This is a genomic window from Burkholderia sp. SR8, from assembly GCF_052851275.1.
On the sequence record NZ_JAULUC010000002.1, the window covers coordinates 228,982 to 342,835 of the forward strand.

General features: G+C 67.6%; 104 protein-coding genes and 1 riboswitch (2 of these 105 running past the window's edge). Of the genes, 37 read left to right on the plus strand and 67 right to left on the minus strand.

Annotation, left to right across the window (positions count from 1 at the left end):
* The 4 genes from Q3A80_RS03295 to Q3A80_RS03310 form a co-directional block, all read left to right on the plus strand.
* Positions 1–395, plus strand: the 3' end of a protein-coding gene (locus Q3A80_RS03295) for a homoserine kinase (protein ID WP_446327644.1). 604 nt of this gene lie to the left of the window's left edge; the window shows 395 of its 999 coding nt (coding positions 605–999); its start codon lies beyond the left edge, outside the window; its stop codon occupies positions 393–395.
* A complete protein-coding gene (locus tag Q3A80_RS03300) occupies positions 386–1,195 on the plus strand; it encodes a BPSS1780 family membrane protein (RefSeq protein WP_446327645.1) in 810 nt (269 codons plus the stop codon). Before Q3A80_RS03295 ends, Q3A80_RS03300 begins: the two co-directional genes overlap by 10 nt.
* A gap of 175 nt (positions 1,196–1,370) precedes the next feature.
* Positions 1,371–1,823 (plus strand): MarR family winged helix-turn-helix transcriptional regulator, encoded by a 453-nt coding sequence (locus Q3A80_RS03305; RefSeq protein WP_446327646.1) that lies wholly within the window; start codon positions 1,371–1,373, stop codon positions 1,821–1,823.
* Between the two features lie 156 nt (positions 1,824–1,979).
* Complete coding sequence (locus tag Q3A80_RS03310) at positions 1,980–2,399, plus strand: organic hydroperoxide resistance protein (protein ID WP_446327804.1); 420 nt, start codon at positions 1,980–1,982, stop codon at positions 2,397–2,399.
* A gap of 108 nt (positions 2,400–2,507) precedes the next feature.
* Here the strand turns inward: Q3A80_RS03310 and Q3A80_RS03315 are convergent, their stop codons facing one another.
* The gene (locus Q3A80_RS03315) at positions 2,508–2,684 is read right to left on the minus strand and encodes a DUF3563 family protein (protein WP_006753395.1); all 177 of its coding nucleotides are present in this window, start codon (positions 2,682–2,684) and stop codon (positions 2,508–2,510) included.
* A gap of 81 nt (positions 2,685–2,765) precedes the next feature.
* Entirely contained in the window at positions 2,766–3,875 is a 1,110-nt protein-coding gene (locus Q3A80_RS03320; protein ID WP_446327647.1) for an extracellular catalytic domain type 1 short-chain-length polyhydroxyalkanoate depolymerase, read from the minus strand.
* A 246-nt stretch (positions 3,876–4,121) separates the two neighbouring features.
* Here Q3A80_RS03320 and Q3A80_RS03325 point away from each other — a divergent pair, with 246 nt between their 5' ends.
* The 4 genes from Q3A80_RS03325 (at position 4,122) to Q3A80_RS03340 (ending at position 7,268) form a co-directional block, all read left to right on the plus strand.
* Positions 4,122–4,820, plus strand: coding sequence for a phosphatase PAP2 family protein (locus Q3A80_RS03325; RefSeq protein ID WP_446327648.1), 699 nt, complete (start codon positions 4,122–4,124; stop codon positions 4,818–4,820).
* Positions 4,821–4,956: 136 nt separating this feature from the next.
* Positions 4,957–5,754 (plus strand): molybdate ABC transporter substrate-binding protein, encoded by a 798-nt coding sequence (modA, locus tag Q3A80_RS03330; RefSeq protein WP_446327649.1) that lies wholly within the window; start codon positions 4,957–4,959, stop codon positions 5,752–5,754.
* A 10-nt stretch (positions 5,755–5,764) separates the two neighbouring features.
* Positions 5,765–6,442: a molybdate ABC transporter permease subunit gene (modB, locus tag Q3A80_RS03335; RefSeq protein WP_446327805.1), complete on the plus strand. Its 678-nt coding sequence runs from the start codon at positions 5,765–5,767 to the stop codon at positions 6,440–6,442.
* 124 nt (positions 6,443–6,566) lie between these two features.
* Complete coding sequence (locus Q3A80_RS03340) at positions 6,567–7,268, plus strand: sulfate/molybdate ABC transporter ATP-binding protein (RefSeq protein WP_446327650.1); 702 nt, start codon at positions 6,567–6,569, stop codon at positions 7,266–7,268.
* Between the two features lie 398 nt (positions 7,269–7,666).
* Here Q3A80_RS03340 and Q3A80_RS03345 read toward each other — a convergent pair whose 3' ends face one another.
* The 3 genes from Q3A80_RS03345 to Q3A80_RS03355 all read right to left on the minus strand — a co-directional run bounded on the left by Q3A80_RS03345 (position 7,667) and on the right by Q3A80_RS03355 (position 10,709).
* Positions 7,667–8,515 (minus strand): TOBE domain-containing protein, encoded by an 849-nt coding sequence (locus Q3A80_RS03345; protein WP_446327651.1) that lies wholly within the window; start codon positions 8,513–8,515, stop codon positions 7,667–7,669.
* Between the two features lie 46 nt (positions 8,516–8,561).
* A complete protein-coding gene (locus Q3A80_RS03350; protein WP_446327652.1) occupies positions 8,562–10,187 on the minus strand; it encodes a CHAD domain-containing protein in 1,626 nt (541 codons plus the stop codon).
* A 138-nt stretch (positions 10,188–10,325) separates the two neighbouring features.
* Positions 10,326–10,709, minus strand: a complete 384-nt coding sequence (locus Q3A80_RS03355; RefSeq protein WP_446327653.1) for a tautomerase family protein — start codon at positions 10,707–10,709, stop codon at positions 10,326–10,328.
* A gap of 109 nt (positions 10,710–10,818) precedes the next feature.
* Here Q3A80_RS03355 and Q3A80_RS03360 point away from each other — a divergent pair, with 109 nt between their 5' ends.
* From Q3A80_RS03360 to Q3A80_RS03380, 5 genes are all read left to right on the plus strand, one after another.
* Positions 10,819–11,676, plus strand: a complete 858-nt coding sequence (locus Q3A80_RS03360; RefSeq protein WP_446327654.1) for a LysR family transcriptional regulator — start codon at positions 10,819–10,821, stop codon at positions 11,674–11,676.
* 42 nt (positions 11,677–11,718) lie between these two features.
* Complete coding sequence (locus Q3A80_RS03365) at positions 11,719–12,642, plus strand: DMT family transporter (protein ID WP_446327655.1); 924 nt, start codon at positions 11,719–11,721, stop codon at positions 12,640–12,642.
* A 67-nt stretch (positions 12,643–12,709) separates the two neighbouring features.
* Positions 12,710–13,492, plus strand: a complete 783-nt coding sequence (locus Q3A80_RS03370) for a sensor histidine kinase (protein WP_446327656.1) — start codon at positions 12,710–12,712, stop codon at positions 13,490–13,492.
* A 76-nt stretch (positions 13,493–13,568) separates the two neighbouring features.
* Complete coding sequence (locus Q3A80_RS03375; RefSeq protein ID WP_446327657.1) at positions 13,569–14,912, plus strand: hemolysin family protein; 1,344 nt, start codon at positions 13,569–13,571, stop codon at positions 14,910–14,912.
* 22 nt (positions 14,913–14,934) lie between these two features.
* On the plus strand, positions 14,935–15,519 hold the full coding sequence (locus Q3A80_RS03380) for a thiamine phosphate synthase (RefSeq protein WP_446327658.1): 585 nt from the start codon (positions 14,935–14,937) through the stop codon (positions 15,517–15,519).
* A 48-nt stretch (positions 15,520–15,567) separates the two neighbouring features.
* Here Q3A80_RS03380 and Q3A80_RS03385 read toward each other — a convergent pair whose 3' ends face one another.
* Complete coding sequence (locus Q3A80_RS03385; RefSeq protein WP_446327806.1) at positions 15,568–17,229, minus strand: DUF3459 domain-containing protein; 1,662 nt, start codon at positions 17,227–17,229, stop codon at positions 15,568–15,570.
* 302 nt (positions 17,230–17,531) lie between these two features.
* Here Q3A80_RS03385 and Q3A80_RS03390 point away from each other — a divergent pair, with 302 nt between their 5' ends.
* Positions 17,532–18,242, plus strand: a complete 711-nt coding sequence (locus Q3A80_RS03390) for a class I SAM-dependent methyltransferase (RefSeq protein WP_446327659.1) — start codon at positions 17,532–17,534, stop codon at positions 18,240–18,242.
* A gap of 133 nt (positions 18,243–18,375) precedes the next feature.
* Here the strand turns inward: Q3A80_RS03390 and Q3A80_RS03395 are convergent, their stop codons facing one another.
* The gene (locus tag Q3A80_RS03395; RefSeq protein WP_446327660.1) at positions 18,376–19,029 is read right to left on the minus strand and encodes a DUF1345 domain-containing protein; all 654 of its coding nucleotides are present in this window, start codon (positions 19,027–19,029) and stop codon (positions 18,376–18,378) included.
* A gap of 125 nt (positions 19,030–19,154) precedes the next feature.
* Here Q3A80_RS03395 and Q3A80_RS03400 point away from each other — a divergent pair, with 125 nt between their 5' ends.
* Positions 19,155–19,880, plus strand: coding sequence for a metallophosphoesterase (locus Q3A80_RS03400; RefSeq protein ID WP_446327661.1), 726 nt, complete (start codon positions 19,155–19,157; stop codon positions 19,878–19,880).
* A gap of 54 nt (positions 19,881–19,934) precedes the next feature.
* Here the strand turns inward: Q3A80_RS03400 and Q3A80_RS03405 are convergent, their stop codons facing one another.
* Both Q3A80_RS03405 and Q3A80_RS03410 read right to left on the minus strand, forming a co-directional pair.
* Positions 19,935–20,630, minus strand: coding sequence for an RES family NAD+ phosphorylase (locus Q3A80_RS03405; RefSeq protein ID WP_446327807.1), 696 nt, complete (start codon positions 20,628–20,630; stop codon positions 19,935–19,937).
* Between the two features lie 2 nt (positions 20,631–20,632).
* Positions 20,633–21,052 (minus strand): MbcA/ParS/Xre antitoxin family protein, encoded by a 420-nt coding sequence (locus Q3A80_RS03410; RefSeq protein WP_446327662.1) that lies wholly within the window; start codon positions 21,050–21,052, stop codon positions 20,633–20,635.
* Positions 21,053–21,283: 231 nt separating this feature from the next.
* On the opposite strand from Q3A80_RS03410, the gene Q3A80_RS03415 reads away from it, so the two are divergent.
* Positions 21,284–22,066: an ABC transporter substrate-binding protein gene (locus Q3A80_RS03415; RefSeq protein WP_040139333.1), complete on the plus strand. Its 783-nt coding sequence runs from the start codon at positions 21,284–21,286 to the stop codon at positions 22,064–22,066.
* Between the two features lie 978 nt (positions 22,067–23,044).
* On the opposite strand, the gene Q3A80_RS03420 is transcribed toward Q3A80_RS03415, so the two are convergent.
* Together Q3A80_RS03420 and Q3A80_RS03425 are read right to left on the minus strand one after the other, a co-directional pair.
* Positions 23,045–24,517 (minus strand): sigma 54-interacting transcriptional regulator, encoded by a 1,473-nt coding sequence (locus tag Q3A80_RS03420; RefSeq protein ID WP_446327663.1) that lies wholly within the window; start codon positions 24,515–24,517, stop codon positions 23,045–23,047.
* A gap of 446 nt (positions 24,518–24,963) precedes the next feature.
* On the minus strand, positions 24,964–25,881 hold the full coding sequence (locus Q3A80_RS03425) for a metal-dependent hydrolase (RefSeq protein ID WP_446327664.1): 918 nt from the start codon (positions 25,879–25,881) through the stop codon (positions 24,964–24,966).
* A gap of 583 nt (positions 25,882–26,464) precedes the next feature.
* Between Q3A80_RS03425 and Q3A80_RS03430 the strand changes: the two genes are divergently transcribed.
* The 3 genes from Q3A80_RS03430 (at position 26,465) to Q3A80_RS03440 (ending at position 29,292) form a co-directional block, all read left to right on the plus strand.
* Positions 26,465–26,806 carry an FKBP-type peptidyl-prolyl cis-trans isomerase gene (locus Q3A80_RS03430; RefSeq protein WP_059466723.1) on the plus strand — a complete coding sequence of 114 codons (342 nt, stop codon included), beginning with the start codon at positions 26,465–26,467 and terminating at the stop codon, positions 26,804–26,806.
* A gap of 25 nt (positions 26,807–26,831) precedes the next feature.
* Entirely contained in the window at positions 26,832–27,599 is a 768-nt protein-coding gene (locus Q3A80_RS03435) for a helix-turn-helix domain-containing protein (protein WP_446327665.1), read from the plus strand.
* 232 nt (positions 27,600–27,831) lie between these two features.
* On the plus strand, positions 27,832–29,292 hold the full coding sequence (locus Q3A80_RS03440; protein WP_446327666.1) for an MFS transporter: 1,461 nt from the start codon (positions 27,832–27,834) through the stop codon (positions 29,290–29,292).
* 93 nt (positions 29,293–29,385) lie between these two features.
* On the opposite strand, the gene Q3A80_RS03445 is transcribed toward Q3A80_RS03440, so the two are convergent.
* Positions 29,386–29,856 carry a winged helix-turn-helix transcriptional regulator gene (locus Q3A80_RS03445; protein WP_446327667.1) on the minus strand — a complete coding sequence of 157 codons (471 nt, stop codon included), beginning with the start codon at positions 29,854–29,856 and terminating at the stop codon, positions 29,386–29,388.
* Positions 29,857–30,015: 159 nt separating this feature from the next.
* Between Q3A80_RS03445 and Q3A80_RS03450 the strand changes: the two genes are divergently transcribed.
* Complete coding sequence (locus Q3A80_RS03450) at positions 30,016–31,251, plus strand: MFS transporter (RefSeq protein WP_446327668.1); 1,236 nt, start codon at positions 30,016–30,018, stop codon at positions 31,249–31,251.
* A gap of 354 nt (positions 31,252–31,605) precedes the next feature.
* Here the strand turns inward: Q3A80_RS03450 and Q3A80_RS03455 are convergent, their stop codons facing one another.
* The 10 genes from Q3A80_RS03455 to Q3A80_RS03500 form a co-directional block, all read right to left on the minus strand.
* A complete protein-coding gene (locus Q3A80_RS03455; protein WP_446327669.1) occupies positions 31,606–32,772 on the minus strand; it encodes a glycosyltransferase family 4 protein in 1,167 nt (388 codons plus the stop codon).
* The gene (locus tag Q3A80_RS03460; RefSeq protein ID WP_446327670.1) at positions 32,772–33,956 is read right to left on the minus strand and encodes a glycosyltransferase family 4 protein; all 1,185 of its coding nucleotides are present in this window, start codon (positions 33,954–33,956) and stop codon (positions 32,772–32,774) included. The genes Q3A80_RS03455 and Q3A80_RS03460 overlap by 1 nt, the downstream gene beginning before the upstream one ends.
* Complete coding sequence (locus Q3A80_RS03465) at positions 33,953–35,419, minus strand: O-antigen ligase family protein (protein ID WP_446327671.1); 1,467 nt, start codon at positions 35,417–35,419, stop codon at positions 33,953–33,955. Before Q3A80_RS03465 ends, Q3A80_RS03460 begins: the two co-directional genes overlap by 4 nt.
* A gap of 10 nt (positions 35,420–35,429) precedes the next feature.
* Entirely contained in the window at positions 35,430–36,566 is a 1,137-nt protein-coding gene (locus Q3A80_RS03470; protein ID WP_446327672.1) for a glycosyltransferase family 4 protein, read from the minus strand.
* A gap of 43 nt (positions 36,567–36,609) precedes the next feature.
* Positions 36,610–37,569 carry a glycosyltransferase family 2 protein gene (locus Q3A80_RS03475; protein ID WP_446327673.1) on the minus strand — a complete coding sequence of 320 codons (960 nt, stop codon included), beginning with the start codon at positions 37,567–37,569 and terminating at the stop codon, positions 36,610–36,612.
* 62 nt (positions 37,570–37,631) lie between these two features.
* The gene (locus Q3A80_RS03480; RefSeq protein WP_446327674.1) at positions 37,632–39,857 is read right to left on the minus strand and encodes a polysaccharide biosynthesis tyrosine autokinase; all 2,226 of its coding nucleotides are present in this window, start codon (positions 39,855–39,857) and stop codon (positions 37,632–37,634) included.
* A gap of 50 nt (positions 39,858–39,907) precedes the next feature.
* The gene (locus tag Q3A80_RS03485) at positions 39,908–41,086 is read right to left on the minus strand and encodes a polysaccharide biosynthesis/export family protein (protein ID WP_446327675.1); all 1,179 of its coding nucleotides are present in this window, start codon (positions 41,084–41,086) and stop codon (positions 39,908–39,910) included.
* The gene (locus tag Q3A80_RS03490) at positions 41,080–41,523 is read right to left on the minus strand and encodes a low molecular weight protein-tyrosine-phosphatase (protein ID WP_446327676.1); all 444 of its coding nucleotides are present in this window, start codon (positions 41,521–41,523) and stop codon (positions 41,080–41,082) included. The genes Q3A80_RS03485 and Q3A80_RS03490 overlap by 7 nt, the downstream gene beginning before the upstream one ends.
* A 56-nt stretch (positions 41,524–41,579) precedes the next feature.
* Positions 41,580–42,995, minus strand: coding sequence for a UDP-glucose dehydrogenase family protein (locus tag Q3A80_RS03495; RefSeq protein ID WP_446327677.1), 1,416 nt, complete (start codon positions 42,993–42,995; stop codon positions 41,580–41,582).
* A gap of 64 nt (positions 42,996–43,059) precedes the next feature.
* On the minus strand, positions 43,060–44,433 hold the full coding sequence (locus tag Q3A80_RS03500; RefSeq protein ID WP_446327678.1) for an undecaprenyl-phosphate glucose phosphotransferase: 1,374 nt from the start codon (positions 44,431–44,433) through the stop codon (positions 43,060–43,062).
* Between the two features lie 441 nt (positions 44,434–44,874).
* Between Q3A80_RS03500 and Q3A80_RS03505 the strand changes: the two genes are divergently transcribed.
* On the plus strand, positions 44,875–46,401 hold the full coding sequence (locus Q3A80_RS03505; RefSeq protein ID WP_446327679.1) for a mannose-1-phosphate guanylyltransferase/mannose-6-phosphate isomerase: 1,527 nt from the start codon (positions 44,875–44,877) through the stop codon (positions 46,399–46,401).
* Between the two features lie 118 nt (positions 46,402–46,519).
* Here Q3A80_RS03505 and Q3A80_RS03510 read toward each other — a convergent pair whose 3' ends face one another.
* The 8 genes from Q3A80_RS03510 to Q3A80_RS03545 form a co-directional block, all read right to left on the minus strand.
* Positions 46,520–47,461 carry a transposase gene (locus tag Q3A80_RS03510; protein ID WP_446327680.1) on the minus strand — a complete coding sequence of 314 codons (942 nt, stop codon included), beginning with the start codon at positions 47,459–47,461 and terminating at the stop codon, positions 46,520–46,522.
* A 674-nt stretch (positions 47,462–48,135) separates the two neighbouring features.
* On the minus strand, positions 48,136–48,717 hold the full coding sequence (locus Q3A80_RS03515) for a DUF3501 family protein (protein WP_446327681.1): 582 nt from the start codon (positions 48,715–48,717) through the stop codon (positions 48,136–48,138).
* 73 nt (positions 48,718–48,790) lie between these two features.
* Complete coding sequence (locus Q3A80_RS03520) at positions 48,791–50,128, minus strand: heterodisulfide reductase-related iron-sulfur binding cluster (RefSeq protein ID WP_446327682.1); 1,338 nt, start codon at positions 50,126–50,128, stop codon at positions 48,791–48,793.
* A 120-nt stretch (positions 50,129–50,248) separates the two neighbouring features.
* Positions 50,249–50,671: a rubrerythrin family protein gene (locus Q3A80_RS03525; RefSeq protein WP_059466550.1), complete on the minus strand. Its 423-nt coding sequence runs from the start codon at positions 50,669–50,671 to the stop codon at positions 50,249–50,251.
* Between the two features lie 366 nt (positions 50,672–51,037).
* A complete protein-coding gene (locus Q3A80_RS03530) occupies positions 51,038–52,306 on the minus strand; it encodes an RNA polymerase sigma factor (RefSeq protein WP_446327683.1) in 1,269 nt (422 codons plus the stop codon).
* Positions 52,303–52,719 carry a VOC family protein gene (locus Q3A80_RS03535; RefSeq protein WP_446327684.1) on the minus strand — a complete coding sequence of 139 codons (417 nt, stop codon included), beginning with the start codon at positions 52,717–52,719 and terminating at the stop codon, positions 52,303–52,305. The genes Q3A80_RS03530 and Q3A80_RS03535 overlap by 4 nt, the downstream gene beginning before the upstream one ends.
* 26 nt (positions 52,720–52,745) lie before the next feature.
* Positions 52,746–53,168 (minus strand): YciI family protein, encoded by a 423-nt coding sequence (locus tag Q3A80_RS03540; RefSeq protein ID WP_446327685.1) that lies wholly within the window; start codon positions 53,166–53,168, stop codon positions 52,746–52,748.
* Positions 53,169–53,292: 124 nt separating this feature from the next.
* Entirely contained in the window at positions 53,293–53,646 is a 354-nt protein-coding gene (locus tag Q3A80_RS03545) for a YciI family protein (protein ID WP_446327686.1), read from the minus strand.
* Positions 53,647–53,852: 206 nt separating this feature from the next.
* Here Q3A80_RS03545 and Q3A80_RS03550 point away from each other — a divergent pair, with 206 nt between their 5' ends.
* The 4 genes from Q3A80_RS03550 to Q3A80_RS03565 all read left to right on the plus strand — a co-directional run bounded on the left by Q3A80_RS03550 (position 53,853) and on the right by Q3A80_RS03565 (position 58,288).
* Positions 53,853–55,655, plus strand: coding sequence for an ExeM/NucH family extracellular endonuclease (locus Q3A80_RS03550; protein ID WP_446327687.1), 1,803 nt, complete (start codon positions 53,853–53,855; stop codon positions 55,653–55,655).
* Between the two features lie 335 nt (positions 55,656–55,990).
* On the plus strand, positions 55,991–56,377 hold the full coding sequence (locus Q3A80_RS03555; RefSeq protein WP_446327808.1) for a DUF883 family protein: 387 nt from the start codon (positions 55,991–55,993) through the stop codon (positions 56,375–56,377).
* A gap of 48 nt (positions 56,378–56,425) precedes the next feature.
* Positions 56,426–57,010 (plus strand): BPSL1445 family SYLF domain-containing lipoprotein, encoded by a 585-nt coding sequence (locus Q3A80_RS03560; RefSeq protein WP_446327688.1) that lies wholly within the window; start codon positions 56,426–56,428, stop codon positions 57,008–57,010.
* Between the two features lie 225 nt (positions 57,011–57,235).
* Positions 57,236–58,288, plus strand: a complete 1,053-nt coding sequence (locus Q3A80_RS03565) for an AI-2E family transporter (RefSeq protein WP_446327689.1) — start codon at positions 57,236–57,238, stop codon at positions 58,286–58,288.
* A gap of 48 nt (positions 58,289–58,336) precedes the next feature.
* Here the strand turns inward: Q3A80_RS03565 and Q3A80_RS03570 are convergent, their stop codons facing one another.
* Positions 58,337–58,687, minus strand: coding sequence for a thioesterase (locus tag Q3A80_RS03570; RefSeq protein ID WP_446327690.1), 351 nt, complete (start codon positions 58,685–58,687; stop codon positions 58,337–58,339).
* On the opposite strand from Q3A80_RS03570, the gene Q3A80_RS03575 reads away from it, so the two are divergent.
* Positions 58,677–58,961, plus strand: a complete 285-nt coding sequence (locus Q3A80_RS03575) for a hypothetical protein (protein WP_446327691.1) — start codon at positions 58,677–58,679, stop codon at positions 58,959–58,961. The genes Q3A80_RS03570 and Q3A80_RS03575 overlap by 11 nt on opposite strands.
* Before the next feature lie 45 nt (positions 58,962–59,006).
* Here the strand turns inward: Q3A80_RS03575 and Q3A80_RS03580 are convergent, their stop codons facing one another.
* From Q3A80_RS03580 to Q3A80_RS03660, 17 genes are all read right to left on the minus strand, one after another.
* A complete protein-coding gene (locus tag Q3A80_RS03580) occupies positions 59,007–60,023 on the minus strand; it encodes an NADP-dependent oxidoreductase (protein WP_446327692.1) in 1,017 nt (338 codons plus the stop codon).
* A 34-nt stretch (positions 60,024–60,057) separates the two neighbouring features.
* Complete coding sequence (locus Q3A80_RS03585; protein WP_446327693.1) at positions 60,058–60,846, minus strand: SDR family oxidoreductase; 789 nt, start codon at positions 60,844–60,846, stop codon at positions 60,058–60,060.
* A 449-nt stretch (positions 60,847–61,295) separates the two neighbouring features.
* A complete protein-coding gene (locus Q3A80_RS03590; RefSeq protein ID WP_446327694.1) occupies positions 61,296–61,883 on the minus strand; it encodes a phosphatase PAP2 family protein in 588 nt (195 codons plus the stop codon).
* A 79-nt stretch (positions 61,884–61,962) separates the two neighbouring features.
* Complete coding sequence (locus Q3A80_RS03595) at positions 61,963–63,279, minus strand: Nramp family divalent metal transporter (protein WP_446327695.1); 1,317 nt, start codon at positions 63,277–63,279, stop codon at positions 61,963–61,965.
* Between the two features lie 81 nt (positions 63,280–63,360).
* Positions 63,361–64,128, minus strand: coding sequence for a WecB/TagA/CpsF family glycosyltransferase (locus Q3A80_RS03600; RefSeq protein WP_446327696.1), 768 nt, complete (start codon positions 64,126–64,128; stop codon positions 63,361–63,363).
* Entirely contained in the window at positions 64,125–65,336 is a 1,212-nt protein-coding gene (locus Q3A80_RS03605; protein ID WP_446327697.1) for an aspartate-semialdehyde dehydrogenase, read from the minus strand. Before Q3A80_RS03605 ends, Q3A80_RS03600 begins: the two co-directional genes overlap by 4 nt.
* On the minus strand, positions 65,333–66,139 hold the full coding sequence (locus Q3A80_RS03610; protein WP_446327698.1) for a heparin lyase I family protein: 807 nt from the start codon (positions 66,137–66,139) through the stop codon (positions 65,333–65,335). The genes Q3A80_RS03605 and Q3A80_RS03610 overlap by 4 nt, the downstream gene beginning before the upstream one ends.
* A gap of 1 nt (position 66,140) precedes the next feature.
* Positions 66,141–67,268 carry a glycosyltransferase family 4 protein gene (locus Q3A80_RS03615; protein ID WP_446327699.1) on the minus strand — a complete coding sequence of 376 codons (1,128 nt, stop codon included), beginning with the start codon at positions 67,266–67,268 and terminating at the stop codon, positions 66,141–66,143.
* The gene (locus Q3A80_RS03620; RefSeq protein WP_446327700.1) at positions 67,265–68,575 is read right to left on the minus strand and encodes a hypothetical protein; all 1,311 of its coding nucleotides are present in this window, start codon (positions 68,573–68,575) and stop codon (positions 67,265–67,267) included. Before Q3A80_RS03620 ends, Q3A80_RS03615 begins: the two co-directional genes overlap by 4 nt.
* Entirely contained in the window at positions 68,568–69,386 is an 819-nt protein-coding gene (locus Q3A80_RS03625; protein ID WP_446327701.1) for a glycosyltransferase family 25 protein, read from the minus strand. The genes Q3A80_RS03620 and Q3A80_RS03625 overlap by 8 nt, the downstream gene beginning before the upstream one ends.
* 10 nt (positions 69,387–69,396) lie before the next feature.
* Positions 69,397–70,716: an oligosaccharide flippase family protein gene (locus Q3A80_RS03630; RefSeq protein WP_446327702.1), complete on the minus strand. Its 1,320-nt coding sequence runs from the start codon at positions 70,714–70,716 to the stop codon at positions 69,397–69,399.
* Positions 70,717–70,732: 16 nt separating this feature from the next.
* Positions 70,733–71,989 carry a UDP-N-acetyl-D-mannosamine dehydrogenase gene (gene wecC / locus Q3A80_RS03635; RefSeq protein ID WP_446327703.1) on the minus strand — a complete coding sequence of 419 codons (1,257 nt, stop codon included), beginning with the start codon at positions 71,987–71,989 and terminating at the stop codon, positions 70,733–70,735.
* A gap of 29 nt (positions 71,990–72,018) precedes the next feature.
* Positions 72,019–73,197: a non-hydrolyzing UDP-N-acetylglucosamine 2-epimerase gene (gene wecB, locus Q3A80_RS03640; RefSeq protein WP_446327809.1), complete on the minus strand. Its 1,179-nt coding sequence runs from the start codon at positions 73,195–73,197 to the stop codon at positions 72,019–72,021.
* Positions 73,198–73,216: 19 nt separating this feature from the next.
* Positions 73,217–75,469 carry a polysaccharide biosynthesis tyrosine autokinase gene (locus tag Q3A80_RS03645; RefSeq protein ID WP_446327704.1) on the minus strand — a complete coding sequence of 751 codons (2,253 nt, stop codon included), beginning with the start codon at positions 75,467–75,469 and terminating at the stop codon, positions 73,217–73,219.
* 39 nt (positions 75,470–75,508) lie between these two features.
* Positions 75,509–75,958, minus strand: a complete 450-nt coding sequence (locus Q3A80_RS03650) for a low molecular weight protein-tyrosine-phosphatase (RefSeq protein ID WP_446327705.1) — start codon at positions 75,956–75,958, stop codon at positions 75,509–75,511.
* Entirely contained in the window at positions 75,955–77,001 is a 1,047-nt protein-coding gene (locus tag Q3A80_RS03655; protein WP_446327810.1) for a polysaccharide biosynthesis/export family protein, read from the minus strand. The genes Q3A80_RS03650 and Q3A80_RS03655 overlap by 4 nt, the downstream gene beginning before the upstream one ends.
* Before the next feature lie 222 nt (positions 77,002–77,223).
* Positions 77,224–78,639 carry an undecaprenyl-phosphate glucose phosphotransferase gene (locus tag Q3A80_RS03660; protein WP_446327811.1) on the minus strand — a complete coding sequence of 472 codons (1,416 nt, stop codon included), beginning with the start codon at positions 78,637–78,639 and terminating at the stop codon, positions 77,224–77,226.
* 371 nt (positions 78,640–79,010) lie between these two features.
* Here Q3A80_RS03660 and Q3A80_RS03665 point away from each other — a divergent pair, with 371 nt between their 5' ends.
* Positions 79,011–79,187 carry a hypothetical protein gene (locus Q3A80_RS03665; protein WP_446327706.1) on the plus strand — a complete coding sequence of 59 codons (177 nt, stop codon included), beginning with the start codon at positions 79,011–79,013 and terminating at the stop codon, positions 79,185–79,187.
* A 78-nt stretch (positions 79,188–79,265) separates the two neighbouring features.
* Here the strand turns inward: Q3A80_RS03665 and Q3A80_RS03670 are convergent, their stop codons facing one another.
* Positions 79,266–80,375, minus strand: a complete 1,110-nt coding sequence (locus Q3A80_RS03670) for a helix-turn-helix domain-containing protein (RefSeq protein ID WP_446327707.1) — start codon at positions 80,373–80,375, stop codon at positions 79,266–79,268.
* Between the two features lie 526 nt (positions 80,376–80,901).
* On the opposite strand from Q3A80_RS03670, the gene Q3A80_RS03675 reads away from it, so the two are divergent.
* The gene (locus Q3A80_RS03675; RefSeq protein WP_446327812.1) at positions 80,902–81,825 is read left to right on the plus strand and encodes a LysR family transcriptional regulator; all 924 of its coding nucleotides are present in this window, start codon (positions 80,902–80,904) and stop codon (positions 81,823–81,825) included.
* Positions 81,826–81,941: 116 nt separating this feature from the next.
* Positions 81,942–82,343 carry an OsmC family protein gene (locus Q3A80_RS03680; protein WP_446327708.1) on the plus strand — a complete coding sequence of 134 codons (402 nt, stop codon included), beginning with the start codon at positions 81,942–81,944 and terminating at the stop codon, positions 82,341–82,343.
* A 135-nt stretch (positions 82,344–82,478) separates the two neighbouring features.
* On the opposite strand, the gene Q3A80_RS03685 is transcribed toward Q3A80_RS03680, so the two are convergent.
* On the minus strand, positions 82,479–83,360 hold the full coding sequence (locus Q3A80_RS03685) for a Dyp-type peroxidase (protein WP_446327709.1): 882 nt from the start codon (positions 83,358–83,360) through the stop codon (positions 82,479–82,481).
* A gap of 485 nt (positions 83,361–83,845) precedes the next feature.
* Between Q3A80_RS03685 and Q3A80_RS03690 the strand changes: the two genes are divergently transcribed.
* Together Q3A80_RS03690 and Q3A80_RS03695 are read left to right on the plus strand one after the other, a co-directional pair.
* Entirely contained in the window at positions 83,846–85,708 is a 1,863-nt protein-coding gene (locus Q3A80_RS03690) for an ABC transporter ATP-binding protein (protein ID WP_446327710.1), read from the plus strand.
* 738 nt (positions 85,709–86,446) lie between these two features.
* Positions 86,447–87,160, plus strand: a complete 714-nt coding sequence (locus Q3A80_RS03695; RefSeq protein WP_446327711.1) for a riboflavin synthase subunit alpha — start codon at positions 86,447–86,449, stop codon at positions 87,158–87,160.
* Positions 87,161–87,248: 88 nt separating this feature from the next.
* Here the strand turns inward: Q3A80_RS03695 and Q3A80_RS03700 are convergent, their stop codons facing one another.
* The 11 genes from Q3A80_RS03700 to Q3A80_RS03750 form a co-directional block, all read right to left on the minus strand.
* The gene (locus tag Q3A80_RS03700) at positions 87,249–88,490 is read right to left on the minus strand and encodes a voltage-gated chloride channel family protein (RefSeq protein ID WP_446327712.1); all 1,242 of its coding nucleotides are present in this window, start codon (positions 88,488–88,490) and stop codon (positions 87,249–87,251) included.
* 79 nt (positions 88,491–88,569) lie between these two features.
* Positions 88,570–88,675, minus strand: a riboswitch (Fluoride riboswitch).
* Positions 88,676–88,718: 43 nt separating this feature from the next.
* The gene (gene cheB / locus Q3A80_RS03705; protein WP_446327713.1) at positions 88,719–89,738 is read right to left on the minus strand and encodes a chemotaxis-specific protein-glutamate methyltransferase CheB; all 1,020 of its coding nucleotides are present in this window, start codon (positions 89,736–89,738) and stop codon (positions 88,719–88,721) included.
* Positions 89,735–92,041: a response regulator gene (locus tag Q3A80_RS03710; RefSeq protein ID WP_446327714.1), complete on the minus strand. Its 2,307-nt coding sequence runs from the start codon at positions 92,039–92,041 to the stop codon at positions 89,735–89,737. The genes cheB and Q3A80_RS03710 overlap by 4 nt, the downstream gene beginning before the upstream one ends.
* A complete protein-coding gene (locus Q3A80_RS03715) occupies positions 92,038–92,742 on the minus strand; it encodes a chemotaxis protein CheW (RefSeq protein ID WP_446327813.1) in 705 nt (234 codons plus the stop codon). Before Q3A80_RS03715 ends, Q3A80_RS03710 begins: the two co-directional genes overlap by 4 nt.
* A gap of 45 nt (positions 92,743–92,787) precedes the next feature.
* The gene (locus Q3A80_RS03720) at positions 92,788–94,221 is read right to left on the minus strand and encodes a CheR family methyltransferase (RefSeq protein WP_446327715.1); all 1,434 of its coding nucleotides are present in this window, start codon (positions 94,219–94,221) and stop codon (positions 92,788–92,790) included.
* Complete coding sequence (locus tag Q3A80_RS03725; RefSeq protein WP_446327716.1) at positions 94,218–94,730, minus strand: chemotaxis protein CheW; 513 nt, start codon at positions 94,728–94,730, stop codon at positions 94,218–94,220. The genes Q3A80_RS03720 and Q3A80_RS03725 overlap by 4 nt, the downstream gene beginning before the upstream one ends.
* Positions 94,727–96,406 carry a methyl-accepting chemotaxis protein gene (locus tag Q3A80_RS03730; protein ID WP_446327717.1) on the minus strand — a complete coding sequence of 560 codons (1,680 nt, stop codon included), beginning with the start codon at positions 96,404–96,406 and terminating at the stop codon, positions 94,727–94,729. The genes Q3A80_RS03725 and Q3A80_RS03730 overlap by 4 nt, the downstream gene beginning before the upstream one ends.
* Positions 96,407–96,530: 124 nt before the next feature.
* Entirely contained in the window at positions 96,531–97,664 is a 1,134-nt protein-coding gene (locus Q3A80_RS03735) for a hybrid sensor histidine kinase/response regulator (protein WP_446327718.1), read from the minus strand.
* Positions 97,665–98,185: 521 nt separating this feature from the next.
* A complete protein-coding gene (locus tag Q3A80_RS03740) occupies positions 98,186–99,769 on the minus strand; it encodes a Na+/H+ antiporter (protein WP_446327719.1) in 1,584 nt (527 codons plus the stop codon).
* Between the two features lie 260 nt (positions 99,770–100,029).
* Positions 100,030–101,463: an aldehyde dehydrogenase family protein gene (locus Q3A80_RS03745; protein WP_446327720.1), complete on the minus strand. Its 1,434-nt coding sequence runs from the start codon at positions 101,461–101,463 to the stop codon at positions 100,030–100,032.
* Between the two features lie 28 nt (positions 101,464–101,491).
* Positions 101,492–103,132, minus strand: a complete 1,641-nt coding sequence (locus Q3A80_RS03750; RefSeq protein ID WP_446327721.1) for an acetolactate synthase large subunit — start codon at positions 103,130–103,132, stop codon at positions 101,492–101,494.
* Between the two features lie 383 nt (positions 103,133–103,515).
* Here Q3A80_RS03750 and Q3A80_RS03755 point away from each other — a divergent pair, with 383 nt between their 5' ends.
* Together Q3A80_RS03755 and Q3A80_RS03760 are read left to right on the plus strand one after the other, a co-directional pair.
* The gene (locus tag Q3A80_RS03755) at positions 103,516–103,833 is read left to right on the plus strand and encodes a type II toxin-antitoxin system RelE/ParE family toxin (protein WP_446327814.1); all 318 of its coding nucleotides are present in this window, start codon (positions 103,516–103,518) and stop codon (positions 103,831–103,833) included.
* A gap of 3 nt (positions 103,834–103,836) precedes the next feature.
* A complete protein-coding gene (locus Q3A80_RS03760; RefSeq protein ID WP_446327722.1) occupies positions 103,837–104,136 on the plus strand; it encodes an addiction module antidote protein in 300 nt (99 codons plus the stop codon).
* A gap of 57 nt (positions 104,137–104,193) precedes the next feature.
* Here Q3A80_RS03760 and Q3A80_RS03765 read toward each other — a convergent pair whose 3' ends face one another.
* The 5 genes from Q3A80_RS03765 to andAc all read right to left on the minus strand — a co-directional run bounded on the left by Q3A80_RS03765 (position 104,194) and on the right by andAc (position 108,971).
* A complete protein-coding gene (locus Q3A80_RS03765) occupies positions 104,194–105,480 on the minus strand; it encodes a DUF445 domain-containing protein (RefSeq protein WP_446327723.1) in 1,287 nt (428 codons plus the stop codon).
* 153 nt (positions 105,481–105,633) lie between these two features.
* Positions 105,634–106,854 carry an anthranilate 1,2-dioxygenase system ferredoxin--NAD(+) reductase gene (gene andAa, locus Q3A80_RS03770; RefSeq protein ID WP_446327724.1) on the minus strand — a complete coding sequence of 407 codons (1,221 nt, stop codon included), beginning with the start codon at positions 106,852–106,854 and terminating at the stop codon, positions 105,634–105,636.
* A complete protein-coding gene (gene andAb / locus Q3A80_RS03775; protein ID WP_151067931.1) occupies positions 106,844–107,170 on the minus strand; it encodes an anthranilate 1,2-dioxygenase ferredoxin subunit AndAb in 327 nt (108 codons plus the stop codon). The genes andAa and andAb overlap by 11 nt, the downstream gene beginning before the upstream one ends.
* Before the next feature lie 26 nt (positions 107,171–107,196).
* Positions 107,197–107,682 (minus strand): anthranilate 1,2-dioxygenase small subunit AndAd, encoded by a 486-nt coding sequence (andAd, locus tag Q3A80_RS03780; protein WP_446327725.1) that lies wholly within the window; start codon positions 107,680–107,682, stop codon positions 107,197–107,199.
* A 17-nt stretch (positions 107,683–107,699) separates the two neighbouring features.
* Positions 107,700–108,971 (minus strand): anthranilate 1,2-dioxygenase large subunit AndAc, encoded by a 1,272-nt coding sequence (gene andAc / locus Q3A80_RS03785; RefSeq protein ID WP_446327726.1) that lies wholly within the window; start codon positions 108,969–108,971, stop codon positions 107,700–107,702.
* Between the two features lie 211 nt (positions 108,972–109,182).
* Between andAc and andR the strand changes: the two genes are divergently transcribed.
* On the plus strand, positions 109,183–110,142 hold the full coding sequence (gene andR, locus Q3A80_RS03790) for an anthranilate 1,2-dioxygenase regulatory protein AndR (protein WP_446327727.1): 960 nt from the start codon (positions 109,183–109,185) through the stop codon (positions 110,140–110,142).
* Positions 110,143–110,549: 407 nt separating this feature from the next.
* On the opposite strand, the gene Q3A80_RS03795 is transcribed toward andR, so the two are convergent.
* On the minus strand, positions 110,550–111,440 hold the full coding sequence (locus Q3A80_RS03795) for a LysR family transcriptional regulator (RefSeq protein ID WP_446327728.1): 891 nt from the start codon (positions 111,438–111,440) through the stop codon (positions 110,550–110,552).
* Between the two features lie 91 nt (positions 111,441–111,531).
* Here Q3A80_RS03795 and Q3A80_RS03800 point away from each other — a divergent pair, with 91 nt between their 5' ends.
* The 3 genes in view from Q3A80_RS03800 to catC are tightly spaced (at most 43 nt apart) and all read left to right on the plus strand, a layout consistent with a single transcriptional unit that may run on beyond the window.
* Positions 111,532–112,665: a muconate/chloromuconate family cycloisomerase gene (locus Q3A80_RS03800; protein WP_446327729.1), complete on the plus strand. Its 1,134-nt coding sequence runs from the start codon at positions 111,532–111,534 to the stop codon at positions 112,663–112,665.
* A gap of 36 nt (positions 112,666–112,701) precedes the next feature.
* On the plus strand, positions 112,702–113,604 hold the full coding sequence (catA, locus tag Q3A80_RS03805; RefSeq protein WP_446327730.1) for a catechol 1,2-dioxygenase: 903 nt from the start codon (positions 112,702–112,704) through the stop codon (positions 113,602–113,604).
* Positions 113,605–113,647: 43 nt separating this feature from the next.
* A protein-coding gene (gene catC, locus Q3A80_RS03810) for a muconolactone Delta-isomerase (protein WP_446327731.1) crosses the window boundary here: on the plus strand, positions 113,648–113,854 show its 5' portion. Its footprint extends 84 nt past the window's final position; 207 of the gene's 291 nt are visible here — the first part of the coding sequence; the start codon lies at positions 113,648–113,650; its stop codon lies off the right edge, out of view.

Here is a 113,854-nt window from a genome sequence, read left to right on the forward strand (position 1 = left end):
CGCACGCGGCACCGGATACCGGCCATGCCGTCCGGCTCGGCGGCTTCTTCGATTTCTATTTCGCCGGCTGCGACAAATGGCTGTTCGACGTTGCGGTGACCGTCAACGACTGGTGCGTCGACCTCGCGACGGGCTGGCTGGACGTCGCGCGCGCGGACGCGTTGCTGCGCGCGTATCAGACGGTTCGGCCCTTCACGGCCGAGGAGCGCCGCCACTGGCCCGACATGCTGCGCGCGGGCGCGTACCGCTTCTGGGTGTCGCGCCTGTACGATTTCTACCTGCCGCGCGCGGCCGAGATGCTCAAGCCGCACGACCCCGGTCATTTCGAACGGATCCTGCGTGAGCGTATCGCCCACACGCCCGTGCTTCCCGAGACCCATACCGCATGCAACTGATCGAAGTGCCCGCGAAAACGGGCTATGTCTGGTTCCGTCAAGGCATCTGGCTGTTCCGCCGGAACCCGCTCGCGTTCATCACGCTGTTCTTCACGTACCTGCTCGCGATCACGCTGGTGTCGATGGTGCCGGTGATCGGCGCGGCACTGCCGCTGCTGTTCATTCCGGGCATTGCGGTCGGCTTCATGGCCGCGTGCCGCGACACGGTGGCCGGCAAGCCGGTGATGCCGACGATCCTGATCGACGGCTTCCGCTCGTACGGCACCGCGACGACGCAGCGGCTGCTGGTGCTCGGCGTCGTCTACGTCGCGCTGATGGTGCTGGTGTTCGCCGCGTCGTCGATCATCGACGGCGGCGGGCTGCTTCACATGATGCTCGGCGCGACGGGCGACGCAAACGCGACGCCGGAAACGCTCGCGACGCAGGGCACGCTCGGCGCGCTGCTGTTCGCGACGCTGCTCTATGCGCCGGTCGCGATGCTGTTCTGGTTCGCGCCGGTGCTCACCGCGTGGCATGACATTCCGCCCGCCAAGGCGCTGTTCTTCAGCGTCGTTAGCTGCTGGCGCAATCGCGGGGCGTTCGTCGTGTACGGGCTGCTGTGGTTCGGCGTCGCGCTCGGCGCGTCGTTCGGGCTGTCGCTGCTGCTGCAGGCGCTCGGCGCCGGCGCCTACGTGCTGACGATCATGATGCCGGTGACGATCATCATCGTCACGATGATGTACTGCTCGTTCTACGCGACCTATCGCGGCTGCTTCGGCGTTCAGGAGCCGGATGCGCCGACGCCCACGTCCGGCCGCTGACGCCGGCACGGCCGGCAGCGCGCACGCTGCCGGCCGTCGATTCCGCGGCCCGGCTGACCGGGCACCTCTCCTTCTACACCCGCTTCCCCGCGCCGCCCCTGTTCAACGCAATCTTTTGCGCGCAAAATAATTTGCGTGCAAATCGTTAGCGCGTGAGCCGCGCCAGCCGCCGATCATGGACCGCCTGCCCCCATTGCCCCAGACGCTCGACGAGCAACTCTGCTTCGCGCTCTACTCGACTTCGCATGCGATGACGAAGGCGTACAAGCCGTTGCTCGACAAGCTGTCGCTGACCTATCCCCAATATCTGGCGATGCTCGTGCTGTGGGAGCGCGACGACATCGCGGTGAAGGACATCGCCGCCCGCCTCGACCTCGACCCGGCGACCGTCACGCCGCTGCTGAAGCGGCTCGAGGCGCTCGGCTATGTCGAACGCGTGCGCAGCGCGACGGACGAGCGCGTCGTGAACGTGCGCGTGACGGCCGAAGGCCGCGCGCTGAAGGACAAGGCGCGGTCGGTGCCGGCCGAGCTCTTCTGCGCGATGCAGCAGACACCCGAGTTCCTTCTCAGGCTGCGCGCGGATCTGCAGCAGCTGCGCAATGCGTTGGCGACGTCGAACGACGACTGACGAAACGGTGAATCGTAAACGGGCCCGGCGCCGCCGGGCTTTTTCTTCAAAAATTCATTTGCACACAAATTATTTGTGTTCTATATTTTTGACGTGGTCCGCGACCGAGCGTTCGTCCGGACCGCTTTCTTCCCTTCTTCCGACAGGAGCTGCATGATGAACATTCTGTACAAGACCAGCGCCACGAGCACCGGCGGCCGCGACGGCCGCGCGGTATCCGCAGACAACAAGCTGGAAGTGAAGCTGGCCGCGCCGCGCGAGCTCGGCGGCACGGGCGCGGAAGGCACGAATCCGGAACAGCTGTTTGCTGCAGGTTACTCGGCCTGTTTCCTGAGCGCGATGAAATTCGTCGCCGGTCAGAACAAGCAGACGCTGCCGGCGGATACGCAGGTGACTGCGGAAGTGGGCATCGGCCCGAACGACGCAGGCGGCTTCGGCCTGGACATCGAGTTGCGCGTGTCGCTGCCGCGGCTCGACAAGGCGGACGCGCAGGCGCTGGTCGACAAGGCGCACCACGTGTGCCCGTACTCGAACGCGACCCGCAACAACGTGCCGGTGCGGCTGACGGTGCTCTGACGCAACGCTTCGCGCCGAACGCAAAAAGGGCGTGTGCGGCTGCTTGCCGCACACGCCCTTTTGCGTGAGGTGCCGGACCGGCTGACGCGCCGGCCCGCGCTGCGCTGCTTAACGCGAACCGAACGAGAACGGACGGTTCATCGCCGCTTCGCGATCGATCTTGCGCATGCGGAATTCGAGATCGTAGATGTCGGTCGCTTCGGACAGGTACGCGTCGGCGCGCTCTTTCGCGGCCTTTTCAGCGTTCTTGGTCAGCATCAGGAAGAGGTGGCTCAGCAGGTACATGTTCGATCTCGCAATCCAAAGGTTCTTTGACTAGGGTTTTCCCGAATTATAGGGAAAACCCTAGGCTTTGGCTAGCGTCGATCAATCGGTGCGTCGTTCGGTCGCCACAGCGCGACGATTGTGCTCGAAAAAAGACCAGATCATCGCGCTCGCATCGGGGCCGACGGCCGCATGAAACGGCACCGCTTCGTCGCCGCCCGCCCACGCGTGATCGAGCCCCTTCACGTGGCAAAGCCGCACGATCGGCTCGCCGTCCCGGCGCACGTCGGTGATCTGCGCGCCTGCATCGCGCGTTTCGACGCGCTCGCCGCCGCGCAGCGCGCCGCGGCTGTCCGCGAGCCCGTTCAGCCGCATGAACTGCACCGTCAGCTGGTCGGCGTTCTTCGGCGCGACGACACGGTCGCCGTCACCCTGCACGATCAGCGCCGGCATGCCCGGGTACGCACTGGCGTCGATCAGCGCGTCGACGGTGGCGGCCGGGTTCTGCCGCAGCCCGCGCCGCATCACGTCCATCGCGGTGATGCCGGAATTCGCCTCGCCGAGCGCGGGGCCGGAGTGCAGCGCGACCGCCGCGAAGCGGTCCGGATGATGCAGCGCGAGCAGCGCCGCGAGGCCGGCGCCGGCCGAGAGCCCCGCAACGTAGACGCGCGACGCGTCGAAGCCGTGCTCGTCGACGAGCGCATCGACGAGCGACGCGACCGCATCGGCTTCGCCGCGGCCCGCGCGGTCGGTGTCTTCATACCAGTGCCAGCAGCCGTGCGCGTGCGCACGCTGCGACTGCTCGGGGTACAGCACCGCGAAGCCGTGCCGGTCGGCCAGCAGGTTCATCCGCGTGCCGTGCGCGAACTCGTCGGCGGACTGCTGACAGCCGTGCAGCATCACGACGAGCGGCCGTGGGCCACGCGGGCGGCCCGGCGGTATATAGAGCGCGTAAGCGAGCTGCTGGACCAGGCGGCCGAGCGCGGGCGCCATCGGATGCTCGCCGCGCGTCCACTCGCCGGCCGCCCATGCGGCGGCGCGCGGCCGCACGCGCGACTCGCGCGGCGGGGACAGATCGGTTGCGGCGGGCGATGCTGCGGCCTCGAACGCATCGCGCGCGATCCGCTGCGCGTCGCGCGCCGCACGTTTGGCGACCGGAGACAGCATGCGTTTCATGCCGCCCAGCCATACCTTCGTCAGACTTTTGGTCATCGATCGGGCTCGCAGTCAGGAAAAATAGGGGTACGACTCTGGGTGCACCGTTCAACTTTGTGCAATGCACCATAACATTGTTTCTGGGATTTTTCCTGCGCGCGGATAGTTCCCCGCCGCGCAAAAAACGGGCCTCGACCACACGCGGCGCTATACTGGGGTTTTACCGCTTGTATCCGTTGTAGTCGCTCTTCCCGGCTCGCGCGTTGATTTAAGCATTCGTCCCGCCCCTGCTCGTTCCCTCCGATGTTCGACCTGTCCTCTCACCTGTGGATCACGATCACCGCGTTTGGTGGCGCCGGCCTGACCTTGCCGCTCGCGATCACAATCGCCGTGTGGCTCGCGCTCGGCTACTCGTGGCAGCGCGCCGCCGCATGGCTCGGCGTGCTCGCGGCCGCGATCGGGGTCGTCGCGCTCACGAAAATCGCGTTCCTCGGCTGGGGCATCGGTATCCGCGCGTGGGATTTCACCGGATTCAGCGGCCACGCGATGCTGTCGACGTCGGTCTATCCCGTCGCGATCTTCCTCGCGCTGATCCGCACGCGCACGCCGGTGCGGATCGCCGGCATCGCGCTCGGGCTCGCGGCCGGCATCGCGGTTGGCGTGTCGCGCGTCGCGCTCGACGCGCATTCGCCGTCCGAATCGATCACCGGCTGTATCGTCGGCGCGATCGCCGCGCTCGCGTTCATCGCCGGCTCGTGGCACGCGGTGCCGCACCGCTGGTCAGTGCCGGCGGTCGTCGTGAGCCTCGTGCTCGTCACCGTCGCGCTGCACGGCATCACGGTGCCGTCGCACCGCTGGGTCACGCGGGTCGCGCTGGAGCTGTCGGGGCACGAGCGGCCGTTCGTGCGCGCCCGATGGAAGGCCAATCCGAACTACAAGCCCGCGTCGCAGCCGTCGTCGCTGCACCGCACCGGGTCGGCCGCGCCGCTGCTGCACGCGTGACGGGCCACGCGCCCGTCGTTCCGGCCGCATTTCATGTCTGAAGGTTCCATGCGCACCGCCGCATGAGCGGTATGTCGAGCGTTATAACCCGCGCTATATTACGATTACGGTTTTCGACCATTCCAACGACCCGACCATGCGCTCGACCCTACGCCCGCTTCGCCGCACCCTGCTCCGCCTGCTGCCGCTCGCCACGCTCGCCGCGGGAATCGCGTTCAGCGCACCGGCTTGCGCCGCCGACGAACTGGTCGTCTCGGCGGCCGCGAGCCTGACGAACGCGTTCAAGGCGGTCGGCGATGCGTATCAGAAGCAGCATCCGGATACCAAGGTGCTGTTCAACTTCGGCGCGTCGGACGTGCTGATGCAGCAGATCGCGAAGGGCGCGCCGGCGGACGTGTTCGCGTCGGCCGACCAGAAGGCGATGGATCGCGCGGCCGCGGAGAAAGTCATCGTGCCCGGCACGCGGCGCGATTTCGCCGCGAACTCGCTCGTGCTGATCGTGCCGGCGGACAGCCATGCAGCCGCGCCGACGTCGCTCAACGAGCTGACGGCACCCGGCGTGAAGCGCATCGCGTATGGCGACCCGGCGTCGGTGCCGGTCGGGCGCTACACCGAAGGCGCGCTGCGCGCGGCGGGCCTGTGGGACGCCGTCAGCGCGAAGGGCGTGCTGGCCGCCAACGTACGCCAGAGTCTCGACTACGTCGCGCGCGGCGAAGTCGACGCGGGCTTCGTGTTCGGCACCGACGCGGCGATCATGCCGGGCCGCGTGAAGGTCGCGCTGACCGTGCCGACGCAGACGCCCATCACCTATCCGATCGCGGTGGTGAAGGACAGCCGCCATGCCGCGCAGGCGCAGTCGTTCATCGACTTCGTCGCGTCGCCGCAGGGCCAGGCCGTGCTGTCGACGTTCGGCTTCAAGCCCGCGGGCAAGTGAGCACGAGATGATGCAGGACGCGTGGGTACCGCTGCTGCTGTCGCTGAAAGTCGCCGGCTGGGCGACCGCGCTCGACATCGTGCTCGGCGTCGCCGCCGCGTTCGTGCTCGCGCGCTGGCGCTCGCCGATGCGCGACGTGGTCGATTCGCTGCTGACGCTGCCGCTCGTGCTGCCGCCGACGGTGCTCGGCTATTACCTGCTCGTGCTGCTCGGCCGGCGCGGCGTGTTCGGCGCGTGGCTCGACCGGCTCGGCATCGAGCTCGTCTTCACGTGGCAAGGCGCGGTGATCGCTTCGATGGTCGTCGCGTTCCCGCTGATCCTGAAATCGGCACGTACCGCATTCGAGAGCGTCGATCCGCATCTGGAGCGCGCGGCCCGCACGCTCGGGCTCGGCGAAGCGGCCGTGTTCTTCCGCGTGACGCTGCCGCTCGCCGCGCGCGGCATCCTGGCCGGCGCGCTGCTCGCGTTCGCGCGCGCGCTCGGCGAATTCGGCGCGACGCTGATGATCGCCGGCAACCTGCCCGGCCGCACGCAGACGCTGTCGGTCGCGATCTATGCGGCGGTACAGGCCGGCGACGATGCCACGGCCAACTTCCTCGTGCTGGTCACGTCGATCACCTGCGTGCTGGTGCTGCTCGCGACCGGCTGGCTCGTGCCGTCGCGCGCCGGACGGAGTCAGCCGACATGACGCGCGCACCGCATCCGCATTGCCGTGCCGCAGGCGCCGCGGCGACATACGCCGGCGCCGGCGCCGCGGGCGCGGGTTGGCGCACGGGTTTGTGCACAGGTGGCGCGGCGCGACGGAGGCCCGCATGAGCGTCGCCGTCGATATCCGCAAGACCTACGCGAACGCCGAGCGCCGCTTCACGCTCGACGTGTCGTTCACGGCGAATGCGCAGCGCGTCGTGCTGTTCGGGCCGTCGGGCGCGGGCAAGAGCATGACGCTGCAGGCGATCGCCGGTTTGCTGTCGCCGGACGAAGGCACGATCACGCTGAACGGCGAGCCGCTGTTCGACGCCGCGCGCGGCATCGACGTGCCGACCCGTGCGCGCCGCGTCGCATACCTGTTCCAGGACTACGCGCTGTTTCCGCATCTGAACGTGCGGCAGAACATCGCGTTCGGGCTCACGTCCGGCCTGCGCAATCCGCGCGCGACGACGGTGCCGCCCGAAGTCGCGTACTGGCTGCACGCGTTCGAGCTCGACACGCTCGCCGGGCAATTTCCGTCGCAGTTGTCGGGCGGACAGAAGCAGCGTGTCGCGCTGGCGCGCGCGCTGGTCGCGCAGCCGCGCATCCTGCTGCTCGACGAGCCGTTCGCGGCGCTCGACGGCGCGCTGCGCCAGCGCATGCGCCACGAGCTCGCCGAACTGCAGGCGCGGCTCGACATCCCGATGGTGCTCATCTCGCACGACCCCGACGACGTCGCCGCGTTCGGCGATCAGGTCGTGCAGTTGAGCGAAGGACGCGTGATGGCCGCAGCGCCGCACGCCGAGTGGCCGACGCGCGTCACCTGAGCGCGAAGGCGGTGGGTGGCCCATGCGGCCACGTGGGGACCTGAGAGAAGCCGCCTCCGGGCGGCATAAGCTGGAAAAAACCGAAAGCGGGATCGAAGCCGGCGCCTCGTGCACGTTGGGCGGCGCCGGTTTCGCCTCGTGCGCTGGAGATCTTCGGCGGCACTGGACACTGGACACTGGACACTGGACACTGGACACTGGACACTGGACACTGGGCACTGGGCACTGGGCACTGGGCACTCGACACTCGACACTCGACACTCGACACTCGACACTCGACACTCGACACTCGACACTCGCCACTCGGCACTCGCCAATCGGCACTCGCCAATCGGCACTCGCCAATCGGCAATCAGCTCTCGCCACTCGGCTATCGCCCGCGCCGCCATCACACACGCTCAGCCCGTCACCGCGAGAATCACGCTCGATGCCTTGAACAGCGCGATCGCGCGCCGGCCGGCGTCGAGCTGCAACGCACGGACACTGTCGTTCGTGACCACGGCCGTGAGCGTACCGCCGCCGTCGAGCGTGAGTGTCACCTCGCTGTTCACCGCGCCCGCCGCGACGGTGTCGACCGTCCCGTGCAGCTGGTTGCGCGCCGATACCTTCAACGTCGCGTCGGCGTCGTCGGCGTCGACGGCCAGCACGACCCACGACGCCTTCACGAGCGCACACGCGGCGGCGCCCGGCTGCAGGCCGAGCGCGTCGGCGCTCTCGTGCGTGAGCACCGCGACGATCACCTGGCCACCGGGCAGCACGAGCGTCACTTCGTCGTTCACCGTGCCGCGCACGATCGTCTCGACCTTGCCGAACCACTGGTTGCGCGCGCTCGTCTTCATCCCGATCCGGCCGATCAGCGCCCAGTCGACGTCGAAACCGGACACCGCCGCGCTCGCGGCATCGATGAAGCGGCGATGCTCGCGCTCGATGGTGCGGAATGCGGCGATCAGCGACGTCGCGCGCGGCGTCAATGTCGTGCCGCCGCCGCCCTTGCCGCCGGCCGAACGCGTGACGAGCGGCTCGCCGGCCAGGTTGTTCATCGTATCGATCGCATCCCACGCAGCCTTGTAGCTGAGACCGACGGCCTTCGCCGCGCGCGTAATCGAGCCGGTGTCGCCGATCGCCGCGAGCAGCGCGATGCGGGTGGCGCCGCCGAGCGTCTGCTGGCCCGCGCGCAACCACAGTTCGCCGCCGAGTTCGAGCGGTGCGGCGGAGGAAGTTGAAGAAGGAGGCGACGCGTCGGTCATCGGTGTGTCCGAAGAAAACGGGGGGCCATTATAGTGAGCGCGCCGCTCAGCGCGACCTCGCATCGAGCTTCGGCGGACGCAGGCTCGCGAGCAGCGCCTCGGCGTCGCGCGCCGCGCGTCGTTCCAGCGCGGCGCCGTAGCCGCGCACGAAGCCGAGCTGATAGGCGGGCGCCGCCAGTTGCTCCAGATGATGCAGCGCGACGATCGCGTCGTTGGCGTCGCCCAGCACGCTCTGCACGCGCGCGAGCGTCTTGACCGTTTCGGTGCGCGTGCGGCGCGACGCCAGCGACGCGAAGAATTCGAGCGCGTAGCGCAGCCGCTTCGCATCGATCCGCACGCGGTGCCGCGCGGCCGTATCGAGCGACGTGAGCGACGGCGACGCATACAGATGACCGAACAGCCGACGCACGCGCCGGGTCGCGTGACGCCGCAGCGACGGCGCGTCGTCGCCGGCGTCGGGCAGCGCGAGCGTGCTCAACCATTCAAGCCAGCCGAGCGTCAGCCGCGCATAGCGCGCCGAATGCAGCGCCTGGCGCAGTTCGACGCGCGCCGCCGTCGCCTGCGTGCGCGCCGCGTCGAGCGTGCCGTTCCAGTCGGCGCTGCCGCCGTCGGCCGCGATCAGCGCGGGCAGGCTCTCGGTCGAGAACACGTCCCAGTCGCGCACGGTGCCGAGCAGCGACGCGAGCCAGCGCAGGTCGGCGCCGAAGGCGTCCTTCCAGCGATCGTCCGCGAAGCGCGGAAAGAAGCGCATCAGCGTGCGCAGCCGGCGCAGCGCGACGCGCATCTGGTGCACGAATTCGGGATCGTCGCGCTCAAGCACGCCGGCTTCGTTGCCGAGCCATTGCGCGGCGATGTCGCCGGACAGCGCGAACAGCGCGGTGCGCTGCGTGCGGATGCCGGTCAGATCGACGAGTTGCGCCTTGATCGGCCCGGTGATCGCCGGCTCGCCCGCACACGCGCGATCGATCACGCTGGTGAGCTGCACGAACGCGGGCCATGCGCCGCTCAGTTCGCGCGCGGCAGCGAACAGCGCACGCAACGCAGCCGCGCGTGCCGCGTCGGTTTCCCAGTCGGGCGCCGCGAGCCGCAGTTCCACATGACGGCGCGGCGGTTCGGCACCGCCGTCCAGCATGACGTCGTCGAGCGTCATCTCGACCACCACGCCGCTGTCGTCCGCCCATCGCCCGCGCCGCCGCTCGCTGACGAGCCGCAGCGGCGCCGGCCCTGTCGCGGCGGCGACCACGGCTTCATCGACGGGGCCGGGCGCACCCTGCCCGCCGTCGCCCGCCGCCTCCGCCCGCTCCGGTTCGGCGGGCGTAGCGGATGGCGGCGTAGCGACGACAATGCCCGCATGCTCGGCGTCGAACAGCTCCCGTGCGACGACGCCGGGCGCGAACGCCTTCGTGCGCGATGCGACGACCCGCCGCCCGTGCGCATTCGATTCGACCCACGTCCACCAGCTTTCGCCGGGACTCGGCTCGGCCTCCTCGATCTGGCACGGCTCGATCGTCACGCGCTCATGGCCGCGCCGCATCCGCACCTGCGGACAGATCCGCCACGCGCGGACGAGTTCGGCACCGAAGTCGCGCTGCTCGCCACGGGCCCGGCTTCCCGCCTTGACGGGCCAACCTTCGAGCGACAGGCACAACACGATTTCCAGCACGCGCGACATGGGGGCTCCTGCACATGAACAAGCGCCGGCGCATCGTCCGCGCCGGCGTCGACCGTGAAGCAGCTTCCATAGTACACGGCACGAACCCGCGCGGTACGCGATCCGGCCCCGCCGCGCTGTCGCGCATCAAGCGACGTATCAGACGACGTACTGCGCGATGCCGTTGCCGAACGACCAGTCCTCCTTCAGCACCTCGACGAGGCTGATGAAGACGTCCTGCGGCCGCACGCCGGGCTGCGCGGCGAGGTTGTCCGTGATCGTCCGGTACAGCGCCTTTTTCTGCTCGAGCGTGCGCGTGTTGTTCGCGGTGATCTGGACCATCACCAGATCGTCGCTGCGTTCGATGTCGAGGTAGTGGCGGCCGAAAAAGAAATTCTCGGCCGAGTGCTCGGTCACGACCATGAAGATGTCGTCCTCGGGCACGTTGAACGTGTGCATCAGCGCGCGATGCACGCCGTCGACGAGCGCCGCGCGGTAGGCGGCCGGTTTGCCTTCGCGGACTGCGATACGGGTGAACGGCATGATCCTGCTCCTTTCGGTGACGTTGAAATTGGGAAACGCCACGTCAGGTTAGGCGCGCAGAACTATAATGAACAGTCATTGATCAATATTTCATCCATTTACATTTGAAATGAAAGTCCTCGACCTCGACGCGGTGCGTGCGTTCGTACTGGTCGCCGACCTCGCGAGCTTCACGCGCGCCGCCGACGCGCTCGGCACCACGCAGTCGGCCGTCAGCCTGAAGCTGAAGCGGCTCGAAGCGCACCTCGGCAAGCCGCTGCTCGCGCGCACTCCGCGCGTCGTCAAGCTCGCGGCCGACGGCGAAAACTTCCTGCCGGCCGCACGCGCGCTGCTCGACGCGCACGATCATGCGCTCGGCGCGATTTCGGCCGGCACGCACCGGCTGTCGCTCGGCGTCAGCGAGCACGTCGCCGTGCCCGACCTGCCGGCCGTGCTGACGAGCCTGCACCGGCAGGATCCGGGCCTGACGCTGGAAATGCACCTGGGAACGTCGACGAACCTGCTCGCGCAATACGACGAGCGGCGGTTCGATGCGGCGATCGTGCGGCACGAACCGGGCGAGGACCCGCCGCGCGACGATGGCACGCCGTTGTTCACGGAACCGCTCGCATGGCTCGCCGCGCCCGACTGGGCGCCGCGGGCAGGCGAGCCGCTGCCGCTCGCGGTGCTGGCCGGGCCGTGCGGCGTGCGGGCCGCCGCGCTGCGGGCGCTCGAACATGCGGGGCGGCCGTGGCGCGAACGGTTCACGGGCGGCGGCGTCGCGGCGGTCACGGCAGCCGCCGCCGCCGGGCTCGCGGTGTGCCCGCTGGCGCGGCGTGTCGCGCCGCGCACGCTGGTCGACGTCGGCGCGAAATTCGGGCTGCCGCCGCTGCCGCATTCGCAGGTCGTGCTGTATTCGCGGGTGCGCGACGCGCGGGCGGCAGCGGCGCTTCGAAGGTTTTCCGACAGCCTTGCAATCTCGGCGTAAACTAGACGATTCCGCCGCCCGCCAATCCCCTGAAGAATTCCGATGAAGTCCGAAGCCCGCAAGCACCTCCGCGCCAACCTGCTGATGCTCGCCGCCGCCGCGATCTGGGGCTCGGCGTTCGTCGCGCAACGGCTGAGCCTCGATGTGATCGGGCCGTTCATGTTTACGGGCTTGCGCTTTCTGCTCGGCGCGCTGGTGCTGATTCCGCTGCTGACGCTCAACGCGGCATCGCGCGCGCAGTTGGCGGCGATTCGGCGCGAGCCGGCGCTGCTGGTGCCGGGCCTCGCGCTCGGCGGGCTGCTCGCGGTGTCGATCTCGCTGCAGCAGTTCGGGCTGCAGTACACGCGAGTCGCGAACGCAGGCTTCATCAGCTCGCTGTATGTCGTGATCGTGCCGCTGATGGGCATGTTCGTGCGTCACCGGATCGGCGCCGGCACGTGGTTCGGTGCGCTGCTCGCGGCGATCGGCCTGTACTTCCTCAGTATCGACGAGCATTTCTCGGTGCTCTACGGCGACTGGTTCCAGCTCGCAGGCGCCGTGATCATCGCCGCGCACGTGATGGCCGTCGGCCATTTCGCGAAGCGGCACGATCCGCTCGTGCTCGCGTTCCTGCAGTTCGTCGCGTGCGGCGTGCTGTGCGTGGCGGCCGGCGTCGCGATCGAGCCGGTCGGCATCGCGATGCTCAAGCGCGCGCTGCCGACGCTGCTGTACGGCGGGCTGCTGTCGGTCGGCGTCGGCTATACGCTGCAGGTCGTCGCGCAGCGCGATGCGGCGCCCGCGCATGCGGCCGTGATCTTCAGCATGGAAGGCGTGTTCGCGGCGATCGCCGGCTGGGCCGCGCTCGGCGAGACGCTGACGCTGCGCGCGCTGATCGGCTGCGCGCTGATGCTCGCCGGCCTGCTGGCGTGCCAGTTGCTGCCGAACGGCGACGCGCGGAAAAAGGACGAGGACGCGCTGCCGGCGTGACGTGCGCGATCCCTATAATGACGGTTCGCGTGTCTTTCATGCCAACCGCTTCCGACAGGCCAGCTCCGTGACGTCCCTTTCCGCCGCTCCCGCCGCCGACCTTCTGCTGCGCGAACGCGCAGCGCATTATGCCGCCCAGGCAGCGCTGTTCGTGCGCGACCAGGCGCTTTCCACCGCATCGCACGACCTGCGCAGCCCGCTGAACGCAATGCACAGCTGGGCTTACGTGCTCGAACGCCAGCTCGCGAACGCCGACCCAAACCTGCAGCGTGCGCTCGCGGGCATCCGCACCGGTATCGACCAGCAGGTCGCACTGATCGACGACGCGCTCGACGCGCCGCGCGCGGAAACGCGCCACCTCGCGATCGAGCCGCAGCCGTTCGCGCTGCGCCCGCTGCTCGACGACACGCTCGCACTCGCGCGCTTCGCGCTTGCCGACGCACGGCAGGTACGCATCGACGCGACGCTGCCCGACGACGAACCCGCGCTGAATGCCGATCGCGAGCGCATCGCGCAGGCGCTGTGGACGATGCTGACGACGGCCGTCGAAGCGAGCGCCGCCGGCAGCCGCGTGACGTTCGCGTGCACGCGCGACGGCGCGCAGTGCGTCGCGCAAGTCGGCTGCACCGTGAGCGCCAGCGCGCTGGCCGATCCCGACCTGCCGCACGCGTTCGAAGCGTTCGCGCGCCGCGAGATGCTGCGCACGCGCGACCCGAAGCGGGTCGCATGGTCGGTCGCGCTGTGCCAGCGCGTCGCGCTCGCGCACGGCGGCACCTTCACGCACGCGCCGTTCGCCGACGGCGCCGCCATCACGCTCACGCTCTCGGTCCCCTGCGAGGCGCCGGTGTAAGCAATCGGCAGCCCGATACATTACATTTGCCTTTCCGGCCCTATACTGACGGGCCTGTCATGACTGGAGCGATTCTTTGTTACAGATCTTCGCGCTCATCGGCGCGTTGTTCCTGGTGGCCCTGAACGGGTTTTTCGTCGCAGCCGAATTCGGCCTCGTCAAACTGCGCGCGACGCGCGTCAAGACACTCGCCCGCAAGCACGGGCTGCGCGGGCGCATCCTCGCGGTCGTGCACGGCCGGCTCGACGCGTATCTGTCGGCGTGCCAGCTCGGCATCACGCTCGCGTCGCTCGGCCTCGGCTGGGTCGGCGAGCCTGCGTTCGCGGAACTGATCGGCCCGTTGCTCGACCTGCTCGGCGTGCAGTCCGAACGCATCGTGCACCTGATCTCGCTCGTGTTCGCGTTCTCGCTGATCTCGTTCCTGCACATCGTGGTCGGCGAGCTTGCGCCGAAGTCGATGGCGATCCGCCAGTCGGAAAAGGTCGGCCTGTGGGTCGCGCTGCCGCTCTACGCGTTCTACTGGGCGATGTACCCGGCGATCTGGGTGCTCAACACCAGCGCGAACGCGGTGCTCCGGCTCGCGGGGCTGTCCGCCGATCACGGCGGCGATGCGCACTACTCGACCGACGAACTGAAGCTGATCCTGCGCAGCCGCCGCAGCACGGCCGGCAATCCGGCGCAGCCGCCACGCGGCGCGTACACCAACGACGAGTGGAACACGCTCGCGCATTCGCTCGATTTCTCGTCGATGACGGTGTCCGACCTGATGCGGCCCGCGCATGAAATGATCGGCCTGCGCCGCGACCTGCCGCTGCCGGACAACATGGAAATCGTCGCGCGGCACCGCTTCAGCCGCTATCCGCTGTTCGAGGATGCGTCGCGCGAACAGGTGAGCGGGCTGATCCACCTGAAGGACCTGCTGCTCGCGCGGCACGCGGGCGCAGCGCTCGAGGACCTGTCCGACTACGTGCGCCCGGTGCAGTACGTGAAGCCCGACACGCCCGCGCTCGAGCTGTTCCGCCGCTTCCGCAAGGGCGCGCCGCACTTCGCGCTGGTCGGCAACAAGGGCGAGAAGCCGATCGGCTTCCTGACGCTCGACAACCTGCTCGGCGCGCTGGTCGGCCAGATCCACGACGAGTTCCGCCAGGGCGACGCCGACTGGAGCCGCCTCGACGACGGCACGCTGATGGGCAAGGGCAGCCTGCCCGTCGTGTCGCTCGAACAGGCGCTCGGCATCGACATCGACGAAGGGCGCGCGGAATCGGTCGGCGGCCTCGTGATCCAGGCGTTGAGCGATCTGCCGACCGAAGGCCAGCGCGTGTCGTTCGACCGCTTCGACGTGGTCGTGAAGAAGATGAACGGGCCGCGCATCGTGCTGGTGCGCGTGTATCCGAAGATCGCGAAGGAGGCCGACGAATGACGGCCGCCGCGCGCCGCGCGCGATGAATTCGACGCTGCCGCGCTGCTGCGTGATCACGCCTGAGCCGGCGTCCGCGTCGGCGGCCGATTGCAGCGCGTTCCTCGACCGGCTGTCGGCGGTGCTCGCGCGCGGCGAGATGCTCGTGCAACTGCGCGTGAAGTCGTTCGACGCGGCCGCGTTCGCGCGGCTGGCCGTCGACGCGCTCGCGCGCTGCGACACGGCCGGCGCGCAGCTGATGCTCAATGGTCCGATCGATGCCGCCGGCGTGATGCAGCTCGACGGCGCGGGCTGGCACCTCGACGGCGCCGCGCTGCGCGCCGTCGCGCAACGGCCGCTGCCGCCCGCGCGGCGCGTGTCGGCCGCCTGTCATACGGCCGACGATCTCGCACTGGCCGCGCACGCAGGCGCGGATTTCGTCACGCTGTCGCCGGTGTTGCCGACGCTCAGCCATCCCGGCGCGCCGACGCTCGGCTGGACGCAGTTCGCCGCGCTGGCCGCGCAGGCCGCGATGCCCGTCTATGCGCTCGGCGGCATGACGCGCGCGCATCTCGACGACGCGCGCCGCCACGGCGCGCATGGCGTCGCGGGCATTCGAAGCTTCTGGTGAAAGCGCAGCCGGGCGCGCCCGCGCCCGGCGTTGCGAGCGTTCAACCGTTCACGCGTTCAGGTCGGCACGCATCGCGCGCCACGCGCCGCCGTCGATCCGGCGCACGTCGTGCGTGAGCGCATAGTGGTTGACGTCGCCCGTGAGCCACGCGACGAGCGAGTACGGCGGCAACTCCCCTTCATCGACCCGGTCGCGCGCGCGTGCCGGCGTCTCGAACACGACCTGCCCGCCCGGTGCATCGAACGGCACCGCGTCGGGCGACAGGTTCAGCGCGATGGTCAGCGTCTCGTCGTCGGCGAGCCGCCACGACGCGAGCAGCGCATCGGCATCGCCGTCACCGCCTGCCTTCAGCGAATGCGCGTCCTGCGGACGGCAATCGGACAACCGCGGCGCAATCAGCTTCGCGCGCACCGCGAGCGCCGACTGCACGAAATGCGCACGCTCGGCATCGCGCGCGGTTTCGTCGAAGATCAACGGGATCTGCGGCGTGAGCAGCGACAGCGCGAGCGCCGCGAGGCGCGGCGTGTCCTCGCCGTTTGCGTGCTCGCCGTGGTCGCTGTCGCGCCATGCACCGTCCGACAGCACCAGCGACGTCAGCGACAACCCGCCGTCGGCGAATGCGGCGTCGGCCGACGCGGCCGGCTGGAACGCCGCACCGGACGCCGTCAGCGCGCGCGCCAGCGTATGAATCGACTGGTGTGCCGAAATGCCTTCGTGAGCGGCCCCGTCGCGCCCGGTGAGCCGATGCAGCGCGCGCTCGCCGCACCCGTTCCACTGCGCATCGAAATGCGTATCGGCCAGATGCACCGGATGCCGCTCGCTGCCGAGCACGAGGTGGATCAGCCGGTCGGCCGGTTCGGCCGCGCGCACGCGATCGGCGATCTCGCGCAGCCACGACGTGCCGATCCGGTCGGCCTCGCGCAGCCGCAGCCCGTCGCAACGGTATTCGTCGATCCAGTACAGCGCGTTGTCGCAGAAGAAGTCGCACACTTCCGGATGATCGAGCGCGAGCGGCGGCGCCTGCAGCGGATCGTCGCGCGTATGGAAGAACGGCGCCGCGTAATGGCGCAGCGCATCGGTGCCGCTGCCGAAGCGCGCGTAATCGAGTTCCAGCAGCACCGCGAGACCGTAGCCGTGCGCGTCGTCGATCAGCGCCTTCAGCGCGTCGGGGCCGCCGTCGGCCGCGAGCGGCGCGAACGGCAGGCTGTCGTGCGGCGACGCAAGCAGCTCCAGCGCGGTCACGCCGAGGCGCGCGAGCTGCGGCAGCCGGCGGCGCACGCCGTCGAAGCCGCCCACCGCATGCGGACGGATCGCGTACAGCGCGATGTCTTCCCAGGGGCGCCCGCGCCAGAACGTGTTGCGCCACCTGAACTGACGCGGATCGACGACTTCGCTCGGGCCGTTGAGCCCGTCGGGCTGCGAACGCGACGCGGGATCGGGAATCGACACGACATCGTCGAGCCGGTAGCGGTAGCGCGTGCCCGCGCCGCATTCGACGAAGACTTCGAACCAGTTCGGACCGGCCGCCGTCATCGGCACGAACGTCGGGCCGATACCGGTTTCGAGTTCGAGCTGGACCTGCGTGCTGCCCGGCGCCCACACGCGGAAATGCGTGCGCGGCGTCGTGCCGAGCGCACCGCAGGGCTGCGCGCCGAACGGCAAACAGTGAATGTAGTGCTGCGCATACGGATCGTGCGGACAATCTGACATCATGCGCTCCTCATGCGTGCCGAGCGGCATGGCCGCGCGATCGACACGCGGCGCATCGGGGCCCGGCATGCGACGGCCAGGCAGGGGGGAAGAAAAGTATGCGCCGGTTTGACGCCCGCGACGCACCGATTCGTCACATTTTTAAATGCGAATCGACCCCGCAAACGTTTGCCGGCAGTGCATGCCGAAGCGGGTAGTCCGCATACCGGAATGGCCGCTCGCCTTGTTGTGCCGCGGCCCCGCGCATACGCTCGGGCCGATGCGCTGGACACCCGATCCGCGCCCCAACCGAGGAATCCGCCATGTCGCTCCCCGCCAGCGCCGCGAAGTTCGATCCGGCACGCGCGCACGAATACGCCGAACAATCCCGCATCGCACTCGCCGGCTACGACGCGTGCCACGAGCTCGCCGCGTGCATGCTCGCATCGGCGATCGGCGTGCCCGATGCGCAGCTGCTCGTCGTCGGCGCAGGCGGCACCGGGCAGGAGATCTGCGTGCCCGCCGCACTCGAACCGGGCTGGCGGTTCACGGCCGTCGATCCGTCCGCGCCGATGCTCGCGCTGGCGCGGGCGAACGTCGAGGCGGCCGGCTTCGCCGCACGCGCCGAATTCATCGAGGCCGGCGTCGACACGCTGCCCGATGCGCCGGCCTTCGACGGCGCGACGCTGATCGGCGTGCTGCATCACGTCCCGGGCGATGCGGCGAAGGCCGCGCTGCTGGACGCGATCGCGCGCCGCCTGAAGCCCGGCGCCCCGCTCGTGATCGCGGGCAACCATCGCCGCTACGCGGACCACCCTCGGTTGCTCGATGCGTGGCAGCAGCGCTGGCGGATGAAGGGCGCGACGCCCGACGCGGTGCGCGCGCAGCTCGCGAAGATCCTGCAGGGCGCCGATCCGCCGGCTTCCGAGGAAGCCGTGTTCGACCTGCTGCACGACGCGGGCTTCGACGCGCCGCTGCGCTTCTTCTCGAGCCTGTTCTGGGGGGCGTGGATCGCAATGCGGCGCAGCGCGTGACCGCACGAGACGGCGGCTGCGCGGCACGCGCGACCGGCCCTCCCCCGGCCGGCTGCGAGGCGGGCTTCCCGCTCGAAGCCGCGCCGGCGAGCGGCGGTCCGCGCGAATTGCCCCGGTAACCGGCGCCCGCGCGTCAGCTCAGCAAGCCCGCCGCGACGTTGATCGACAGCCCGAGCACGGCCATGTTGAAGTAGAACGACAGGATCGACTGCGCGAGCACCGAGCGGCGCGCGGACCGGTTCGCGAGCGACACGTCGGCCGTCTGCGACGCGACCGCGAGCGTGAACGCGAAATACAGGAAATCCCAGTAGTCCGGCTCCGGATGATTGTCGGGAAAGCGCAGCGCGCGATCGCTGCTCGGCGAACCGTAGTAGAGCCGCGCGTAGTGCAGCGTGAAGATCGTCGGGATCAGGAACCACGCGCCGAACAGCGTCGCGCCCGTGATCGCGTAATGGCCGAGCCCGACGCGAAAGCCGACGCTCTTCGCGGTGGCGAGCTCGATCGCGATCGCCGCGACGCTCGCGACGGTCGCGAGACACACGACGGTCAGCACGGTCGTCGCGTTCTCGTCCTCGCGGATCGCGATTTCGCGCACCTTGTGATGATGCGCGGTGATCATGCGCACCCACATCAGCGCGAGATACAGCCAGACCGTGAAATCCCAGCCGATCAGTGCGCGCACCGCGGGACGCAGCGGAAGCGGCAGCAGCACCGCGCACAGCACGCCGGCGGCGAAGGCGGCGACCATGCGCGGCCGGTTGCGTAATACCTGCGGATAAAGCGTCATCGTGTAATTCCGAAAGCGGATGGAAAGGGTGCGGCCGGTGCGCTGCGTCAGGCCGGCGGGTAGCGCCCCGATTATCGCCATTCCTGCATGACGTTGCGATGGGCGCGAGCGCCTAAGATATCGGGATGACCCCTTCCCTCTGCCGCCATCCCGCGAACCCGGCGGGCCGCGATTTCGTCGTCGGCGATCTGCACGGCTGCGTGGACGTGCTGCGCGCGCTGCTGCACGACATCGGCTTCGATCCGGCCCGCGACCGGCTGTTCTCGGTCGGCGATCTCGTCGACCGCGGGCCCGCGTCCGAAGCCGCGCTCGAGCTGCTCGACCGCCCGTGGTGTCACGTCGTGCGCGGCAATCACGAAGAAGTGCTGAGCCTCGTGTCGCGCGGCAAGCTGCCGCCCGATGCATGGCGCGGAATCGGCGGCGACTGGGGCGCCGACCTGCCGCCCGAACGGCTGCACGCGCACGCGGCGCGCGTCGACGCGCTGCCGCTCGTGCGCGTGATCGGCGACGGGCCCGCGCGCTTCAACGTGCTGCATGCGGAGTTCTTCGGCGCGGACGCCGAGCTCGATACGGGCAGCTATTCGCACGACGTGCGCGAACGGCTGATCTGGGGGCGCGACCTGGTCCAGGGGCTCGTCGATCCGGCCGTGCAGGCCGGACTGTCGCTGACCTGCACTGGTCACACGCCGGTGCGTGCGCCGCAGCGCATCGGCGCGCAATGGTTCATCGACACCGGCGCGTTCGCACCGTCGGGACGACTGACGATCGTCGAGCCGCGCACGGGCGACACGTGGTCGCTGACCCAGGCCGACGCGCGCGCCCGTCATGCGGGCGACCTGCCGCTGCCGTAGCAGGCCGGTAACGATGAAGCCGGGCCCGCAACGCGTACGAGCCCGCACATCTCGCTAGCCGACCTGATTCAGTTCGAACACCGCGTCGATCGCGGTGCCATTCCAGTTGTATTCGAGATATGCCGCGTGATGACAATCGCGCAGCAGTGTCGTGCGAAACGCGGCGAGACATTCGCCGCCCGGGTCGCGCACCGACGGATAGACGACGCCCGCGCCGCCCGCATTGCGCACCGCGCGGCCGAGCGCCTGTCCGGCGCTGTAATCGAGCGGATCGAGCAATGCGGGGTTGCGCTGCGGCCACGTGCGCACGTCGGCGACGTCGCCCTGCGCGTACACGGTGTAGAGCCGCATCTGCTGACGCATCGGCGGTTCCTTCGTCGCGGCCAGGAACAGCCCGCTGTGATAGCGCGTTTCGGCGATCGCCGTATCGCGCGAGCGGCCGCAGTAGAACACGCCGTAGCTGCCGTCGGAAAAGCGGCTGCCTTGCGGATTCAGGTGCGTGAACGCCGCCATGATCGGCCCCCAGCCCTGCCCGTAGCGGCGCTCGGCCGGCGGCACGAGTTCGAGCGTGCCGACTTCCTGGCGAATGCGGTCGTTGGTCAGCGATTCGAGTGCGTAGAGCGCGTCGAAATCCTCCGCCGACGCGACGCGGTCGAACAGGTTGATGGCTGGAAAACGGGTGGGAATCACGCGATAGGCAGGCGCCCAGTCGACGGTGGCCGTGGGCCAGGGTTGCGTCTCGATCGGCATCGTCACGCCCAGCCACCCCGCATCGCATCGAGGTATTGGCGGACGGCGACGAGATCGCCGACATTGCCGGCCAGCATCCGGTCGAGCGCGCGCTTGCCGCCGAACGGTGCCGCGTCGTTCGGCCGCTTGACCCACGTGTCGGCTGCGGCGGGCTGCGGCAGCAGGATCTGCAGCGACTTGTAGATGCCGAGCAACAGCGATAGCCGCTCGAGCGTATCGCGCGGCAGCCGCGCGGACTCGGGCGACGCCTTCCACTTGAAGAACGTCGAACGGCCGGGCGACCCGAGCAGCACGATCTGTTCGTCGATCGTCAGCTCCCAGTCGCGCGCGATGTTGAAGAACGCACGCAGGCCGGCCGCCGACATCTGCGCGACCGATGCCTGCGGCGAGGCGGAATGCGGATTGAAGGCGGGTTGTGACATAGCCGTTAGTCTCAAAACGAATCTACTAACAACATTAGTCCATTTTCGTATTTTTGCAAGGGTCATCCCCCGGATCCGGATGCCGTCCGACGAATCGATATTTTTTGTCCATTCTGGACTGCAATTTTATTTTCTGCGTTAATGGCCGGACGGAGCGCGCGTCGGAGGCGACGTGCGGGTCCGCAGCAACCGTGTCGGCCAGAACCGGACAGACCACGCCAAGGAACCATCATGAAGAGACTGATTGCCGCCGTTTCGATCGCCCTGCTCGCGGTATCCGCAGGCCCCGCCGCCGCGAAGGACTGGACCACGCTGCGCTTCGGCACCGACGCCAGCTACGCGCCGTTCGAATCGAAGGCGCCCGACGGCAAGCTCGTCGGCTTCGACATCGACCTCGGCAACGAGATCTGCGCGCGGCTGAAGGCGAAGTGCGTGTGGCTCGAGAACGACTTCGACGGGATGATCCCGGCGCTGAAGGCGAAGAAGTTCGATGCGGTGCTGTCGTCGATGTCGATCACCGCGCAGCGTGCGGAGCAGATCGGCTTCACGACGAAGATCTACAACCAGCCGACGCGCCTCGTCGTGAAGAAGGGCTCGCCGCTGCTGCCGACGGCCGAATCGCTGAAGGGCAAGTCGATCGGCGTCGAACAGGGCACGACGCAGGAAGCGTATGCGAAGGCGTACTGGGCGAAGCAGGGTGCGAACGTCGTGTCGTACCAGAACCAGGACGGCGTGTATGCGGACCTGACGGCCGGCCGCCTCGACGCCGCGCTGCAGGACGAGGTGCAGGCCGCGATCGGATTCCTGAAGTCGCCGCGCGGCGCGGGCTACCAGTTCGTCGGGCCGGAGCTCGTCGACGAGAAGGTGCTCGGCGTCGGCGCCGGCATCGGCCTGCGCAAGGAAGACACCGACCTGAAGGCGAAGATCGATCGCGCGATCCTCGACATGGTCAAGGACGGCACGTACAAGCGGCTCGCGTCGAAGTACTTCGACTTCGACATCTACGGCGGCTGAAGCGGCGTCGCGCGCGGCGGGCGCGCTGCCCGTCGTGCGCGGCTCGACCGCCCCTCCCTGCCTGCCGGACGGCGACGCCTCCCTGGCGTTCTGCCGTCGCGCCGGTTTCGTCGTCGTTGTCGCGCAACCGGATCCCGCACTTCGTTCGCATTGCCAACGGATCGCCTGCGCTGGCGACCGCAGGCGCTCGACGTCGTCAATAAGCGAAGATCGGGCGCCGGGGAACCGGTGCCCGCGTGCACATTCCCATACGGAGCGGGTTGGCCAGCGGGAAAGCGCCGGCCCGGCGCGGATGACCGGGTATCAGCCGGATCCGCCTCGCACCGGGCGCGGAGAGATGGCCTGTCGACGCATGCCGGCCGGCTGCCAGAGGCGCGGTCGACCGGCGATGGGTCGAATCACTGCGATCGCGGCCTGCCGGCCGCTGTGTGTGGCGATCGTTGATCATTTTTCTACCCCGTCTTCGATCCGTTGCTTGTACGGGCAACCGGACGCCGCCGGTGCCTCGACGATCGGACGACGACGGTCCATGCCGCGCGGAACGGGGCTGTCTCCCGTCCCGCCGATCATCCCCGCGGACTGCGTCCTGGCCGGCCTTTGCATGGTTCGCTGTCGATCCGGCCGGACGCCACGTCGTCGACGTTCGCACCCGAACCGGCGCAAGGAGCGGGCCAGCTTCGTGCGCGGCCGGTCGCGCAAGGCTTTCGTCGGACCAGCGTGCGGCGCGACCGGGCGGGACAGGCAGAACGTTGCGAAACTGAAACATGCGGGGCGCGAACGGCGCCGGTCATGCGACCGCGACGCCTTGCCGGACAAGGCACACAAGCGGTACGGAAAATTTTCCCGGCGCGGGCGGCACGCCGTTGCAGGCGTTTGCCCGGCGGATTTGCACGGCCGCCGACGCGAAACGTTTCACGGCCTTTACATGCGGCCCGGCGCGCTCGCGCGGCGCCGGTTGCAGCGCGGCTGCGGCGCCGTTCAGCCGACCCGCTGGTGGTCCGCGTCGCCGGACGGCGCGCCGTCCTTTCCGCCGTTGTCGCCGTTGTTGTCGTGGTCGTTGAGCCCGTGCTCGATCATCATCCGGTACAGCGTCACGCGCGAGATGCCGAGTTCGGCGGCCGCCTTGTTGATCCGGTGATCGTTGCGCAGCAGCGCGTTCTCGATCGCGGTGCGCTCGGCGAGCGAACGCGCCTGTTCGAGCGTCACGGGCTCGGTTTCGCCCGGCGTCTCGAGTCCGAGATCGTGCGGCGTCAGCAGCCGGCTCTCGGCCATCACGATCGCGCGGCGCACGCGATTGATCAGCTCGCGCACGTTGCCCGGCCACTCGTAGCGGCGCATCGCGTCGAGCGCGGCCGACGTGAAGCCGCTGATCTTGCGGCCGCTGTCGGCCTTGTATTTCTGCAGCACGTAGTGCGCGAGGATGTCGATGTCCTTGCCGCGCGCGCGCAGCGGCGGCTCGTGAATGCGCAACACGCAGAGCCGGTGATAGAGGTCCGCGCGGAAGCGGCCGGTTTCGACCGCGCCGTCGAGATCCACGTGCGTCGCCGAGATGATCCGCACGTCGACCGGGATCGATTCCTGGCCGCCGAGCCGCTCGATCTTCCCTTCCTGCAGGAAGCGCAGCAGGCTCGCCTGGCTTTCGACGGGCATGTCGCCGATTTCGTCGAGAAACAGCGTGCCGCCGTTCGCGGACTCGATCCGGCCCGCGCGCCGCTGATTGGCGCCGGTGAACGCGCCGCGCTCGTAGCCGAACAGCTCCGACTGCAGCAGGTGATGCGGAATCGCGCCGCAGTTGATCGCGACGAACGGCCCCTTGCCGCGCGCCGAACGCTCGTGGATCGCGAGCGCGGTCAGTTCCTTGCCGGTGCCCGACTCACCGGAGATGAACACGCTCGCATCGGTTTTCGCGACCTTGCGGATCGTGCTGAACAACTGCTGCATCGCCTCGCAGTTGCCGATCATCCCGTGCTCGCCGATCGAGGCCGCGTAGGCCGCGCCGTCGACACGGTCGAGCGCGGCCATCCCGCGCGCGTGGCCGAGCACGTGCGAAATCCATTCGTACGGCAACGGCAGCGTCACGTAATCGAAACAATAACTGCGGATCAGCTCGCGCACGGCAGCGCTGATCGTGATGCCGGCCTGCGCGACGGAAATCCAGCCGATTGCCGGCTGGCTCAGGCACGCCTTCAGCGCCGGATAATCGCGCGACGTGAAGCCCGTGAAGTCGATAAGCCCGGCCGCGACGTTCACGCCGGACGTCATGTTCTGCGCGGCGCCGGCCGTCTTCGCGACCGCGATCTCCCAGCCGAGTTCGCGCAGTTGTGCCAGCAACGGCTCGTCCGGCGAACGCATGATCACGAACAGCTTGCGTCCGGCCTCGGGGGCGGTAACGGACACGAGCGGCATGTCGGACGCCGCCGTTCCGTTTGCGTCGGGTGACCTTGCAACCATCGTTGTTCCCCGCTTGGCGTTGGTATCGTGCGCCGGCTCGCCGCCGCGTACGACGGACCTCGATCGAACCGACATATTGGCCGCATTTCCGTCCGAATAAAATCCCCTCGCGCAATAATCGCACGCCGGGCGAATCGAATCCTTGCATGAACGGTATATCGATGCCGCCGACGCGCGGCTAGATGGGTGTTATCCCGGTGGCGCGGGTCGCGCTGAACGAGGCGTGACGAGGAGCGAACGGGCGAAGCCGCGCCGACCCGGGCGGACGGGGCCGACGGGTGGTGGCCGGCGGGCCGGGTCGGAGCGACGGCATGCGCGGGCGCGGTGAGCCTGCCGTAGCGGCACCCGCGCTTGCAACCGTTTCCGGTTGACGCCGATCAATCGTCGGATGAATTGGCGATGATGCAGGAATGCAACACGCGCCGCGTCGCGCGGCGGCGGCGCGGTCAGCGTCCCGCTGCGAGCGGCGCGAGCCCGTTCGCGCGGCCGCGGCCGGCCGGCGCGCCGTCATGTTCGCCGTACGCGGCGACGAGCGCGTCGACTCGCGCGAGGTGATGGCGGTTGTCGTGGTCCCACGGATGGAAGCCGGGCCGGAAAAAGCTCAGCCATTCGCCCGCGATGCGCGGGAACAGCCCGCGGCGCGGCCCGTACAGGAATGCGACCATGCGCAGCATGCCGCGCGCGCGGTGCTTGATGGCGCGGTCGCGCGAGAGCAGCGTCACGTGCATCAGGAACACGGTCGGCCAGAAGGTCAGCGTCGTTGCCAGGTACACGCCGATGCGGATCAGGTAGCTGCGCAGCCCCGGCTTCGTCACGGCGTTCCACACGTCGTAGGACACGGCCTTGTGCTCGGTTTCCTCGAGTGCATGCCACACCCACATCTGCCGGTAGCCTTCGACCGAGCCGGCGAGCCGCGTCGGGTCGCGCAGGATCCAGTCGGCGAGCATCGCCGTGTAGTGCTCGGCAGCGACCGTGTGCGCAAGCTGCACCGAATGCGGCAGCTTGCGCTTCAGGAAACCGAGGACGGTCCACACGCGCTTGTCGAGCTTGCGTGCGGGCAGCCGGTTCGCCTGCATCAGCTCGTTGTATTCGACGTGCTCGCGCGTATGCATCGCCTCCTGCCCGATGAAGCCGAGCACCTGCCGCTTCAGCACCGGATCGTCGATCCGGTCGCGATAGTTGCGCACCGAATCCATGAAAAAGCGCTCGCCGGCCGGGAACAGCAGCGACAGCGCATTGAAGAAATGGGTCACGTGCGGGCCGAGCCCATGCCAGTCCTTCGCGCGCTCGACCGGCAGGTCGAAGCGCAGGTCGCGGCGCACCGGCATCACATCGGCTGCGGCTGCACAGGCGGCTGACTTCATGTTCGCGGTTCTCCTTGCTTTCGGGCGGCCCGGCAGCCGTCGCGGCTTGCCGGTGCGCATCCGGGCGGCGCATCGCGCCACGCCGAAATCTTGACATCGATAGCTGTAAAGATAGGCGTCGGGCAGCGCCGCGCGCAAGCCGCGCGGTAGATGCGTGCTTCCAAACGGTGCACGGTCCGCAGCGTCGAGAAAAACGGCGTGCGAACGGCGGCCGGACGGCCCGCGATTCGAACGCGGAAGCGGGATTGCGGCATGCACGCGACGCGCTTCCGTCGGGTCGATGATCGGCACGACAACACCGTGCCGCGCGGGTTTCGCGCGATGACGCGGCACTTCGCAACGCGCTGCCCGCGACCGGGCGGCCGTCGATTCATACGCGCGTGCCGCCCGGGATCGCGCAATTTCCGCGGAGCCGGTCCGTCGAAAATTCAAACGCGCGTTCCACTTCCGTTTCAGGCGAGATGCGCCGGCGCCGCGACGAACGGCGTGCGACCGATGTCGCGCCGGCCATTCGTCGCGCGGCGCGGCCCCCTGCGCGCTCGCCTACAATAGCGGTTTTACCCAACCCTTTTCAGGAGAAGTCATGTCTGTCACCACGACCGCATCGGGCCTCAAGATCGAGGATCTGACCGAAGGCACCGGCGCGGAAGCGCAAGCCGGCAAGACCGTCAGCGTCCACTACACGGGCTGGCTGACCGACGGTCAGAAATTCGACTCGAGCAAGGACCGCAACGACCCGTTCGCGTTCGTGCTCGGCGGCGGCATGGTCATCAAGGGCTGGGACGAAGGCGTGCAGGGCATGAAGGTCGGCGGCGTGCGTCGCCTGACGATCCCGCCGCAACTCGGCTACGGCCCGCGCGGCGCAGGCGGCGTGATTCCGCCGAACGCGACGCTCGTGTTCGAAGTCGAACTGCTCGACGTCTGACGACGCCGCCGGCCGACGTCCCCCGATGGAACGCATCCCGTCCCCCGCCATCGCGCTGCGCCGTTACGACACGTGCGAAGCGTCCGACGTGCACGACTTTCACCAGGTCGTGCTCGGCGTCGACGGCGCGATGGTGATGGCGGTGGACGGCGTCGGCCAGCGCATCGACCGGCACGCGGCGTGGCTGATTCCGGCCGGCGCGCGCCACGATTACGCGGGCCTCGGCGACAATCGCCAGCTCGTGCTCGACTTGCCCGCCGCGTCGCTCGCGGTGCCGCAGCGGCTGTTCGACAGCGCGCGGGCCGTGTCGATCGACCCGGCGCTGACATCGCTCGTCGCGCAGGTCGCGGCAGCGGCCGCGCAACTCGACGAGACAGCCGGCGGCGCACGGCACGCGCATCGTTTCCAGTGGCAGGCCGCCGCGCGGCTGTGCGACGCGCTGCTCGGCGATACCGGCCTCGCCGCGCCTGCGGCGGGCCTCGACTTCGCGCGCATCGACCGCTGGTTGCGCGCGCGGCTCGCGGAGCCGCTGCGCATCGCCGACCTCGCCGCGCACTGCGGCTACGGGATGCGCCGGTTTCATCAACTGTTCGTCGACGCGTTCGGCGAAACCCCGCATCGCTATCTGCAGCGGCTGCGCCTCGACGCCGCCGTCGTGCTGCTCGCCGACGGCCGCCATCCGCTCGTCGACATCGCCGGCATGGTCGGCTTCGCCGACCAGAGCACCTTCACGCACGCGTTCACGAAACGCTTCGGCGTCGCACCGGGGCGCTGGCGCGGCGAACGGCACTGAGCGGCCACACTGCGCCGGTTTTCCGTCGTACCGCACGCACTTGCGTCGATCGTGCCGATCCGTCGCGGCCGGATGGCTTTCGCGCGCCGCGGGCCATCTCGCGCGAAGACGGGTCGCGCGTCCAGGCGGCACCCGCCGGTCCAACGGTCGCCGCTCGTCGCGAACGTGACGCATATCGACGCTTCACGCTTGCCTGAAACATCGCCGCCCCATCGCACCGTACGATGGGTTCATGGACAAGGCCACCGCTTCCCCCGCGTTCCCGCCCGCGCTCGCGCGCATCGTCGCGACCGTCAGCGTCGGCTTCGTCGTCACGCAGCTGGACGTGACGATCGTCAACATCGCGCTCGCGCATCTGGCCGGCGATCTGCATCTGCCGGTCGCCGGACTGCAGTGGGTCGTCGATGCGTATACCCTCGCGTTCGCGGTGCTGATGCTGTCGGCCGGCGCGCTCGGCGACCGCTTCGGCGCGCGCCGGCTGTACGCCGCGGGCCTCGTGCTGTTCGCGTTCGCGTCGCTTGCATGCGGCGCGGCCGTCGCGCCCGCGATGCTGATCGCGGCCCGTGCGCTGCAGGGCGTCGGCGCGGCGGCAATGCTGCCGAATTCGCTCGCGCTGCTCAACGACGCGTGCCGGCACGATCCGCGCCTGCGTGCGCGGGCCGTCGGCTGGTGGACGGCGGCAGGCTCGATCGCGATCGCGGCCGGCCCGGTCGTCGGCGGCCTGCTGATCGCCGCGTGGGGTTGGCGCGGCATCTTTCTCGTGAACCTGCCGCTGTGTGCGGCGGGGCTCGCTGCCACGTTCGCATGGGTACCCGCGCGGCGTGGCGCGGCGACACCGGCAATTCCCGCCACGCCGGCGCGCTCCGCCAGTGCGCTCGACCTGCGCGGCCAGCTCGTCGCGATCGCGATGCTGACCGCGCTCACCGCCGCCGTGATCGAATGGCGGCCGCTCGGCTTCACGCATCCGGTCGTCGCCGGCGGTTTCGCGGGCGCGGCGCTGGCCGCCTTCGCGTTCGTCGCGATCGAGTCGCGCGCCGCGACGCCGATGCTGCCGCTGTCGCTGTTCCGCCGCCGCACGTTCAGCGCGGCCGTGCTGTTCGGGATCTGCGTGAACCTCACGTATTACGGCACCGTGTTCGTGCTCGCGCTGTACCTGCAGCGCGTGCGCGGCGAATCGGCGTTGCAGGCCGGCCTCGCGTTCCTGCCGCTGACGGGCGGCTTCCTGCTGTCGAATCTCGCGAGCGGCCGCGCGGTCGCGCGTCGCGGCCCGCGCGCGCCGATGCTCGCCGGTGCGCTCGTCGCCGCGCTCGGCTACGGCGCGCTGCATGGCGTCGACGGGTCGACGCCGCTGCCGCTGCTGCTCGTGCCGTTCCTGCTGATTCCGGCCGGCATGGGCTTCGCCGTGCCGGCGATGACGACGGCCGTGCTCGCGTCGGTCGAGCAGGAGCGCGCGGGTATCGCGTCGGCCGTGCTGAACACCGCGCGGCAGGCCGGCGGCGCGATGGGCGTCGCGGCGTTCGGCGCGCTCGCGGGCGGCGGTGGCGGCGCGTGGCAGACCGTCGTTGGGCTGCATGTCGAAACCGCCGTGTCGGCCGGACTGCTGGTCGCGGCGGCGTTGCTTGCGATGCGGGTCAAGACGGATGCGCATCGCGGCGCGTCAGGCGCACGCCGGGCGGGATCTGCGCACGATTGAGCAGAACCGTCGGTAGCGACCGGCGCACGCGTTGCCCGGCGACACGGCGCGACAGAAGCAGCGCGGCGCTTGCGTCGCGCGATGGCCGTGCGCTCATCCCCGCGCCGCGCCCGCCTCGTCCGCCACTTTTCGTACCATCGTCTCCGCAGCCTTCAGCGGCCGGCCATCGTCGTGCCGCAGCGCGAGCTTGCGGATCGCGCGCCCCGTCTTGCGCTCGACGAGCACCGAATGCGGCTCGCCGCGCTCGAACAGGTTCGCCTCGCCCCACTGCCGCAGCATCACGATCACCGGGAACAGCCCTTCGCCCTTCTTCGTCAACGCATACTCCTGATACGCGCTGCCGTCCGACGCCGGCACGACTTCGAACACGCCCGCGTCCACCAGCATCCTGAGCCGGTCCGACAGGATGTTGCTCGCGACGCCGAGGCTCGCGCGGAAATCGCCGAACCGGCGCACGCCGTCGAACGCGTCGCGCACGATCAGCAATGCCCAGCGATCGCCGACGATATCGGTCGCGCGCGCCACCGGGCACGGCGAATCCGCAAGACTTTTCTGCCTGGCCATCTTTTTCCTCCGCTGTCGCGGCGGTCTCCTTCGCAGGTTCCCGGCGCGTCCGTGCGCGGGCCCGTCGCCCGCCGCATCACAAGTTGCATTTTAAAACTACTTTTCCTACACTCACACTAGTTTCAAATTGCAACTACTTACGCGAGAACGAGGAAGCCCATGGAATCGTCATGCCGAACCGCCGCCGTCGCGCCGAACGCGACATCGCGCGCCGCCCTTGCGGCCGACGCCACGCGCGCATCCACGGCGCTCGTCGCGCTGCTGGCCGTGTGCTGCGCGGCGAGCGTCGCGAACGTGTACTACGCGCAACCGCTGCTCGACGCGATCGCGCTCGACTTCGGCGTATCGCAGGCGGCGGTCGGCGGCGTCATCACCGCGACGCAGCTCGGCTGTGCGCTCGCGCTGCTGTTCGTCGTGCCGCTCGGCGACCTGCTGAACCGCAAGCGCCTGATCGCCGTGCAGCTTCTGTTGCTGACGGCCGCATGCGTCGGCGTGGCCGCTTCGTCGACGCGCATCGCATTGCTGGCCGGGATGGTCGCGGTCGGGCTGCTCGGCACCGCGATGACGCAAGGCCTGATCGCATGCTCGGCCGCGCTGGCGGGTGCCGACGAGCGTGGCCGCGTCGTCGGCGCGGCGCAGGGCGGCGTCGTGATCGGCCTGCTGGCCGCGCGTTCGCTCGCAGGCATCGTCACGGATATCGCCGGCTGGCGCGCGGTCTATCTGGTGTCGGGCGCGCTCGCGATCGCGATGCTCGTCGCGCTGGCGCGGCTGCTGCCCGACGCGGATGCCCCGCGCGAACGCATCGGCTATGCGGCGCTGCTCGGATCGATGGCGACGCTGCTGCGCACCGAGCGCGTGCTGCGCGTGCGCGGTGCGATCGCGCTGCTGATGTTCGCGGCCTTCAGCATCTTCTGGAGCGCGCTCGTGCTGCCGCTGAGCGCGCCGCCGCATGCGATGTCGCATACGCAGATCGGCGCGTTCGGGCTCGTCGGCGCGTTGGGTGCGGCCGCGGCCGCGCGCGCGGGAAGGCTCGCGGATCGCGGGCGCGGCGAAGCGACGACCGGCGCCGCGCTCGCGCTGCTCGCGTTCTCGTGGCTGCCGCTGGCGTTCGCCGGCACGTCGATCGCGCTGCTGGTCGTCGGCATCGTGCTGCTCGACGTCGGCGGGCAAGCCGTCCATGTCGTGAACCAGAGCATGATCCTCGGCGCGCGGCCCGACGCGCATGCACGCCTCGTCGGCTGCTACATGCTGTTCTATTCCGCCGGCAGCGGGCTCGGCGCGATTGCGTCGACGATGATGTATGCGCACGCCGGGTGGACCGGCGTGTGCGGCCTCGGCGCGGCGGTCAGCGTGGCCGCGTTGGTCGTGTGGGCCGTGACACGCAAGCGTGCATGACGCGGATCGAACGTGCTTGTGGCGGCTGTCGTGGTGGTTGCGGAACGCCTTCCATTCCGGCCCGTTCGAGCGCCCGAGGACCACGGCCTCGAGCGACCGTCAACGCGCGTCGACAATGTCGCGTTCTGTTCACTGCGGCCGGGCGCGGACGCGGAAGTCGCCACGCCGCGCGCGGCGGGCTGCGCGATCGACGACTTCACCGCGAAGCTGCACAGCTTCGTCGATACGGCCGCGTTCATCGGCGCGCCGGATCCGGCTAAACGCCGGCACGCCCGAACCGGGCGGCCGGCATGCGAACCGGACGCACACGAAAATGCGTCCGGGCGAATCGCCGTTACGGCGTGCGGCGTGGTTTCAACCAGCCGCCTGGATCGCCTCTTCGTACACGCCGGCGACACGTCGCGCGATCACCGCGTTGTCGAAGTGATCGCGTGCATAGCGCTTGCACGCGGCTTCGTCCGGCAGCGCGATCGCGCCCGACAGCGCCGCGCCGAGGCCTTCCGCGATCGCGTCCGCGCCGGTCGACGGCAGCACGAGATCGTCGGACAGCCCGGCGACCGCCTCCGGCAGCCCGCCGACGGGCGTCACCAGCACCGGCGTGCCGGACGCGAGCGATTCGACGGTGATGAGGCCAAAGCCTTCGAGCGCGACGGTCGGCACGACGCTGACCGTCGCCGCGCGATACAGCGCCGCGAGATGCTGGTCGGGCACGAAGCCGAGCAGTTTCACGTTGTCCTGCAGCCCGGCCGCGTCGATGCGCTGCTGCAATTCCTCCGCCAGCTTGCCTTTGCCGGCGATCAGGAGCAGCACGTCCGGATGGCGGCGCTTGACGACGCCGATCGCGTCGACCAGATCCTCGAGCCCCATGCGCCGCACGAGCCGGCGCACGGCCAGCACGATCGGCCGGTCCTGCGGCAGTTGCAGCTTGTGGCGCGCCTCGGCCGGCGTGAGCGGCGTGTCGAACTGCGCGGTGTCGACGCAGCCGGGAATCACGCGCACGCGCGACGGATCGATGCCGTAGCGGTTCGTCAGGATCTGGCCGAACGCCTGCGACAGCACGATCAGCCGCGACGACCGCGTATAGACGGCCTGTTCGAGATAGCGCTTCGCGCGCTGCCCGAGCGACGCCGCGCCTTCGACCTGACTTTCGTCGGCCCACGGCCCCTGGAAGTGCGACACCTGCGGAATCCCGCGCGTCACGTCGAGGCCCGGGAACGTGTACAGCGCGAAGTGCGACGAGATCACGTCGGGCCGCTCGCTGCGGATTTCGTCGCGCAGCGCGCGGCGCGCCGCGAGCATCCGGCGCGCGAGCGGCTGCGACGCGGGCCCGAAGCCCTGGATCGCACCGCCCGTGTCGTCGGCGACCTTCGGCGAGCCGGCGACGAGCCCGCGCACCTCGACGCCCGCACCGGGCAGCGCGCCGACGAGCGAGTAGTACATCCGGTCGAGGCCGCCCGCGCGTTCGGGAAACCAGTGCATGCCGATTTGCAACGATTTGATCGGCCGGGAAGAAAGAGACATTACGACTGCTCCTGCGTGACTGCATGCTCGACCCGCTCGAACGCGGACGGCTGCGAGGGTTGGCCGATGCGCCGGTAAAGCGCGACGTACTGGGCGCCCATGTGGGCCCAGCCGAAACGGGTCATCAGTTCGCGGGCCGCGTCGCCCATCGCGCGGCACGTGTCGCGCGACGCCGCGAGCGAGCCGATCGCGTGTGCGAGCGCGGCCGGATCGTCCGGGTCTTCCAGCACGATCCCGCATTCGCGCGTGATGATTTCCGCGCCGCCGGCGGTGCGCGCGGTGACGACCGGCAGGCCGGCCGCCATCGCTTCGAGCAGCGACAGGCTCATCGCTTCGTAGCGCGACGGAAACACGTACGCGTCGACCGAGCGCATCAGCGTCGGCATGTTCTTCACGAGCCCGAGAAAGTGCACGCGCGAATCGATGCCGAGCGCGCGCGCCTCGTCCGGATACGGGCTGCCGGGCAAGTAGCCGGCCACCGCGAGATGCACGTTGGCCGGCAGCTTCGTCAGCGCCTTCAGCACCGTGCCGAGGTTCTTGCGCGGCGTGCGCAGGTCGCCGACGAACAGCAGCAGGAACGCGTCGTCCGGCAGCTTGAACGCCGCGCGATCGGCCTGCGCGCCCGCGAACGCGCTGCCGTCGACGCCGTTGTAGATCACGCTGATCTTGCGGCTGTCGATGCCGAGCCCGGCGATCTCGTCGGCCACCTTCTGCGACACGGCGGTGATCGCGCGCGAGCGCCGGTACGCCCAGCGTTCGAGCGCGGTGTTCACGCGCGTATAGACGTACTGATAGGCCGACCACAGTCCCTTCGTCAGCCCGAACGGATAGTAAGGGCTCTTGAACCAGCCGCCGTGCACGAAGTGCGCGGTATTCACGTCGGCCTTGATCCACGAGATGAAGCCGTTCACGTGCAGCACGTCGTATTCGCTGCGATGCGCGCGCAGCCATGCCGCGCTCTTCAGCGCGAACACCTGCTGCTTGACGAGATTCGACGGCCAGAAGCCGCCGACCTTGACCGGCACCCAGCGCACGCGCGGGTCGGCCAGCAGCTCGGGCGCGACGTGCGACGCGACCAGCGTGACCTCGTAGTTTTCGGCCAGCGCCGCGCGCGCGATTTCGTAATTGACGCGGCCCTGCCCGTCGTTATGACGCACGACGTGCGTGACGATCGCGATTCTCAATGGTCGCCTCCCCGTGAACGCGCGGCGGCCAGCAGGCGTTGCGCCTTCTGCCAGTGCGCCGCGGATAGTATGGAAAAAATGGCTGTAAACATCAGCAGGCCGCCGGTGCCGATCAGCGAGTTCGTGAACACGAGCATCGCGAACGTCGACAGGCACAGGCTCAGGCACGCGCCGACGAACTTGTCCTTGCGCAGCTTGAACGCCGCGCGCAGCGTGCGGCCGAACAGCATCACGACGCCCGCGAGATACAGCAGCGTGCCGGGCCAGCCGAGCACGAACGGCACGTTCATCACGCCGCTGTCGAAGCTGCCGTACTTGCCGAGCTCGCCGCTGTCGCTCGACAGCTTCGTCGATGCGCCGGTCGCGCCCATCCCTTCGCCGGCGACGTCGGTGAACGCGGTCTGCGCGAAGGTCGCGTAGAACTTGTTGCGGTCGTCGTAGCTGCGGTCGTCCTTCAGGTTCGTGATCGACTGCAGACGCTGGCCGAGCCGGTCGGCCACCGGCCCGACGGTCAGGAGCGGCACGCACAGGCCGACCAGCACGACACCGCTGATCAGGATCCGCATCCGCACGCGGTTGCTCGACTGCACGAGCTGGATCGCGAGCGCGATCACCCAGCCGCCCCACGTCGAACGCACGAGACACAGCGCGAACGAGACGAAGCCGGCGGCGCCCGCGAACCAGCGGATCTTCTGCGGCGCGACCAGCACGAACACCAGCGCGCCCATCATCGCGAACGCGAACGGCCCGGACGAATTCATCGTGCTGAACACGCGCACGCCGTACGGCACCGGCTCGCCCTGCGAGCCCATCTGCGAGCCGACCATCCACAGCACGTCCCACTGCGGCATCACGAAGTACTGCACGACGCCGTACAGGCCCATCACGAGCATGCCCCACATGAACGTGGACAGCAGCACGTCGCGATACTCGGGATAGTCGCGCGCGTTCACCATGATGTGAAAGCCGATCAGGATCGGGTACAGCCAGTTCGCGAGGTCGTAGGTCGCGGCCATCACGCCGCTCGACACGATCCCGACGAGATACGCATACGTGAGCCCGAACAGGATCAGCAGCACGGGAATCCCGCGCCGCTGCGCGAGCACGCGGTAGTGCCGAATCAGCCCGAACCCGGCGATCATCGTCACCGCGAGCGGCGCGACCTGGATCAGGCTCGTCGGCGTGAACGCGCCCTTCGACCAGTCGGCCAGCCGCCGCACCTCCGGGCTCAGGAACCACACCCACCACATGAAGCCGACGTAGCGCGCGGGGCTCTTGAAATACAGCCAGATGCCGACCGCGATGGCCAGCACCGGAAACGCGAGCGTCAGCACCTTGCCCTGGTGAATGGCGATCAGCGCGGCGGTGAACGTCCACAGCCCGGCCTGCCCGGCCCAGTGCTTCGGATCGGCGAACCAGCTGCGCTTGCGCGACGGTGCGCGTTCTGCGGCAATCGTACTCATCGATCCGTGCTCACCGCGACGACGCGCTCGAATCCGCGAGCGGCATCGCGAGGCCCGCGGCCGCCGGCGTGCGGCGCCGGCGCAGCATGTCGCGCGTGATCCGCACGTGCTGCTCGGCGAACGCCTGCGTGGTCAGGTCGCGCTCGCGCAGGCACGCAGCCGCGGCGCGCGCGCATTCGAGCGCCGCGACCGGATCGGCCGCGAAGCGGTCGGCAGCCTCGCGCATCGCCGGTGCGTCGAACGCCGGCACGTACGCGGCCGTGTCGTGCGGGAAGTAGTCGCTGAGCCCGCCGACGTCGGACACGATCATCGGCTTGCCGACCGCCGCGGCCTCGAGCATCACGGTGATGCCCGACGCGTGGAAGTTCGGCCGCAGCGGCACGACGATCACGTCGGCCCATGCGTACAGTTCGTGCTGCTTCGCGAGGCCCGACGCCGAGCCGATCTTCACGTTCGGCGCATGCCACTCGCGCGGCACGCGGCGCCGCGTCGCCAGCCGCACGTCGTAGCGCTCGTCGCCGCCGAACGCGGCGAGGAACGTGCACCAGTCGCGGTCGCGGTCGTTGCCGATCGCGGCGATCCGCAGCGGCCGGTTCGGCTGCCACTGCTGCGGCTCGACCGGCGGAAAATCCTGCGTGTTCAGCCCGTAATAGACGAACTCCGCTTCGCGGCCGAGATAGCGGCGGCACAGCTCGGCGTTGTCGCGGGCGAGCGTCGTCAGCGCGTCGGCGCGCGCGAGCAGCCTGCGGTACAGCCAGCGGCGCGGGCCGCCGAAACCGTTCCACTTGTCGAACAGCCACACGCTCTGCGCGAGCAGCAGCGGGCGCTTGCCCTGCGCGCCGCCGAGCTTCAGGATCAGCGCGGCCGCGAGGTGCTCCTGCTCGGTGTGCGTCCAGATCACGTCGCTGTTCAGCAGCGCGGCGCGATTGCGCCACGCATGCACGACGTCGAAGCCGAGCGCCGCCTTCAGCGCACGGCGCGCGACGCTCGCAATGCGGCTCTCGCGGCGGTCCTCGGAATAGGTCAGCCGGAATTCGTCGGATTCGGCATGGTGATAGCCGTACAGGCAGCCGATGTTCTCGCCTTTCCGGTAGGTACGCGGATCGGCGCCGTAGAACAGGTGGACGTGAACTTTCGTGGCAGTCATGCAAGCCCTCCGGGGGTGGCCGTGCGCAGCGCGCGCGGGCCGTTCAAGACGTCACCGGCGGCATCGCCGCGCGGTGGGGGGCAAGATTCGCGCGGCGCGCATCGCGGGCGCCGCGGCGCACCGCGCGCCAGTGCTCGCGCACGCGGTCGCGCCGCGCGGTATGCAGCGACAGCAGCACGTGCGCGAGGCCGGGATAGACGCGCGTGCCGACCAGCGTCCACCACCACCACGCGATCTCGCGCCGCACCGGCGGCAGATGCTCGCGCAGGATCAGGTGCAGGTTGTACGCGCCGTTGCTGATCGCGTTCAGCGACGCCGCATCGCGCCGGTCGTCGTCGAAGCGCTCGGCCGGGTAATGATCGACCGCGATCGCCGGGTCGTACACGAGCTTCCAGCCGTCGCGCTGCACGCGCATGCTGAACGCCATGTCGTTGTGCACCTGCGCGCCGGCGCCGCGCAGCCGCGTGTCGAAGCGCAGCCGCTCGATCGCCGCGCGGCGGTAGCTCATGTTCGCGCCTTTCAGCATGTCGACTTCGCGCGCGCCGCCGACGCCCAGGTGATGGTTGCCGACGATCTTGCCGGACAGCGTGAGCTGGCCGACGCGCTCGCGCGACTCGTCGAGCACGCGGCCTTTCTCGTGCACCCAGTCGCGGCCGCCGACCGCGCCGACGCGCGCATCGGCCAGAAACACGGCTTCGACGCGCGCGAGCCAGTCGGCGCGCGGCGCCGCGTCGTCGTCGGTGATCGCGACGATGTCGCCGTTCGCGGAATCGAGTCCCTTGTTCAGCGCGGCGACCTGCCCGGGCACGTCGACCGGCACGATCCGCAGCGGCAGCGCGCCGCCGACCGACGGATCGGCGAGGCGCTCGTGCGTGGCATCGTCCTCCGGGCGCGCGACGACGATCACCTCGTCGGGCAGCCGCTCCTGGCGCTGCAGCGCCAGCAGGCAGCGCGCGAGGTCGGCAGGGCGCCGGTAGGTCGGAACGAGCACGGAAATTTTCATCGAGGGTTCTCCAGTCGGCCGGGCAGGCGCCGCTCGCGCCGGCCCGGTGTCGTGAAACGCGGTCAGGCGCTCAGGTATTCGTGGACGGCCGCATAGCCGCGGCCGTAGCCGCGCGCCTTCGGCGGCACGCCGTTGAAGATCCCGCCTTCCAGGTCGACGCCCGCGGTGCGCAGGCGCTTGATCGCGTCGGCGATCTCGCCTTCGGTATGCATGCCCGAGCGCAGCACCAGGAACGTCGCGCCGGCCATGCGGCCGATGATGGTCGCGTCGGTCACGGCCAGCACCGGCGGCGAGTCGATCAGCACGATGTCGTAGCGCTTGCCGAGCCCTTCCAGGTATTGCGGCAGGCGCGTCGACATCAGCAGCTCCGACGGGTTCGGCGGGCGCGTGCCGGCCGAGATGAACGACAGCCCCTGCACCGGCGTCTCGCGGATCGCTTCCTCGAGCGGCGACTGGTCGCTCAGCAGCTCGGACAGGCCCGGCTGCACGGTGAGGCCGAAGTAGCGGTCGAGCATCCCGCGGCGCATGTCCGCATCGATCAGCAGCACGCGCTTGCCCGAATGCGCGAGCAGCACCGCGAGGTTGACCGTCAGGAAGCTCTTGCCGATGCCCGGCGTCGGGCCGGTCAGCACGATCACGCGGTTCTTCGCATCCATCATCGAGAACTGCATCGCGGTGCGCAGGCTGCGCATGCTTTCGACGCTCAGGTCCTTCGGACGCAGGCTCGCGAGGATCGGCCGCGCACGGCCGCCGCTCTTCTCGGCCATCGCATCGAGCTTCACCTGCTCGGCGCTTTGCGGCACGAGGCCGTACAGCGGCAGGTTGAACGTGCGCTCGACGCGGTCCGGATCCTCGATGCCCTGGAACAGGTTGCGGCGCAGGAACACGACGCCGGTGCCGAGGATCAGCCCGAGGAACACCGCGGCGGACAGGATCAGCACCTTCTTCGGCTTGACCGGGTCGCCCGGACGCATCGCCGAGTCGACGAGATGGATGTTGCCGCCCGTGCCGGCCTTCTGCACCGACAGTTCCTGCACGCGGTTCAGCAGCAGCACGTAGATGTCCTCGGCGACCTTCGCGTCGCGCTGCAGCTGGACGGCCTTCACTTCGGTCGCCGGCAGGCTGCGGAAGCGGTTGCTGAACTTGTCCTTCTCGGCCTGCAGCTCGGCGAGCTGCTGCTTCGCGGCGATCACCATCGGATGCGAATCGGTGAAGCGCTGCGCGAGCGACGCGAGCTGCAGGCGCTGCGCGGCGATCTGCTGTTCGTACTGCACGCTGCCTTCGAGGTAGACCTTCGCCTCGTCGCTCGCGTTGATCGAGCCGGACGTACGCTGGTACTGCGTCAGCGCGGCTTCCGCGCGCTCGAGGTCGGCCTTCAGGCGCGGTTCCTCGCCCTTCAGGAAGTCGAGCATCTTGGTCGCTTCGGCCTGCTTCGCGATCACGTGCTGGTTCAGGTACGACTGCGCGAGCGCGTTCGCGATCGCGGCGGTCTGGTCCGGATCCTTGCCTTCGAGCGAGATCTGCACGACGCCCGTCTGCTTGCCCTGCTCGGTCACCTGGATGCCCGACTGGAAACCGGTGATCGCATCGAGGTCGTTGTAGCGGACCACGGTGAACTGCGTGCCCGGACGCGCGATCAGCTTCTGCACGAGCAGCGTGACGCCGCCGCCCTGCTCCGACTCGCCGACGCGGCCGGACAACAGGCGGTTGCCGGTCGGGTCGACCAGCGTATAGGTGCCGTTCGGGCCGGCGGTCAGCGTCATCTTCTTGCCTTCGAGCGCGGGCACGACGTTGATCGTGTCGATGTCGGCGACTTCGCCGCCCCACGCGTACGAACGCAGCCCGAACCACGGGCGCGACGGCTCGCCCGGCGTCGCGACGCGCGCGGCCAGGCTGCCGATCAGCGGCAGCGTCTTCGGCACGACCGAGAAGTTCAGCTTGAACTGCTCGACGACCGGCGCGACCACGCCGCGGCTCTTGATGATCTCGATTTCCGCATCGGTCGGCGCCTGCTGCGGACCGCTGTTGATCATCGCGCCCGTCTGCGTCTGCGTGAGCGCCTGCGTCGTGTTGTCGTTGCCTTCGACCCGCACGTGCACGTCGGCCTGATAGACCGGCTTCGCGACGTAGCAGTACAGGCCGGCGAGCGCGATGACGGTCACCGCGATGCCGAGCAGCAGCCAGATGTCGTCCATGATCACCTGGAGCAACTGGCCGAGGACGACGTCCTCTTCCTCGGTTTTCGCGGTCAGATCCGCGTAGGAGTGTTTCGCTTGCGTGTTCACCATTCGTTCCCGCTTGAGTGGTGCCGGGGGGCGGGCGCCGCCCCGGCGGGCTATCAGCGCGTGATTTGCCGCATGTAGAAGATCGTCTGGATCGTCGGCAGCACCTGCTGCAGCACACGGTTGAACTGCACCGAGCTGGCCGTGCTGACGTAGACGACGTCGAGCGGCTGGAGCGGGAAGCGGCTCGACAGCATCAGCGCGTCAGGCTGCGTCATGTCGAGACGGAACACTTCCGGCTTCGTCGGGTTGTCGCGCATCCCGCGCATCACGTAGATCTTGCGCGGGTTCGCATCGGTGTCGAGGATGCCGCCGCCGGCCGTCAGCGCGTCGGCGATGGTCAGCCTGCCCTTGAGCATCGGCACCGTGACCGGCGTCTTCACTTCGCCCATGATGAACACGCGGCTGTCGCTGCGGTCCGGCACGTTGACGATGTCGCCCGGCTGCAGCATCACGTTCTGCTTCACCTCGCCGCGATCGAGCACGCCGTTCGCGTCGAGCGTGTACAGCTTGCCGTCGCGCGTCAGGCGCACGCGCTGCAGGTCGGCCTCGGCGGTCGAGCCGCCCGAGCGCGAGATCGCGTCGACCAGCGTCAGCGGCACGTCGCTCACCGCGAGCGGGCCCGGCTGCTTCACTTCGCCCGTCACCTGCACCTTCTGGCTGCGGAACGACAGCACGCGCACGTCGAGCTGCGGGTTCTTCACGTAGCGCGCGAGCGTCGACGCCATCTGCTCGCGGATCTGCGCGACCGTCTTGCCCGCCACGCGGATGCGGCCGACGAACGGGAAGAAGATCGTGCCGTCGGCGGCGACCGTCTGGCCGTACGGATCGGCCTGGCCCGGCAGCGCGGTCGTATACGGCTGCTGCAGCGCACCTGCGACCGACTGCGTCGTGTTGCCGCCACTCGAGAACGACTGGCCCTGCGGCGTCGTCAGCTCGGGGTGATCCCACACCGTGACGCCGAGGATGTCCTGCGGGCCGACGCGATACACGTACTGCGACGGATCGGAGTAACGGCCCGGCGGCAGCGGGTGCTCGACCTGCTGCTTCTGCAGCTGATCCATCACCAGCTTCGCGTCGATGTAATGAACCGGATAGGTTTCGGGCTGGCCTTGCCGGCCTTCGTCCTTCAGGTTCGACGAGTCGAGATAGTTGCCGGGCGCGCTCGCGCAGGCCGACAGGAAAGTCGTCAGCGCGACGGCGAGCGCCAGCGGGCGCATGGGACGTTTCAGCATAGTTTTTGCAGCCATCCTTGAACCAGACGTTCGATCAATGAGTAGCTCTCGCGATAGTCGGCCTCGGGGCCGCCATGCGGATCCGCGATCTCGGCGTCCTCCCACTTGCCCAGCAGGTGGACCTTGCCGCGCGCGAACGGATCGACCGATTCGACGGCCTTGATCTGGTCGCGCTCGCTCACGAGAATCAGGTCGGCGTCGCGCACGATCCGGCGCGACAGCCGCCGGGACCGGTGCGTCGTCGCATCGACACCGCGCTCGGCGAGCAGCTGCCGCATCACCGGATCGATGCCGTCGCCGTCGTTCGCGCGCACGCCGGCGGAGTGGAACGTCACGCGCGGGCCGCCGCGCTTCGCGGCGTGCGACTTGAACAGCATCTCCGCCGCCGGACTGCGGCAGACGTTCGCGTGACAGACGATCAGGATGTTCCGGAACATGGCGACTCGAATCGGTAACGGGTAACGGCGTGGTAACGGCGACGCGGCGACGCGGGTTACGCGTTCGCGCGCGCGGCGCCCGGCACGCGGGCGGCGACGGCCTGGCGCGAGCCGGGCCGGCCGATCGGGTGGTACTCGATGCCCTGCTCGCTCATCGTCTCCGGCTCGTACAGGTTGCGGCCGTCGAAGATCACCGGCGACTTCCACTGCCGGGCGAGCGCGACGAAATCCGGGCTCTTGAACGCCTTCCATTCGGTGACGATCACGAGCGCGTCGGCATCGCGCGCGGCCTGCGCCTCGTCGTCGACGAACGTGAGGCGCTCGAGCCAGCTCGGGTGATCCGCGAGATCGAGCGCGAGCACGCGGCGCGCTTCCTGCTGCGCGACCGGGTCGTACGCGGCGATGCGCGCGCCGCGCGACAGCAGCTCGGCGATCAGCTCGCGGCTCGGCGCTTCGCGCATGTCGTCCGTGTTCGGCTTGAAGGCGAGACCCCAGATCGCGAACGTGCGGCCGGTCAGGTCCTCGCCGAAGCGCGCGACGATCTTGTCGGCAAGCACGCGCTTTTGCGCCGCGTTCACCGACGACACCGCCTTCAGGATCTGCAGCGACTGGCCGTGCTCGTCGGCCGTGCGGATCAGCGCCTCGACGTCCTTCGGGAAGCACGAGCCGCCGTAGCCGCACCCCGCATACAGGAAGTGATAGCCGATGCGCGGATCCGAGCCGATCCCGCGGCGCACGGCCTCGATGTCGGCGCCGAAGCGGTCGGCGAGGTTCGCGAGCTCGTTCATGAACGAGATGCGCGTGGCCAGCATCGCGTTGGCCGCGTACTTCGTGAATTCGGCCGAGCGCACGTCCATGTAAAGCGTGCGTTCGTGGTTGCGGTTGAACGGCGCGTAGAGCTTCTTCATCAGTTCGCGCGCGCGTTCGCCCGGCACATCGTCGTCGCAGCCGATCACGATGCGGTCCGGCCGCGTGAAATCGTCGACCGCCGCGCCTTCCTTCAGGAATTCCGGATTCGACACGACCGAGAACATCTGGCCGTCGTCGCCGCGCTTCGCGAGCTCCTCGGCGACTGCCGCGCGCACGCGCTCGGCCGTGCCGACCGGCACCGTCGACTTGTCGACGATCACCTTGAAGCCCTTCATGTAGCGGCCGATGTTGCGCGCCGCGGCGAGCACGTACTGCAGGTCGGCCGAGCCGTCCTCGTCCGGCGGCGTGCCGACCGCGATGAACTGCACGTCGCCGTGCGCGACCGCGGCCTCGATGTCGGTCGAAAAGCGCAGGCGGCCCGCCGCACGGTTGCGCGCGATGACTTCCTTCAGGCCCGGCTCGTGGATCGGCACGCCGCCGCCGTTCAGGATGTCGATCTTCGCCTGATCGACGTCGAGACAGAACACGTCGTGCCCGATGTCGGCGAGACAGGCGCCGGTGACAAGCCCTACGTAACCGCTGCCGGTGATAGTCAGATTCATGATGTGTCGGACCTCGTGACCAATGATTCGAAATTCGTGAAACCGGAATGCGCGCGGTGGCGCGTCAGTAAGCGTTGCTGCCGGTGAAGCCTTTCCACAGCGTCAGCACGACGATCTTGATGTCGAGCCAGAACGACCAGTTCTGCATGTAGTACAGATCGAGCTTCACGCGTCCCATCATCTTCTCGATCTGGTCGGTCTCGCCGCGAAAGCCGTTGATCTGCGCCCAGCCGGTGATGCCCGGCTTGATCCGGTAGCGGAACATGTAGCCCTTCACCAGATCCTTGTAGATGTCGTCGTGCGCGAGCGCATGGGGCCGCGGGCCGACGACTGACATCTCGCCCTTCAGCACGTTGATGAACTGCGGCAGCTCGTCGAGGCTCGTGCGGCGCAGGAAGCGGCCGACCGGCGTCACGCGCGTGTCGTTCCTGGTCGCCTGCGTGACCTGTCCGGCGACTTCCTGATGCACCTTCATCGAGCGAAACTTGTAGATCTCGAACTCGTGCCCGTCGATGCCCTTGCGCTTCTGGCGGAAGAACACCGGCCCGCGCGACGTGAGCTTGATCAGGCACGCGATCACCAGCATCAGCGGCGCGAGCATCGTCAGCGCGGCCAGTGCGAACAGCCGGTCGAACACGAACTTCGGCAGGATCCGCACGTCGGTGATCGGCGACGCCGCGAGGTTGATCGCCGGCACGCCGAGCAGCTCGACCACTTCCTGGTTGAAGAACGACAGCGTGCGCACGTCCGGGATGAAGCGGATGTTCACGAAGTCGTGGCGAAACACCGTCACGATCTGGTGAATCCGCCGCTCCTCCGTGATCGGCAGCGTCAGCCACAGCTCGCTGATCGCGCGGCTGCGCACCAGCCACACCAGCGATTCGAACTGCCGCTCGATGCGCACGTCGTCGAGCGCGACCTCGCCCGGCACGTCGCTCTCGTCGTACACGCACACCGGGTTGAAGCCGGCTTCCGGGCGCGAGCGCATCTGCGCGATCAGCCGCCGCGCAGCCGGCGTGCCGCCGACGATCGCGACCGCCTTCAGGTTGTAGCCGCCGCGGCGCAGCTGCCGCAGCACGACGTGCACGCAGGCTTTCGAACCCGCGAGCAGCGCCGCCGTGACGAGCGCCCAGTAGCCGAGCCACAGCCGCGACAGGTCGCCCGACTGGTGAAAGCTGAAGCTCATCAGGATGCCGGCGAGTTCGACGACGAGCCACGCGAACGCAACGCGGACCACCAGCCCGACGAGACGCTTGCCGCGCCACGACTGGTAGATGCCGACGGCCGGAAAGAACACGACGACGAGCAGGCAATCGAACAGCACCGTCGTGCGCTGCAGGTCGCTGAGCCAGATGCTGCCGCCGTGCAGCGCGGCGGCGATCAACGCCCCCAACACGACCATCGCGATATCGATGACTCTCGCCAGCACGCTCAACATGTCTGCTTCCTCTTCTTTGAACAGGCGTTAGCCGAACAGCTCCTCGTGCAGCGCGTACCGCACATTCGATTCAAACGTTGCATGACGCTATTGAACCGACAAGAAAATTCCTCCTCAAGCGCACAAGTATTTCGAAAAATAATCGGAAATTCTTGCCGCGATATTCTTGAATTAATTCGGCACGTTTTCCCGAATCGCGTGCGAACCGGGAATATTTCGGCAACTTTACGGTTCGTGCCAACGCCTTACGGGAAGGCCTGCCAGCCCGGCTCGCCGAATTATTTTTTATTTTTTTGTTTGCCCCCGACACTATCGCGGAAAAGTTTCCCGGATACGTGCGCGACGAGTGCGCGATGAATATCGCGCGAAGAACGCCGGTTTTATTGTCGATTTACTTCATGCTACAAAACGGCACTGACTTCAACCGAGGAGAGTGTCATCATGAATGCTCCGGCCGTGGTAGCCGATACGCGCCCTTCTTCTTCCGCCGCAACCGACGCCGCGTCGCGCGTCGCGGTGCAGCCGGTGATCCTTGCCGGCGGTTCGGGCACGCGTCTGTGGCCGATGTCGCGCGAACACTATCCGAAGCAGTTGATCGGCCTGCTCGGCGATCACTCGCTGCTGCAATCCACCGCGCTGCGCCTCGACGGCCTCACGACGGGGCATCCGCTGAACGACGACGTGCTGATCGTGTGCGGCGAGGATCACCGCTTCACGACCGCCGAACAACTGCGCCTGACCGGCAAGCGCGGCGCGATCATGCTCGAGCCGCTCGGCCGCGACACCGCGCCCGCGCTGACGCTCGCCGCGCTGCGGATCGTCGCCGGCGGCACCGACGCGGTGATGACGGTCATGCCGGCCGACCACGCGGTGGCCGACCAGCCGCGCTTTCACGCGGCCGTCGCGGCCGGCGTGCACTGCGCGGCGCAGGGCAAGATCGCGACGATGGGCATCGTGCCGGGCCGGGCCGAAACGGGCTACGGCTACATCCGCGTCGGCGCGCCGCTCGGGGACGCCGGCACCGGCAATCTCGACGTGCGCCGCCTCGACCGCTTCGTCGAGAAGCCGCACCTCGAACTCGCCCAGCAGTACGTCGCATCCGGCGAATACTGGTGGAACAGCGGCATCTTCATCGTGCGCGCGTCGGTGTGGCTGAACGCGATCCGCCAGTTCGAACCCGAGATCTACGCGGCCTGCGAACAGGCCGTCGCGCGCGGCAAGGAAGACGGCGACTTCTTCCGCGTCGATCGCGACGCATTCGCCGCATCGCCGTCGAACTCGATCGACTATGCGGTGATGGAGCGGCTCGCCAACCATCCGCAGCTGTGCGAAAGCGTCGTCGTGCCGCTCGATGCGGGCTGGTCGGACGTCGGTTCGTGGGACGCGATCTGGCAGATCCTGCCGAAGGACGACGCCGAGAACGTCGGCCGCGGCCACGTGCTGTTCGAAGACGCCGAATCGACGTTCGCGCATTCGGAAAGCCGGCTCGTCGCGTGCGTCGGCACGCAGAACCTGGTCGTCGTCGAAACGCCCGACGCGGTGCTGGTCGCCGACAAATCCCGCGTGCAGGACGTGAAGAAGATCGTCGGCCGCATCAAGGCCGAACGCGGCGCGGAAGCGACCGATCACCGCAAGGTCCATCGTCCGTGGGGCCACTACGACTCCGTCGACAACGGCGAGCGCTTCCAGGTCAAGCGCATCGTCGTGAAGCCGGGCGCGCGGCTGTCGCTGCAGATGCACCACCACCGCGCCGAACACTGGATCGTCGTGCGCGGCACCGCGCGCATCACGCGCGGCGAAGAAACCTTCCTGCTGTCCGAGAACGAATCGACGTACATTCCGCTCGGCGTATCGCACCGTCTCGAGAACCCGGGCAAGATGCCGCTCGAGCTGATCGAAGTGCAGTCGGGCGCGTATCTCGGCGAGGACGACATCGTCCGCTTCGACGATACCTACGGCCGCCAGTGACGCGCTGCATGCCGGGCGCTTCAATCAGGCGCCCGGCATCGCATGCACGCATCGGACACAAAAAAACGCGCGGGCATCGTGATCCACGATGACCCGCGCGTTGTCGTCCGGACGACGCTCAACCTACGCGATACGCATACTCGCGGCGCTCCGATTGCACCGGGTCGTTGCGGCTTTCGCCCAGCACGCCCGCGCGACGCTCGGCGATGAAGCGCTTGATGTCCGACTCCGCACGCGCCAGCGCCGACAGGCCTGCCAGCACCTCGTTCTGCGGTGCGCGCGCCGGTTCGTCGCTCGCGCCGTGGCGGTCGATCCACTGACGCGCCCAGTCGAGCGCGTACTGCTCCGCCTCTTCCGCGTCGGTGAAGCGCGGGCCGATCAGGCCCGAACGCTCGACGCGGCGGTCGTCCTGCATGATCTCGGCCCATGCGCGGTACATCAGGTTCTGCACCGGCTGCGCGGTCCCGTAGATCGTATAGCCGCGATAGTCGTCGACTTGCGGCTCGGCCGACGCGAAGCTCGCGGCGGACGGACGCCCGTGGCGCAGCGCTGCCGGCTGCGCGCCCGGCACCGAGAACGACACGGCCGACGATTGGTCAGCGTCGTCGGCCGGCATCGCGGTGCGCGTCGCGCCTTCGCCGTTCCACGCGTTCGTCTGCGCGACCGGCAGCTGCCACGACTCGGGGTTCTGCCAGAACACCCCGCGCAGACGATCGTTGTCGGGCACGGGTTCAGCGCGGCATGCCGGCGCGGCCGGCACGGGCGGCGGAGGCACATACGCGAACGTGCGCCCGCTGAACTGCGTCAGCACGTCGATCATCTGCAGCAGCGTGCCGTTCGCGAGCCACTCTTCGTAGCGGCGGCGGCACGTCGGCCCGGACGGATAGCGTCCCGGCAGTTTCGACCATGCTTCACCGGTGGTCAGGATCCACAGCACCGCGTTGGCGACCACGCGCGGCTCCGCACGTGGACGGCCCCGGCGGTTCAACCGGATGGGTTCGTCGGCAATCAGCGCTGAAAGACGCAACCACTCTTCATCGTTAAGCTCATCGAAGAACATAGTTGATTTCTCCACGCAGCCAGGCCGGGGCTGCGATTGTCGGCGCCGTCGTCACGCATCGCGTCACGGGGCGACCCGGTTGCACATTATGGTTATCCGATTGTTGTGCATGCCGGCGCGACACCGCACTTTCACGGTGCCGCCATTCCCGGCAATGGCGCACAAATCACGGTCTCACTCCAATGTGGGAATTTTTGTGCACGAAGCATACCATCGTCAGGGTTTATCTCAATATGACAATGACTTAATGTTACGCACTGAAACAACCTGCCAAGGATGCGCGATCCATTTATGCTTGAATTTTTTTACGCGATCGTTATGCACGGCGCTGGGAAGCCCCGTCCGGCGGGGCTCTGCGGGGTGCGTCGCCGTGCCGGCGGGCGGCCGTTGGGCGGTGTTCCGACCCTCGGCGGTAACAATCTGCGCGACTGCCGCCTAAAATCGGTAAATCAGGGGAAATTTCGTAACAAGATATTCACGGATCGGTAAATCGTTCAAATTCGGCGGAACTGAATTATCTCCGTGCACAATCTTTTTATTGTTTCTCTTCGAGTGATGAAAGCGCGCTGACGTGCAATGCACATTGTTTCCCGGCATGCAAGCGCGGACAGGCTTGTTACATCCTCGGCGAGCAGTACGGATGTGCGGCGGTCGTTGCCCCGGCAACGACCGCGTCAGCGCAGATCGCCGGCGAGCGCGGCGGCCACGTCGGCATCCACGCGTTGCGGTGCCACCGTATAGGCCGGATGGTCGCAGCCGATCGACAGCGCCGCGCCGTCCTTGAGTGCCGCGCGCACCGGCCCGCTCAATTCGAAGCGCACGAAATGCACGGCCGACGTCTTCTCCGCGTTGTCGCGGTCGAGATCCTCGTCGGCGATCGCATACACGTCCGGATGGCCGTCGACCTGCAGGTACACGCGATCCTCGACGCCGATCAGCCGCGACAGTGCCGCGCGCCGTTCGGCCTCGTGCTCGTATTCGATCTGCAGCGTCGCCTTCAGGTTGGTGCCGTCGGGCACGAGCGGCAGATACGCTTCCAGTTCGCCTTCGATGCCGGCCTCGTCGAAGATCTTCTCGATGTGCAGCATCTCCTGGATCTGATAGCGGATCGTGGTCTCGTCCTCGAACAGCAGGCGCAGGTGATTGCCGAGCACCACTGCGCGGCGGCGCTTGTACGCGACGAGCCGCGCGTGTTCGGCCTTGCGGATCTTCGCGTACGCTTCGAGCGTCAGCAGCGAGTCGCGGGTCAGCGTCATGGGATGTCCTTGGATGTCCTTGGATGTCGTCGGATGGCGTCGATGGGTTTGCACGGAAGCCGGTTCGAAGGGCTTAGATACCGTACGCGCGGCGCAACAGCGTCAACGGATGCGCGAGCGGCGCGGCCGGCAGACCCTTCTCATCGATGCCCTGCGCGATGTGATGGCCGGCGAGCGCGCAGTCCGACGACACGAAATCCGGCTGCGGCTCGGCCATCGCGTTGAACACCGGCGTGCCGATGCGCATCGCGTCCGCATGGAACGCCTTCTTCACGCCGAACGTGCCCGCGTGCCCGGAACAGCGCTCGACGACGTTCACGCGCGTATCCGGCACGAGCGACAGCGTGTCGGCCGTCTTGCGGCCGATGTTCTGCACGCGCGCGTGGCACGGCACGTGATACGACACGGTGCCGAGACCCTGCTTGAAGTCCGTCTTCAGCAAACCGTCGCGATGCCGCGCGATCACGTATTCGAACGGATCCCAGAACGCATCGGCCACCGCGTGCACGGCTTCGTCGTCGGGGAACATCAGCGGCAGTTCGCTCTTGTACATCAGCACGCAGCTCGGGATCGCGCCGATCAGTGCGTAGCCTTCGCGCGCGTAGCGCTCCAGCACCGGGATGTTCACGGCCTTCTTCGCGGCGACGCCCGCGAGGTTGCCCTGCTCGAGCAGCGGCATCCCGCAGCAGGCTTCGCGGGTGACGAGCTCGTACGGAATCTCGTTGTGCGCGAGGATCGCGAGCAGGTCGTGACCGATGCCCGGCTCGTTGAAGTTCACGTAGCAGGTCGCGTAGATCGCGACCTTGCCGGGCGTGCGTTCGCCGTCGCGTACCGGCGGGCCGTCCGAGCGCTTCGCGGCGCGGCGGAACTTGCGCGGCGCGAACTCCGGCAGCCATGCGTTGCGATCGACGCCGAGCGCCGCTTCGAGCGCGTGGCGCGCGGGCGGCGTGCGATTCACCGCGTTCACCGTCTGCGTGACGATCGGAATGCCGGCGAAATGGCCGAGCGCGTCGGTGTTCGACAGCACCTTGTCGCGCAACGGCGCTTCGCCGCGCCGGTAGCGCGCGGCCTTCGCGCGCAGCATCAGGTGCGGGAAGTCGACGTTCCATGCGTGCGGCGGCACGTACGGGCATTTCGTCATGTAGCAGAGGTCGCACAGATAGCACTGGTCGACGACCTTGCCGAACGCGTCCTTCGACACTTCCTCGATGTCGCCCATCGGCGTGTCGTCGACGAGATCGAACAGCGCGGGAAACGCGCCGCACAGCGACACGCAGCGCCGGCATCCGGCGCAGATGTCGAATACGCGGGTCATTTCCGCATCGATCGCGGCCTGGTCGTAGAACGATTCGGACTGCCAGTCGAGCGGATGCCGGGTCGGGGCTTCGAGGCTGCCTTCCTTGTGGGGCATGGGGGCGCTCCAGCTTGGCGCGCATGTGCGCGGACGCGCCGCCCGCGCAGCGGGCAGCGACCGACGCACGGCCGCCGCGGGACCTTCCGCGCCGGCCGTGCGGCCTTGCGGCGGCTCGCGTCAGTCGACGAGCGCGTCCAGCGCCTTCGTATAGCGGTTCGCGTGGCTGCGTTCGGCCTTCGCCAGCGTTTCGAACCAGTTCGCGATTTCGTCGAAGCCTTCGTCGCGCGCGGTCTTGGCCATGCCCGGATACATGTCGGTGTATTCGTGCGTCTCGCCGGCGATCGCCGATTCGAGATTCAGCCGCGACGAGCCGAACGGCAGCCCCGTCGCCGGATCGCCGACGGCTTCGAGGTATTCGAGGTGGCCGTGCGCATGGCCGGTTTCGCCTTCGGCGGTCGAGCGGAACAGCGCGGCCACGTCGTTCTGGCCTTCGACGTCGGCCTTCGAAGCGAAATACAGATAGCGCCGGTTCGCTTGCGATTCGCCCGCGAATGCGGCCTTCAGATTCTCTTCGGTCTTGCTGCCCTTGAGTTGAGCCATTTGCGCCTCCGTTCGAGTCGGCGCGGCCGCGTGCGAAGCCGGGCCGATGATGGATGTGGGGAACGATACGTGCGCAGAGCGCGCACGTATCGTGCTCTTTAATCTAGGCGCTGGCGTTCGCATCCCCCAATAGGCTTTTTCAATCCGCGCGATAGTGGAAGGTGGGGAATCGGGGACGGAGTTGCGGCTTGCGGCTTGCGGCTTGCGGCTTGCGGCTTGCGGCTTGCGGCTTGCGGCTTGCCGCTTGGGGCTTGCGGCTTGTGGCTTGTGGCTTGTGGCTTGTGGCTTGTGGCTTGGGGCTTGGGGCTTGGGGCTTGCGACGGGCGGCGCAGCGGAAATTCGATCCGTCGCGTCGGAAATCATGCGTCACGCATCCGTCGCACGCTTCAGCAGCAATTCCCTTTCGCGCTCGTTGCGGGTCAATTCGGCCGCGCGGCGGAATTCCGCCTTCGCTTCGTCCGCGCGGCCGAGCTTCGCCAGCAGGTCGCCGCGCACGCTCGGCAACCAGTGATAGCGCGCGAGCGCCGGATCGTCGCGCAGCGCGTCGACGATTTCCAGTGCCGCGGCAGGCCCGAACGCCATGCCCACCGCGACCGCGCGGTTCAGCTCGACGACCGGCGACGGCGCGACTTCGGCCAGCGCGTCGTACAGCGCGACGATCTGCGCCCAGTCCGTTTCCGACGCGTGCCGCGCCCGCGCGTGGCACGCGGCCAGCGCCGCCTGCAGCGCATAGGGGCCGCGCACGCCGCCGAGCTTCGCCGCCCGGTCGAGCGCCGCGAGGCCGCGCCGGATCAGCAGCGGATCCCAGCGGCTGCGGTCCTGGTCGAGCAGCAGCACGGGCCGCCCTTGCGCATCGGTACGCGCGTGCATGCGCGACGCCTGCAGTTCCATCAGCGCGACGAGCCCGAGCACCTCGCTTTCGTCCGGCATCAGCCCGGCCAGCACGCGGCCGAGCCGCAGCGCCTCGTCGCACAGCGCCGGGCGGGTCCAGTCATCGCCGGAAGTCGCCGCATGGCCTTCGTTGAAGACCAGGTAGATCACTTCGAGCACCGACGCGAGCCGCGCGGGCCGAGCGGCGGCGGCCGGCACCTCGAACGGCACGCGCGCCGCCGCGAGCGTGCGCTTCGCGCGCACGATGCGCTGCGCGATCGTCGGCTCCGGCGACAGGAACGCGCGCGCGATCTCGCCCGTGGTCAACCCGCCGAGCAGCCGCAGCGTCAGCGCGACGCGCGCGTCGGTCGACAGCACCGGATGGCACGACGTGAAGATCAGCCGCAGCAGGTCGTCGCCGATATCGTCGTCGCGCGCATCGGCGAGCGCGTCCGCGATGTCGGGGACCACGTGCGCTTCGAGCGCGTCCATTTCATGACCGAGCTGGTCGCGCTTCGCCGCGTGCAGCGACTCCTGCCGGACCCGGTCGAGCGCGCGCCGTTTCACGGCCGTCATCAGCCACGCGGCCGGGTTGTCGGGCACGCCGTCGACGGGCCAGTGCTCGAGCGCCGCAACCAGCGTGTCCTGCGCAAGCTCTTCGGCCACGCCGACGTCGCGCACCACGCGCGCGGCGCGGGCGATGATCTTCGGCGCCTCGATTCGCCAGACGGCCTCGATCGCACGATGGGTCGCCTCGCGCGTCACGACGCCGGCCCCTGGCCGGCCGCGTCCCGCTCCGCGTAGACCAGCCCCCATTCGTGGCCGTCCGGGTCGGCAAAGTCGTGGGTGTACATGCCTGGATAGGCCTGTGGCTGACGCGGCACGGCGCCGCCCGCCGCCCGCGCCTTCGCGACGACCGCGTCGACCTCGGCACGGCTGTCGCACGACAGGCACGGCAGTGCCTGCACGTGCGTCGCCGGTTCGACCAGCGTCTTGCCGGTGAAGGTCTGGAAAAACGGCCGCACGAGCAGCATCACGAAGATCGCGTCGCTGACGCGGATGCAGGCGCCCTGCCCCGTCGTGTAGGCCGGCACGACGCCGAAGCCGAGCGCGACGTAGAACGCCGTCGCACGCGGCAGATCGGCCACCGGCAGGTTGATGAACACCGTCCTGTGCATGAAGATCGCTCCTGGTCGCGACGGGTTCAGACGGCGTGGCCGCGCCCGACGTTGAGGTCGCGGAATCGCTCGACCGCGTCGCTCGGCGTCAGATCGTCGAGTTCGAACAGCGGCCGTACCTCGATCTCGCAGTCCATCTCGGCGCCGAACGGTGCGGGAAACCGGCGCGTCCATTCGAGCGCTTCGTCGCGCGAACGCACCTGGATCAGCGTATAGCCGGCAATCAGCTCCTTGGTTTCCGCGAACGGGCCGTCGACCACCGTGCCCTTGCCGCCGGTGTACCGCACGCGCCAGCCGCGCGCGCTCGGCCGCAGGCCGTTCGCGTCGAGCAGCACGCCGGCCTTGGCCAGTTCCTCGTGATAGGCCGTCATTGCCTCGACCAGCCGGTTGTCCGGCAATGCGTCGGACTCGCTGACGGCGTTCGCCCGGATCATGATCATGAATCGCATCGTTCACTCCTTGTCGTCGGTGGAAGGGGCGTCCGTTCATCGGCGCCTTGTACAGACGACGGGCAGCAGACCGCCGGATCGACGTGCGAAACGACGAATCCGGGTTAACACCGAGAAGCGGCCGTCACAGGAAGCACGGGCCGACCGCACGCACTTCGACCGTGCACCATTGCGCGGCCGGGCACTGGCGCGCGATCTCGATCGCTTCCTCCCGCGTGCCGACGTCGACGATGAAGAAGCCGCCGACCATTTCCTTCGCCTCGGCGAACGGACCGTCGACGAGGCGCGTCTCGCCGTCGCGCACCTGCACGCGCGTCGCGCGTTCGGAACGCTCCAGCGACTCGACGCCGCGCAGCACGCCGCGCGCGTTCAGCGTTTCGGCGAAATCGACCATCCGCGCGTACAGCGCCTGCCCGTCTTCGAGCGTGCGCTCGGCGCGCTGGCCGGTCGGTTCGACAATCAACAGCATGTAGGACATGGAGATCTCCTGTTGGGCCGTGCGTACAAGCGTTCGAAGCGCAGGCCGGAATGACGCGTCAGATGCGAAGCGTAACAGCCCCGGCGGGCTGTGCCGTCATCGTTGGCCGTTCGGCACTGGCCTGATGGCCAATTCGACCGCAGCACGTGATTTTGCCGTCAAGATGCTTTCCCGAACTTTCGAATTTTCTTCCTGGGGAACGCTCCATGTCACGCCTGCTGCCGCCGTTCGCGCTCGCCGCCTCGCTCGCCCTTTGCGCCGCGCCCGCCATCGCCGCGCTGCCGGTCAGCGCCGACTGCGGCGGCGCCGCCATGGCGATCGCCGACATCCGGCATCCCGGCGGCCGCTCGCCGCTGGCCGGCCGCACCACGTCGATCGAAGCAGTCGTCACCGCGGCATTCGGCGGCGCCGGCGGCTTCAGCGGGTTCTTCGTCCAGCAGGCGGACGCGCAGCGGCGGCACCGGCCCGGCGTCCCGGAAGGGATGTTCGTCTACGCGCCGAACGCGCGCGTCCGTCCGGGCGAGCTCGTGCACATCACCGGCCGGATCGAGCACAAATACGGCCGCACGCAGCTGGCGCTGTCGGGCCACGCGGCCGTCTGCGCACGCGGGCAGACCGTCACGCCGGCATCGCTGCTGCTGCCGGTCGACGACGAGGCCGTGTTCGCCGCGCATGAAGGCATGCGCGTGCGGTTTCCGCAAACGCTGACGGTCAGCGACACCCATGAGCTCGGCCGCTACGGCAGCATCGTGCTCAGCCACGGCCGCCTGTACGTGCCCACTCACGTGGTCCCGCCGGCCAAGGCCGCCGCGCAGGCGTCGGTCAATGCGCGCAACCGGATCGTGCTCGACGACGGCTCGAGCCGCGTGGATCCCGCGACCGCCCGCTATCCGCCGCCCGCGCTGAGTGCGGCCAACACGCTGCGCGCGGGCTACACGGTTCGCGGCGTCGACGGCGTGCTCGAGAAGCGTTACGGCACCTGGCGGCTGCAGCCCGTACCGGCGTCGGCGCCGGTATTCGACGCCGCCCCGAATCCGCGGACCGATGCGCCGCCACGGCATCCGCAAGCCGACGTGCGCGTCGTGTCGTTCAACGTGTTCAACTACTTCAACGGCGACGGCGCGGGCGGCGGCTTCGACGACCGGGCCAACCGCGGTGCGAAGACGCCCGCCGCGTTCGCGCGACAGGAAGCGAAAATCGTCGCCGCGCTGCAAGCGCTGCGCGCGGACGTGATCGGTTTGATGGAGATCGCGAACAACGGCTACGGCCACGCAAGCGCCGTGCAGCAGCTCGCGGCCCGGCTCGGCGCCGGCTGGCGCGCGGTCGACCCCGGCATCGCGCGGCTCGGTGGCGACGCGATCGCGGTCGCGCTGCTGTACGACAGCCGGACGATCGAACCGGTCGGCCGCGCGTCGACCGTCGCGCTCGACGGCCGGAACCGGCCGCCGCTCGCGCAGACGTTTCGACGTCTTGACGGCACCCGCGCATTCACGGTCGCGGTCAATCACCTGAAGTCGAAGAACTGCCCGCGCGCCGCCGGCCCCGATCTCGACCAGTCGGACGGCCAGGGCTGCTGGAACGCGACGCGCACGCGCGCGGCCGAACGCATCGCCGCGTGGCTCGCGACGTCGCCGACCGGTGCCGCGGCCGATGGGGTGCTGCTGATCGGCGACCTGAACAGCTACGCGCACGAAGATCCGCTGCGCGCGCTCGCGTCGCGCGGCTACACGAATCTCGTCGCGCGCTTCGCCGGCCACGCCGGCTACAGCTATGTGTTCCGCGGCGAAGCGGGCAACCTCGATCACGCGCTCGCGACGTCGCCGCTTGCCGCCCGCGTGAAAGCCGTGCAGACATGGCACATCAATGCCGACGAGCCCGTTGCACTGCAATCCGTGCCCGATTACAAAACGCCGGCGCATCAGGCGGCCTATTACGCATCGGGTCCATACCGTTCGTCGGACCACGATCCCGTCGTCATCGACGTTGCGCTGGACGAAGGCGCGCGCTGAACCGCTGCGGGCACGGAGCGTGCTCGACGACTACATGGCGATTAGTGCAATTGCATCAACAGAACGCGTGCAACGGCACTATTTACCTGATTCATCGGGCGACGCCATATTTACCGGACTTTCGCTTCGTGCAACGAGCCCGCTACGCCGCCTCGGCCGATCGCGAAATTTTTTCAACCGCCGCCCCGCCCCATGGAGCGGGGCTTCCCGGGAAGCTTGCCGGCGAATTGAAAATTTATCTCGAAACTCAATTGGCTGATGTGAATCACACTAGTCGCTGGGATTCGTCTTATCTTCAAATTGGCCTGCAAATCAAACGAAGGAGGATAAACACCATGGCGCTCACCGACTCGATCGAACACAAGCTGGACCGCGGCCTGTCCGACATCCGTCGCACGGGCCGGCGCGTGGGACGTACGACGCGCGCGGCTGCCCGCGACCTGCATGCGGACGTGTCCGACGATCTGCGCGGGCTGGTCGATGAACTGGAAGACCTGCTGAAGAACGATGGCGACGGCGATATCGCCGCGCTGCGCAAGCGCGTGCAGTCGCGGCTCGACGAGGCACGCAGCACGCTCGACTACGCGTCGGGCACCGCAGCCGCGCGGCTGCGCGACTCGGCCGAACGCGTATCGCAGGTCGTGCACGACAACCCGTGGCAGACCGCGGGCGTCGTCGCGGGTCTCGCATTCGTCGCGGGCCTGCTCCTTTCCCGCCGTTGAGCGGGGTCATCCCGTCCGTCCTCAACCCGACAACGAAGGAGAAACGCCATGCAGAAGTCCCTCGCACTGAAAGCCGCCGCAGCCGTGATGCTCGGCAGTCTCGCCCTCGCCGGTTGCACCACCACGCGAGACAGACCCGACAACGCAGCGACCAGCGCATCGAAACGCGAGTCGATCGACTCGAGCGTGAACGCGACGCTGTCGCGCCTCTATTCGACGGTGCCCGGTTCGCGTGACCTGGTATCGAAGGCGCGCGGCGTGCTGGTGTTCCCGAACGTGCTGCAGGCCGGCTTCATCGTCGGCGCGCAGTCCGGCAACGGCGCACTGCGCGTCGGCGGCAGCACCGTCGGGTACTACAACACGTCGTCGCTGTCGGTCGGCCTGCAGGCCGGCGCGCAGTCGAAGGCGGTCGTGTTCCTGTTCATGACGCAGGATGCGCTCGACCAGTTCCGCAAGTCCGACGGCTGGTCGGCCGGCGCCGACGCGTCGGTCGCGGTCGTGAAGGTCGGCGCGAACGGTGCCGTCGACACCAACACGGCCACCGCGCCGGTCGAAGTGCTGGTACTCACCAACGCAGGCCTGATGGGCGACCTGTCGGTGAGCGGCACCAAGGTCACCAAGCTCCACATCTGACGATCCGGCGCGGCCGCGCCTGCCTCCCGGCAACGCCGCGGCTCCGGCCGCGGCGTTTTCGCATGCGCCGCGCGCAGCGGCTATGATGGCGGCACCTTTGCGGGCATACTGCCGTTCGGGCCGCCGTGCGGCGCGCTTCGCCGCGAATCCATGACGTTCGCGAGCCGATCGCGCCCGTGGCAACGAGATTCCATCAAACCAGACAACAATCTGCGCGAACCTTCCATGGACAGCGGACACGATCACCAAAAATTCTTCTATTTCCTGTTGTTCGCGGTCACCGTCGGACTGTGCTGGATCCTCGCGCCGTTCTCCGGCGCCGTCTTCTGGGGCACCATTCTGGCGATCCTGTTCCAGCCGGTGCAGCGCTGGCTCGCCGCACGCTTCGGCAAGCGGCGCAACGTAGCCGCGCTCGTGACGATGTCGCTGATCATCCTGATCGTGATCCTGCCGCTCGTGTTCGTCGCGGCGACGCTCGTGCAGGAAATCGCATACGTGTACCAGGAGCTCAAGGACGCCCCGCCGAATTATTCGCAGTACGTCCATGACATCATTCACGGGCTGCCGACCTCGATCCAGCACCTGCTGCAGAAGTACGGGCTGACCAACATCCCCGGCATCCAGAAGAAGCTGACCGACGGCGCCGCGCAGATCAGCCAGTTCGCGGCCGCGCAGGCGCTCAGCATCGGGCAGAACACGTTCCAGTTCGTCGTCAGCTTCGGCGTGATGCTGTACATGGTGTTCTTCCTGCTGCGCGACGGCGGCGAGATCGGCCGCCGCGTGCGCCGTGCGATCCCGCTCGACGAAGAGCACAAGAACCTGCTGCTCGCAAAGTTCACGACGGTTGTGCGCGCAACCGTCAAGGGCAACATCGCGGTCGCGCTCGTGCAAGGCATACTCGGCGGGCTGATCTTCTGGATCCTCGGGATCGAGGGCGTCGTGCTGTGGGGCGCGCTGATGGCGTTCCTGTCGCTGCTGCCGGCGATCGGCGCGAGCCTCGTGTGGGTGCCCGCCGCGCTCTACTTCCTGGCAACCGGCGCGATCTGGAAATGCGTGATCCTCGTCGCGTTCTGCGTCGGCGTGATCGGCCTCGTCGACAACCTGCTGCGCCCGATCCTCGTCGGCAAGGACACGAAGATGCCCGACTGGGTCGTGCTGATCTCGACGCTCGGCGGAATGGCGCTGTTCGGCATCAACGGCTTCGTGATCGGCCCGCTCGTCGCCGCGCTGTTCATGGCGAGCTGGGACATCTACGCGCGCGCCGAACAGGGCGAGTGACGCGGCACGCGGCCGCGCTGCCGCCGGTTCACGAACGGGCACGGCCCGTTACGGGTGACGAATCCTGATCACGACGGGCGCTGCGGCGCCCGTCTCGCTTTCCGGCGCCGGCCCGGCCACCGTCATCACGCCGCCATACGGACCGACACGATGCGCGCGGTCCAGTGCCAGCCGCACGTGCGGGCCATCGTGCGCATCGCGCCACGTCGCGCGGATCGCCGCGGCGGCATCGCGCGACAGCGGCCGGCCGTCCAGCCCCACGAGCGCGACCAGCGCGCCCGGCAGGCGCCGGCCGTGCGCATCGAACCGGAGCGTCGCCGCCGGGCTTTCGACTGCGCCGCTCGACGGCGCGTCGAACGTCACGTCGTACAGATCGACGAGCGCGCCGGTGAATCGCACGATGCCATCCGCATTCGCGCGCTCGGCCGCACCGGCGGCCGACATCGCGAACGCCGCGCCCATTCCGATCGCGACCGCCCGCAAGCTGCGGTCGACGCGCCGCATCGTCCGGTCGCGCACCGCCGCCGATGCTGCCTGCCCTGCCTTCGTTCGCATGTGGAGCCTCCCTTTCGCCGCGCAAAAAAAACGGCGGCATGACGCGCAGGTCACGCCGCCGCTTGCCGGCAATTACTTTAAGGAGCGCGCCCTCAACAATATATGGGACAAGTCCTAAATCGATGCCCGCCTATTCGAACTCAAGATGCGGAAGCGCGGCCCGTCACGCGTTCGGATCGACGCGCAGCACGAGCTTGCCGCGATGGTCGCCGTCGAACAGGCGATTGAGCACGTCCGGTGCGTTCTCGAGCCCGTCGGCGACCGTTTCCTCGGCCTTGAGCCGGCCGTCGCGCAGCCAGCCGGCGAGCGTCTGCACCGCTTCGCGGCTCTTGCGATAATCGAGGATCAGGAAGCCGCGCATCGTGATGCGTTTCGAGATCAGCACGCCGACGTCGTCCGCCGCGCGGCCGCTGTTGTAGTTCGAGATCACGCCGCACAGCGCGACGCGCCCGCCGATCACCATCCGCGACAGCACCGCGCGCATCACCTCGCCGCCGACGTTCTCGAAGTTCACGTGCACGCCGTCCGGTGTCGCCGCCTTCAGCTGCTGACGGAAATCGTCGGCCTTGTAGTCGACCGCCGCGTCGAAGCCGAGCGTCTCGGTCAGGTAGCGGCATTTGTCCGCGCCGCCCGCGATGCCCACCACGCGCGCGCCGTGGATCTTGCCGATCTGGCCGGCGATCGAGCCGACCGATCCGGCCGCTGCCGACACGACGAGCGTCTCGCCAGGCTGCACGGGTGCGATGTCGGTCAGCCCGTAGTACGCGGTCAGGCCGCTCATCCCGCATGCGCCGAGCAGCGTCGGCAGCGGCAGGCCCGACTGCGCGGGCAGCTTCACGAGCTGAGCGGCCTGGTCGGCCGGCACCACCGCATAGTCCTGCCAGCCGACGAGCCCCTGCACGAGTTCGCCTTCGGCGAAACCCGCGTGGCGCGACGCGACCACGCGCCCGATACCGAGCGCGCGCATCACCTCGCCGATCGCGACGGGCGGCAGGTATTGCGGCACGTCGCTCATCCACACGCGGTTGGTCGGATCCATCGACAGATACAGCACGCGCACGAGCACTTCGCCATCGGCGAGCGCCGGCACCGGCGTTTCGACCAACGAAAAGTGTTCGCGGCCGACGCGCCCTTCGGGACGCGTCTTCAGCAGCAGCTGGCGGTTCACGGGTGTCGCCACGAGGTTCTCCTCCGGTTGTTGTGTTCGATGCGCGTCAGACCGCGCACATGCCGCCGTCGATCACGAGTTCGGCGGCCGTCACGAAGCGGCTCTCGTCGGACGCCAGATAGACGGCCGCATGCGCGACGTCGTCCGGATCGCCGAGCCGGCGCAGCGGAATGCCGCGCGCGAGCTTGCGCGTCGCATCGCGTTCGCCGAGCGACTGGAACAGCGGCTCGACGATCCCCGTGCGGATGAACGCCGGGTGGATCGAGTTGCAGCGCACGTCGATCTCGCGGCGCGCGCAGTCGATCGCGACCGACTTCGTCAGCGACGCGACTGCCGCCTTCGATGCGTTGTACGCGGTGAAATCCGGCTCGACCTTGAACGCGGCCACCGACGAGATGTTGATGATCGATGCCGGATGGCTCTCGGCCAGATACGACAGCGCATGCTTGCAGCCGAGCACGATGCTCTCGACGTTGATCGCCATCACGCGCCGCCATTCGTCCAGCTCGATCTGCGCGGGCGAGCCGATCGACCCGACACCCGCGTTGTTGACGAGCACCGACAGCCCGCCCATTGCATCGACCGCTTGCGCGAGCAGCGCCTGCCAGCGCGCTTCGTCGCGCACGTCCTGCGCGGCCGCGAACGCAACCGGCACCGCGTGCCCCGCATTGAGTTCGTCCGCGAACGCGTCGAGCACCGCCGCATCGGCGATATCGGTCAGGAACACGCGCGCGCCCTGCTCGACCATCCGGCGCGCGATCGCGCGGCCGAGGCCGCCGGCGGCGCCCGTGATGTACGCGCACTTGCCTGCGAGGCGCGGGGAAACGACTGTCATGGAAGCTGCTCCTATCGTGAATCGTCGTGGCGGGCGGGTGCCGCGACGGCCGTTGCCGTGTGCGCACCGACGGCCGCCGATTGCTCGAGTATAGCGAGCCGGCCTTGCCGCATCGGGCAAACCGCATCGCCCGCCGCTGCCAGCGCCGAACGAACGAACGAACGCCAGCGTACGCGAATGCCGCCTATCGATGAAATGAATATTCGTAATGCCCGGTCATAGGCACGACTGATGACTGTCGGCCCCGGATACCGGACCGGGGGACGCGGTAATGGAAGCACCGGGACGGCGCAGCGCGCCCGCTCAACCAGGATACCGGTTCGGCGAAGGCGGGATGCCGGCTGGTGCCGACGCCGGGAAGCGGACGAAATGAGCCAGGCGCGAGACTCTGGGCGACGATTGCATCCGGCGCTTGCGCGCCGACGTCCGGAAGTCTCCGGGCAAGCGCGTCAGAATCCGTCGCCGGACGCGCGCACGAACGCGCAGAACTGTGGGGAATGCGTGTCGATCATCTGCTGGAACGGCGCGCGATGTCCGTATGCGATGCCGGACACGAGCAGCAGGCAGACCGCGGCGATGCGCGGCGAGAACGAGCGCCGCGGCACCCGGTCGTACGCGTGCAGGAACGCCAGTGCGACCAGCGCGCCGAGCAGCCAGCCGACGACGACTTCGGGCGTCGTGTGCGAATGGTCGAACACGCGCGCGACGGCCGTCACCGCGCCGATCGCGAGGCCGGCGGCCATGCCCGGCACCTTGCCGGGGCGAAACGCCTGCCACAGCATCGACAGCGCGACCGTCCACACGGACGTCGACAGCATCGTGTGGCCGCTGATCACGCGGAAATCGAACTGCGGGAGCTCGACCCCGCAGCCCGCATAGAGAATCTTGGTGGCGCCGACGATGCTCATCCCGGCCGCGAGCAGCACGATCCAGCGCACCGCCAGCCGCCAGTTGGACAGCGCGAGCCAGACCGCGCAGGTCAGCGCGACCGGCAGGGTCAGCGCGGCGTCACCGATGTTGCTGATTTCACTCCACATAACGGACTTCGAACAGCTGGAAAGGCCGCAGTTTAACGCAAGCGGGCGATGGGCCTGTTTCAGCCTGTGACAGGCTGTATCAGCCCGCGACACCTGTAATCAGCAGCAGGTTCGTGCCGGTGATGACGACGAACAGCGCCCACGCGGCGGCCTGCATCCTGCGGCCGATCGCATGCTCGCCCATCGTGTTGCGATCGCTGACGGACTTGATCAGCGGCCACATCGCGAACGGCAGCTGCAGGCTCAGCAGCACCTGGCTCCATACGAGCAGTTGCCCGACCGAGTTTTCGCCGAGCCACAGCACGCCGATCAGCGCGGGCACCAGCGCGAGCCCGCGCGTGATCAGCCGGCGCTGGTAGCACGGAATCTTCGTATGCAGGAAGCCGTCCATGATGACCTGGCCGGCGATCGTGCCGGTCAGCGTCGAACTCTGCCCGGACGCGAGCAGCGCGATCCCGAACAGCAGCGCGGCTGCGCCGCCGGCGATCGGCGTGATCAGCCGGTACGCCTGCTCGATGTCCGTCACGTTGTGCTGGCCGGTCGCATGGAACGCCGCGCCTGCGACGATGAGGATCGCCGCATTGACCAGCATCGCGACGAACAGCGACACGCAGGTATCGATGCGCACCAGCGCGAGCGTGTCGCGGATCAGACCGCGCGCGCCGCCGACCACATGGCGCGTCTGCACGACCGACGAATGCAGATACAGGTTGTGCGGCATGATCGTCGCGCCGACGATGCCGAGCGCGAGCACGATCGCGTCCTTGCGGTCGTGGCCGGGGGCGCCCGGCACGAGCCCCTTCGCGACCGCATGCCAGTCGGGCGGCGTGATCGCGACCTGGGCGACGAAGCAGAACGCCATCGTCGCGATCAGGCCGAGCACGATCGCCTCGATCTGCCGGACGCCCTTGCCCTGCAGTCCGAGCACGATCACGGTGTCGAGCGCGGTCAGCACGATCCCCCATGTGAGCGGCACGCCGAGCAACAGCTTGAACGCGAGCGCGCAGCCGAGCACTTCGGCGATGTCGCACGCGATGATCGACACTTCGGCGGTCAGCCACTGCACGACGCGCCCGAAAGGACCGTAGCGGTCATAGCTGGCCTGCGCGAGGTCCTTGCCCGCGACGAGGCCGAGCCGGGCGGCAAGCATCTGCAGGAAGATCGCGGCGAGGCTCGAGAACGCGACGACCCACAGCAGCGAATAGCCGAACTGCGAGCCGGCCTGGATGTCGGTTGCCCAGTTGCCGGGATCCATGTAGCCGATCGCGACCAGCAGGGCCGGGCCGAAGAAGCGCTTGAGCTTCATCCAGCGCGACGCGCCGGCGTCGATCGTGATGCTGCCCTTTACTTCCGACGGGCAGAAGGGGGCGGTGGCGGTGGTGGGGAGCAGGGGCATGGGTCGGGCGCCGTCGATAATGCCCTGATTGTACGAAAAGGCAGCGGCTCCGTGCCGCGATCTTGGGCGGCCCCGGACAACTCAATGCCCGGTGCGCCCTGTCGGCATGCGGCGCGGTCGTGCCGCGAAACGCGCGCGCAACAGCATCCATGCGAATCGGCTGTTCGTCGTCCAGTAACGCCTCCACATGCGTCTCGGTTCCTGAAGCACGCGAAACAACCATTCGAGACCCGCCTTCTGCATCCAGGCCGGCGCACGCCGGACCTTGCCGGCAACGACATCGAACGTGCCTCCTACGCCCATCACGAAATCGACGCCGAGTTCGGCCTTCCATCGGTTGATGAAATTTTCCTTCCGCGGGGATGTGATCGCGACGAAAAGCAACCGTGCGCCGGACGCGCGAATCATGGACACCACGGCTTCCTCGTCATCCCAGAAATAGCCGTGATGAATGCCGGCGATCTTCACGTGCGGATATTTTCTTTCGACTGAACACGCCGCCGCGGTTACGACGGCATCCGTTCCGCCGAGCATGAAGATCGGCAGCGCCTCCTCCTGCGCCATTCTCAACAACCGGTCGAACAGGTCGATGCCGGCGACGCGCTCGGCGACCGGATGGCCGAGCGTACGCGCGCCCCACACCACGCCCATTCCGTCGATATTGATGATGTCGCACGCCCGCACCGACCCTGCCAGTTCCCTGTCGGCCTGCATATTGACCAGCTTGGCAACGTTGACGACCACGTGCTGGGTAAATTGCCGATGAGCAATACGATTGCGGATCAGTTCGACAGTCTCGGACATCGTCGCGACATCCATCGGACAACCAAACAACTCGATGCGATTCATAGGATCTCCGGTTCGGGGAGGCAAGCGTTGTCGGTATCGGCAGCGCGAACCCGGTTCGCGAGCAACGCGATGGCGTAGAACGCCCATGCCTGAGTCCATCGCAGATAATCGACCCGGTTCGTGAAGCGGGCGCCGCGCTGATAGACGAAGCGCCCCTTCTCCGACATGTAGAGCGTCTCTACCGCTCGCTCGAATACACGCACGGCCAACGCGTAATCCGCTTTCGACGTCGATACGGTCAGCAACGTGATCAGCGCTTGTGCAACAGAATGCATATCGAGCGGCCAGACCTTGTCGTCGTAATATTTGACGGTTCCGTCGGGCAGAAAAAACGTGCGTCGATAGTAATCGAGGCCGTGATCGATCGACTCGGCGAACACTCGGGTTCGACACACGTTCTGCAGCCGGTGCAGCGCCTCGAGGTTATATCCGGTATGGAACCCATCGACGAAACCGTGATGGCCGCGTAGCCCGTACGCCCATGCACCATCCGCTCGTTGCATGGAAGCCGTCAACCGCGCGGCAGCGATCGCGCGTTCGCACATCGACGCGTCTCCGATCCGCACCGCCGTTTCGGCCACGAACGCCGCACTCCACAGGTTGGCGTTGTGAACGAAAGCGCGCTCCCCCGGGATGTAGGCGAAATAGCCGGATTCCTGATGCGGCAGGTAAAGCGAATCGAGAAAATGGCCTGCATCGACGGCCACATCGGTGAACCGCGCTTCACCGGTGACTTCGCCCAGCGCGTACAGCGCCCGCGCGACGTAGCAGGTGCTGATCGCATTCGGTGTGCCGACCGGTACGAAGAATGCCCTGGCAGCCCAGTCGAAGTGATAGCCCCACGCGCTGTGGTGCCAGCGTTTGCGGTCTACGCGCTGCTCCAGCAACCAGTTGCCGAGTGTGCGCGCTTCGTCGAGGCTCGCCCCGTCGCCGGTGCGCCGGTCGCGCTCGAGCAGGCCGAGCACGATCAGGGCAACGCCCTTCGGATTGCGCAGGCGAGGAACACCGAGGATCTGCCTGAAATTGAACGGGCTGCGCTTGTGCATCTGCAACCACGCAATGCGGGCAAACGGCAGTCTCGACAATCCGGTGCATCTGAACACGCGGCTGTTCAAACCGTCGAACGGGTCATGCCCGGCATACGCATGTCGGCGGCAATGCGCCAGCACGGCATCCGAAACCTGTGCGGGATCGGTCCGGGTGCTCACCGCTTGGCCCTCCGCTCGCCGATCGTGACCTTGCCGAAGTACAGGGTGATGATGTCGACGTCCGACGCGACTTTCTGCCAATCGGGTTTATATACGCCGAATTTCAGATAGGCCCTCACGTCGCCGGGATATGCGTTCGGCTTCCGGCTTCCTTCGAAAACGCTCATGCCGTCTTTCCACAGATGCGTGATCGCGCGCTCGCCGCTCGCATCGGGCGTGTACTGCAGGACCCAGTCGACCCATTTCCCTCGATCATCGGATGCGCAGCAAAGACGCCCGCCGAATCCATGGGCGGTATTGGTGCCGCCGCGCACGGAGAACGTGTACTCGTTGCCGAGCAGCGTCAGCATGAACGGCGGCGATCCCACCAGGCCGCTCTGATGGATCTGCGTGATGATCTCCATCTGCTGATGATCGAACGCAAAGTCGCGCGGCAGGTAAGTACGCCACCAGATCAGATAATCGTGTCCGGGCGAGAAGACGACATCGCGGGGCAACGTAAACTCCGCGCGCGGCGAGCCATTGATCAGGTACGTGAAATTCTCGCTTCTTTGAACCTGAACGCGAATCGACCGACGTGCGGAATTCGCCGGGTCCGCCGCCGACATGACGTCCGAGCGCCGGACCGCCTGGATTTCGATGTCGTCGATTCCGCTTTGCCAGTCGTTCGTGTAGATCGGCCGATACGATTCGACGTGCACCGATTTCGTGAAATCGGATGCAGCGGCCGTCGCATCGGCCGCAACCGTCAAGCCGATGCACGCTGCTGCCAGTGCACGTCGCAAATCTCGCTTTGCATTCATATCAGCTCCATCCGACTATTTGTCGATAACAATCCACATACCGAGCGACGATCGCCTCGGCCGTGTACAAACGCCGTGCACGCTCGCGGGCAGCGAGACCCATCCGTTCCCGAAGCGCGGGATCGCGGGCAATCGCGTGTATGACGCCTGCAAGTGCCGCCGCATCGTCCGGCTCGACGAGGTATCCCGTGACGCCGTCGTCGATCAGTTCAGCAAGGCCGCCCACGCGCGTCGCCACCACCGGCACCCCGTAAAACATCGCCTCCAGCGCGGCAATGCCGAACGATTCGAATCGGCTTGGCAGACAGAACAGTGTTGCGTCTCGATAAAAGCTCGATTTTCGTGAACCGCCGAGCCAGCCAGCGAATCGAACGCGATCGGCCACGCCCCGGTTCTGCGCGTAGTCCCGCCATCGTCGTGTATCGCCCTCCCCCGCGAGAACGAGATCGATTGCGTCCCCCTGGCGGCTCAACTGCGCCAGTGCTTCGATCAGCATCGGAAGCCCCTTCTGCTCGGTCAGTCGGCCGGCAAACGCGATGTACGGGCGAACGGGTACGGGCGCGCTCGACACAGGTGCCGCTGCGTTCTGCGCGTCGACTGCCATGTTCCCGATCACGCGCGCATCACCGGAGCCATTCCGGAACCGGTTAAGCACTTGCGCGCTCGCCTGCGAGACGCCGACAGCAACATCGGCGTTGCTGACGAACCAGCGGATGGCCATACGCGTCAACAGTCCGGCTCGATCTGCGAAACGATCGAAATTTCCGGAGTGAAGATGGAAGATGGCCCGGCGCCGGCAGAGTTTCGCAATTCGATACAAGAGCAGCTTGCGGTAAAACGAGCCGCGCACCGACACGTGAAAATGGACGATGTCCGCCGACCAGACGGCACGCAGGAAGCGCACAATGTCCTGCAACGCAAACTTCGCGGCATCCCGCATTCTGCTGAAGCCGTGCGTTTCGAAGAAAACCAGGTCGACCGCCGCGGTCGCAAACGCTTCCCGCTGCGCCGCCAGTTCGCCGAGAACCGAGGCGACGCCGCCGCGCTGGCCGTATCCGGGACCGACGTGCAGTACACGAATGCGGCGCGAACCGCCCGGCTGTCGTTCGCCCATTGCGAGATCGTTCATAGCTTCATCGTCTCCCGAGCCGCCCGCTTCATGTCGCGCCGGATCATGACCGCGATCAATGCGAGGAACGGGCCGATGACGGCCGAGCCCAACACATGCCCCGCCGTCGAAGCCATCGCAAGCAGCACGACAAAGAACAGCCGGCCGAATCTGCGCGACATGGTCCGTTGCCCACCGCGCACGAATGCGCGCAACAGCGCGATGAAATACACGCCGAAGAGGGGCAATCCCAGCATCAGCACCAAATCCGGAATGTCGATCTCGACCATATAGCGCACGACCGGATATCCGCCCGTCAGCAATGCGACGAAATTGCGTTGCTGCAAATCGTCCCAGACGTTCGCGAATTTCAGGTTGCGCCCAGAGAGCAGCAGTGTGAGGACCTTGTCGTTGCCGACGCGTCCGCTCTGATGCGAGAAATAGCGCAGGCTCAGCTCCACCGCATCGTTCACCGCGGGAATGAACAGATAGGCGAGGATCGCCGACAACATCAGCACCGCGATAGCCATGCCGACATAGCGGGTCGCCTTGATGATGTCGAATCGCGCGTAACAGTAGGCGCAGGTCATTCCCAACGCGCCGACCATCGCGCCTTTCGTCCCGGACAACATTGCGGCGACCAGCATGCACGCCGCGAGCGCCACGCTGCGCGGGCTCCAGCCACGTATCAGCGCATGCAGGTACGCGAAGCCGAGCGCAACGACGATCAACGCGGCCGCTTCATTCTGCGCATAGACGATGCCCTTGTATCCCGATCGAATGTGTGTCTCTGCCTGATAGCTGCGGAACATCTCGATCGACATCGCCGCGCCCATCACGATCGATGCGCCGTAGATCAACAACACGACGAATGCCACCGATTCGATCTGCGCGAGCCGCCGATCGCTGAGCAGCGCCATGGCGGCCGGATAGACGAAGAATGAGAACACCTTCAGCACGAACACGCTCTGCTCGATCACCTCGCGATCGGTCAGCACGCCGAACACATAGGCGCCGAGCGTCACGCAGACCGCCAGCGTCGCCGTGATCGTCACGCGGACGCCCGACATCCTCGCGCGAAACCCCGACAGCGTGACCGCCAGCAGGCCGGCGATCATCATGCCGCGGACGAGCAAAGAGATCCGCGCGTCGCCGCCGTGCGATGCCGCACTTCGGGTCATGTAGACGGACAGGAAATCTCCGAGTGGCGACACGAGTAGGCCGATCCCCAGGATGGCCCATGCGAGCGTGGCAGCGATTCGCGTGGCAGGATCGACGATGAATCGCGGCGAGTGCGGCCCGTACGAGAAGCGAAGACTGTCATCCATGGCGAACGAATAGCTTGTCGCGCGACGCGGTAATCGTCAGCATCGCCACCATGAGCCAGCGAAAGACGGTCCGTACGACGCGCAGCGGTTTGAACAACAGTTCGAGCGCGCCATGACGCCGCGACGACAGCGCGGCACGCCCTGCCTCGATGGCGCTCGGCATCGTCTCGAATGCCTCCCATACGGCATATGGACGCAACTCGGCGATGCGCAACCCGCCGTGATCCCGGTGCCACGGCCAGTCGTCCAGCAGCGCTCCGACCGGACCGCGCGCATGTTCGAGCGCCTTGCGCGCGCCGTCGACACTGATCCAGTAGCCGACCGCTCCGCTCGTCCATTGCTTGAACGGCACGCCGATCTGAAGCCCAGCGATCCGCCGGGCGCGCTTCAGCGGCTCGTACAGGTAGGCCAGCGCCGCGCGATCGCGTGACAGCTTTGAGCGTCCCAGCAGCACGATATCCGCGTGGTAAGACAGCGAGTCGCCAGGCATCGACAACACCCGTTCGAACAGCGCACCGTCGAGCATTGCATCATCCTCGAGGACGATCGCCGCGTGCCCCGAGCGGACGATTTTTTCCCATACGCGGACGTGACTGATGAAGCAGGCGATTTCGCCGCGGCTCAGCGGTCGTCCGTAGCGCGCGATCGCGTGCGCGGTATCCGTCATGGCCGAACAGGCGTCTGCGTCGAGCATACGTGCATCGAATGCGTCCTCGAAGTCGAAGGCGACGCCGACACGGCCAACGGTCTGCCGAATCGTCGCCCGTCTCGGCGAATCGGTCAGGGAAATCACGCGAATATCGAATGTCATGGAGTGCCCCTCACACGTTAGTCCGCTGCGCGATGTGTTCGCGCAGCGCGGACGACCGGAGGATCCGGAATGCGAAAGCCACGAGCAACACGATTTCGGCAATCAGATAAGCGGTAGCCGCGCCGACGGCTCCCGATCGCGGAACCAGCAGCAGCGCCAACAGTACGTTGAGCAATCCCGCCGCGAGCATCGCACGGGCTCGTCCTCGAGCGCCGCCAAACGGCACCAGCACCTGGAGGCCGATGAAATAGGCCAGATTGCCGAACAACGTCGATAGGCAGAGGACGTTCACGACGGACGAGGCGCCAGCGAATTTCTCTCCGAGCACGATCCGGGTCAGTACATCCGATACGGATAGACAGATTGCGATGCCGATACCTGTCACGAATGCAATCGCAATGCCGCCGGATATCGTGAGGCGAGCAGCCGCTCGCGCGCCTTCCGGTTGCCGCTGTGCCAACAGCGCGGAAATCCGGGGATAGAGAACCGTGTTGATTTGCGCGGGCACCATGTTTCCAGCCGTCTTCAACTTGTCCGCCGCAGCGTACAGCCCCGCCTGATACGGTCCGCCGAGGGCACCGACGATCACCGTGTTGGCGGCGCTGAACAGGCTGATCGATGCGGTCGACACGAACATGTCGGCCCCCGCGACCAATTGAGCACGAATCGCACGCCAGGAAAAATGCCGATGGCCAAGCAACCCGAGGCGACGCGCCATCAGCACCGACCCGCCGGCCGCGAGCACCGACGTCAGCGACTGGATCGCGATCGCCATGTCGACGTCCAGCGGCGAGCGGACCAGCCAGAAAGTCAGCGGCAGCGCGGCGAAACGGCTAGCCAGCGCGACGGCGGTGAACGACGAAAACCGCTCGAGGCCCTGCAACAGCCAATTGAGCGTCCACACATTCGCCACCACACCCAGCCAGCCGATCCAGATCGCAGTGGACATGGCGGCGAGCGTGCGGTCGGCCATCAGCACGACGGCCAGAATCACGCAGGATGCCAGGCACAGGCACGCCTTCGCGCCGACGACCGACCAGACCAGCTCGCTCAATCGCTGCCGATCGTCGCGAAATTGCGCGACCGCTCGCGGGCCGCTCAGGTTGAACCCCCATTCGGTCAGTATCGTTCCATACACCGTCAGCGCCGTTACATAACCGACCACGCCGAATTGTGCCGGCCCGAGCACCCGGGTCAGATATGGAAACGTGGCGAGCGGAACGACATACATGCCGATCTGCCACAGCAGCATCGCGGCGAAATTACGGCCGAGCCCCGCCGCGCCCGACGGCGAGCCGGATGAATTCATCGCACGGGGTACGTTGGACATGCGCGCCGTCATCGGATCACGCCGCCTGCCGCTGGCGGGCCAGCAACCCGCGCGTATCGATCACGATCTTCGTGTGCAGCTTCATCGGATCGATCTGCTTGAATTGCCGGTGATCGACGAGGATGACCACGATATCCGCGCGCGCGAGCGCATCGGCGACTTCGCCGAGCGTCACGCGCCCTTCCAGCGAGGCGGGAAGCTGGCGGATGTTCGGCTCGACGGCGATGACCTGTCCGATCTCGCGACTCGCCAGTTCTCGCACGATGCCGACGGCGGGACTTTCGCGCAGGTCGTCGATGTCGGCCTTGAACGCGAGGCCGAAGCACGCGATTACCGGCTCGCGAAAGCGTTTCGCGACGTGCTCGATGCGGTCCAGTACATGGTTCGGCTTGTCGTCGTTGACGGTACGCGCCGTTCGGATCAGCCGTGCGTGCTCCGGCGCGGAATCGACGATGAACCACGGGTCCACGGCGATGCAGTGTCCGCCTACGCCGGGCCCCGGCTGCAGGATGTCGACGCGCGGATGCCTGTTCGACAGTCGAATCAGCTCCCACACGTTGATATCGAGCGACTCGCAGATAACCGACAGTTCATTGGCGAATGCGATATTGACGTCGCGGAACGAGTTTTCGGTGAGTTTGCACATCTCGGCTGTCCGCGCATCGGTCAAGACGCACTCGCCGCGCACGAAGACCCGATACAGTTCGGCAGCCTGCTCGCTGCAGCGCCGCGTCATGCCGCCGATCACGCGATCGTTTTCCACCAGTTCGCGAATCACATGCCCAGGCAGCACGCGCTCCGGACAGTGCGCAATCCGGATATCCGATTGCTCGCCGGCCTGTTGCGGGAACGTGAGATCGGGCCGCATCGCCGCCAGCCACGCGGCAATCTTCTCCGTCGTGCCGACCGGCGACGTCGATTCGAGCACGACGAGATCGCCCTTCTTCAGCACGGGCCCTATCGCGCGGCTCGCCGCTTCGACGTGGGTCAGGTCCGGTTTGTGTCCTGCGCCGAACGGCGTCGGAACCGCGATCAGGAACGCATCGGCCGGCTCGATCGTGTCGGTCGCCCGCAGATGTCCCTGCGTCACGGCCGCGCGCACGAGCATGTCGAGCTCCGGCTCGACGATATGCACGTCGCCGCGATTGATCGTATCGACCGTCGCGCGATTGACATCGACACCGACCACCGACTTGCGTCGCGCCGCGAATGCCGCGGCGGTCGGCAAACCGATATAGCCGAGCCCGATTACGGAAATGACATCGAAAGACATGAATGGATCTCGCTGTATTGTGATTGGGTTCACGCAAACCGGGCGGCTACCGCTGCCGCCGCGCGTGAATCGGGCGGAGCAGCCGTCAGCAGGTCGACGATGCGCTCGCTCGCGCGGCCGTCGCCATACGGGTTGTGCGCTCGGCTCATCGAGTGGTACACGTCCGGACACTCCCACAGCTGCGTGACCTCGCCGACCAGTCGATGCACGTCGGTGCCGACCAGGCGGACCGTGCCGGCCGCAACGGCTTCAGGACGCTCCGTCGTATCCCGCATCACGAGGACCGGCTTGCCGAGCGACGGCGCTTCCTCCTGAATGCCGCCCGAATCGGTCAGGATCAGCCATGCGCGACTCATCAGATAGACGAACTGCAGATATTCCTGAGGTTCGATCAGGACGATGTTTTCCATGTCGCCGAGCAGGCGCGTCACCGGCTCGCGGACGTTCGGATTCAGATGCATCGGATAGACGATCCGGCAGTCGGGAAAGCGCGTCGCAATCGTCGCCAGTGCGGTGCAGATCTGTTCGAAACCCTGGCCGAAATTCTCGCGCCGGTGCCCCGTGACGAGAATCATTCGGCGCTCGTCGCCGAGGAACGGAAATGCGGCACGCATGCGCGAGCCCAGTTCCGGCTCATATGACAAACGTTCAGTCACCGTCAGCAGCGCGTCGATGACCGTGTTGCCCGTCACGTGGATCCGCTCGGCGGCCACGCCCTCGGACAGCAGGTTTGCCTTCGACGTCTCCGTCGGCGCGAAATGATGCAGCGCGAGCGTCCCGGTCATTTTTCGGTTGGCCTCCTCGGGCCATGGCGCATACAGGTTTCCCGTACGCAGGCCAGCCTCCACGTGTCCAACCGGAATGCGGCGGTAATAGGCCGCCAGCGAAGCACCGAGCGTCGTCGTGGTATCGCCATGTACGAGCACCAGATCCGGTCTGAACGACTCGAGGACCGGATCGAGCGTCGTCAGGATCTGACCGGTGAGGTTCCCGAGCGTCTGCCCGTTGCGCATCAGGTCGAGATCGAAATCGGGCACGATGCCGAACAGGTCGAGCACCTGATCGAGCATTTGCCGATGCTGCGCGGTCACGCATACCGCGCATCGCACGCCGGCGCGCGACTTCAGACGCCGCACGACGGGCGCCATCTTGATGGCTTCCGGGCGCGTGCCGAAAGTGACGAGAATGTTTTCGTGACGGACAGTCATCGGCTTCTCCCTGAACGGCTCAAATCTGTTCGACGCGCGCTTCCGCCTCGGCGCCTTCGTACGCATACGCGCCGTAGTTGCCGTACTGCGCCGAGCGCAGCCCCGGCCGGAAGCCGTTGAACACCACACCCGTTACCGTCGCGCCCACACGCTCGATCCTCTTCACCGACTCCAGGATCTCGCCCTGGGTCGTCATGCCGGAGCGGGCGGCCAGCAGGATCGTGCCCGCATGCCGCGCGAACACCGTCGCGTCGGTAACCGGCAACAACGGCGGCGCATCGAGCAGAACGATGTCGTAACGATGCGAAGCGTCGGCGAGCACCACGGCGAGGTCGTTGGACGCGAAGAGTTCGACCGGCTGCCCCACGCGCGGGCCGGTGGGCAGGAAATCGACGTGCGCCGACACGGCCCGCACAATCGCCTGATCGAGGGTGGCTTCGCCGCGCAGCACGCCTGACAATCCGGGGGCCGACTGAGTCCCGAAGTCCTTGGCGAGGCGCCCACGCCGCAGGTCGCCGTCGATCAGCAACACACGCTTGTTCGACAGACCGAGCAACGCCGCGACGTTTGCCGAGATGAACGATTTCCCGATGCCGGCAGCCGGCCCCGTGACGAGAACCACGTTGTTCTTGGGCCGCTCGAGCAGCAGGAACTGCAACGCCGTGCACAGGCTTCGCAATGCCTCGACCGCCGGCTCGTGCGGCCGGGCCAGCGCAAGAATCGTCGCGTCCTGGTTCGCGCCTGTTCCGACCCGCGTCAGTTGGCGCTGGACCGGGCTGAGCGGTATCGTCGCGATGACGTTCAGATCGGCATCGCGCTCGATCTCCGATGGATCCGTCACGCCGCCGAACAGCACCGCTCGCGCGATCGCGACACACGTTCCGACCACGAGGCCGATCACGGCGGACAACGCGACGACGAGCATCGGCTTCGGCCAGACCGGCTGATCCGGAACAATCGCGTGGTCGATCACGCGCACGTTGCCGATCTTGCTGGCCGTCGCGAGTCGCAATTGCTGGATGCTGTTCAGCAGTCCGACATAGATCTCCGTCTGAACGGTCACGTCGCGCCGCAGCCGGACGATGTTCTGTTGCGCATCAGGCAGGCGCTGGATTGCGTCATTGAACGTACCTACGTTCGCCTTGGCCGCTGCGATCTGCTGGTCGAGCGATGCGAGTTGCGGATGCTCGGGTGTGTAAATCGACTGCAATGCCTTGCGCTTTTGCTCGAGCTCGAACAACGACGTCTGCGCCGTGACCGATTGATTCAGCATGGCCTTCGCTTGCTCGGTGAGATCGATCACTTCGTGCTTCGTCTGATAGGCGTTCAAGCGATCCTCGACCACGCGCAACTGCTTTTCGACGTCCGGAAGCTGCGCATTCAGAAACCGCAACGATTTCTCGGCGGTTGCCGCTTTTCGGTCGGCGTTCTGGCGGATGTAGTTGTCCGCAATTTCGTTCAGCACGCTGGCCCCCAGGACCGGGTCATCGCTTTCGTAGGTGACCCCGATGACGCCGGACTGATCCTTGCCTTTTTCCGTGATCGTCAGCGCCTTCTGGAGTTTCGTCAGCATCTTCTGCTTCGAGAAGGCCTTCAGGACGAACTGGGCGCCCGGCCGCCCTTCGATTGCCGCGACCGTCAGCAGCACGTCGCCCGCCGGCGTACCGACACGCAGCGGAGTCCCGACGCGGCCGATCGCATCGCCATCGAGATCGCCGCCGGAGAGCCGATAGCGGCCGTCGCCGAGCGATGTCACGACGAAGCGGTCCTCGAGGAAATCGCGGGGCACGTCGAACGCCGGAACCGAAATGCGTTCGGCGCCCCACACGAACCCGCCGAAGCCCATCAGGCCCGGCGTCGAAAGCTTCTTGTTGAAGCGGGCGACCACCGCGCCGACGATCGGAAACCGGTTCGGCATCGCCTCGATGGCCAGGTGCTGGTCGGCAACGACCGGCTCCGTGACGAGTCTGGATCGCAGGATTTCCATTTCGCCGTCGTCCGTCGATTTCACGTCGAACAGCGAACTGAGACCGCCGACGAGGCCGCCGGCCGCTCCGCCCATCATGTCCGCGCCGTTGCTCTCGACCTGCACGACGATGTCGACGCTGTAAACCGGCTTCGCGACGAGCGCGTAGAGGCCGCCGAACAGCACGAACGCGCATGCCATGAGGCCGATGACCCCGGCGTTCTTGATCATCATGTCCGCGATACCGCGAATGTCGACTTCGTCCGAGTCTCGCGGGAAATGAGGTGTTGCTTTCATAGAGTTCATGGTGACTGCCGATATCCTTGGGCTGGCGAGCCGGACGGCTCAACGTGCACGTTCGATCAGGTTGCCGATGCGCTCGACCCAGTCGTTGACGCCGTGTTCGATCAGCGTCATCGCATAGTCGTAGCTGCGCTGCGACCGGCGGTAAGGATCGGCCACATCGGATGGAAAGGCTTCGGCGATGCGATAGATGCGTCCTCGCGATGCAGGGTGGAAGCGCTCGATCGCCTTGCGTTGCTCGAGCTCCATCACGAGAATCAGGTCCGCGGCGCTGCACATCCGCTCTTCGAGGCGCCTCGCACGGTGCCCGGACATATCGATTCCTCGCGACTTCAGCAGCACTGCGGCAACCGGATCGATCGCCATCCCGTTCCTGGCCGACAGGCCGGCCGACGAAACCGACACCCCGGGCAGCAAGCGCTGGAACAAGCCCTGGGCCATCGGGCTGCGACATACGTTGCCGTGACAGACGACGAGCAGATGCTTGATCATTTCGACACGATCGCCGCGGTGAGGCCTGCATTGATGGCCGGCAGCAGCAGGCTCAAAACCCGGCTGAACCGCACGAGCCCGTTCCCGTCGACATAGACCACGTCTTTGGGTCGCAACTCGAACTGGTTCGCCAGCACCATCGACACCGGCGACCGCGCGTCCAGGTGATAGACCTGCGGCGCTTCGCCCTGCGCGCCGCGGATCACATAGAGCTGCGCGGCGTCGGCGCTCGTGTTGTTGAGGCTGCCGGCCTGCGACAGCGCATCGCTCAGGGTCAGCTTGCCGGTGCGCAGCGGCAATGCCGTCACCGGCTTGGCCACCTCGCCCATTACATAAGCGCCGTTTTCTTCGCGCGGCACCACGCGCAGTAAATCGCCGTCACGCAACGGAATCGACGCTGGATTCACGTTGCGTGCAAGCATGTCCGGAAGGTTGAGGGGATACGACACGCCGTCGCGCACCAGAACCAGATGGCTCTGATCCGCCGCAGGGGCAAATCCGCCTGCCCGATTGACCGCCTCGAACAGGGTCATCGGAATATCGTTGATCGGCACATTGCCCGGCGTGCGAACCTCGCCGTCGACATAGATCTGCTTCGCCCTGAACGATGCGACCCTGACCATGACCTTCGGCATCACGAAGTAGCGCGCCATCGCCGTCGTGATCGCCTTGCGTGCGTCGTCGACCGTGAGTCCGGCCACATGCACGTTCCCCGCATACGGCACCTGCACGTTGCCAACGTTGTCGACGACGAAACCCTGGGGCGGATCGAACGGGCGTCCGTTGGTTTGCTGCGGCGCGCCCTGAGCCTGTGTCAATTCCGGGTGATCCCAGACCGTGATCTGAAGGACGTCGCCAACGCCTAGCGTATAGGGTTGCGCCTTTCCGACGAGCGATCTGAAACGCTGGCCGTCGTCAGCGCCGGCCGCCTCGCCCAGCTGGCGGATCAGCGTGGCGTTGATTTCTTCGATCGGAATCTGCATCGACTCTGCAGGCGTCTTGCCGTCCCCGCCGGATACCGCGAGCGTGGCAGGTCCGGTCATACGCATCCCCGGCGCAACGGCACACGCTGATAAAGCCAGACACGCGCCGGCGATGAGCATTGTCGTCCAGCGACCGTGCAGGCCTGGCGAGCCGGATCGGACAGATTTTTTCACTCGCTTGTTCATGGTTCTGATTTCATCGACACTCTTGTACAAACCCGCCTTTCCTCGTCAATCCAGCGGTCCTCTCCCCTGCACGACACCGTCGCCGCCACCGCGCAATCAATACGCGTTACTTCCGGCAAACCCTTTCAAAATCGTCGCGCCCACAATCCGCATATCCAACCCGAACGACCAGTTCTGCAGGTAGTAAAGATCGTGCTCGACCCGCCCCTGCATCTTTTCGATGCGATCGGTTTCGCCGCGATATCCGTTGACCTGCGCCCAGCCCGTAATGCCCGGCTTGATCCGGTAGCGCTGGATGTAGCGGTCGACGACCTTGCGGTACAACTCGTCGTGTTCCAGCGCGTGCGGGCGCGGGCCGACGACCGACATATCGCCTTGCAGCACGTTGATGAATTGCGGCAGTTCGTCGAGACTCGTGCGACGCAGGAACCGCCCCAGCGGCGTGATGCGCGCATCGTGACGGGTCGCCTGCCTGACGACCCCCGGCTGCTCCGCATGCAGCCGCATCGTGCGGAATTTGTAGATGCGGAACACGCGGCCGTCCGCACCCTTGCGGCGCTGCCTGAAAAATACGGGCCCGCGCGAGGTCGCCTTGACAGCCACTGCGATGACCAGCATCACCGGCATCAACGCCGCGAGCGCGAATGCCGCGAAACATCGGTCGAAAATTTCCTTGCTCAGCAGCGCGTGCGGCGGCAGCGGCGAGGCGGCGAGATTGATCGCCGGTACGCCAAGCACGTCCGTCAGCGCACTGTCGAACAGCGACAGCGCAGTAACGTCAGGCATGAAGCGGATGTTCACGAGCTCGTCGCGGAATTCCGACACGAAGCGGAGAATCGTGCGTTCCTCCGATAAAGGCAGCGCAAGCCAGAGTTCGCGCATGCCTTGCTGGCGCACATGGGCAATGAACGCCGCTTCGCTCTCGAACGCCGGAATGCCCGCTACCGGCCCGCACGCCGCGGAATCGACATCCAGTACCGCAGCGGCGCGAAAGCCGCTCGCGGGCGACTGCACGATCGTGCGCAGTACACGGCGGCAATAGTCGCCGCGCCCGACGACCGCGACCGATCGCAGGTTCATGCCCGCATGCCGGAGCCGGCGCAGCATCGCGTGGACGGCCAGCCTGACCAGGACCAGAGCCGTGCCCGTCATGCCCGTCCAGTATGCGAACCACAACCGCGACACGGCCTCCGACCTGTGAAGCGTGAACGTGACCACCAGCGCACCCGCCTGCGCGATCAGCCAGGCGAGCGCCAGTTGCCCCGCCAGCCGGAACAGCGAACGCCCTCGCCACGACTGATACACGCCGAACATCGGGAACAACATCAACGAAAAGGCACTCGAGAACGCCACGACCGAAGCGTCGAGTCGCGCATTCACGACCGCGTCGAAACGGAAATGCGCGGCCAGCACGGCACCGAACACGATCAGCATCAGATCGACCGTACGCGCTGCGGCCCCCTGGACACTCGGTGCCACCGACCTGTATTCGAAATGTGACGTCTCGCTCATCTTGCCCCCGCACTCACGACGCGATCGGCAGCTCCGGAATACCGGAACTCCCTCCATCGCGCGAACAGCCCCGCCACTACGCGCGACGGCTTTCGCATAGCCGGTCGACAGCCGTTCGCCATATAGGATTCCTATTTATCGCTCACCGTTGGACCGGGAACGAAGAATTCACGTTATTGATTCAGACCGGCGACACGGAATGACGCACGCATTGCGACGAGCGAATACATCGCCGCGCATGCTCGCAAAAGCGATTCATGCGGTGACGCGGTGACGCGGTGACGCGGTGACGCGGTCGAGGATTAAATCAGGGACGCGGGCCCCGGTACTGCTGCATGCACGGGACGACCCGCTTGCTACCAGCAGGGCAAATGAATGGCATCGACGGCATTTCCCCGGCGCCGATACCGAAAGTCGGAATCGAATTCATGATTGGTCTGATGTTATTGATGTTAAATACTGCGGCACGCACGACAATAAGCAGAAAGCGTGCCATCCATACAAGCCAGGACAGGCGCCCGTTCTTTATGGAACCGAAACTCGCATGAAATCCGTGGATTACGCGAAATCGTTCAGGAATCGGATTCCGCCTGGACGGGTGCGCGCGATACGTCGCAACGCCGCTGTTACGTTACGCGCCGCGTAACATGTGGCGTAACGCACGCAGTTTCGGGTGCCGACGCGTCGTCGCGTTTCGATCGAATCGCGGCGCTCCGGCAATACCGGACGTTACCGTTCGAGCGTCCGCTCGCCGGCTCGAACGATCGTGCGTCGTGCCCGCGACCCGGTGTCGGCGAGCAAGCCAGCTCGATTCCGGCCTTCGCGATTCGCTCGCGCTCGACGACACGAAATTCCGTGGGCGACAGCGCCAGGTGCTGCCGGAACAACTTCGCGAGGCGCTCGCCGTTGCCGAGACCGGTGCGCCGCGCGACCTTGTCGGCAGGCAGCGTGGTGTGGACGAGCATGTGCCGTGCGCACTCGAGGCGAACGCTCAATACGAATTCCGTTGGCGTGACACCGATTTCCTTCTTGAAGCGCCGCAGGAAGTTGCGCTCGCTCATCGCGACGGCCTGTGCGACCTGGACGATCGAGATCCGCTCGACACTGCGCGCGCGCAGGAGCTGCATGGCCATGCGAATCGGCTGACTCGCGGCGAGTTCGCGCATCGACCACTGTGCCGAATGCGCGAGAAGTTCGCCGGCATCGCGGCAAACGTGTCGTTCGATTTGCTCGGCCGCGCCGGAGCCGAGTTCATGTCTGAACAATTCCAGCAGAACCGGAAGCACGTCCGCTGCTCCGGTCGGCTCGTCCGCACGGTCCGCCGCCGACACGAAACTGACTATCGACGCCGCAGGCTGCCGCACGCCAGCACGCTTCGACACGATCGTCGCGGGCATTTTCACGTCGTCCACGATCCACCGCGCTTGCGCGTGCACGGCGCGAAACCGGCGAAGCAGCGCTTCGGTCCATGCGAACAGCAGATGGTCGCCATGCAGATGAAAAAACGCATGCACGGATCGTACGTGGGTATCGTCGAGCATGTCGGTCGTCACCTGCACACCGGACGAGGACGGCAGCAGCCCGCCGCTGGCCGACACGAACTCCACCCGATAGCCCGGCGCCACCGGCAGCAGCCGATTGGCGAGGTTGAACGCCTCGATCATGTACGCGGCCTGGGCCAGCGAGAAACCCGCACTCAGAAAGACGACAACCACCCGTTGTTCACCAGCATCCACTTGCCCAGCCCCCGTTTTTTCCTGCCTACTTCTCTCAAATGCGCTTTTTATTTGATCGATGCGCTTCTCTATGCTTGAAAAAGCGTCCGCATCATATCTTTAAATCGGAATGCGCCTCGGAACTGGCCGACGCCGACAGGGTTGTGGCGGATTGATACAAGCCTGCCCGGGTAATACGCGTGAATCCTTCAATAACGGGTTCATTATCGTCACGACGAAATCCGTCCGATCACACGCGACAATCACGGCTTTCTCTGTAAGATTAAAAACAAACCGCACATCCCGGTCTCGTATTTTTATAGATTGTTAAACAGCTTTCACCGATACTGCGGGTTTGCGCTGAATGGAGACAAGTCGCCCGTAAAGCGCCGAATCGATTCAGGCAAACGTTGTCGCAATCCGGAACCGGAGAGATCGGCACGCATCAAGCGCACGGCACGTGTTCGATCGTCCGCGTACCCGCGTGCTCGGCCAACCCGGCGCGATCGTTCTAGAATCGGCGACGTTGCCACTTCCGCTCGCGCCCGTGCCCGCCGATCACCGTCTCGACCTGAACCTGTTCCGCGTGCTCGACGCCGTCTACGTGCACGGCGGCATCGGTGCGGCTGCCCGCGCGCTGCACCTGACGCAGCCGGCCGTCACGCATGCGCTCAACCGGTTGCGCGCGCATTTCGACGACCCGCTGTTCGTGCGCCAGGGCAACCGGATCGTGCCGACCGAACGCACGCGCGCGATCATCGCGGACGTGCAGCTTCATCTCGCCGGCCTGCAGCGCACCGCGCGCGAGCCGGCGGCATTCGATCCGGCGACGCTCGATCTGAGCATCGCGGTCGGCATCCGCGACGTGCTCGAATCGATCGCGCTGCCGCAGATCGTCGCCGCATTCGCCGGCGAAGCGCCGGGCCTGCGATTCGTGAGCCGTCGCATCGCGGTGCACGACATCGAGCGCGAACTCGCGTCGGGCAATCTCGATCTCGCCGTCGATCGGCGCGTGCAGACCGGCCCGCGCATCGCGACCGAACACCTGCTCGACGATTCGCTGGTCGTCGCGATGCGGCACGACCATCCGCTGATGCACGGGCCACTGCGGCGCGCCGACTATTTCGCCGCCCGGCACATCGCGGTGTCGTCGCTCGGCGAACCGCAATCGCTGGACGTGCTGCTCGGCAACGATGGGCGCTTCCGTCATATCCAGCTCGCCTGCCAGCACTATTTCGCCGCGTGCCAGATCGCCGCCGCGGGCGACCTGCTGTTGACGCTGCCGCACACGTATGCGCTGCGCATGGCGGCGCTGCTGCCGATCGCCGTGCAGCCGCTGCCGCTGCGGCTCAAGCCGTTTCCGCTGCTCGCGTACTGGCACGAATCGCGCGAAGTCGACCGGGCGCACCAGTGGGTGCGCGAACGCGTGGCCGCACTCGTGCGCCGGAGTGCCGGCGTCAGTGCCGACTGATCGCGTCGAGCACGCGTCGCGCCCGCGATTTCCGGCAAGACGGTATGCTGACGGCTGACATGCCGCGCAGCGACGCGGCCCCTCTTCCCCTCTTCCCCGCTTACCGGAGACTTGCCATGCCGCTCATCCACGCTGCCGCCACCCTCGCCGCCGACGCGCCGAACTACGTCGTCCAGTTGCAGGCCGGCACGCACGCGCTGACCGGGGACGAAGCGCCGCGCGAAGGCGGACAGGGCCTCGGGCCGGCACCGTTCGAGCTGGTGCTGGCCGGCCTCGCGCAATGCACGGCCGCGACGCTGCGCATGTACATGCAGCGCAAGACGTGGCCGGCGGTGCGCATCGACGTGCGCACCGAGCTGCATGCCGATCGCGAAGGGCAGCAATACGTGCGCCGCGTCGTGACGCTCGACGGTCCGCTCGACGACGCCCAGCGCCAGCGCCTCGCGGAGATCTGCGAGAAGACGCCGGTGACGCTGTTCATCAAGCGCGGCACACGCATCGAAACGACGCTCGCGTGACGCACTGCGTGCCGTTCGTGCCGTTCGTGCCGTTCGTGCCGTTCGTGCCGAGCCGCACGCGGCGGCACGCAACAAGCAAAACGGGCGGGCCGCGCACGATGCGCGGGCCGCCCGTTTCCGGATGGCGTGACGCGTTTACAGTCCGAGCGCGGACAGGTCCAGCTTGCCGTCCTTCACCGGCGGGCACCAGAAATACGCGCCGGTCAGCGGCCGCGTGAAGCGGAACAGGCCATCGACGATGCCGTCGTCGGCGCCGCTCATCCGGCGCATCTGCACGTCGAACGCGCGGAACGACGCGCCGAACGCGACGAAGTAGAGCCCCGCGCGGCGCGCATCGGACCACGGCGACGAACGGCGCAGCATGAACGCCTCCGGCTCGAAGCTCTCCTGCGCGGTGCGCTTCACGTGCGCGAACTCGGGCGCATCGTCGAGTTCCTCGTTGTCCGAGCGGCGGCGGCCGATGATGTGATCCATGTCGCCGGACGCGATGCGCTCCATCTCGTCGAAGTCGTGCAGCCACTGCTGAACCGCGACGAAGCTCGAACCGTCGAGCCCGGCGCCCTGCCCGGCGACGATCGCCGCGGCGAGCGCGTCGTCGCCGGTCGGGTTCTCGGTGCCGTCCTCGTAACCGGACAGGTCGCGATCGTTCGAATAGCGGAACCCGTCGACCACGTCCTGCAACGCGAACGCCGGCGCGAGCGCGCGCTCGATCGCCCGCGAACGCAGCACGAGATCGCCGCGATCGTCGCCGCGCAGCCAGACCCAGACGTCGGCCGGCGTGATCGGCAGCGTGCGATCGTTCACCGCGAACGCAGGGTATTCGGTGAGGCCCGGCACCGGACGCCCGAGGTGCGCGGCCAGCGCGTGCCCGAAACCGGCGACCGCGCCGCGCCCGTCGACGAGCTCGCGCAACGCCATCAGTGCCGCGGCGACACGGGTGTTGTTCGAAATCGTGAAAGTCAGGTATCGGGCCGCCGTGTCGATCGGAGCCAGGATGCCTTGCTGAACGTCGCTCATCGTTTCCTCGGGAATGTATCGTGGTGAACCTGCGCGGCCGCAGCGGCCGGCGCGCAACCGCAAAGTGTAATCGATGCGGGCCGCCGGCCCGTGCGGCACCGCACCGCGGAACGCACACGAAATAGGGCCGAAACCTCGAATACTAACCGTATCGACGCTGCAACGCCGTATTCGTCAGACATTGCGGCGCATCGTCCCCTGCTGATAAAATCCCTGCACGTCTTTTCGGCGTCCTTTCAACCGTTCACTTCAGGGAGGTGCAGATGTTCCGAATGCCAGCAGCCTTCCCGAACGTGGTCCCACGACGCGGCTGATTCCGCCCGTCGTCCGCGCCGGCTCCCGAGTGCTCCGCTAACCGGCCAGCCCGCGCAATTTCCCGACAGCCCGTTTCGTTTCGTCCGCGTCGTCCGTGCGGGCCGGCTGTTGCGTTTTCGACGTTCTCCGAACCGGAAAGTCCCGTCGCGCGATGCGCCGGGCAACGATACATGACCAGCAAAACCACCCATCTGGGCGGCCAGGCATTCCAGGCCGTCTTCGGCTTCACGTTCCGCTACTGGCGCAAGCAGCCGGTGCGCATCGCGGCGATCGCGGCACTGGCGCTGCTCGGCGCGCTCGCCGACGTACTCACGCCGCTGTTCGCCGGGCGTCTCGTCGATGCGCTGTCGACGGGCCTGAGCGACCGCGCCGCCGCGTGGCACGCGGCCGTCACCGCGTTCGGCACGCTGGCCGCGCTCGGCATCGGCGCGACACTGCTGCGGCAAGGCGTCTACCTGAACATCATCACGCTGACGCTGAAGATGATGAGCGAGATCGCGGCCGCGTCGTTCCATCGCGTGCAGCGCTTCTCGACCGACTGGCACGCGAACAGCTTCGCGGGCTCGACCGTGCGCAAGATCACGCGCGGCATCTGGGCGCTCGACCTGCTGAACGACACCGTGCTGATCGCACTGCTGCCGTCGGTCACGATGCTCGTCGGCGCGACCGTGCTGCTCGGCACGCACTGGCCGGTGATGGGACTCGTCGTCGGCGCGGGATCGCTGCTGTACATCTCGGTGACGGTCGCCGTGTCGCTCGGCATCGTCGCGCCGGCCGCGCGGCTCGGCAACATGTGGGATACGCGCATGGGCGGCGCGCTCGCCGACGCGGTCAGCTGCAACGCGGTCGTCAAGGCGTTCGGCGCGGAAACACGCGAGGAAGCGCGGCTCTCGCGCGTGATCGGCAAGTGGCGTCAGCGCACGCGCCGCACGTGGGTGCGCGGCACGTTCAACGGTGGGCTGCAGGGCGCGATGCTCGTCGCGATGCAGGCGGCGATGATCGGCGTCGCGCTGCGGCTGTGGGCGAACGATGAAGCGAGCGTCGGCGACATCGCGTTCTCGCTGACGATGTTCTTCATGCTGCAGGGCTACCTGCGCGACGTCGGCATGCACATCCGCAACCTGCAGCGTTCGGTCAACGACATGGAAGAGCTCGTCGCGCTCGAGCGCCAGCCGCTCGGCATCGACGATCGCCCCGGCGCGCCGGCGATCCGGATCGACCGGGGCGAGATCCGTTTCGAGCACGTGACGTTCCGCTACGGCAACCATCCGGTGCCGCTGTACGACGACTTCTCGATGCGCATCGCGCCCGGCGAGCGCGTCGGTCTCGTCGGCCATTCGGGGTCCGGCAAGACGACGTTCATCAAGCTGATCCAGCGCCTGTACGACGTGTCGGGCGGCCGCATCACGATCGACGGCCAGGACATCGCGCAGGTGCGGCAGGATTCGCTGCGCAGCCAGATCGCGATCGTCCAGCAGGAACCGGTGCTGTTCCACCGTACGCTCGCGGAGAACATCGCGTATGCGCGTCCCGACGCGAGCCGTGCGGAGATCGAGCGCGCCGCGCGGCTGGCGAGCGCGCACGACTTCATCGCCGCGCTGCCGGACGGTTATGACACGCTCGTCGGCGAGCGCGGGATCAAGCTGTCGGGCGGCGAACGCCAGCGCGTCGCGATCGCGCGCGCGTTCCTCGCGGATGCGCCGATCCTGATCCTCGACGAAGCGACGTCGAGCCTCGACAGCGAAAGCGAGGTGCTGATCCAGCAGGCGATGGAGCGGCTGATGGTCGGCCGCACGACGCTCGTGGTCGCGCACCGGCTGTCGACGGTGCGCTCGCTCGATCGCCTGCTCGTGCTGGATCGCGGCAAGGTGATCGAGGAAGGCAATCACGATGCGCTGATCCGGATCAACGGCGGGATCTATCGCCGGCTGTTCGAGCGGCAGGCGCTGGAGCTGGCGAAGGGCTTGATCGATTCGCGGCAGGCTGTCGGCAGCGATGCGGGCGGCCCGCTCGGCGAGCGCGCCGAAGCGTGACCGGATGCCGATCGAGGGCACGCCGACGAACCAAAAAAAAGCCCGCTTTCGCGGGCTTCGCAGGACGTCCTGGCGTTTCAGCGGTGACCATTGCGACAGCGCAAAACTTACAAATGCATTCGACATGCAAATGCAAGCAATGCCGCTTGCCATATCTCTCTATTTCACAACGTTACGTCACCCACTATACTTCGCGTTGCATCTTCCTCGTGCCAGAGCAGATGCCTTCCTGCCCCTCACCACACTGCAATGTGGGTGGGGCTTTTTTTTCGGGACGCCGAAACACTATATACGCCCACGCTCCCGGAATTTTAGAATGGCGCCTCCAGCAAACGTTTGGCTGAACGCGCAAGCGCGAGACGTGCGTATCGTAACGCATCGCAAAATCGTCTGACAACACTTCCCCGGTGCGATTGACATTGATTTACGTTTCAACCGTGACTTCCTGCGGCGGGCGCCGTCGGACTGCGTTACGCCGTTTCGTCGATGAATTCAACGGAGCAAAAAAATGCCCGCTCGTGGCGGGCCAAAGCTCTTAACAGTACGCCGCAATGGGCGCACGACCAGAGTAGTCAGCCGGCAACCGAGCCGATACACGAGTTAACCCGGCTGCAAACGTTTCTCATGGCGACTTTTTTGAAAGCGCGCGAACGAAACGTTTTCAGAGGGCTACCGGCCGATGTCGCGCCCCGGATCACTTATCATACCGGCCAGGCAATTCGCGACAAAAGGCAGATCATGTTTACAGGCATCGTTCAGGGTGTTGGCGTCATCAAGGCCATCGAGGATCACGGCGAACTGAGGACGTTCAGCATCGAATTTCCCGCAGGGTTCACCAGCGACATCGAGATCGGTGCGAGCGTGTCGGTCGACGGCGTCTGCCTGACGGTGACGACGATCCATTCGCCGGTGCTGATCGACTTCGACGTGATGTTGCCGAGCCTGCGCATCACCACGCTCGCCAACCTGACGACCGGCGCCCGCGTCAACGTCGAACGCGCCGCGAAGGACGGCGCGGAAATCGGCGGACATCCGCTGTCCGGCCACGTCGACTTCATGGGGACCATCCTGCACATCGCATCGTCCGAACACAACCGGATGATCCGCATCGGCGTGCCGGCCGAATTCAGGCGATACGTGTTCGCGAAGGGCTATATCGCGATCAACGGCTGCAGCCTCACGGTATCGGACGTCGATCGCGAAGAAGGCTGGTTCGACGTGTGGCTGATTCCGGAAACGCGACGCGCGACGACCTTCGACGCGAAGGGCGTCGACGACAACGTGAACATCGAGATCGAGCGCAGCACGCAAGTGGTCGTCGATACGATCCGCGAATCGGTCCAGGAAACGCTCGGCGAACTGACCGGCGTCGTCACGGCGCTGCTGGCCGACAAGGGCATCGATATCGAGGAACTGCTCGCGCGCAACGTCGCGAAGCTGCCGAAGGCGTAACGAACGTCGCTCGACCCGGCGATCACGCGATCGCCGGATACCGGCTTTCCGTCCGGCACCCCGGCGCGGGACGCTCCGGACGCCGCCCTCACTCCGCCTCCACCCGCGCCCCCTTCCCCACCGCCACCCGCTGCGACCGGTAAATCCCCGCGTGTCCGGAAAACAGATACGCGACCACGCACGCCACGATCGCGTACACGCCGACATCGGCGCCGAACAGTTCGATGGCCATGATCGTCGACGCGATCGGCGTGTTCGCCGCGCCCGCGAACACCGCGACGAAGCCGAGCCCGGCGAGTACCGGCACCGGCAGCGCGAGCACCTGGCCAAGCGCGTTGCCCAGCGTCGCGCCGATGTAGAACAGCGGCGTCACTTCGCCGCCCTTGAATCCCGACGCGAGCGTGACCACCGTAAACGCGAACTTGCCCGCGAAATCGTAGACGGGCAGCGGCCCGTGGAAAGCCGCTTCGATCGTCGGAATCCCGAGCCCCAGATACTGCGGCACGTTCAGCACGGTCGCGGCAACCGCCACCAGCACGCCGCCGAGCACCGGCTGCAGCGGCGCGTAGCGCACGACGCGCCGGAACCATGCGGTCAGCGCATGCGTCGCGAACGCGAACAGCCGCCCGGCGACACCGAACGCGGCACCTGCCACGACCGTCGCGGCCAGCCCCGTCGCCGACACGGCCGGCACGAACGGAATCGCATACACGGTGTGATGCACGCCCCACGCGCGGCACACGACATCCGCGACGATCGCCGACGCGACGCAGGTCAACAGCGCGTCGTACCGCACGCGGCCGATCGCGAGCACCTCGAGCCCGAACACGGCACCCGCGAGCGGCGTGCCGAACACCGACGAGAACCCGGCCGCGATGCCGCCCATCAGCAGCACGCGCCGATGCTCGCGATCGAGGCGGAACACGTGGGTGACGCGATCGGCGAGCGCGCCGCCCATCTGCACGGCCGTGCCCTCCCGGCCGGCCGACCCGCCGAACAGGTGCGTGACGACGGTCGCGACGAGCACGAGCGGCGCCATCCGTTTCGGCACGAGCGCCTTCGGGTCGTGAATCTCGTCGATCAGCAGGTTGTTGCCGCGCGCGACCGACTGGCCGAACCGGTAATAGACCCAGCCGGTCGCGAAGCCGGCGGCCGGCAGCCCCCACAGCAGCCACGGATGCGCGATGCGCGTGCCGGTCGCCCAGTCGAGCGCGATCAGGAACAACGCGGAAGCCGTGCCGGCCAGCGCGCCGAGCAGGGCCGAGAGCGCGAGCCAGCGGCACACGTAGCGCACGGTCGCGAAAATATCGGCAGAAGTCGAGAAAAACATGGTTTCCAGATTCGACGGAACATCGAAACCTGGGCGGCAGAACACCGCATGGACGGCCTGCGACCTCCTGACGACCCAGGAACACGCAGGCATCATCAGCCGGGCAAACCGGCGGTTGAGGGCCGAACCGCGTGCGCAACGCGACGGATTCGACCGCAGGGAGGCATGCCATCTCCGCAGGCGGCAATTGTACGCGACGCCGCGCTGCGCGCGCAATGCGGCCCGCCGTCAGTCGGGCGGCACGCGCGTCACGCGCGCGATCAGCTGCGGCGCGATCCGCTCGAGCGGCAGGATCGCCGACGCCGCACCGATCGCCGCGGCCGCCTTCGGCATCCCGTACACGGCGCTGGTCGCCTGGTCCTGCGCGATCGTGTAGCAGCCCTTCGCGCGCATCGCCTTCAGCCCGAGCGCACCGTCGCGCCCCATCCCGGTCAGCAGCACGCCGAGCGCGTCGCCCTGCCAGCCGTCGGCGACGCTGTTGAAGAACACGTCGATCGACGGCCGGTACGGCGTCTCGGCCGGATGCCGCGTATAGCCGAGCACGCCGCGCGGCGACAGGCACAGGTGATCGTTGGTCGCCGCGAGCAGCACCTCGCCCGCCTGCGGCACGCTGCCCTGCCGCGCGACGCGCACGGGCAGCCGCGTATAGCCGTCGAGCCACTCCGCCATCCCGAGTGCGAACGCCTGGTCGACGTGCTGCACGATCACGAGCGCGGCCGGAAAATCCGCCGGCAGCGCGCGCAGCAGCGCGGTGAGCGCGGTCGGGCCGCCGGCCGACGCGCCGATCGCGATCAGCGTCGGCTGGCCGCGCGCGGGCGCGGGCCCCGGCGGCACGAGCGGCGCGGTCCTGCTTTCGAGCAAGCGGCCGATCTGGTCGATCTTCGCGAGCAGCGGCTGCGGCGCCGCATCCGACGGCAGGCCGAGCGCGAGCGTCGGCGTGTCGACCGCATCGAGCGCGCCGGCGCCCATCGCCTCGTAGACGGACGACGTGTTCGCGCTGACGCTCGCGGTCACGATCAGGATCGCGCACGGCGCACGCGCCATGATCTGCCGCGTCGCGGCCACGCCGTCGAGCTTCGGCATCACGAGATCCATCAGCACGAGATCGGGCGGATGCGCAACGCAGAAGTCCACGGCCTCGTCGCCATCGGTCGCCACCCACAGCACGCGGTGATCGGTACGCAGCGCGATCACGCGGCGCAGCGCCTCGACGGCAAGCGGCAGATCGTTGACGATGCCGATGTTCATCCGCGCGCATCCCCGATCAGGTCGTGCACCGCGTCGAGCAGCGCCTCGTCGTGGAAGCTGCTCTTCGCGAGGTAGTAGTCGGCGCCGGCATCGAGCCCGCGCCGGCGATCCTCGTCGCGATCCTTGTACGACACGATCATCACCGGCACGCGCTTGAGCATCGGGTCGTTCTTGATCAGCGTGACGAGTTCGATGCCATCCATGCGCGGCATGTCGACGTCGGTCACGACGAGATCGAACGCGTCGCTGCGCACCGCATTCCAGCCGTCCATCCCGTCGACGGCGACGGTCACGTCGTAGCCGCGCTTCTCCAGCAGCTTGCGTTCGAGCTCGCGCACCGTCAGCGAATCGTCGACGACCAGCACGCGGCGGCGGCGGTCGCCGAGCGCGAGCTGCGGATCGCGCGTGAGCTTCGCGAGCTGGCCGCCGCGCACGAGCTTGTCGACGGAGCGGATCAGGTCCTCGACGTCGACGATCAGCACCGGGTCGCCGTTCTCGAGCAACGCGCCGGCCGCGATGTTCTGGATCTTGTTCAGGCGGCTGTCGAGCGGCTGCACGACGAGCATCCGCTCGCCGAGGAAGCGGTCGACGGCGATGCCGTACAGTTCGGGCTCGCCGCCGACGACCACGACCGCCGTGCTCGCGCGTGCGACGTCGGGCTCGCCCGCGTCGAGCAGCTGATGCGCGGCGACGAGGCCCGCGCGCCGGCCGTCGAACGGAAAATGCGGCTGGCCTTCGAGCACGTCGATGTCGTCGTGCGCGAGTTCCAGCGTGCGGCGCACGTGCGCGAGCGGGAACGCGTACGGCTCGCCGCCGACCTCGACCAGCAGGCTGCGGATCACCGACAGCGTCAGCGGCAGCTGCAGCACGAAACGCATGCCCGCGCCCGGCTCGTTGAAGATGCGCACCGCGCCGCGCACGCCGCGCACCATCTCCTGCACCGCGTCGAGGCCGACGCCGCGCCCCGACACGTCGGTCACCGCGTCGCGCATCGAGAAGCCCGGCAGCAGCAGGAATTCGAGCAGCTCGGGATCGGACAGGCGCGCGGCCGTTTCGTCGTCGGTCAGCCGCTGGCGCACGACGGCCGCGCGCAATGCGTCCATGTCGACGCCCGGCCCGTCGTCGATCACGCTGACGAGCAGCGAGCCGGCGCTGTGACGCGCCTCGAGCGTCACGCTCGCCTCGGCCGGCTTGCCGCGTGCGCGGCGCGCATCGGGCGACTCGACGCCATGGTCGATCGCGTTGCGCAGCAGATGGCCGAGCGGCGCGTCGAGCAGGTCGAGGATGTCGCGATCGACCTGCGTGCCTTCGCCGACGATCGAAAAGCGCACCTGCTTGCCGAGCGAGCGCGCGAGATCGCGGACGATGCGCGGATACGCGCGCGTCGCGTCGCCGAACGGCCGCATCCGGCACTGCAGCGCCTCGTCGTACAGCTGCTCGGCGATATGCGTGCTGCGCCGCTCGAAGCGGTCGAATTCGTCCATGCGCTCGGCGAGCGAACGCTGCAGGTCGTTCAGCATGTGCCGCACTTCGTTCACCGACGCGAGCACGCCGGCGTCGAGCTCGTCGGCGAACTGTTCGTACAACAGATCGAGTGAGCGGGCCGCATCGCGCTGCGCACGCTTCACGCGCAGCATCGATTCGGCGAACGGCTTCAGCCAGCGCGACTCGACGAGCGATTCGCCGGACAGGCTCAGCAGCCGGTTCAGCGTATCGGCGCGCACGCGGCGCATCGCGCCCGCACCGGCCGCGCGGCCGGCCTGAACCGGATCCGGCACGGCCGCCGACACCGCGAGCGGAGGCACCGCGGCGCCGGTCCCCACGGGTTCGTTCGCGGCGCCATCGAGCTCGCGAAACGGCACGACGGACGGCGGCGCCGGCGGCGGCGCGAACGCCGGCGCCGGCATCGCGTGTGTACCGTCGGCGCCCGTCAGCGCCAGCGCGAACGCGTCGATCTCGGCAGGCGACACGGGCTGGGCCTGCGGATCGGCAACGCGCACCAGCAGGTCGACGCCGGCGAGCAGCACGTCGACGTGCGTGGCCGTCAGCACGACCGTGCCGGCCTGCGCGGCGACGAAGCATTCTTCCATCCGGCCCGCGATGTCGACGCCGAGCGGCACGCCGACGATGCGCGCGGCACCCTTCAACGAGTGAGCGGCGCGCATGCATGCCTCGAGCGCGGCGGAGTCCGGCTCGCCCGCTTCGAGCGCGAGCAGGCGCTCGGACAGCGCCTGGGTCTGCGTGCGCGTCTCCTCGCGATACAACTCGAGCAGCGACAGGTGACTGAGATCGTCGTCGCTCATCGCATGCTCCGTGTGACGGCGTCGAACAGCCGGTCGTCGTCGAGCAGGCCGACCGACTTGCCGCGCCACGACAGCACGCCGCGCGACAGCCCGGCGCTCGCGCGCCCGACCGTCGCCGGCACGGGCACCCATTCGGACGCGCCGAAGTGCAGCACGCCCTCGACTTCGTCGACCGGGAACACGACCGGCTCGCCCTGGTGCGCGGCGACCAGCAGCCGCGTGAAACGGCCGTCGGCGGTGCGTCCGCTGCCGTTGCCCGCGCCGAGGCCGAGCAACGCGCCGATCGAGATCGCGATGCGCAGCGTGCCGCGAATGTTGACCACGCCACGCACGGCCGAATGACGGCGATGCGGCAGCGAATGGATCGGGCGCGTGCCGGCGATCTCGCGCAGCACGCCGATCGGCAGCGCGAGCCATTCGTCGGCGACGCGAAACGCCAGCGCCGCCTGGCGCGTATCGTCGTCGGCGTGCGCGCGCGGCGCGTCGACCGCGCCGATCCGCTGCGTGGCGTCGGCCATCTCGGCCGCGTCGAGCGGACGCTCGAGCAGCTTCGCCGCGTGATACGCGTAGACCGGGCAGTTCAGGCAGCGCAGGCAGTCGGCCAGCCGCTCGCACGAACGGTCGCCACGCGTGCCGATCCGGTTCCAGCAGTCGTCGACGCCGATCGTCGTGTCGTCAGTGGCGACGGCGTCGCGGTTCATTCTTTCCTCGGTCATCCCGATCTCGGCTCCCAACCCGTATTCTCATCATCCGGCCGAGCGCCGCGCACGCTCGAGCAGCCATTGCGCACCGGCGCCGTCGCCGCCGACGTCCAGCAACGTCGCGAGATGCGTCAGCGCTTCGTGATGCGTCGGCCGCAGATACAGCGCCTTCCGGTAGAAATCGCCCGCTTCCGCGGCGCGCCCGCGCGCGTCCGCGATCAGCCCGTTCAGGTAGAACGCGTCCGCGTGCGGCCCAGCATGCGCGGAGAACCGGGCGAGCACGCGCTCGGCCTCGTCGAACGCGCCCGCGTTCGCGAGCGCCTGCGCTTCCTCGAGCGTCGGTGCGGCGCTGTCGGCAACGGGCGCCGCAGGCGCGTCGGCCGCATGCGCCGCGTTGCCGGCATCGAGCGCATCGAGCGGCGCGTCGCCGCGCAAGTCGGCCGGCGGCTCGGGCGCCGTCGCACGCTCGGCCGGCGCGAGCGCGCCGAGCGACGGTGCGGCGCCGGTCCACGCCGGCGGCACGGCCAGCGGCGGCCGTGTCTGAACCGGCGGCGCGACCGCGAAACGCTCCGCGCGCCGGTATGGCGCGAGCGCAGCCATCGGCGCTGCATGCCGGGCCGCGTAACCGTCCACGGCGCCGCCGTGCGCACGATGGAACGCGAAGGCGAGCGGCACGCGCGCCGAGCGCATCCCGTGACGCATCGCGACGCCCGTTTCGGCGGGACCGACGAACAGCACACCGTCGTCGACGAGTCGGCTTTCCAGCGAACCGATCACGCGGTCCTGCGCGTCGCGGTCGAAATAGATCAGCACGTTGCGGCAGAACACGAAGTCGTAGCGGACGCCCGTGTCGGCCGCCGGTTCGACCAGGTTCGCCTGGCGAAACTGCACGCATGCGCGCACGCGTTCGTCGAGCAGCCAGCCGTCCGCGACGGGCGTGAAGTAGCGGCTGCGGAATTCGGTCGCGGTGCCGCGAAATGCATTGCGCCCATAGCAGCCGAGCCGCGCGTGTTCGACCGCACGCGCGCTCAGGTCCATCGCGTCGATCGTGAAGCTGGCCGGATCGAGCCCGGCGTCGAGCAGCGCCATCGCCGCCGAATACGGTTCCTCGCCGGTCGAGCAAGGCGCGCTCAGCACGCGGATCACGCGCGCGGGCGCCGCCGCAAGCCGCTCGGCCGCGAGCCGCGCGAGCGTCGCGAACGCCTCGCGATCGCGGAAGAACCACGTTTCCGGCACGACGAACAGCTCGATCAGCGCGCGCCGCTCGTCCGCCGACGCGTTGAGCTGCTGCCAGTACGCATCGAGCGCTTCCGGCGTGACGGGCGCGCGCGCGGCCGACGGCAGCCGCTCGCCGTCGCCCTGCAGCGCGTGCACGCGCTCCGTCAGCGCACGCAGCAGGAAATCGTTGCCGAGCGAATCGGGATCGATGCCGGTTTCGCGCAGCAGCCAGCCTCGAAATCGCGAATCGGACGCTCTCATGCGAACTCCCCTCCGTGGCCCGGCAAGCCGTCGAACAGATACAGGCGCGCCACGTCGCCGATCAGGTCGGACACGGACACCTGCTGCACGATCCCGTCCGGCGTGTTCGCGACGCGCCCGAGCCAGCGCGTGCGCGCGGTCGAGATGCCGCTCGCGCGGAACGCCGTGCGGTCGATCCGCAGCGTCTGCGTCGCGCGCTCGACGATCAGGCCGATCACGCGTTCGCGCTCGAACTGCTCGACGCGGTAGCGAACCATCACCAGCCGCGTGGAACGCAGCGCATGCGCGCGCCGCCCGAGCGCCAGCATCGGCACGTCGATCACGGGCACCGGCTGACCGCCGCGCATCAGCAGCCCGGCGATCCATTCGGGCGCGCCGGGCACGGCCTTGGCGGCCGCGAGCGGCAGCACCTCGTCGATGTCGGCCGCGTCGAGCGCATAGCGCTCGCCGTCGAGCTCGAACATCAGGAACAGCGCGTGCGCGCCGCCGTGCGACTCGGCGCGCGTCACGCGTCGACCTTGAAGCGCGACACGCTGGTGCGCAACTGGTTCGCGACGAGCGTCAGGTCGTCGATCGCCTGCGACGACTGCCGCAGCGATTCGGCCGTCTGCTGCGCGGCCTCCGACAACTGCGACAGCGCCTGCGTGATCTGCTCGGCGCCGTTCGCCTGCGTCTGCATCCCTTCGTTGACCATCTGGAAGCGCGGCGCGAGCGTCTGCACCTCGGCGATGATCTGCGACAGCTGGCCGCCGACCTGCTGCACGTCGAGCATCCCGCGGCGCACTTCCTCGGAGAACTTGTCCATTCCCATCACGCCCGCCGACACGGCCGACTGGATCTCCTTCACCGTCTGCTCGATGTCGTAGGTCGCTACCGCCGTCTGGTCGGCCAGGCGGCGGATCTCGGTCGCGACGACCGCGAAGCCGCGGCCGTATTCGCCGGCTTTCTCGGCCTCGATCGCCGCGTTCAGCGACAGCAGGTTGGTCTGGTCGGCCACCTTGGTGATCGTCGCGACGACCTGGTTGATGTTCAGCGCCTTCTCGTTGAGGATCGCGAGCTTCGCGTTCACCGAACCGGCCGCGTCCATCACGCTGCGCATCGTCTCGCCCATTCGCGTGAGGCCGCTCTGGCTCACGCCCGCGAGCGTCGCCGACTGTTCAGCCACGCCGGCCACCTCGTTCATCGTGCGCAGCAGGTCGCGCGACGTCGCGAAGATCTCGCGGGACGTCGCGCCGATCTCGGTCGTCGTCGCCGCGGTCTCGTTGGCGGTCGCCTGCTGCTCGCGCGACGTCGCGGCGATCTCGGCGACCGACGTCGTCACCTGCAGCGACGACTGCTGCGCACGCGCGACCAGTTCGGTCAGTTCGTCGGCCATCCGGTTGAAGCCCGTCTCCAGCGTGCCGAACTCGTCGCGGCGGCGCAAGTCGAGGCGGCGCGTCAGGTTGCCGGTGCGCATCACGTCGTGCACCTCGACGAGCCGCGCCATCGGCACGGTGACCGCGCGGAACAGCCCGTAGCCGAGCGCGAGCGCGGACAGCAGCACGATGCCGAGCGCGGCGGCGAGCACGATCTCGGTGTCCTGCACCGACTCGCGGATCAGCTTCGCGGACTGGTCGGCGAACTTGCGGTTTTCCTGCACCAGCGTATTCGCGTTGCGCACGACCTCGACCCACGCCAGCTGCACCTTCGCGTACGCGGAGACGGCCTCTTCGTGCGACACGCGATGTTTCTGCACGGCGTCGTTCAGCAGCGGCAGGTAGCGATCGAACGACGCGCGAAACGTCGCGAAGCGCTGACGGTCGTCGTCGCGGAACGTCGTGTTCTGGTAATCGACCGACAGCGACTCGACGTCCTTCACCGCGTCGCCGATCTTCGCGAGATCGCGCTGCACGGCCTCGGGATCGCTGTCGACGAAGGTCGCCTGCTGCAGCATCGTGAACGATTCGTTGACCGCGCCGCGCAGCGACGCCGCGAGATAGACGCCGGGCAGCGAATCGCGCTCGATGCTGACGGCTTCGGCGTTGATCGCGCGCAGGCGCTCGTAGGACACGCCGGCGGTCACCAGCATCAGCACGAACAGCACGCCGAAGCTGAGCAGAATGCGGTTGCCGAGCGTCAGCCGGGCGGCGCCGCCGATCGTCGGATGCAGGCTTTCATTGGTCGCGCGAGGCGTCACGGTGGCCATGTTCGTTATGGGCTTTCTAAATTCAGCGTTGAAAAAATCCGCGCCCGCCTGCGCGCCGCACGGCACGCCACGAGCGCATCGGGGTCTGTCGGGCAGCGCGGCACCGGCAGGCCGCGCCGCGCAATCACCGCTCCGCCTGCGCCGGCAACCGCAGCGCGACCATGAAGCCGCGCGCCGTATTGCGCATCAGGATCTGGCCGCGATGCCGCGCGGCCGTCGCACGGACGAACGCCAGCCCGAGGCCGAAGCCGCTGCGCGCCGCGCCATGCGCGGATTCCAGCCGCACGAACGACTCGGTCGCGGCCGTGCGCTGCTCGGGCGCGATGCCCGAGCCGGCATCCTCGACGCCGATCAGCCACGCGCCGTCATCGTCGCTCAGCGTGCAGTGCACGTCCGTGCCGGCCGGCCCGTACTTCAGCGCGTTGTCGATCAGGTTCGCGACCGCGCGCGTGAGCATCATGCGGTCGCCCATCGTCACGCATTCGGTGTCGGGCACGTGGGCCACGACGCGGCTGCCGAAGCCGGCCGCCTTCTCCCACAGCTGGTCGACGGCGTCGAGCACGATCTTGCTCAGGCTCAGGACCTCGTGCGCGCGGCGCTCCGACTGCGCGCGCGTCAGGTGGATGAAGCCGTCGGCGAGCGCGAGCGCGCGCCGCGCGTGGCCGGCGATACGCTCCATGATCGCCGGCATGTCGCCGTGTTCGGTGCGGTAGACCTCGAGCAGCGCGAGGATCGACGTCTGCGGCGAGCGCATGTCGTGCGACAGGAAATCCAGCGCTTCGTCGCGCTGGCGCGACATCAGGTACGAATTCGAGTGATAGCGGATGCGCGCGGTCAGCTCCATCGCGTCGGGGAGCTTCACGAGATAGTCGTTCGCGCCGGCGATGAACGCCTCGCGCTTGACGATCGGCTCCTCCTTCGCCGACAGCACGATGATCGGCACGCGCGCAGTGTCGGGGTCGGCGCGCCATGCGCGAACGAGGTCGAGACCGTCGATGTCCGGCATCACGAGATCCTGCAGGATGACCGTCGGCTTCACGTCGCGCGCGACCGCCATCGCCCGGTGCGCGTCGGTGCACACATGCAGGTCGATATCGTGCTCGCCGCGCAGCGCGCGGCGAATCACCTCGCCGACGAACGGCTGATCGTCGACGAGCAGAACCGATAGCCCCGATTCAAGACAATCCGGCGCATTTTCACCGCTCGATTCTTTCATAAATACCGTTTCAAACGCCAAATCTCCAATTGATTCTTTCATAGGAGTTGTTTATCCGACTTGGACGCCATCTTAATTTGGCGGTTGAGAAATCCGCCCGTGATTGCCGATCTGGCCTGTCGGCGTTGCCTCGCGGGGATCCGAACGCCGATTTTCCCCCGACGACGGTCGCATTACCTCCGCGCGCTTTCTCTCAATAAAGATAACCGGCTGATTCTAAATGAAATTAGAACACAGCATCTATCTCGTTCCGGTTTAGTTTTGCCAAATATGGTGAAAGAGCGGGATTCAGATAAATCAGATCATTTCCGGACGCGAAACACGATAACGTTTGCGAAGCCGGCAGCATGAGGCTTGCATGCGCTGCAAGGCTCGTGCGTCGAACGGGTCGGGGCCGGATTCCGCTACGGCGGAATCGGAAAGATGAAACGGAGAAAGGGGACGCCGCGCCCGGGCGTCGGTCGCAGCGCGGAGGCCGCGGCGGACAGCCGGAATCGCGGCGAGGCAACGTAGCCGGGACGATCGCCGCACCGGCCCGCGCCCGGTGCGCGCGCGGGTGCGGCTTACCCGCGCGCGTGCTGCGCGGACACTTCCTGCAGGTCGAGATCGCGCTCGACCATGTGCAGCATCTCGTCGTGAATGCGGCCCGAACGATGCAGGCGCAACAATTCCGCGCGGCCGGCCTTGATCGCGGCCAGCACGACGTCGTAGTGCGCGACGCGGATCTCCGCCGGATATTCGGGCTCGTCCTTCGCACGCTCGGTCAGCTCCGCGCGATACGTGTATTGCTCGAGCAGCCGCGGGTGAATCACGTTGCCGCGCTCGTCGCGCACCAGCGGCTGGATCGCCGCGAGCTGCGCCGCCTCGATATGCGCCCACGTCTGCGGCTCGGTCAGGTGATGCGCGGCGCGCGCTTCGCTCGGCGGCAGGCGCAGCAGCCGGATCAGCGGCCCGATGGTCGTGCCCTGCAGCAGCACGGTGACGAGGATCACGGCGAACGACGCGACCAGGATCACGTCGCGGCCCGGCATCGCCTCCGGCAGCGACAGCGCGATCGCGAGCGTCACGACGCCGCGCATCCCGGCCCAGCTCATGATCGTCGCGGCCTTCCAGTCGGGCGCGCCGCCGCGCCGCACGAGCCCGCGCACCGGCCACTTCAGCCCCTCGACGGCATAGACCCACACGAAGCGCGACACGATCACGGCGGCGAGCACCGCCAGCACCGCCGGCATCATCGTGCCGAGCACCTGCTCGAAGCCGCCGAGCCGATGAATCGCGCCGCGCAGCGACAGCCCGATCAGCACGAACACCATCGCCTCGAGCAGGAACACAATGACCTGCCAGAATGCGGTGCCGCGCGTGCGCACCGCCGCCGAAAACACTTCGTGCTGGTGCCAGCCGACGATCATGCCGGTCGTCACCGTCGCGATCACGCCCGACACTTCGACCATTTCGCCGGCGATGTACGCGATCCAGCCGGCGATCACCGCGACGGTGATCACCAGATAGTCGTCGTCGAGCAGCTTCAGGAACCATACGACGAGTTTGCCGACCACGAAGCCGACCACGACACCGCCGAGCCCGAGTTCAGCGAAGCGCACGACCGCGTGCTCGAGGCTGAATGCGCCCGTCAGCGCGGCAGCCACCGCGAAGCGGAACAGCACGAGGCCGGCCGCATCGTTCAACAGGCTTTCCCCTTCGAGCAGCACCATCAGCCGGCGCGGCAGCGCGACGCGTTCGAGCACCGCCTTCGCGGCCACCGCGTCGGGCGGCGACACGATCGCGCCGAGCGCGAAGCACGCGGCCCACGGCAGCGCCGGCACGACCCAGTGGACGGCGAAGCCGACCGCAAACGTCGTGAACACCACCGCACCGATCGCAAGCAGCAGGATGCCGCCCACGTTGCGCTTGAATTCCTCCCACACGGTGAAATACGCACCGTCCATCAAGAGCGGCGGCAGGAACACGAGCAGCACGAGTTCCGGGTCGAGGTTGACCGGCGGCAGGCCGGGAATGAACGCGATACCGATGCCGCCGATCAGCAGCGCGGCCGCGGGCGGCAAGCGCAGCCGCTTGGCGATGCATTCGAGCGCGACGATCGCGAGGAATGACAGCAGAATCAGCTTGAATGCCGAGACGGGGGACATGAATCGACCTCGTGAAGAATGAATGCGCATGCCAGCCGGTGTCGTACCCCGGGTGGCCGGTTCGCGCGATTACATCACGAGGCGAGGCTTGCAGTCGAGCGCGTGCGGCACGTTCGCCACGTGCGACGCGAGGCGCCATCACGCCCGGGCACGCAGCGCCGCCCCCGCGCTGCCCGCGTGCGTACGCCGAAACGAAAACGGCACGCAGGCGCCGGTCGCCGCCTGCGTGCCGCCGTCGCAGCGCGCCGCCCGCGGTCGCGCTAGCGGCGCCGCACGACCATCAGCCGCGGCTCGGTCATGTCCTCGATCGCGTAGCGGATCCCTTCGCGGCCGAGCCCCGAGTCCTTCACGCCGCCGTACGGCATGTTGTCGACGCGGAACGACGGCACGTCGTTGATCACGACGCCGCCGACCTCCAGCTCGTCCCACGCGCGCTGCGCATGCGCGAGCGAATCGGTGAACACACCGGCCTGCAGCCCGAAGTCGCTGTCGTTCACGCGCGCGAGCGCATCGTCGAAGCGGTCGAACTTCTCGAGGATCGCGACCGGGCCGAACGCCTCCTTGCGGTACAGGTCCTGTTCGCGGCCGACGTTTTCGAGCAGCGTCGCCTCGAACATCGCGCCGTCGACGTGGCCGCCCGCGACGATCTTCGCGCCCGCCGCGACCGCCGCATCCATCCAGCCCGACAGCCGGCGCGATTCGGATTCGGAGATCATCGGGCCGACGAACGTCGACGGATCCTTCGGATCGCCCATCTTCAGCGAACGCGTCTTCGCGATCAGCTTGTCGCGCAGCGCGTCGTACAGGTCCGCATGCACGAGGATCCGCTGCACGCCGATGCAGCTCTGGCCCGACTGGTAGTACGCGCCGAACGCGAGACGGTCGACCACGTAGTCGAGCTGATCGCGCTGGTCCGCGTCGACGATCGCCGCCGCGTTGCCGCCGAGCTCCAGCACGACTTTCTTCTTGCCCGCCTTCTCCTTCAGCGCCCAGCCGACGGCCGGCGAGCCCGTGAACGACAGCAGCCGGAAGCGTTCGTCGGTCGTGAAGAGATCGGCGCCGTCGCGATGCGCGGGGAGCACCGAGAACGCGCCTTTCGGCAGGTCGGTTTCCGCGAGCACCTCGCCGATGATCAGCGCACCGATCGGCGTGCGGCTCGCGGGCTTCAGCACGAACGGACAGCCGGCGGCCAGCGCGGGCGCGACCTTGTGCGCGGCGAGGTTCAGCGGGAAATTGAACGGCGAGATGAACGAGCACGGGCCGATCGGCACGCGCCGCGTATAGCCGGTGTAGCCCTGCGCGCGTGCGGAGATCTCGAGATTGATCACTTCGCCGTCGATGCGCACCGCCTCTTCGGACGCGACGCGGAACGTATCGATCAGCCGCGTCACTTCGCCCTTCGAATCGTTGATCGGCTTGCCGGCCTCGATGCACAGCGCCTCGGCCAGCTCGTCGAAACGCTCACGAAAGCGCGCGACACAGTGATCGAGCACCGCCTGCCGCTTGTAGGCCGGCAGTTCGCGCATCGGCTTCGTCGCGTCGACCGCCGCGCCGATGGCCGCATCGATCGCCTTCGCGTCGGCCAGCGCGACCCGCGTCGCGATCTTGCCGCTGAACTTGTCGGTCACGTCGAGATCGGTGTTCGCGTAGACGGCCTCGTTGGCCAGGTAGTACGGATAGGTATCCTTCAGCATGGAACGCTCCTTCCGGTGAACTGCGGATTCAGAGTTGCGCCGACAGGCGCTTGATCTCGCGGTTGAGCACGCGCTCGTTGTCCGAATAGTCGATCGGCACGTCGATCACGTGCACGCCCGGCGTCGCGAAGCAGTCGCGCAGCAGCGGCTCGAGATCGTCCGCCGCGTCGACGCGATGCCCGTGCGCGCCGTAGCTCTGCGCATACGACACGAAATCGGGGTTCTTCAGCGTCATCGCGAAATCGGGGAAGTTCATGTTTTCCTGCTTCCAGCGGATCATCCCGAACGCATCGTCGCGCAGGATCATCACGACGATGTCGAGCTTCAGCCGCACGGCCGTTTCGAGCTCCTGCGAATTCATCATGAAACCGCCGTCGCCGCACACGGCGATCACCTTGCGCTGCGGATGCACGATCTTCGTCGCGATCGCCGACGGCAGCCCGGCGCCCATCGATGCGAGCGCGTTGTCGAGCAGCAGCGAATTCGGTTCGTGCGCACGCCAGTAGCGCGCGAACCAGATCTTGTACATCCCGTTGTCGAGGCAGACGATCCCGTCGACCGGCAGCGCGTTGTACAGGTCGTTCACGATCCGCACCGGATACATCGGGAAGCGCGGGTCGTGCTGGCCCTTCTGCAGATGCGCGTCGAAATGCTCCTTGATCATCCTGAAGCGCTCGAAATCCCAGTGCGATTGCGGCGTCACCGCTTCCTTCATCTGCCACACCGCGTTCGCGATGTCGCCGACCACCTCGATCTGCGGGAAATAGACGGGATCGACCTGCGCGCCGAGGAAGTTCACGTGGATCACGGTCTTGTCGTCCGCGCGCATGAAGAACGGCGGCTTCTCGATCACGTCGTGGCCGACGTTGATGATGCAATCGGCATGCTCGATCGCGCGGTGCACGAAGTCGCCGTCGGACAGCGTCGCGTTGCCGAGCCACAGCGGATGCGTTTCGTCGATCACGCCCTTGCCCATCTGCGTGGTGAAGAACGGGATGCCCGTCCGGTCGACGAATTCGAGCAGCATCTTGCAGGTCGTCTTGCGGTTGCCGCCCGCGCCGATCATCAGCAGCGGATGGCGCGCGGCCTGGATCGCGTCGACCGCGTGCGCGACCGCCTTCTCCTCGGCCACCGGCCGCCGGCTGTAGCTGCGCGGAATCGGCTTGCCGTCGCCCTCCTCGTGCGCGATGTCTTCCGGCAGTTCGAGGTGCGCGGCGCCCGGACGCTCCTCCTCCGCGCGCCGGAATGCCTCGCGCACGGCCGCCGGGATGTTGCCGATCGACACGATCTGCCGCGTGAACTTCGTGAGCGGCTGCATCATGTCGACGACGTCGACGATCTGGAAGTGGCCCTGTTTGCTCGACTTGATCGGCTTCTGGCCGGTGATCATCAGCATCGGCATGCCGCCGAGCTGCGCGTACGCGGCGGCCGTCACGAAGTTCGTCGCACCGGGCCCGAGCGTCGCGAGGCACACGCCGGTGCGGCCCGTCAGACGGCCGTAGGTGGCGGCCATGAAACCGGCGGCCTGCTCGTGCCGGGTCAGCACGAGCTTGATCTTCGATCGTCGCAGCGATTCGAGCAGATCGAGGTTTTCCTCGCCGGGAATGCCGAACACGTACTCGACGCCTTCGGCTTCCAGCGCCTTCACGAACAGATCCGATGCTTTCATGGGTGGGGACTCTCGGTTGATGCCGCGTGCCCGGCTTACGGGCGCGCGACGTTCAGAACGCGCGCCGGCCTACGGCACGCGGACGCTTTACCTACTGGACACAGCCACTGCACTGCCCGCCGCGCATCGCGCGGCGGCGCCTCCCTGTGCAGGAGGACAAACGGATCCGCCCGCGCGCGGCAAACGAGCACGCGCGGGCGGCAAGGACGTTTTTGATTGTAGACGGATTCGCGGAATTCCGACTTCGGCCGAATGGCCGATCCGGCCGCGGCAGGATCGGCCTGACGGCCAATTCGGCCCCAAACGGCGCGCACCGCCCTACTGTAGGGGCAACCGAATTCTCTTCACCGAACATGTGAACTATGGTTGACATCCTGCGATCCATGCCCTACAGTGCGCCTGCATTCAGCATCCGGACCACCGACGTCTTCGACGCGTGGTTTGCCGGCCTGCCGGATCGCGTCGCCCGGCGGCGCATCCAGGCGCGCATCGATCGCCTGTCGATGGGCAATCCGGGCGACTGGAAATCCGTCGGCTCCCCCGTCGTCGAAATGCGTATCGACCACGGCGCCGGCTATCGCGTCTATTACGTCAGGCGCGCAACGATATGGGTGATCCTCCTCTGCGGCGGCGACAAGTCGACGCAACAGGCGGACATCCGCGCCGCGCACGCGATGCTCGCGCGGCTCGACCTGGAGTGATCGATGGACAAGATCAAGACCCGGCCGTGGGATTCGGCCGAACACCTGAAAACCGACGACGACATGGCCGAGTACTTCGAAGCCTGTCTGCAGGAAGCCGGCGACGACCCGGCCTTCATCGCGCATGCGCTCGGCGTGATCGCCCGAGCGCGCGGCATGTCGCAGGTCGCGCGCGACGCGGGCCTGTCGCGCGAAGGGCTGTACAAGGCACTGTCGTACGACGGCAATCCGAGCTTCGGCACGATCCTGAAAGTCATCAAGGCGCTCGGCCTGCAACTGCACGGCGCGAAGGCGCACGCGTGATTCCACGCCGCGCGACCGCGTGCGACGTGTGTGATGCGCACGATGGCTGCGGCCGCGTCAATGCAGCCAGCCGCCCGCCCAGCGCGGCACCAGCGACACCAGATACAGCCCGAGCCCGATCAGCCCGCCGACCAGCGTGCCGTTGATGCGGATGTATTGCAGGTCCTTGCCGATGTTCAGCTCGATCTGCCGCGACATCTCGCGCGCATCCCAGTTGCGCACCGTATCGCGGATGTGACGCATCAGGAAATCCGCGAAATCCGGCGCCATCTCGTGCACGGCCCGCTCGATGTGCTCGTTCAGCGACGCGCGCAGCGCCGGGCTCTGAGCGAGCCGCTCGCCGAGCCAGCCGCCGAGCGTCGCGGCCTGCCGGTGCAGCGCCGAATCAGGGCGCGCGAGATCAGCCTTCAGCCACGCGCGCAACTGGTCCCACAGATCGCGCACATACTCGTTGAACGCGTCACCATCGCGGATGTAGCGCTTGATCTCGTCGCCCTTCGCGATGAATGCCGGGTCATGCTTGAGCCGTTCGGTCAGCCGCACGACCGTGCGGTCGAAGCGCTGCCGCAGTTCGTGTTCGGGATCGGCCGCGACGCCCTCGAGCACGCGGCTCACCGCGTTCGCGAGCATCCGCGCGCCGTTCTCGCCGAACCACTGCGTCGGCATGATCTTCTCGACTTTCGGGTATTGCGTCTTCAGCCATTCGACGATGAAGCCGGCGATCACCTCGCGGTTCTCCTCCTTGGCGAGCACGTCGACCACCTGTTCGATCGCATCGTCGAGCAGCGCCTGATGGCGGCCGTCCTTCGTCAGCGTGTCGAGAATCGCGCCGGCCGATTGCGACAGGTCGATCCGGTCGATCGCCGCGCGGAATGCGTCGTGGACGAACGACTGGATCCGCGCGTCGTCGGTCATGTCGAGCGCGAAGCTCATCAGCTTCGTCACGTAGCCGCCGAGCGCGTCGGTGTTCGCCGGCTCGCCGAGCCACGTGCCGAGCTTCTGCGCGGGATCGTGCTGGCGGATCTGCGCGGCGAGCGCGTCGGGGCCGAGGAATTTCTCGCGCACGAACACCGCGAGGTTGTCCGCGATCTTGTCCTTGTTCTTCGGGATGATTTCGGTGTGGCGCGACACGAACGGGATCGGCACGCGGCGAAACAGCGCGACGACCGCGAACCAGTCGGCGAGCGCGCCGACCATCGCGGCCTCGGCCACCGCCTTGAAGCCGTCGACCCACGGGCCGCGCGGCAGCAGGATCGTCGTGACGAATACCGCGACGGCGGCCAGCAGCAGCCATAGCGCGCGGCGCTTGCTGCGTTTCAGTTCGAGGGCTTTGTCTGGCGTCATGGGCGACCGGTGAAACGGCAATGCCGCTAATATGCACCGATCGCCGACCGACGACAAACCCGCACGCCGCGCAGGTTGCCCGGAGCGGGCTTCCGCCCGCGTTCCCGCGACGCGACGTGAACGCGGCCATGCCGGCCGCGTTCACGCACTACGTCACAAAAACGTCTTCAGGTTCACCGCCGGATCGGCAAGTTTCATCGGATCGGGTACCGCCCCCGCCGCGATCAAACGCCGCGACGCGCCGATGTCGCGCCCCAGGTTCGCCGCGGCCACCGCCACGATCTTCCCGTCGTCGCCGAGCCCGAACACCGTGAACGGCCCGCTTGCCGGATCGCCGCGCACGACGGCGGTCCGCTCGCTGCCGAACACGCCGAGCATCTGCAGGTTGCAGTCGTATTGATCGGACCACAGCCACGGCAGCTCGGCATACGTTTCGTCCGCACCGAGCAGGTTTGCGGCCGCGACGGCCGGCTGGTTCTCCGCGACCTGCCACGACTCGATCCGCACGTGACGCCCGAGCAGCGGATTGAAGTGCATCGTCACCTCGCCGGCCGCGAAGATCGCGCGATCGGCCGTGCGGCAGCCCGCATCGACGCGGATGCCGTTGTCGACGTCGAGGCCCGCTGCCTGCGCGAGTTCGACATTCGGCACGACGCCGATGCCGACCACGACGATGTCGGCCTGCACGTCGCCGCGATCGGTCTCGACGATCGCGCCGCCCGCCGGTGCACGGCGAATCGCGCGCGGCAGCGTCGCCATCTGGAAGATCACGCCGCGTGCGTGATGCAGTTGTCGCGCATACGCGCCGACGACTTCCGGCAACGCACGCTGCAGCAAGCGAGGCGCCGGGTCGATCACCGTTACGTCGCAACCGAGCTGGCGCGCGGCGGCCGCCACTTCGAGGCCGATGAAGCCGCCGCCGAGCACCGCCACGCGACGCCCCGGCGCGAGTCGCGCACGCAACGCGCGCGCATCGGCAACGGTACGCACGTAATGCGGGACGACGCCGTCGTCGACCGGGCCGCCGAATGCACGCACGCGCGAACCGGTCGCCAGCACGAGCTTCGCGTACGGCAGCGTTGCGCCGTCGTCGAGCCGCACGCGCTGCGCGTCGCGCTCGATCGCGTCGACGCGTGTGCCGAGCCGCAGCTCGATGCGCTGCGCGTCGTACCATCCCGCATCGCGGATGAACGCGCGCTGCTCGCCGCCGTCGCTCAGCAGCGCATCCTTCGACAGCGCGGGGCGATCGTACGGCAGCTCGCGTTCCGCGCCGATCATCACGATGCGCGCACCGGCGTCGCGCTCGCGCAGCGCCTCGGCCGTGCGCCGGGCCGCGTGGCCGGCGCCGACGATCACGAACGGGTCAGTCGACATTGACTTCCACCTGCCCGTCGACGACCCGGATCGGATAGACCCGCACCGGCTCGGTGATCGGCGCGCATTTCGGCGCGCCCGTGCGAATGTCGATCAGCCCCTGGTGCAGCGGGCATTCGACGCAGCCGTCTTCCACATAGCCTTCGGACAGCCGCGCGTGACCATGCGAACACAGGTCGTGCATCGCGAACAGTTCGTCGCCGATCCGGAACACCGCGATCGGCTTCTGGCCGGCGACGCGCGCCGCCGGTTCGTCTTCGGAGAATTCGTCGAATGCGCCCAGCGGATGCCATTGCGCGAGCGTTGCTTCAGTCATGTCGATTCCTTGCTTCGTCAGATCGGTCAGATCGGGGTCGCGAGCAGCGTCTGCACGCGCGACGTGTCGTAGATCACGCGCTTGGTCTTGTAGCGCAGCCCGTCGGGCGTGCGCACGACCGTGTCGTAATACTTGCCGGCCTGGTACACGTTCGATTCGCCGTTGCTGCGCGTCTGCACGACCACGTAGTTGCTCTCGGTGTCGATCTCGCCGTCGCGCGCCGCGACGATCGTGAGCCCCGACGTCATGTGCCGGTACGTGTGCTCTTCATAGATGTTCGCGTGCCGCAGCGACACCACGCGGTCGCGCAGCATCCGCCGGTTCGTGCAGTGGACGATCCCGACCGGCAGGCCGAGATCGGCGTTTTCCTTCGGCACGATCTCGTACGTGCAGTCCTCGGTGAACATCTCCGGCCAGTGTTCGAGCCGGTCGTTGTCGAGATGGCCGATGTAGCGGTTCTGGAGCATGTAAATCTCGAACCACGTCTTCATGTCTTCCGTCAGGTTTTCCATCGTTCCGCGCTCCCGCTTCAATAGCCCATCAGCTTCTGATAACCGACCCAGAACTTGCGGATCAGGCTTTCGGTGATCACCGTGTCCTGCTGGTCCGGATTGCCGCGCGACATCTCGATCACCGATGTCGCATCGGCGTCGCGCACGGTGCCGCGCTGCACGAGTTCGGTCGCCTCGGTGTCTTCCATCGAGATGTAGCCGGCCGGCCCGACGAGATTCGCCTGCTTGATGCGCAGTGCGCGCAGTTCGGGCGTGTCGTCCGCGTAGCCGAAGAAATGGAAGATCAGCTCGAAGTTGTCCGGCCCCTTCGGCAGGATCTGGCGCGCGACCAGCGTGTTGTGGATCTGCTGGATCACGAGCTGCGGGAAGATCGGCTGGATGTGGTTCGTGCAGTCCTCGTCGTATTCGGACACGAGATCGAGGATCGATTCGTCCTCGAGGTGGAAGCCCTCGTCGAACGAGCGGATGTTCTGCTGTTTGTACGCGGCCGACGTGTCGTCGCCCGTCTTCGTCACCGTAATGATGCTGTGCAGCCCGTGGTTCGCATCCGGAATCGAGCGCGCCTTCATCCCGACGCGGAAGATGTTGAAGGTCGTATGGAACAGGTGCAGCATGCTCGCGTGATACGGATCCTTCACGTTCTCCATGTACAGCTTCCAGTTCGACTTCGAATACTGGCGCGTGCAGCCGAGATACTCGATCGGCTTGTGGAAGATCCGGTCGATCCACGGGCGCATCTGCTCGCCGAGATACTCGGGCAGCGGCGCGACGTCATCGCTGAAGGTCGCGAACACGAGCCCGCGATAGCTGTCGACGCGCAGTTTGCGCAACCCGTGCTGCTTCGGGTCGAAGTCGGCCGGCATCCCGGTCATCCCCTTCTGGCCGCGCCGGAACGGCACGCCGAGCAGGTTGCCCTGGTTGTCGAAGCTCCACTGGTGATACACGCACGTGTGCGAGCTCGCGTTGCCGCGCGACTTGCGGCACACCTGCGCGCCGCGGTGCGCGCAGCGGTTCACCCATGCGGACAGCGAGCCGTCCTCGGTGCGCGTGACGACGACCGGCGTGTCGCCGACGAACGTGCTCTTGAAGTCGCCGGCGTTCGGGATTTCCGCTTCCAGCGCGACGAAGTTCCACGTCGGCCCGCGGAAGATGCGTTCCTGCTCGCGATCGTAGACGGCCCGCGAGCTGAACACCTTGTACGGCACGCGCGAACCGTCGTCATGCGGAAAGTGCACGTCGGACGCGTCGTCGCGCGCGGCGAATACGACGGGCGATTCTGTCTGCTCCATGTCGGACTCCTTGTGGTTCCGTTTCGTTGATTGCATGGAGCCGATTTTTGAAAAGCTAATATTCGGCGTCTATCCGGAAAGTGCGATTGCGGCGGCGCAATATCCACTTTCGGCGGATTTCTGCGCTAGCATGGCGACACACGCGACCCGCGCACGACCGCGACCCATTCGTCGGATCGAAGCGCGCGCGTCCATTCCAAGGCCGATGCCCATGTCCCCAACGTCGTTCGAGCCGCTTGCGCTGCGCGCGCACCGGCTGTTCGAATCCCGCGATCTCGACGAGACGCGCGAGCGGATCTCGCGCGTGATGCAGCCGCACGCGCTGCTGCCGAGCGGCCGCGTGCAAGGCGCGTCGCATATGGATTTCGTGCGGCTCGGCGGCCTCGGGATCGGCACGATCGCGTTCGGCGACGCGATGCGCGTGCAGGTCGACGCCGTCGACGGCTATTACCTGCTGATGTTCTGCCTGTCCGGGCAGGCGGAAGTCCACGCGATGGGGCGCCGGCTCGGCGTCGACGGGCAGACGGGCGTGCTGTGCGCGCCCGGCGAGCGCTTCGACGCGGTGCTGTCGGCCGACTGCGAGCAGTTCGTGCTGCGCATCGATGCGGCGACCGTCGGGTCGCTGACCGGCGATCCGCGCGCGACGCTCGACCCGGTGCTGCACATCAGCGACGCCGCGCTCGCCGCGTGGCGCCAGCAGCTGATGCTCGTCGCGCGTTCGCCCGAACTGCTCGAACGCGCGAACGCGAACCCGCGTGTCGCGTCGCAGCTCGAGCATCTGCTGATCGACCTGCTGATCGAAGGCCATCCGCCGTCGCTGCTGCAGCGCTCGCGCCACGATCCGGCGCCGGGCTTCGTGCGGCGCGCGCAGGAGTTCATCGCCGCGCACTATGCGCAGCCGTTGCAGCTCGCCGATATCGTGCAGGCCGCCAACGTGCCGGAACGGACGCTGCGCGACGCTTTCCTGCAGTTCCGCGGGATGAGCCCGATGCAATACCTGCGTGCGACGCGGCTCGACCATGCGAGGGAGCTGCTGCGCGGGGCGGCGCCGGAGCGGCGGATCGCCGATATCGCGCTCGATTGCGGATTCACGCACCTCGGGCGGTTCGCGATCGCGTATCGGGAGAAGTTCGGGGAATCGCCGTCGGAGACGCTCGACGGGAAGCGGTAGGTGGCGCGCCGGCTGACTCGGCGCGTCGCAGGCGGGGGCAATAGCCGGGCGGCCGGCGGAAGACCGGCTTCCGGCTTCCGGCTTCCGGCTTCCGGCTTCCGGCTTCCGGCTTCCGGCTTCCGGCTTCCGGCTTCCGGCTTCCGGCTTCCGGCTTCCGGCTTCCGGCTTCCGGCTTCCGGCTTCCGGCTTCTGGCTTCTGGCTTCTGGCTTCTGGCTTCTGGCTTCTGGCTTCTGGCTTCTGGCTTCTGGCTTCTGGCTTCTGGCTTGCAGACATGATCGCCCCGCAGTGGAAACCGCGCCTCTGCGTCAATAGCGACCGACATCGCGCCGCGACGCCTGTTCCGCATTTGACGCGATACACCGAACTCGACCGTTAGTTGCAGTTGACGCGCATTCAGCCTGCGTCCTTATGGAGTCGGCACGATCATTTCCCGCGCAATCGCACAGAACGCCGTCGTCGCCGCGCTTTCGCCGTGCAGCCGGCGGCTCATGATGATCGGCGACGTCGCCGTGGGCTCCGGCAGCCGCCGGTACACGACACCCTTCACCCGCACGCCCTCCACGCTCTCCGGCACCAGCGACACGCCCACCTGCGCGGCGACGAGCCCGAGCGCCGTCTGCAGCTCGCGCACCTCGTGAACGGCCGCCGGCACGAGCGCGCCGTCGCGCAACGCGGACAATTGCTGGTCGGCGAAACTCGGCCGCGGCGTGCTCGGATAGACGATCAGCGTCTCGTTCGCGATGTCCGCGAGCGTCAGCGGGCGGTCCGGATCCGCAAGCGGGTGCCCGACCGGCAGCGCCGCGATCAGCTTTTCCTCGATCAGCGCCTCACGCACGAGCTGGTCGTCATCGAAGCGCAGACGGCCGAACCCGACGTCGATCCGCCCGCCCTTCAACGCGCCGAGCTGCTCGAGCGTGAACATTTCGATCAGCGACAGCTCGACGTCCGGCTGCGCCTCGCGAAACGCGCGGATCACGTCCGGCAGCGCGCCATAGAGCGTCGACGGCACGAAACCGATCACGATGCGCTCCGACAACTGCGCGAGCCGCCGCGTCAGCGGGCCGAGCTCGTCGGCCTGCTCGACCACGCGCTTGGCCTGCGCATAGAACACGCGGCCCGCGTCGGTCAGTTTCAGCGGCCGCGCGCCGCGCTCGAACAGCGGCAACCCGACCTCGTCCTCGATCGCCTGAAGCTGGCGGCTGAGCGGCGGCTGCGTCATGTGCAGCCGCTCAGCCGCGCGCGTGATGTTCATTTCCTCCGCGACGGCGATGAAGTACCGGAGCTGGCGCAATTCCATTTCATGCCTCAAAGGTATGGAAGTAGTCGGAAAGAGTGTTGGACGACGCGGGGCGGGAATTCCTACCATGTGCACCAACAGGAGGAATCGCATGATAGCAACTGCCGCCACCATCGAACGCATCGAGACATTGCTCGTCGACGTGCCGACGATCAGGCCCCACAAACTATCGGTCGCCACGATGCATTGCCAGGCCCTCGTGCTCGTCCGCGTTCGATGCACGGACGGTATCGAAGGCGTCGGCGAGGCGACCACGATCGGCGGTCTCGCGTACGGCGAAGAGAGCCCCGAGAGCATCAAGGTCAACATCGACACCTACTTCGCGCCGCTGCTGCAAGGCATGGACGCAACGCGCCCGGGCGCCGCGATGGCACGCGCGCGCAAGCTGTTCCAGGGCAACCGGTTCGCGAAGTGCGCGATCGAGACCGCGCTGTTCGACGCGCAGGCGCGCCGCCTCGGCGTGCCGCTGTCCGAGCTGTTCGGCGGTCGCACGACCGATGCGGTCGACGTCGCCTGGACGCTGGCGAGCGGCGACACGCAGCGCGACATCGCGGAAGCCGAGGCGATGCTGGAAGCGCGCCGCCATCGCGCATTCAAGCTGAAGATCGGCTCGAACGCGGTCGACGACGACGTCGCGCACGTGATCGCGATCAAGCGCGCGCTCGGCGAGCGCGGCGACGTCCGCGTCGACGTGAACCAGGCATGGAGCGAAACCGATGCGATCCGCGCCGGCGCGCGACTGGCCGATGCCGGCGTGAGCCTCGTCGAACAGCCGATCGCCGCGACCAATCGCGCAGGGCTGAAGCGCCTCACGCAGCTCGCCCACATCCCGATCATGGCCGACGAAGCGCTGCACGGCCCCGTCGACGCATTCGCGCTCGCGCAGGACCGCGCGGCCGACGTGTTCGCGGTGAAGATCGCGCAATCGGGCGGCCTGCTCGGCGCGGCGAGCGTCGCATCGATCGCGACCGCGGCCGGCATCGACCTGTACGGCGGCACGATGCTCGAAGGCGCGGCCGGCACGATGGCGTCCGCGCAACTGTTCAGCACGTTCGGCTCGCTGAAATGGGGCACCGAACTGTTCGGGCCGCTGCTGCTCACCGAGGAAATCCTCGTCGAGCCGCTGCGCTACGAGGATTTCAAGCTGCACCTGCCGGCGACGCCCGGCCTCGGCATCACCTTCGACTGGGCCCGCATCGAACGGATGCGACGCGGCGCCCGCTGATCCCACACGACACGACAACCGAAACCGGAGACACAGATGAACAAGCAAGCCATCGACGCCCTGCTGAAGACCTTCGACGATGCCGCGGAAAAGCCCGGCAATCCGCGCGTGCGCGCGATCGTCAACCGGATCGTGAAGGACATCTGCTACACGATCGAGGACTTCGACGTGCAGCCCAGCGAGTTCTGGACCGCGCTGAACTACCTGAACGAAGCCGGCCGCGAATTCGGGCTGATCGCGGCAGGCCTCGGCCTCGAGCGCTTCCTCGACGTGCGGATGGACGAGGCCGAGGAGAAGGCCGGCTTCCACGGCGGCACGCCGCGCACGATCGAAGGGCCGCTGTATGTCGCGGGCGCGCCGGAATCGGTCGGCCATGCGCGTCTCGACGACGGCAACGATCCGGGCCAGACGCTGATCATGCGCGGCCAGGTGCTCGGCCAGGACGGCGCGCCGATCGCGAACGCGCTCGTCGAGGTGTGGCACGCGAACCATCTGGGCAACTATTCGTACTTCGACCAGTCGCAGCCGGCGTTCAACCTGCGCCGCTCGATCCGCACCGACGCCGAGGGCCGCTACAGTTTCCGCAGCGTGCTGCCGGTCGGCTACAGCGTGCCGCCGGGCAGCAAGACCGAGCAATTGCTCGACCTGCTCGGCCGTCACGGCCATCGTCCGGCGCACATCCACTTCTTCGTTTCGGCGGACGGATATCGTAAGCTGACGACGCAGATCAACATCGAAGGCGATCCGCACATCTGGGACGACTTCGCATTCGCGACGCGCGAAGGACTGATCCCGAAGATCAAGCAGGCCGAGGGCGCGGAAGGCAAGCCGTACGGCGTCGACGGGCAGTTCGCGCTGATCGACTTCGATTTCACGCTGCTCAAGGACAAGCAGGACGTGCCGGCAAGCGAGGTCGAGCGGCCGCGCGCGCAGGCCTGAGCGGCCGTCCCGTTCGACGACTCGACAACGCAAGGAGAGCAGGATGCTGTTTCATGTGGAAATGACCGTCCGTCTGCCGGCGGACATGGATCCGGTCAAGGCGGCCACGCTGAAGGCCGAAGAGAAGGCGATGTGCCAGCGGCTGATGAACGAAGGCGTCTGGCGGCATCTGTGGCGAATCGCGGGGCAGTACGCGAACGTCAGCATCTTCGACGTCGACAGCGTGCAGCAGCTGCACGACGTGTTGAGC

Bases quoted from the DNA above. Each gene is read 5' to 3' on its own strand.
- modB (WP_446327805.1), top strand. From the start codon at position 5,765: ATGCAGGACGCGTGGGTACCGCTGCTGCTGTCGCTGAAAGTCGCCGGC.
- Q3A80_RS03325 (WP_446327648.1), top strand. From the start codon at position 4,122: ATGTTCGACCTGTCCTCTCACCTGTGGATCACGATCACCGCGTTTGGT.
- Q3A80_RS03515 (WP_446327681.1), bottom strand. From the start codon at position 48,717: ATGACGCTGACCCGCGACTCGCTGCTGACGCTCGAAGCGTACGCGAAG.
- Q3A80_RS03455 (WP_446327669.1), bottom strand. From the start codon at position 32,772: ATGTCTCTTTCTTCCCGGCCGATCAAATCGTTGCAAATCGGCATGCAC.
- Q3A80_RS03300 (WP_446327645.1), top strand. From the start codon at position 386: ATGCAACTGATCGAAGTGCCCGCGAAAACGGGCTATGTCTGGTTCCGT.
- Q3A80_RS03420 (WP_446327663.1), bottom strand. From the start codon at position 24,517: ATGGTTGCAAGGTCACCCGACGCAAACGGAACGGCGGCGTCCGACATG.
- andAd (WP_446327725.1), bottom strand. From the start codon at position 107,682: ATGGAAAACCTGACGGAAGACATGAAGACGTGGTTCGAGATTTACATG.
- Q3A80_RS03415 (WP_040139333.1), top strand. From the start codon at position 21,284: ATGAAGAGACTGATTGCCGCCGTTTCGATCGCCCTGCTCGCGGTATCC.
- Q3A80_RS03630 (WP_446327702.1), bottom strand. From the start codon at position 70,716: ATGTCCAACGTACCCCGTGCGATGAATTCATCCGGCTCGCCGTCGGGC.
- Q3A80_RS03625 (WP_446327701.1), bottom strand. From the start codon at position 69,386: ATGACATTCGATATTCGCGTGATTTCCCTGACCGATTCGCCGAGACGG.
- Q3A80_RS03305 (WP_446327646.1), top strand. From the start codon at position 1,371: ATGGACCGCCTGCCCCCATTGCCCCAGACGCTCGACGAGCAACTCTGC.
- Q3A80_RS03585 (WP_446327693.1), bottom strand. From the start codon at position 60,846: ATGACAGTCGTTTCCCCGCGCCTCGCAGGCAAGTGCGCGTACATCACG.
- andAc (WP_446327726.1), bottom strand. From the start codon at position 108,971: ATGGAGCAGACAGAATCGCCCGTCGTATTCGCCGCGCGCGACGACGCG.
- Q3A80_RS03645 (WP_446327704.1), bottom strand. From the start codon at position 75,469: ATGAACTCTATGAAAGCAACACCTCATTTCCCGCGAGACTCGGACGAA.
- Q3A80_RS03800 (WP_446327729.1), top strand. From the start codon at position 111,532: ATGATAGCAACTGCCGCCACCATCGAACGCATCGAGACATTGCTCGTC.
- Q3A80_RS03440 (WP_446327666.1), top strand. From the start codon at position 27,832: ATGGACAAGGCCACCGCTTCCCCCGCGTTCCCGCCCGCGCTCGCGCGC.
- Q3A80_RS03690 (WP_446327710.1), top strand. From the start codon at position 83,846: ATGACCAGCAAAACCACCCATCTGGGCGGCCAGGCATTCCAGGCCGTC.
- Q3A80_RS03395 (WP_446327660.1), bottom strand. From the start codon at position 19,029: ATGACGCTTTATCCGCAGGTATTACGCAACCGGCCGCGCATGGTCGCC.
- Q3A80_RS03470 (WP_446327672.1), bottom strand. From the start codon at position 36,566: ATGACTGCCACGAAAGTTCACGTCCACCTGTTCTACGGCGCCGATCCG.
- Q3A80_RS03365 (WP_446327655.1), top strand. From the start codon at position 11,719: ATGAAGTCCGAAGCCCGCAAGCACCTCCGCGCCAACCTGCTGATGCTC.
- andAb (WP_151067931.1), bottom strand. From the start codon at position 107,170: ATGACTGAAGCAACGCTCGCGCAATGGCATCCGCTGGGCGCATTCGAC.
- Q3A80_RS03405 (WP_446327807.1), bottom strand. From the start codon at position 20,630: ATGCCGATCGAGACGCAACCCTGGCCCACGGCCACCGTCGACTGGGCG.
- Q3A80_RS03435 (WP_446327665.1), top strand. From the start codon at position 26,832: ATGGAACGCATCCCGTCCCCCGCCATCGCGCTGCGCCGTTACGACACG.
- Q3A80_RS03760 (WP_446327722.1), top strand. From the start codon at position 103,837: ATGGACAAGATCAAGACCCGGCCGTGGGATTCGGCCGAACACCTGAAA.
- Q3A80_RS03520 (WP_446327682.1), bottom strand. From the start codon at position 50,128: ATGCCCCACAAGGAAGGCAGCCTCGAAGCCCCGACCCGGCATCCGCTC.
- Q3A80_RS03385 (WP_446327806.1), bottom strand. From the start codon at position 17,229: ATGTCAGATTGTCCGCACGATCCGTATGCGCAGCACTACATTCACTGT.
- Q3A80_RS03765 (WP_446327723.1), bottom strand. From the start codon at position 105,480: ATGACGCCAGACAAAGCCCTCGAACTGAAACGCAGCAAGCGCCGCGCG.
- Q3A80_RS03540 (WP_446327685.1), bottom strand. From the start codon at position 53,168: ATGCGATTCATGATCATGATCCGGGCGAACGCCGTCAGCGAGTCCGAC.
- Q3A80_RS03715 (WP_446327813.1), bottom strand. From the start codon at position 92,742: ATGAACCGCGACGCCGTCGCCACTGACGACACGACGATCGGCGTCGAC.
- Q3A80_RS03445 (WP_446327667.1), bottom strand. From the start codon at position 29,856: ATGGCCAGGCAGAAAAGTCTTGCGGATTCGCCGTGCCCGGTGGCGCGC.
- Q3A80_RS03615 (WP_446327699.1), bottom strand. From the start codon at position 67,268: ATGAACGATCTCGCAATGGGCGAACGACAGCCGGGCGGTTCGCGCCGC.
- Q3A80_RS03430 (WP_059466723.1), top strand. From the start codon at position 26,465: ATGTCTGTCACCACGACCGCATCGGGCCTCAAGATCGAGGATCTGACC.
- Q3A80_RS03315 (WP_006753395.1), bottom strand. From the start codon at position 2,684: ATGTACCTGCTGAGCCACCTCTTCCTGATGCTGACCAAGAACGCTGAA.
- Q3A80_RS03565 (WP_446327689.1), top strand. From the start codon at position 57,236: ATGGACAGCGGACACGATCACCAAAAATTCTTCTATTTCCTGTTGTTC.
- Q3A80_RS03490 (WP_446327676.1), bottom strand. From the start codon at position 41,523: ATGTTCCGGAACATCCTGATCGTCTGTCACGCGAACGTCTGCCGCAGT.
- Q3A80_RS03730 (WP_446327717.1), bottom strand. From the start codon at position 96,406: ATGGCCACCGTGACGCCTCGCGCGACCAATGAAAGCCTGCATCCGACG.
- Q3A80_RS03680 (WP_446327708.1), top strand. From the start codon at position 81,942: ATGCCGCTCATCCACGCTGCCGCCACCCTCGCCGCCGACGCGCCGAAC.
- Q3A80_RS03545 (WP_446327686.1), bottom strand. From the start codon at position 53,646: ATGTCCTACATGCTGTTGATTGTCGAACCGACCGGCCAGCGCGCCGAG.
- Q3A80_RS03500 (WP_446327678.1), bottom strand. From the start codon at position 44,433: ATGTTGAGCGTGCTGGCGAGAGTCATCGATATCGCGATGGTCGTGTTG.
- wecB (WP_446327809.1), bottom strand. From the start codon at position 73,197: ATGACTGTCCGTCACGAAAACATTCTCGTCACTTTCGGCACGCGCCCG.
- Q3A80_RS03745 (WP_446327720.1), bottom strand. From the start codon at position 101,463: ATGCTGAAGGATACCTATCCGTACTACCTGGCCAACGAGGCCGTCTAC.
- Q3A80_RS03510 (WP_446327680.1), bottom strand. From the start codon at position 47,461: ATGTTCTTCGATGAGCTTAACGATGAAGAGTGGTTGCGTCTTTCAGCG.
- Q3A80_RS03590 (WP_446327694.1), bottom strand. From the start codon at position 61,883: ATGTGGAGTGAAATCAGCAACATCGGTGACGCCGCGCTGACCCTGCCG.
- catA (WP_446327730.1), top strand. From the start codon at position 112,702: ATGAACAAGCAAGCCATCGACGCCCTGCTGAAGACCTTCGACGATGCC.
- Q3A80_RS03685 (WP_446327709.1), bottom strand. From the start codon at position 83,360: ATGAGCGACGTTCAGCAAGGCATCCTGGCTCCGATCGACACGGCGGCC.
- Q3A80_RS03700 (WP_446327712.1), bottom strand. From the start codon at position 88,490: ATGTTTTTCTCGACTTCTGCCGATATTTTCGCGACCGTGCGCTACGTG.
- Q3A80_RS03485 (WP_446327675.1), bottom strand. From the start codon at position 41,086: ATGCTGAAACGTCCCATGCGCCCGCTGGCGCTCGCCGTCGCGCTGACG.
- wecC (WP_446327703.1), bottom strand. From the start codon at position 71,989: ATGTCTTTCGATGTCATTTCCGTAATCGGGCTCGGCTATATCGGTTTG.
- Q3A80_RS03665 (WP_446327706.1), top strand. From the start codon at position 79,011: ATGAATGGCATCGACGGCATTTCCCCGGCGCCGATACCGAAAGTCGGA.
- Q3A80_RS03750 (WP_446327721.1), bottom strand. From the start codon at position 103,132: ATGAAAGCATCGGATCTGTTCGTGAAGGCGCTGGAAGCCGAAGGCGTC.
- Q3A80_RS03720 (WP_446327715.1), bottom strand. From the start codon at position 94,221: ATGAGAGCGTCCGATTCGCGATTTCGAGGCTGGCTGCTGCGCGAAACC.
- Q3A80_RS03620 (WP_446327700.1), bottom strand. From the start codon at position 68,575: ATGGATGACAGTCTTCGCTTCTCGTACGGGCCGCACTCGCCGCGATTC.
- Q3A80_RS03390 (WP_446327659.1), top strand. From the start codon at position 17,532: ATGTCGCTCCCCGCCAGCGCCGCGAAGTTCGATCCGGCACGCGCGCAC.
- Q3A80_RS03475 (WP_446327673.1), bottom strand. From the start codon at position 37,569: ATGAAAATTTCCGTGCTCGTTCCGACCTACCGGCGCCCTGCCGACCTC.
- Q3A80_RS03795 (WP_446327728.1), bottom strand. From the start codon at position 111,440: ATGGAATTGCGCCAGCTCCGGTACTTCATCGCCGTCGCGGAGGAAATG.
- Q3A80_RS03320 (WP_446327647.1), bottom strand. From the start codon at position 3,875: ATGACCAAAAGTCTGACGAAGGTATGGCTGGGCGGCATGAAACGCATG.
- andR (WP_446327727.1), top strand. From the start codon at position 109,183: ATGTCCCCAACGTCGTTCGAGCCGCTTGCGCTGCGCGCGCACCGGCTG.
- Q3A80_RS03710 (WP_446327714.1), bottom strand. From the start codon at position 92,041: ATGAGCGACGACGATCTCAGTCACCTGTCGCTGCTCGAGTTGTATCGC.
- Q3A80_RS03600 (WP_446327696.1), bottom strand. From the start codon at position 64,128: ATGAATCGCATCGAGTTGTTTGGTTGTCCGATGGATGTCGCGACGATG.
- Q3A80_RS03380 (WP_446327658.1), top strand. From the start codon at position 14,935: ATGAATTCGACGCTGCCGCGCTGCTGCGTGATCACGCCTGAGCCGGCG.
- Q3A80_RS03595 (WP_446327695.1), bottom strand. From the start codon at position 63,279: ATGCCCCTGCTCCCCACCACCGCCACCGCCCCCTTCTGCCCGTCGGAA.
- Q3A80_RS03650 (WP_446327705.1), bottom strand. From the start codon at position 75,958: ATGATCAAGCATCTGCTCGTCGTCTGTCACGGCAACGTATGTCGCAGC.
- modA (WP_446327649.1), top strand. From the start codon at position 4,957: ATGCGCTCGACCCTACGCCCGCTTCGCCGCACCCTGCTCCGCCTGCTG.
- Q3A80_RS03495 (WP_446327677.1), bottom strand. From the start codon at position 42,995: ATGAATCTGACTATCACCGGCAGCGGTTACGTAGGGCTTGTCACCGGC.
- andAa (WP_446327724.1), bottom strand. From the start codon at position 106,854: ATGTCGACTGACCCGTTCGTGATCGTCGGCGCCGGCCACGCGGCCCGG.
- Q3A80_RS03535 (WP_446327684.1), bottom strand. From the start codon at position 52,719: ATGCACAGGACGGTGTTCATCAACCTGCCGGTGGCCGATCTGCCGCGT.
- Q3A80_RS03465 (WP_446327671.1), bottom strand. From the start codon at position 35,419: ATGAGTACGATTGCCGCAGAACGCGCACCGTCGCGCAAGCGCAGCTGG.
- Q3A80_RS03400 (WP_446327661.1), top strand. From the start codon at position 19,155: ATGACCCCTTCCCTCTGCCGCCATCCCGCGAACCCGGCGGGCCGCGAT.
- Q3A80_RS03560 (WP_446327688.1), top strand. From the start codon at position 56,426: ATGCAGAAGTCCCTCGCACTGAAAGCCGCCGCAGCCGTGATGCTCGGC.
- Q3A80_RS03310 (WP_446327804.1), top strand. From the start codon at position 1,980: ATGAACATTCTGTACAAGACCAGCGCCACGAGCACCGGCGGCCGCGAC.
- Q3A80_RS03350 (WP_446327652.1), bottom strand. From the start codon at position 10,187: ATGTCGCGCGTGCTGGAAATCGTGTTGTGCCTGTCGCTCGAAGGTTGG.
- cheB (WP_446327713.1), bottom strand. From the start codon at position 89,738: ATGAACATCGGCATCGTCAACGATCTGCCGCTTGCCGTCGAGGCGCTG.
- Q3A80_RS03525 (WP_059466550.1), bottom strand. From the start codon at position 50,671: ATGGCTCAACTCAAGGGCAGCAAGACCGAAGAGAATCTGAAGGCCGCA.
- Q3A80_RS03555 (WP_446327808.1), top strand. From the start codon at position 55,991: ATGGCGCTCACCGACTCGATCGAACACAAGCTGGACCGCGGCCTGTCC.
- Q3A80_RS03610 (WP_446327698.1), bottom strand. From the start codon at position 66,139: ATGAATGCAAAGCGAGATTTGCGACGTGCACTGGCAGCAGCGTGCATC.
- Q3A80_RS03450 (WP_446327668.1), top strand. From the start codon at position 30,016: ATGGAATCGTCATGCCGAACCGCCGCCGTCGCGCCGAACGCGACATCG.
- Q3A80_RS03740 (WP_446327719.1), bottom strand. From the start codon at position 99,769: ATGTCCCCCGTCTCGGCATTCAAGCTGATTCTGCTGTCATTCCTCGCG.
- Q3A80_RS03345 (WP_446327651.1), bottom strand. From the start codon at position 8,515: ATGACCGACGCGTCGCCTCCTTCTTCAACTTCCTCCGCCGCACCGCTC.
- Q3A80_RS03660 (WP_446327811.1), bottom strand. From the start codon at position 78,639: ATGAGCGAGACGTCACATTTCGAATACAGGTCGGTGGCACCGAGTGTC.
- Q3A80_RS03340 (WP_446327650.1), top strand. From the start codon at position 6,567: ATGAGCGTCGCCGTCGATATCCGCAAGACCTACGCGAACGCCGAGCGC.
- Q3A80_RS03480 (WP_446327674.1), bottom strand. From the start codon at position 39,857: ATGGTGAACACGCAAGCGAAACACTCCTACGCGGATCTGACCGCGAAA.
- Q3A80_RS03425 (WP_446327664.1), bottom strand. From the start codon at position 25,881: ATGAAGTCAGCCGCCTGTGCAGCCGCAGCCGATGTGATGCCGGTGCGC.
- Q3A80_RS03755 (WP_446327814.1), top strand. From the start codon at position 103,516: ATGCCCTACAGTGCGCCTGCATTCAGCATCCGGACCACCGACGTCTTC.
- Q3A80_RS03410 (WP_446327662.1), bottom strand. From the start codon at position 21,052: ATGTCACAACCCGCCTTCAATCCGCATTCCGCCTCGCCGCAGGCATCG.
- Q3A80_RS03505 (WP_446327679.1), top strand. From the start codon at position 44,875: ATGAATGCTCCGGCCGTGGTAGCCGATACGCGCCCTTCTTCTTCCGCC.
- Q3A80_RS03360 (WP_446327654.1), top strand. From the start codon at position 10,819: ATGAAAGTCCTCGACCTCGACGCGGTGCGTGCGTTCGTACTGGTCGCC.
- Q3A80_RS03355 (WP_446327653.1), bottom strand. From the start codon at position 10,709: ATGCCGTTCACCCGTATCGCAGTCCGCGAAGGCAAACCGGCCGCCTAC.
- Q3A80_RS03655 (WP_446327810.1), bottom strand. From the start codon at position 77,001: ATGACCGGACCTGCCACGCTCGCGGTATCCGGCGGGGACGGCAAGACG.
- Q3A80_RS03550 (WP_446327687.1), top strand. From the start codon at position 53,853: ATGTCACGCCTGCTGCCGCCGTTCGCGCTCGCCGCCTCGCTCGCCCTT.
- Q3A80_RS03695 (WP_446327711.1), top strand. From the start codon at position 86,447: ATGTTTACAGGCATCGTTCAGGGTGTTGGCGTCATCAAGGCCATCGAG.
- Q3A80_RS03735 (WP_446327718.1), bottom strand. From the start codon at position 97,664: ATGAAAGAATCAATTGGAGATTTGGCGTTTGAAACGGTATTTATGAAA.